General features: G+C 65.4%; 101 protein-coding genes, 1 other RNA gene and 4 pseudogenes (1 of these 106 cut by a window edge). 49 read left to right on the forward strand and 57 right to left on the reverse strand.

Annotation, left to right across the window (positions count from 1 at the left end):
- Positions 1-21: 21 nt before the first annotated feature.
- Positions 22-405: a Rho termination factor N-terminal domain-containing protein gene (locus SF06_RS05680; RefSeq protein ID WP_027590324.1), complete on the forward strand. Its 384-nt coding sequence runs from the start codon at positions 22-24 to the stop codon at positions 403-405.
- On the opposite strand, the gene SF06_RS05685 is transcribed toward SF06_RS05680, so the two are convergent.
- Positions 402-1,028: a hypothetical protein gene (locus SF06_RS05685; RefSeq protein ID WP_027590325.1), complete on the reverse strand. Its 627-nt coding sequence runs from the start codon at positions 1,026-1,028 to the stop codon at positions 402-404. The genes SF06_RS05680 and SF06_RS05685 overlap by 4 nt on opposite strands.
- Before the next feature lie 162 nt (positions 1,029-1,190).
- On the opposite strand from SF06_RS05685, the gene SF06_RS05690 reads away from it, so the two are divergent.
- On the forward strand, positions 1,191-2,138 hold the full coding sequence (locus tag SF06_RS05690) for a LysR substrate-binding domain-containing protein (RefSeq protein ID WP_027590326.1): 948 nt from the start codon (positions 1,191-1,193) through the stop codon (positions 2,136-2,138).
- 46 nt (positions 2,139-2,184) lie between these two features.
- Here SF06_RS05690 and SF06_RS05695 read toward each other — a convergent pair whose 3' ends face one another.
- Complete coding sequence (locus SF06_RS05695) at positions 2,185-3,198, reverse strand: site-specific integrase (protein WP_081993404.1); 1,014 nt, start codon at positions 3,196-3,198, stop codon at positions 2,185-2,187.
- Positions 3,199-3,368: 170 nt separating this feature from the next.
- On the opposite strand from SF06_RS05695, the gene SF06_RS18500 reads away from it, so the two are divergent.
- Positions 3,369-5,045: a DNA-binding protein gene (locus tag SF06_RS18500; RefSeq protein WP_065365669.1), complete on the forward strand. Its 1,677-nt coding sequence runs from the start codon at positions 3,369-3,371 to the stop codon at positions 5,043-5,045.
- A gap of 4 nt (positions 5,046-5,049) precedes the next feature.
- On the opposite strand, the gene SF06_RS05705 is transcribed toward SF06_RS18500, so the two are convergent.
- Complete coding sequence (locus SF06_RS05705; RefSeq protein ID WP_027590327.1) at positions 5,050-5,505, reverse strand: PA2171 family ribosome-binding persister protein; 456 nt, start codon at positions 5,503-5,505, stop codon at positions 5,050-5,052.
- Positions 5,506-5,664: 159 nt separating this feature from the next.
- Here SF06_RS05705 and SF06_RS05710 point away from each other — a divergent pair, with 159 nt between their 5' ends.
- The 5 genes from SF06_RS05710 (at position 5,665) to SF06_RS05730 (ending at position 8,298) form a co-directional block, all read left to right on the forward strand.
- The gene (locus tag SF06_RS05710; protein ID WP_081993407.1) at positions 5,665-6,324 is read left to right on the forward strand and encodes a Yip1 family protein; all 660 of its coding nucleotides are present in this window, start codon (positions 5,665-5,667) and stop codon (positions 6,322-6,324) included.
- Positions 6,321-6,815 (forward strand): DUF4142 domain-containing protein, encoded by a 495-nt coding sequence (locus tag SF06_RS05715; protein WP_039560280.1) that lies wholly within the window; start codon positions 6,321-6,323, stop codon positions 6,813-6,815. The genes SF06_RS05710 and SF06_RS05715 overlap by 4 nt, the downstream gene beginning before the upstream one ends.
- Positions 6,816-6,935: 120 nt before the next feature.
- Positions 6,936-7,223, forward strand: a complete 288-nt coding sequence (locus tag SF06_RS05720) for a DUF3509 domain-containing protein (RefSeq protein ID WP_052199725.1) — start codon at positions 6,936-6,938, stop codon at positions 7,221-7,223.
- A 98-nt stretch (positions 7,224-7,321) separates the two neighbouring features.
- The gene (locus SF06_RS05725; RefSeq protein WP_027590329.1) at positions 7,322-7,843 is read left to right on the forward strand and encodes a hypothetical protein; all 522 of its coding nucleotides are present in this window, start codon (positions 7,322-7,324) and stop codon (positions 7,841-7,843) included.
- An 11-nt stretch (positions 7,844-7,854) separates the two neighbouring features.
- Positions 7,855-8,298, forward strand: a complete 444-nt coding sequence (locus tag SF06_RS05730) for a DUF421 domain-containing protein (RefSeq protein ID WP_039560281.1) — start codon at positions 7,855-7,857, stop codon at positions 8,296-8,298.
- Positions 8,299-8,331: 33 nt separating this feature from the next.
- Here the strand turns inward: SF06_RS05730 and SF06_RS05735 are convergent, their stop codons facing one another.
- The 3 genes from SF06_RS05735 to SF06_RS05745 all read right to left on the reverse strand — a co-directional run bounded on the left by SF06_RS05735 (position 8,332) and on the right by SF06_RS05745 (position 10,712).
- The gene (locus SF06_RS05735; protein WP_027590331.1) at positions 8,332-8,787 is read right to left on the reverse strand and encodes a PA2169 family four-helix-bundle protein; all 456 of its coding nucleotides are present in this window, start codon (positions 8,785-8,787) and stop codon (positions 8,332-8,334) included.
- Between the two features lie 76 nt (positions 8,788-8,863).
- Positions 8,864-9,616 carry an alpha/beta hydrolase family protein gene (locus SF06_RS05740; protein ID WP_027590332.1) on the reverse strand — a complete coding sequence of 251 codons (753 nt, stop codon included), beginning with the start codon at positions 9,614-9,616 and terminating at the stop codon, positions 8,864-8,866.
- On the reverse strand, positions 9,600-10,712 hold the full coding sequence (locus SF06_RS05745; protein ID WP_039560282.1) for a DUF3182 family protein: 1,113 nt from the start codon (positions 10,710-10,712) through the stop codon (positions 9,600-9,602). The genes SF06_RS05740 and SF06_RS05745 overlap by 17 nt, the downstream gene beginning before the upstream one ends.
- A 142-nt stretch (positions 10,713-10,854) precedes the next feature.
- On the opposite strand from SF06_RS05745, the gene SF06_RS05750 reads away from it, so the two are divergent.
- From SF06_RS05750 to SF06_RS05765, 4 genes are all read left to right on the forward strand, one after another.
- Positions 10,855-11,850, forward strand: a complete 996-nt coding sequence (locus SF06_RS05750) for a D-cysteine desulfhydrase (protein WP_039560283.1) — start codon at positions 10,855-10,857, stop codon at positions 11,848-11,850.
- Between the two features lie 230 nt (positions 11,851-12,080).
- Positions 12,081-12,797 carry a PIG-L deacetylase family protein gene (locus SF06_RS05755; RefSeq protein WP_162172922.1) on the forward strand — a complete coding sequence of 239 codons (717 nt, stop codon included), beginning with the start codon at positions 12,081-12,083 and terminating at the stop codon, positions 12,795-12,797.
- Between the two features lie 90 nt (positions 12,798-12,887).
- Positions 12,888-13,283, forward strand: coding sequence for a diacylglycerol kinase (locus SF06_RS05760; RefSeq protein ID WP_051587413.1), 396 nt, complete (start codon positions 12,888-12,890; stop codon positions 13,281-13,283).
- A 290-nt stretch (positions 13,284-13,573) separates the two neighbouring features.
- Positions 13,574-14,569: a DctP family TRAP transporter solute-binding subunit gene (locus SF06_RS05765; protein WP_437123591.1), complete on the forward strand. Its 996-nt coding sequence runs from the start codon at positions 13,574-13,576 to the stop codon at positions 14,567-14,569.
- A gap of 106 nt (positions 14,570-14,675) precedes the next feature.
- Here the strand turns inward: SF06_RS05765 and SF06_RS05770 are convergent, their stop codons facing one another.
- From SF06_RS05770 to SF06_RS05810, 9 genes are all read right to left on the reverse strand, one after another.
- The gene (locus SF06_RS05770) at positions 14,676-16,109 is read right to left on the reverse strand and encodes an efflux transporter outer membrane subunit (protein WP_039560284.1); all 1,434 of its coding nucleotides are present in this window, start codon (positions 16,107-16,109) and stop codon (positions 14,676-14,678) included.
- Positions 16,109-19,195, reverse strand: coding sequence for an efflux RND transporter permease subunit (locus tag SF06_RS05775; protein ID WP_039560285.1), 3,087 nt, complete (start codon positions 19,193-19,195; stop codon positions 16,109-16,111). Before SF06_RS05775 ends, SF06_RS05770 begins: the two co-directional genes overlap by 1 nt.
- The gene (locus SF06_RS05780; protein WP_039560286.1) at positions 19,192-22,299 is read right to left on the reverse strand and encodes an MdtB/MuxB family multidrug efflux RND transporter permease subunit; all 3,108 of its coding nucleotides are present in this window, start codon (positions 22,297-22,299) and stop codon (positions 19,192-19,194) included. The genes SF06_RS05775 and SF06_RS05780 overlap by 4 nt, the downstream gene beginning before the upstream one ends.
- Positions 22,296-23,507, reverse strand: coding sequence for an MdtA/MuxA family multidrug efflux RND transporter periplasmic adaptor subunit (locus SF06_RS05785; protein ID WP_051587502.1), 1,212 nt, complete (start codon positions 23,505-23,507; stop codon positions 22,296-22,298). The genes SF06_RS05780 and SF06_RS05785 overlap by 4 nt, the downstream gene beginning before the upstream one ends.
- Positions 23,508-23,669: 162 nt before the next feature.
- Positions 23,670-24,170, reverse strand: coding sequence for a thiol peroxidase (tpx, locus tag SF06_RS05790; RefSeq protein ID WP_027591342.1), 501 nt, complete (start codon positions 24,168-24,170; stop codon positions 23,670-23,672).
- A gap of 67 nt (positions 24,171-24,237) precedes the next feature.
- A complete protein-coding gene (locus SF06_RS05795; RefSeq protein ID WP_027591341.1) occupies positions 24,238-25,596 on the reverse strand; it encodes an alanine/glycine:cation symporter family protein in 1,359 nt (452 codons plus the stop codon).
- A gap of 87 nt (positions 25,597-25,683) precedes the next feature.
- Positions 25,684-29,388: a translocation/assembly module TamB domain-containing protein gene (locus SF06_RS05800; RefSeq protein ID WP_039560287.1), complete on the reverse strand. Its 3,705-nt coding sequence runs from the start codon at positions 29,386-29,388 to the stop codon at positions 25,684-25,686.
- Positions 29,385-31,106, reverse strand: coding sequence for an autotransporter assembly complex protein TamA (locus SF06_RS05805; RefSeq protein ID WP_027591339.1), 1,722 nt, complete (start codon positions 31,104-31,106; stop codon positions 29,385-29,387). The genes SF06_RS05800 and SF06_RS05805 overlap by 4 nt, the downstream gene beginning before the upstream one ends.
- 54 nt (positions 31,107-31,160) lie before the next feature.
- A complete protein-coding gene (locus SF06_RS05810; RefSeq protein WP_027591338.1) occupies positions 31,161-31,814 on the reverse strand; it encodes a GNAT family N-acetyltransferase in 654 nt (217 codons plus the stop codon).
- Positions 31,815-31,922: 108 nt separating this feature from the next.
- Between SF06_RS05810 and xthA the strand changes: the two genes are divergently transcribed.
- The 3 genes from xthA to SF06_RS05825 all read left to right on the forward strand — a co-directional run bounded on the left by xthA (position 31,923) and on the right by SF06_RS05825 (position 35,288).
- Positions 31,923-32,735, forward strand: a complete 813-nt coding sequence (gene xthA / locus SF06_RS05815; RefSeq protein ID WP_027591337.1) for an exodeoxyribonuclease III — start codon at positions 31,923-31,925, stop codon at positions 32,733-32,735.
- Positions 32,736-32,836: 101 nt separating this feature from the next.
- Complete coding sequence (locus tag SF06_RS05820) at positions 32,837-34,165, forward strand: substrate-binding domain-containing protein (RefSeq protein ID WP_052199726.1); 1,329 nt, start codon at positions 32,837-32,839, stop codon at positions 34,163-34,165.
- A 136-nt stretch (positions 34,166-34,301) separates the two neighbouring features.
- Complete coding sequence (locus SF06_RS05825; protein WP_027591336.1) at positions 34,302-35,288, forward strand: TerC family protein; 987 nt, start codon at positions 34,302-34,304, stop codon at positions 35,286-35,288.
- A 55-nt stretch (positions 35,289-35,343) separates the two neighbouring features.
- Here SF06_RS05825 and mddA read toward each other — a convergent pair whose 3' ends face one another.
- The 4 genes from mddA to SF06_RS05845 all read right to left on the reverse strand — a co-directional run bounded on the left by mddA (position 35,344) and on the right by SF06_RS05845 (position 40,424).
- Positions 35,344-36,099, reverse strand: a complete 756-nt coding sequence (gene mddA, locus SF06_RS05830; protein WP_039560288.1) for a methanethiol S-methyltransferase — start codon at positions 36,097-36,099, stop codon at positions 35,344-35,346.
- Positions 36,100-36,327: 228 nt separating this feature from the next.
- Positions 36,328-38,331 (reverse strand): hybrid sensor histidine kinase/response regulator, encoded by a 2,004-nt coding sequence (locus SF06_RS17700; RefSeq protein ID WP_052199728.1) that lies wholly within the window; start codon positions 38,329-38,331, stop codon positions 36,328-36,330.
- 97 nt (positions 38,332-38,428) lie between these two features.
- On the reverse strand, positions 38,429-39,148 hold the full coding sequence (locus SF06_RS05840; RefSeq protein ID WP_039560289.1) for a response regulator: 720 nt from the start codon (positions 39,146-39,148) through the stop codon (positions 38,429-38,431).
- 49 nt (positions 39,149-39,197) lie between these two features.
- Positions 39,198-40,424 (reverse strand): acyl-CoA dehydrogenase, encoded by a 1,227-nt coding sequence (locus SF06_RS05845; RefSeq protein WP_039560290.1) that lies wholly within the window; start codon positions 40,422-40,424, stop codon positions 39,198-39,200.
- Between the two features lie 138 nt (positions 40,425-40,562).
- On the opposite strand from SF06_RS05845, the gene SF06_RS05850 reads away from it, so the two are divergent.
- Positions 40,563-41,462 carry a LysR family transcriptional regulator gene (locus tag SF06_RS05850; RefSeq protein WP_027591401.1) on the forward strand — a complete coding sequence of 300 codons (900 nt, stop codon included), beginning with the start codon at positions 40,563-40,565 and terminating at the stop codon, positions 41,460-41,462.
- Positions 41,463-41,552: 90 nt separating this feature from the next.
- On the opposite strand, the gene SF06_RS05855 is transcribed toward SF06_RS05850, so the two are convergent.
- Both SF06_RS05855 and SF06_RS05860 read right to left on the reverse strand, forming a co-directional pair.
- The gene (locus SF06_RS05855; protein WP_039560291.1) at positions 41,553-41,972 is read right to left on the reverse strand and encodes a DUF192 domain-containing protein; all 420 of its coding nucleotides are present in this window, start codon (positions 41,970-41,972) and stop codon (positions 41,553-41,555) included.
- A 48-nt stretch (positions 41,973-42,020) separates the two neighbouring features.
- A complete protein-coding gene (locus SF06_RS05860) occupies positions 42,021-42,242 on the reverse strand; it encodes a VF530 family protein (protein ID WP_027591399.1) in 222 nt (73 codons plus the stop codon).
- Between the two features lie 114 nt (positions 42,243-42,356).
- On the opposite strand from SF06_RS05860, the gene SF06_RS05865 reads away from it, so the two are divergent.
- On the forward strand, positions 42,357-42,635 hold the full coding sequence (locus SF06_RS05865; RefSeq protein ID WP_039560292.1) for a peptidylprolyl isomerase: 279 nt from the start codon (positions 42,357-42,359) through the stop codon (positions 42,633-42,635).
- A gap of 29 nt (positions 42,636-42,664) precedes the next feature.
- Here the strand turns inward: SF06_RS05865 and SF06_RS05870 are convergent, their stop codons facing one another.
- The 3 genes from SF06_RS05870 to SF06_RS05880 form a co-directional block, all read right to left on the reverse strand.
- Positions 42,665-44,254, reverse strand: a complete 1,590-nt coding sequence (locus tag SF06_RS05870) for an ABC-F family ATPase (protein ID WP_039560293.1) — start codon at positions 44,252-44,254, stop codon at positions 42,665-42,667.
- A gap of 93 nt (positions 44,255-44,347) precedes the next feature.
- Positions 44,348-44,704, reverse strand: coding sequence for a DUF1294 domain-containing protein (locus SF06_RS05875; RefSeq protein ID WP_234702703.1), 357 nt, complete (start codon positions 44,702-44,704; stop codon positions 44,348-44,350).
- Positions 44,701-45,531 carry an undecaprenyl-diphosphate phosphatase gene (locus SF06_RS05880; protein WP_039560294.1) on the reverse strand — a complete coding sequence of 277 codons (831 nt, stop codon included), beginning with the start codon at positions 45,529-45,531 and terminating at the stop codon, positions 44,701-44,703. The genes SF06_RS05875 and SF06_RS05880 overlap by 4 nt, the downstream gene beginning before the upstream one ends.
- Positions 45,532-45,910: 379 nt before the next feature.
- On the opposite strand from SF06_RS05880, the pseudogene SF06_RS18955 reads away from it, so the two are divergent.
- The 8 genes and pseudogenes from SF06_RS18955 to SF06_RS18555 form a co-directional block, all read left to right on the forward strand.
- Positions 45,911-46,624, forward strand: a pseudogene (locus tag SF06_RS18955) (cache domain-containing protein); the annotation flags it as partial.
- 264 nt (positions 46,625-46,888) lie between these two features.
- A pseudogene (locus SF06_RS18960) lies at positions 46,889-47,479 on the forward strand (methyl-accepting chemotaxis protein); the annotation flags it as partial.
- Positions 47,480-47,776: 297 nt separating this feature from the next.
- Positions 47,777-48,208 carry a functional amyloid chaperone FapA gene (gene fapA, locus SF06_RS05890; protein ID WP_065365671.1) on the forward strand — a complete coding sequence of 144 codons (432 nt, stop codon included), beginning with the start codon at positions 47,777-47,779 and terminating at the stop codon, positions 48,206-48,208.
- 1 nt (position 48,209) lies between these two features.
- Positions 48,210-48,788 carry a fibril amyloid subunit FapB gene (gene fapB, locus SF06_RS05895; protein ID WP_027591392.1) on the forward strand — a complete coding sequence of 193 codons (579 nt, stop codon included), beginning with the start codon at positions 48,210-48,212 and terminating at the stop codon, positions 48,786-48,788.
- Between the two features lie 56 nt (positions 48,789-48,844).
- The gene (fapC, locus tag SF06_RS05900) at positions 48,845-49,834 is read left to right on the forward strand and encodes an amyloid-like fimbrin subunit FapC (RefSeq protein ID WP_496196122.1); all 990 of its coding nucleotides are present in this window, start codon (positions 48,845-48,847) and stop codon (positions 49,832-49,834) included.
- A gap of 57 nt (positions 49,835-49,891) precedes the next feature.
- Complete coding sequence (gene fapD / locus SF06_RS05905) at positions 49,892-50,575, forward strand: fibril amyloid maturation endopeptidase FapD (protein ID WP_027591390.1); 684 nt, start codon at positions 49,892-49,894, stop codon at positions 50,573-50,575.
- Positions 50,576-50,602: 27 nt separating this feature from the next.
- Entirely contained in the window at positions 50,603-51,325 is a 723-nt protein-coding gene (gene fapE, locus SF06_RS05910) for a fibril amyloid subunit FapE (RefSeq protein WP_039560296.1), read from the forward strand.
- Between the two features lie 489 nt (positions 51,326-51,814).
- Positions 51,815-52,948, forward strand: a complete 1,134-nt coding sequence (locus SF06_RS18555) for a transporter (protein WP_407681100.1) — start codon at positions 51,815-51,817, stop codon at positions 52,946-52,948.
- A gap of 26 nt (positions 52,949-52,974) precedes the next feature.
- Here SF06_RS18555 and SF06_RS05925 read toward each other — a convergent pair whose 3' ends face one another.
- Positions 52,975-54,300 (reverse strand): sigma-54 dependent transcriptional regulator, encoded by a 1,326-nt coding sequence (locus tag SF06_RS05925; protein WP_039560297.1) that lies wholly within the window; start codon positions 54,298-54,300, stop codon positions 52,975-52,977.
- A gap of 231 nt (positions 54,301-54,531) precedes the next feature.
- Between SF06_RS05925 and SF06_RS05930 the strand changes: the two genes are divergently transcribed.
- The gene (locus tag SF06_RS05930; RefSeq protein WP_027591386.1) at positions 54,532-54,795 is read left to right on the forward strand and encodes a hypothetical protein; all 264 of its coding nucleotides are present in this window, start codon (positions 54,532-54,534) and stop codon (positions 54,793-54,795) included.
- Positions 54,796-54,873: 78 nt separating this feature from the next.
- On the opposite strand, the gene SF06_RS05935 is transcribed toward SF06_RS05930, so the two are convergent.
- The 9 genes and pseudogenes from SF06_RS05935 to SF06_RS05970 all read right to left on the reverse strand — a co-directional run bounded on the left by SF06_RS05935 (position 54,874) and on the right by SF06_RS05970 (position 63,265).
- Entirely contained in the window at positions 54,874-56,742 is a 1,869-nt protein-coding gene (locus tag SF06_RS05935) for a SurA N-terminal domain-containing protein (protein ID WP_039560298.1), read from the reverse strand.
- A 196-nt stretch (positions 56,743-56,938) separates the two neighbouring features.
- On the reverse strand, positions 56,939-57,211 hold the full coding sequence (locus tag SF06_RS05940) for an HU family DNA-binding protein (protein ID WP_027591384.1): 273 nt from the start codon (positions 57,209-57,211) through the stop codon (positions 56,939-56,941).
- A 124-nt stretch (positions 57,212-57,335) separates the two neighbouring features.
- Positions 57,336-58,646, reverse strand: a pseudogene (lon, locus tag SF06_RS05945) (endopeptidase La); the annotation flags it as partial.
- Positions 58,647-58,736: pseudogene (locus tag SF06_RS18880) on the reverse strand (LON peptidase substrate-binding domain-containing protein); the annotation flags it as partial.
- A 125-nt stretch (positions 58,737-58,861) separates the two neighbouring features.
- Positions 58,862-60,142 carry an ATP-dependent Clp protease ATP-binding subunit ClpX gene (gene clpX, locus SF06_RS05950; RefSeq protein ID WP_027591382.1) on the reverse strand — a complete coding sequence of 427 codons (1,281 nt, stop codon included), beginning with the start codon at positions 60,140-60,142 and terminating at the stop codon, positions 58,862-58,864.
- Between the two features lie 99 nt (positions 60,143-60,241).
- Positions 60,242-60,877: an ATP-dependent Clp endopeptidase proteolytic subunit ClpP gene (clpP, locus tag SF06_RS05955; RefSeq protein ID WP_027591381.1), complete on the reverse strand. Its 636-nt coding sequence runs from the start codon at positions 60,875-60,877 to the stop codon at positions 60,242-60,244.
- An 88-nt stretch (positions 60,878-60,965) separates the two neighbouring features.
- Positions 60,966-62,276 carry a trigger factor gene (tig, locus tag SF06_RS05960; RefSeq protein WP_039560299.1) on the reverse strand — a complete coding sequence of 437 codons (1,311 nt, stop codon included), beginning with the start codon at positions 62,274-62,276 and terminating at the stop codon, positions 60,966-60,968.
- 222 nt (positions 62,277-62,498) lie between these two features.
- Positions 62,499-63,050 carry an ATP-dependent Clp protease proteolytic subunit gene (locus SF06_RS05965; RefSeq protein ID WP_027591379.1) on the reverse strand — a complete coding sequence of 184 codons (552 nt, stop codon included), beginning with the start codon at positions 63,048-63,050 and terminating at the stop codon, positions 62,499-62,501.
- Positions 63,051-63,061: 11 nt separating this feature from the next.
- The gene (locus SF06_RS05970; RefSeq protein WP_037009518.1) at positions 63,062-63,265 is read right to left on the reverse strand and encodes a DUF2795 domain-containing protein; all 204 of its coding nucleotides are present in this window, start codon (positions 63,263-63,265) and stop codon (positions 63,062-63,064) included.
- A 244-nt stretch (positions 63,266-63,509) separates the two neighbouring features.
- Here SF06_RS05970 and SF06_RS05975 point away from each other — a divergent pair, with 244 nt between their 5' ends.
- From SF06_RS05975 to SF06_RS06000, 6 genes are read left to right on the forward strand one after another with little or no spacing between them, the layout of a single operon-like run.
- A complete protein-coding gene (locus tag SF06_RS05975; RefSeq protein WP_211253770.1) occupies positions 63,510-66,140 on the forward strand; it encodes a nitrate/nitrite transporter in 2,631 nt (876 codons plus the stop codon).
- Between the two features lie 50 nt (positions 66,141-66,190).
- Complete coding sequence (locus tag SF06_RS05980) at positions 66,191-69,961, forward strand: nitrate reductase subunit alpha (protein WP_039560301.1); 3,771 nt, start codon at positions 66,191-66,193, stop codon at positions 69,959-69,961.
- Complete coding sequence (gene narH, locus SF06_RS05985; RefSeq protein ID WP_039560302.1) at positions 69,958-71,514, forward strand: nitrate reductase subunit beta; 1,557 nt, start codon at positions 69,958-69,960, stop codon at positions 71,512-71,514. The genes SF06_RS05980 and narH overlap by 4 nt, the downstream gene beginning before the upstream one ends.
- Positions 71,507-72,286, forward strand: a complete 780-nt coding sequence (narJ, locus tag SF06_RS05990; RefSeq protein ID WP_051587488.1) for a nitrate reductase molybdenum cofactor assembly chaperone — start codon at positions 71,507-71,509, stop codon at positions 72,284-72,286. The genes narH and narJ overlap by 8 nt, the downstream gene beginning before the upstream one ends.
- A 13-nt stretch (positions 72,287-72,299) precedes the next feature.
- Entirely contained in the window at positions 72,300-72,983 is a 684-nt protein-coding gene (gene narI, locus SF06_RS05995) for a respiratory nitrate reductase subunit gamma (RefSeq protein ID WP_027591210.1), read from the forward strand.
- Between the two features lie 12 nt (positions 72,984-72,995).
- On the forward strand, positions 72,996-73,802 hold the full coding sequence (locus SF06_RS06000; protein ID WP_039560303.1) for a peptidylprolyl isomerase: 807 nt from the start codon (positions 72,996-72,998) through the stop codon (positions 73,800-73,802).
- Positions 73,803-73,835: 33 nt separating this feature from the next.
- Here the strand turns inward: SF06_RS06000 and SF06_RS06005 are convergent, their stop codons facing one another.
- The 7 genes from SF06_RS06005 to SF06_RS06035 all read right to left on the reverse strand — a co-directional run bounded on the left by SF06_RS06005 (position 73,836) and on the right by SF06_RS06035 (position 81,487).
- Positions 73,836-76,952: a tetrathionate reductase subunit A gene (locus SF06_RS06005; RefSeq protein ID WP_039560304.1), complete on the reverse strand. Its 3,117-nt coding sequence runs from the start codon at positions 76,950-76,952 to the stop codon at positions 73,836-73,838.
- Positions 76,953-76,967: 15 nt separating this feature from the next.
- Complete coding sequence (nrfD, locus tag SF06_RS06010; protein ID WP_027591908.1) at positions 76,968-78,005, reverse strand: NrfD/PsrC family molybdoenzyme membrane anchor subunit; 1,038 nt, start codon at positions 78,003-78,005, stop codon at positions 76,968-76,970.
- A 10-nt stretch (positions 78,006-78,015) separates the two neighbouring features.
- A complete protein-coding gene (gene dsrO, locus SF06_RS06015; protein ID WP_039560305.1) occupies positions 78,016-78,780 on the reverse strand; it encodes a sulfate reduction electron transfer complex DsrMKJOP subunit DsrO in 765 nt (254 codons plus the stop codon).
- A gap of 62 nt (positions 78,781-78,842) precedes the next feature.
- Complete coding sequence (locus SF06_RS06020; protein ID WP_039560306.1) at positions 78,843-79,673, reverse strand: TlpA family protein disulfide reductase; 831 nt, start codon at positions 79,671-79,673, stop codon at positions 78,843-78,845.
- Between the two features lie 187 nt (positions 79,674-79,860).
- A complete protein-coding gene (locus SF06_RS06025; RefSeq protein ID WP_039560307.1) occupies positions 79,861-80,901 on the reverse strand; it encodes an NADP(H)-dependent aldo-keto reductase in 1,041 nt (346 codons plus the stop codon).
- A 62-nt stretch (positions 80,902-80,963) separates the two neighbouring features.
- The gene (locus SF06_RS06030; RefSeq protein ID WP_027589952.1) at positions 80,964-81,167 is read right to left on the reverse strand and encodes a hypothetical protein; all 204 of its coding nucleotides are present in this window, start codon (positions 81,165-81,167) and stop codon (positions 80,964-80,966) included.
- A gap of 101 nt (positions 81,168-81,268) precedes the next feature.
- A complete protein-coding gene (locus SF06_RS06035; protein ID WP_027589951.1) occupies positions 81,269-81,487 on the reverse strand; it encodes an HP1242/YdcH family protein in 219 nt (72 codons plus the stop codon).
- A gap of 205 nt (positions 81,488-81,692) precedes the next feature.
- Between SF06_RS06035 and SF06_RS06040 the strand changes: the two genes are divergently transcribed.
- The 4 genes from SF06_RS06040 (at position 81,693) to SF06_RS06055 (ending at position 86,641) form a co-directional block, all read left to right on the forward strand.
- Complete coding sequence (locus SF06_RS06040; protein ID WP_039560308.1) at positions 81,693-83,318, forward strand: VRR-NUC domain-containing protein; 1,626 nt, start codon at positions 81,693-81,695, stop codon at positions 83,316-83,318.
- Positions 83,315-85,606 (forward strand): ATP-dependent DNA helicase, encoded by a 2,292-nt coding sequence (locus SF06_RS06045; RefSeq protein ID WP_039560380.1) that lies wholly within the window; start codon positions 83,315-83,317, stop codon positions 85,604-85,606. The genes SF06_RS06040 and SF06_RS06045 overlap by 4 nt, the downstream gene beginning before the upstream one ends.
- A gap of 172 nt (positions 85,607-85,778) precedes the next feature.
- The gene (phnN, locus tag SF06_RS06050; protein WP_039560309.1) at positions 85,779-86,372 is read left to right on the forward strand and encodes a phosphonate metabolism protein/1,5-bisphosphokinase (PRPP-forming) PhnN; all 594 of its coding nucleotides are present in this window, start codon (positions 85,779-85,781) and stop codon (positions 86,370-86,372) included.
- A 47-nt stretch (positions 86,373-86,419) separates the two neighbouring features.
- Complete coding sequence (locus tag SF06_RS06055; protein ID WP_027589947.1) at positions 86,420-86,641, forward strand: DUF3079 domain-containing protein; 222 nt, start codon at positions 86,420-86,422, stop codon at positions 86,639-86,641.
- A 40-nt stretch (positions 86,642-86,681) separates the two neighbouring features.
- On the opposite strand, the gene SF06_RS06060 is transcribed toward SF06_RS06055, so the two are convergent.
- The gene (locus SF06_RS06060; RefSeq protein ID WP_039560310.1) at positions 86,682-87,668 is read right to left on the reverse strand and encodes a diaminopimelate dehydrogenase; all 987 of its coding nucleotides are present in this window, start codon (positions 87,666-87,668) and stop codon (positions 86,682-86,684) included.
- A gap of 160 nt (positions 87,669-87,828) precedes the next feature.
- Here SF06_RS06060 and SF06_RS06065 point away from each other — a divergent pair, with 160 nt between their 5' ends.
- Positions 87,829-89,109, forward strand: coding sequence for an NAD(P)/FAD-dependent oxidoreductase (locus tag SF06_RS06065; protein WP_039560311.1), 1,281 nt, complete (start codon positions 87,829-87,831; stop codon positions 89,107-89,109).
- A 74-nt stretch (positions 89,110-89,183) separates the two neighbouring features.
- Here SF06_RS06065 and SF06_RS06070 read toward each other — a convergent pair whose 3' ends face one another.
- From SF06_RS06070 to SF06_RS06095, 6 genes are all read right to left on the reverse strand, one after another.
- The gene (locus SF06_RS06070) at positions 89,184-90,149 is read right to left on the reverse strand and encodes a PA2778 family cysteine peptidase (protein ID WP_052199729.1); all 966 of its coding nucleotides are present in this window, start codon (positions 90,147-90,149) and stop codon (positions 89,184-89,186) included.
- Positions 90,137-90,532 (reverse strand): PA2779 family protein, encoded by a 396-nt coding sequence (locus SF06_RS06075; protein WP_027589943.1) that lies wholly within the window; start codon positions 90,530-90,532, stop codon positions 90,137-90,139. Before SF06_RS06075 ends, SF06_RS06070 begins: the two co-directional genes overlap by 13 nt.
- A 91-nt stretch (positions 90,533-90,623) precedes the next feature.
- On the reverse strand, positions 90,624-91,223 hold the full coding sequence (locus SF06_RS06080; RefSeq protein WP_039560312.1) for an ABC-type transport auxiliary lipoprotein family protein: 600 nt from the start codon (positions 91,221-91,223) through the stop codon (positions 90,624-90,626).
- On the reverse strand, positions 91,220-92,137 hold the full coding sequence (locus SF06_RS06085) for an MlaD family protein (RefSeq protein WP_039560313.1): 918 nt from the start codon (positions 92,135-92,137) through the stop codon (positions 91,220-91,222). Before SF06_RS06085 ends, SF06_RS06080 begins: the two co-directional genes overlap by 4 nt.
- Positions 92,137-92,922, reverse strand: a complete 786-nt coding sequence (locus SF06_RS06090; RefSeq protein ID WP_169745298.1) for an ABC transporter ATP-binding protein — start codon at positions 92,920-92,922, stop codon at positions 92,137-92,139. The genes SF06_RS06085 and SF06_RS06090 overlap by 1 nt, the downstream gene beginning before the upstream one ends.
- Positions 92,922-94,052, reverse strand: a complete 1,131-nt coding sequence (locus SF06_RS06095; RefSeq protein WP_052199730.1) for an MlaE family ABC transporter permease — start codon at positions 94,050-94,052, stop codon at positions 92,922-92,924. The genes SF06_RS06090 and SF06_RS06095 overlap by 1 nt, the downstream gene beginning before the upstream one ends.
- A 171-nt stretch (positions 94,053-94,223) precedes the next feature.
- On the opposite strand from SF06_RS06095, the gene hemN reads away from it, so the two are divergent.
- The 4 genes from hemN to SF06_RS06115 all read left to right on the forward strand — a co-directional run bounded on the left by hemN (position 94,224) and on the right by SF06_RS06115 (position 98,060).
- Complete coding sequence (gene hemN, locus SF06_RS06100; RefSeq protein WP_039560315.1) at positions 94,224-95,597, forward strand: oxygen-independent coproporphyrinogen III oxidase; 1,374 nt, start codon at positions 94,224-94,226, stop codon at positions 95,595-95,597.
- Positions 95,598-95,742: 145 nt separating this feature from the next.
- Positions 95,743-96,477 carry a fumarate/nitrate reduction transcriptional regulator Fnr gene (gene fnr, locus SF06_RS06105; RefSeq protein ID WP_027589937.1) on the forward strand — a complete coding sequence of 245 codons (735 nt, stop codon included), beginning with the start codon at positions 95,743-95,745 and terminating at the stop codon, positions 96,475-96,477.
- Between the two features lie 70 nt (positions 96,478-96,547).
- A complete protein-coding gene (locus SF06_RS06110) occupies positions 96,548-97,096 on the forward strand; it encodes an adenine phosphoribosyltransferase (protein ID WP_027589936.1) in 549 nt (182 codons plus the stop codon).
- A gap of 130 nt (positions 97,097-97,226) precedes the next feature.
- Positions 97,227-98,060, forward strand: coding sequence for a metal-dependent hydrolase (locus SF06_RS06115; protein ID WP_039560316.1), 834 nt, complete (start codon positions 97,227-97,229; stop codon positions 98,058-98,060).
- A 3-nt stretch (positions 98,061-98,063) separates the two neighbouring features.
- Here the strand turns inward: SF06_RS06115 and SF06_RS06120 are convergent, their stop codons facing one another.
- A complete protein-coding gene (locus tag SF06_RS06120; protein WP_039560317.1) occupies positions 98,064-98,762 on the reverse strand; it encodes a TetR family transcriptional regulator in 699 nt (232 codons plus the stop codon).
- A 168-nt stretch (positions 98,763-98,930) separates the two neighbouring features.
- Here SF06_RS06120 and SF06_RS06125 point away from each other — a divergent pair, with 168 nt between their 5' ends.
- Entirely contained in the window at positions 98,931-100,481 is a 1,551-nt protein-coding gene (locus tag SF06_RS06125) for a flavin-containing monooxygenase (protein ID WP_039560318.1), read from the forward strand.
- Positions 100,478-101,356, forward strand: coding sequence for an SDR family NAD(P)-dependent oxidoreductase (locus SF06_RS06130; RefSeq protein ID WP_027589932.1), 879 nt, complete (start codon positions 100,478-100,480; stop codon positions 101,354-101,356). Before SF06_RS06125 ends, SF06_RS06130 begins: the two co-directional genes overlap by 4 nt.
- Positions 101,357-101,411: 55 nt before the next feature.
- On the opposite strand, the gene SF06_RS06135 is transcribed toward SF06_RS06130, so the two are convergent.
- From SF06_RS06135 to dnaX, 5 genes are all read right to left on the reverse strand, one after another.
- Entirely contained in the window at positions 101,412-102,560 is a 1,149-nt protein-coding gene (locus SF06_RS06135; RefSeq protein ID WP_027589931.1) for an acyl-CoA dehydrogenase family protein, read from the reverse strand.
- Between the two features lie 107 nt (positions 102,561-102,667).
- Positions 102,668-103,267 (reverse strand): recombination mediator RecR, encoded by a 600-nt coding sequence (gene recR / locus SF06_RS06140; protein ID WP_039560319.1) that lies wholly within the window; start codon positions 103,265-103,267, stop codon positions 102,668-102,670.
- 59 nt (positions 103,268-103,326) lie between these two features.
- Positions 103,327-104,004 carry a type 1 glutamine amidotransferase domain-containing protein gene (locus SF06_RS06145; RefSeq protein WP_039560320.1) on the reverse strand — a complete coding sequence of 226 codons (678 nt, stop codon included), beginning with the start codon at positions 104,002-104,004 and terminating at the stop codon, positions 103,327-103,329.
- A 96-nt stretch (positions 104,005-104,100) separates the two neighbouring features.
- Complete coding sequence (locus tag SF06_RS06150; RefSeq protein ID WP_027589455.1) at positions 104,101-104,427, reverse strand: YbaB/EbfC family nucleoid-associated protein; 327 nt, start codon at positions 104,425-104,427, stop codon at positions 104,101-104,103.
- A gap of 10 nt (positions 104,428-104,437) precedes the next feature.
- A complete protein-coding gene (dnaX, locus tag SF06_RS06155; RefSeq protein ID WP_039560321.1) occupies positions 104,438-106,405 on the reverse strand; it encodes a DNA polymerase III subunit gamma/tau in 1,968 nt (655 codons plus the stop codon).
- 190 nt (positions 106,406-106,595) lie between these two features.
- Here dnaX and ada point away from each other — a divergent pair, with 190 nt between their 5' ends.
- Both ada and SF06_RS06165 read left to right on the forward strand, forming a co-directional pair.
- Complete coding sequence (ada, locus tag SF06_RS06160) at positions 106,596-107,627, forward strand: bifunctional DNA-binding transcriptional regulator/O6-methylguanine-DNA methyltransferase Ada (protein WP_039560322.1); 1,032 nt, start codon at positions 106,596-106,598, stop codon at positions 107,625-107,627.
- Between the two features lie 46 nt (positions 107,628-107,673).
- Complete coding sequence (locus tag SF06_RS06165) at positions 107,674-107,895, forward strand: DUF3820 family protein (protein ID WP_051587434.1); 222 nt, start codon at positions 107,674-107,676, stop codon at positions 107,893-107,895.
- Positions 107,896-107,927: 32 nt separating this feature from the next.
- On the opposite strand, the gene ffs is transcribed toward SF06_RS06165, so the two are convergent.
- Positions 107,928-108,024: signal recognition particle sRNA small type (gene ffs, locus SF06_RS17810), an RNA gene on the reverse strand.
- Between the two features lie 203 nt (positions 108,025-108,227).
- On the opposite strand from ffs, the gene SF06_RS06170 reads away from it, so the two are divergent.
- The 4 genes from SF06_RS06170 (at position 108,228) to SF06_RS06185 (ending at position 110,021) form a co-directional block, all read left to right on the forward strand.
- Complete coding sequence (locus SF06_RS06170) at positions 108,228-108,506, forward strand: HU family DNA-binding protein (RefSeq protein ID WP_027590459.1); 279 nt, start codon at positions 108,228-108,230, stop codon at positions 108,504-108,506.
- Between the two features lie 132 nt (positions 108,507-108,638).
- Positions 108,639-109,520, forward strand: coding sequence for an MBL fold metallo-hydrolase (locus SF06_RS06175; RefSeq protein ID WP_037008897.1), 882 nt, complete (start codon positions 108,639-108,641; stop codon positions 109,518-109,520).
- A gap of 34 nt (positions 109,521-109,554) precedes the next feature.
- On the forward strand, positions 109,555-109,785 hold the full coding sequence (locus tag SF06_RS06180; protein ID WP_052199731.1) for a YgaP family membrane protein: 231 nt from the start codon (positions 109,555-109,557) through the stop codon (positions 109,783-109,785).
- Positions 109,786-109,829: 44 nt separating this feature from the next.
- Entirely contained in the window at positions 109,830-110,021 is a 192-nt protein-coding gene (locus SF06_RS06185; RefSeq protein ID WP_027590457.1) for a hypothetical protein, read from the forward strand.
- On the opposite strand, the gene SF06_RS06190 is transcribed toward SF06_RS06185, so the two are convergent.
- Positions 109,996-111,642, reverse strand: a complete 1,647-nt coding sequence (locus SF06_RS06190; protein WP_234703309.1) for a tetratricopeptide repeat protein — start codon at positions 111,640-111,642, stop codon at positions 109,996-109,998. The genes SF06_RS06185 and SF06_RS06190 overlap by 26 nt on opposite strands.
- Positions 111,643-111,774: 132 nt before the next feature.
- A protein-coding gene (gene ligA, locus SF06_RS06195) for an NAD-dependent DNA ligase LigA (protein WP_039560323.1) crosses the window boundary here: on the reverse strand, positions 111,775-113,906 show its 3' portion. 232 nt of this gene lie beyond the right edge of the window; only the last 2,132 of its 2,364 coding nucleotides appear in the window; its start codon lies off the right edge, out of view — the gene reads right to left on this strand; its stop codon occupies positions 111,775-111,777.

The raw sequence follows: 113,906 nt of genomic DNA on the forward strand, positions 1-113,906 counted from the left end.
TTTGTTCCTGGAGTCACCACCATGCCTCGTGGCAGTAAAGACAAGTACACAGCCAAACAGGAGCGCAAGGCCGAGCACATCGAGGACAGCTACAAGGCCAAGGGCGTTTCCGAGGATGAAGCCGAGGCCCGCGCCTGGGCGACAGTCAACAAGCAGTCCGGCGGCGGCGAGCGCGCCGGTGGCTCCGGACGCAGGAAGAGCGCTGCGGCCAAGGCCGATGATCGTGAGGAATCGGCCCGGCGGGCCGTGGCCACCCGGCGTGGCGTACCCCGTGCCCGCTCGGCGCCTGAGCGGCAGGAGAAGACCCGCGCTCAGCTGATGGAGGAAGCGCGGGCCAAGGACATTCGCGGGCGTTCGACAATGCGCAAGGCTGAGCTGATCGAGGCGCTGAAGCAGACGGGTTAGCTGCGTACCGCCCCGGTGGCCAGCGCGATCTTGCGCCGCGCGGTCGCCGCTTCGCGTTGCAGGAAGGAACCCGAGGCGACGGCGGACAGCAGGATCATCACATCCCCCAGCAACTCGGACATTTCCTCGAAGAACACATGGTGCGGGATGCTGCCCAGCACCTGTTTCTCGAACACATCGCCCAGCAGCAGGAAGCCCAGCCCGCTCAGCAGCAGCAGGCCGGCGCGCGAGCGGGCGAAGTCCAGGCCACAGCGCAACTGCGCGCGAAAGCCGGCGAACAGCGCGCACAGGCACAACAGGATCAGCCCGATCCCCAGCGAGAGGTTGCGGCCGCTACCCGAGCCCAGCAGGATCAGCAGATCCGGAATATCCAGGGTTTCGACGTCGACTTCGCGCAGTACGAAGCCATAGCACAGCAAGGCGCAGAACAGGACCACCAGGCGTCCCGTGCCCTTCTCCCAGATCGCTGTAGCGAGAAACATCAGGCAGGACAGCGCCAGCAGGACGGCCTGCAGGGTTTCCAGGATGCCATTCTCGGCGTAGACATTGACGTTGCCTTCCACGAACAGCGAATAGGTGGCCAGGGCGCCAAAGCCGAGCCAGGCGCCCAGGATAGCCGACACGACTGTCTTCTCATCGAACCTTCTATCGAACATCGCATACCTCATGACTACCCGGGGGAGTACCTGCCCGGATTGGGCCGGTCACTATACTTACAAGGCTTCTGTAGACAATGGACTCGAAATGCTAAGGTGTGTTGCATTTTTGTCTCTTATTGAACCGTCATGAGCAATCTCAGCGATCTCGAACTCTTCGCCCTCACAGTCAAGCACGGGGGATTCAGCGCCGCCTCGCGAGCCGCAGGCATCGAGAAGTCGCGCCTGAGCCGCCGGGTAACGGCCCTGGAAAAACAGCTGGGCGTAGCGCTGCTCCACCGCACCACCCGCACGGTGGTGCTCACCGAGGCGGGCCAGCATTTCCACCGACACTGCCAGGCGACCCTGGAAAGCCTGCGCGCGACCTACGAATGCCTGGCCGAGCTGCAGGCCGAGCCTGCTGGCGTCGTGCGCATCAGTGCGCCGCTGCTGCTCGCCGAAAGTTATCTGGCGCACGTAGTGCCGGAGTACCTGCGTGCACACCCCAAGGTTTCGGTGGTGATCGAGGCCGGTGACAGCGATGTGGATCTGTTCGCCGACCGGGTCGATATCGCTCTACGCGTCATTACGCCAGGCAAGGACAGTGAGCCGAGTGGCGTGGTCATTCGCGAGCTGGGACGGTCCTCGCCGATCCTGGTGGCCAGCCCGGATTTCCTGGCCCGCCATGGAACGCCCCGGTCGATCGACGAGCTGAGCGGGCTGCCCTCCATTTGCCGTCCGGAGGAAGTGTCCCAGGGTTCCGGTTACTGGGAGCTGTTTCGTGAGCGCGCAGTACCGGTGGTGGTTCGCCACAATCCGGCGCTAGTAACCCGGAACATCCGGGTGCAACTGGAGGCAGCGATTCACGGCACCGGGGTCGCTCTGCTCCACGGCACCCTGCTCAAGGCCACCCTTCGCGAGGGCCTGCTGGCACGTGTCCTTCCCGAGTGGAACGGCCGAACCAGTGCGCTGGGACTTGCCTACCCGAGCCCGCGCGGCATGCTGCCTTCGGTGCGCAGCCTGATCGACTTCATTCTGCTCACTCTGCCGGGAGTTCTGGATCAGGATTTCTATGCCGAGGCGGGGCGCGGGCGTTAGGTCGCGTTATCGGTCAGCGCCATCTGCAACCCCATCGCGCAGGCTGTTATCCGGGCTCTCCATCCGCGGGGGCCTGATGGGGACCCTCTAGGGGCGGCTTTACCCCGGCAGGCGGCACCTGCCTGGGCAGCTGCGGCCGTTGCTCAACCGCCAGCCCGCCAAACGACACCGTGGCATCCACATAACGCAGTGCCGACTTCATGTCCTTCCAGCCGACATACTGCATCAGCGCCTTCAGGTCCCAGCCGCTGCCGGCGGCCCAGGTGGCGAAGCCGCGACGCAGCGAGTGGCTGCTATACGCTTCGGCCGGAATGCCGGCCTGCTCCAGGATGCGCCGCAGCAAGGCGATCAGGCTGTTGGGGTTGAGTCCCTCTCCGGCCAGACGCCCCCAGCGGTCGATGCGTCGGAATACCGAGCCGCTGGTCAGCCCGGCGGTACCGATCCAGTCCAGGTAGGCCTGTACCGGGCAGAGCCGGCGCAAGGCCGGCGCCTGATGCGTCACGCCCAGATTGTCTCTGTCGCCCTTGCTGCGCGGCAGGTATAGGGTCATGCCAGAGCCGGCCACCGCCTGGACGTGCTCCACCTGTAGGCGGCACAACTCATCGCTGCGAAAGCCCCGCCAGAAGCCCAGCAACAGCAGCGCGCGATCCCGGCGGGCGCGCAACAGGGCCGCTCGGTTTCCATCCTGAAGGGCCTCTTCTGCCTGGCGTTCCAGATCGTCAGCCACCTGCTGCAACTGTTGCAGCTGCAGCGGCGCAGCCTGCTTTTCCCGGGCTGGATGCAGGCTGCGGATGCCTTTCAGTACCTGGCGTACCAGCGGCGCCTTGGTGGGATCGGGAAAGCCCTGGGTGACATGCCACTGCGACAAGGCCGCCAGACGCAGCTTGAGGGTGTTGAGCGCAAGCGTTCCGGCATGCTCGGCCAGGTAGCGGGCCACGCTGTCATTGGTCGCGGGCAGGAAGCCACCCCAGCTCACCTCGAAGTGCTCGATGGCGGCCTGGTAACTGCGCCGGGTGTTCTCCCGGGTGCCGGCCTGCAGATAGCGCTCGACCTCGCTCATGTCCTCTCCCCTGTACCGCTGTGAGGTCAGCTGTGCCTGAGAACGGCCCTGACCTGTGATAAGCCTCCATTATCTTATCTTTATTCTAGGCTGCATGTTGCGCAGAATATAGCCATACTGGTATGTATTTACGTATTACGTACAAACGCTACGAAATAATAGGAGCACACATGGCACGCAGCGGCATCAACAGGGCACTGGTGCAGAAGGCAAGGGATGCACTGCTCGCCCGTGGCGAGCACCCCAGCATCGACGCCATCCGCGTTGAGCTCGGCAATACCGGGTCCAAGAGCACCATCCACCGTTGCCTCAAGGAGCTGGAGGGTCGGGGGTCGACCATCCAGACCGAGCCTGGCACGCCGATCAGCGAGCGGCTCGGACAACTCGTGGCGCGTCTGGCCGAGGCGCTGGAAGAGGAAGCCGCCGAGGGCGTGGCCGAGGAGCGCGCCGAGCTGGCCCGCGACCGCCTGGAATGGCAGCAGCGCCTGCAGGACAGCGAGGCGCGGGTCAGTCAAGTGCAGACGCAGCACGGCGAGTTGGCCAGCCGTCTCGCCGAGCAGGGCCAGGTAAACAATCAGCTGCGCGACCAGTTGCAACAACGCGAACTGGAGTTGGCGCGCGCCCTGCAGGCCACCCAGGACCTGCAGACGCGCCTGGAGGACCGCGACGGCCAGATCCGCTCGCTGGAAGAAAAGCATCAGCACGCACGGGATGCGCTGGAGCACTATCGCCAGGCCAGCCGTGAACAGCGTGAGCAGGACCAGCGCCGGCATGAAACCCAACTGCAGCAGCTGCAGATGGAGCTGCGTCAGGCGCAGCAGAGCCTGCTGGTCAAACAGGACGAGCTGACTCGCCTGCACCGGGACAATGAGCGGCTGCTTACCGAGTCTGCGCAACTGCGGCGTGAGCAGGAGCGCCTGTCTGCGGAGTTGCCTGCCCTGCAAGAGCGCCTTGCCCAGGCCGGAACCTCCGTGCAGGTGCTACAGGTGCGTCTGGAGACTGCGCAACAGGAGGTGAAGAAGTTGGGGGTCGCGCGCATGGAAGACGCCGAGCGTTTGCGGCAGGCGCACGTGGAGCTGTCTCGCCGAACGGCACCGGACCTGTACCGGGCGTTGGCGCTACGCCCAGACGACTGCCGCCCCCTGCTGGAGGCGGTCCTGCCACTGGCAACGGATGCGGGCCAGCGTCTGCAGCAGGCATTTCCCAGCGATGCCGAACGCCTGCGCACGGAGCGCGAAACCGAGTTGCATCTGAAAGAGCGCCTTGAAGCCCTGCTGCCCTGCCAGGCGGAAGGCAGCCAGCGGGCGGTCTGGCTGGTAGACGGCTGCGTGGGTGCCGCCTTGCATGGCGGCGCCTTCAGCATCGCGCTGTTGCGTGATGGCAAACCCGTGCTGGCACTGGTCATGGCGCCGAGCGACGAACAGGGGCAGGCCGATTGCATCGCCTGGGCGTCTGGGCTGGAGGGCTTGCTGCGTAACGGTACTCCTGTGACCTCTGCCCTGCCTCGCCTGCGGCTGGATAAGGGCGCGCAGGTGCTTTCAGATCGGGCGGACGAGCGGCTGCGGCAATGGAGTGCGCCGGCGGAGCTGATGCTGGTGCCGCATCCCGCCTACCGCCTGGCGCGCGTTGCCGCCGGTGACGGGGTATGCGCCTTGGGCAGCCAGAGCGTGCCGCAACGAAGCCTGCGCGCCGCGCTGGCTCTGCTCAAGGCGGCTGGAGGCGTGCTGTTGGACCCCCGCGGGCAATTGATCGAGCCAGGGCGCGAATCCCTGGACGGCTTCTGGGCCGGCGCCTCCAGTGCCTGCGCCCTGCTGGTGGAGCGCAGCCGGCAGGTGCGGCTGCGCTGACGGTTCACGAGGCTTTCTTGAGCCCCTTTTTCATGCTTTCCATCTCCAGACCGAGTTCTTCGAGGCGCGATTTGCCCAGCAGCTTGGTCGCTTCAGGGAAGAGTTCCCCCTCTTCTTCCTCGATATGGTGTTCGAGCAGTTCCTTGAGAACCTTCACCCGGCCGGTGAACGGAAGGCTTGCCGGGTCGGTCTGCAACAGGTCCGGCAGCACCAGCGCCTCGACGGTCCGATGCTCCTCGCGGGCCTCGGCATCCATGATGGCGGCATCCTTGCCGCCTGCCTGCTTGTAGGCGGGATAGAAAAGCTGCTCCTCCAGCTGGGTGTGGATGGACAGCTCCAGTTCGATCTTGTGCAGCAGCTCCTGACGGGTCTTCACCGCCCGTTCGGTGGTCGCACTCAGCTGTTCCAGCAGCTTGCGCACGGTTTCATGGTCTTGTTTGAGCAGCTCGATGGCATTCATTCGGTCTCTCCACGTCATATCACCCTCACGGTAGGGAGCAGACCGCCAGGCCACGCCAGCGGTTCGTGTACCGGGATGGATGGCTGCCTCCCGGCCCGGTCTCATGAACCTATCGGTCCCAGGGTCGTCAATCAGTCATCCGTGCTGCGAGGTCAGATCATGCTGAACACGCTGCCCCGACTGCTGCACGCTCCAGCAGGTGCCTGGCTGGATATTCGCAAAAGGGCTGATCGTCACCCGTGGGGGTTCGCGCCCGTCCTGCTCGGACTAGCGCTGTTGCCGGCAATCTGCACCTATATCGGTGCGGTCAAGGTCGGCTGGAGCTTCTTCGGCGAGAACGATGTTCGCTACCTGGCCCCGCACAGCGGATTCAACCTGGCGCTGATGTGCTATCTGGCCTTCCTGTGCGGTGTTCTGGTGATGGCAGTGCTGACCCGCTGGGTGCTGTACCGCACGGCGTCGCGTCCGACGCTGCCGGAAAGCCTGACCTTCAACACCGTCGTGGCCGTACCCCTGATGCTGGGAGGCCTGGCTGCCCTGCATCCGGAACGCTGGCTGTTGCTGATCGTGGCGGTACTGACCAGCGGCGCATCCACGTTCCTGCTATTCGTCGGGGTGCCGGTCTTCATGCGCATGACGCGGCGGGAGTCCCTGTTCTACACCGCCTGCCTTCTCGGTTTCGGCTTCCTGGCGCTGCTGACCACGGCCTTCATGTTCCTGGAGTTCTGGCTGGAGACCTTCATGACCAGTGAGTACCGGACGGAGCCGGCGCTCCCTCTCGACGATTCCATGACCCCATCGCAGGAGAACGCACCATGAAACACCCTTGGTTGCCCGTTGCCGGGCTTTCCTTGTTGCTGACCGCTGCGTCGGCCTGGGCGGATATGAGAGCACAGGACTTCGTCGACAAGGCGTCGGCTGCCGGCATGGCGGAGATCGAAGCTGCCCGTTTGGCCCTGGAGGAAGGCCATTCCGCGGAGGTAAAGCGCTTCGCCGAGCGGATGATCAAGGATCACACGGCAGCTAACGAGGACCTCAAGGCCCTGGCCAGCCGCAAGCAGCTCGAGGTTGCCGACGCTCCCGATGCCATGGACAAGGCAAAGACCATGCTCCTTGAATTGCGTGAGGGCGAGAACTTCGATGACGCCTACGCCCGGAACCAGGTCAATGCCCATGAGCAAGTGGTCGAGCTGTTCCGAGAAGCGTCGCAGAGCCTCGACGACCGGGAGCTGCAGGCGTTCGCCAAGGAAAAACTGCCCGCGCTGGAGGAGCACCTGGAAATGGCCCGCAAGCTGGCCGGTGACCAATAAGCCCGACCTCCCGCTGGAAACCAGGCGCTGCGTGGGCTGCAGCCGGTCGCTCGGGCCCGGGAAGGCTCAGTCCCCTGCTAAAGTGAATGAGTCACTGCTGAATCACAGAGGGACGGCAACATGTCAAAACAAGAAAGCCCTATCGATTACCTGATCGAAGTGCTCTCCAAGGACTACCGGATCACCCGCGAACTCCGACCGGATGCTTCACTGGTCCTGACGCTGCATCGGCGTTCCGACGACGTCCAGGTGCTGCGTCGGGTGGTGACGGCGCAGGAGCAACGCAATCCCGTGCTCATCAACGATGTGCTGGAGCGCGTTCGCCGCGACCTGCTTGCTCACCAGGGCCCCCTGCAGAAAAGCCATATCGGCTACTTCCACAAACGCCTCCAGTTGCCCTACTTCTGATCACCGGAACGGGGCGGTGTGCCGCCCCCATCCGGCCCTTCCTTGGAATCATTCGCCGTCGCGCTTGCCCAACGAGCAGTGTCCGTTAGGAGCGGGACATGCCGCGATCTCCCGAAGCGCCAGAGGATGACTTCAGACCCCGCGATCATCCCGTCGAGGATGACATCGCCTTCCAGCGCAAGGCCTGGAAAGTGGAGCGGGTCGGCTGGGCGTGCCTGCTGGTTCTGGTCGTGCTCGCCCTGCTGGGGTTGTTTTCCAATGGTCCCTTGAGCGACCGACGCCTGACAACGCCCGACGGCACCCTGCAGGTCGATGACCAGCGCTTTCTCCGCCAGGGCGGACGCAGTCCCCTGCGACTTGCCCTGCAGGGCGAGCCGGGCGCCACACTGCAGGTCGTGCTGGAGGCGCCGTTCCTGGATACCCACCGGATCGAGGCGCTTGAACCGCACCCGCTGGAATCGGGTAGCGCACAAGGTGGGCTGCGCCTGGCGGTGCGCGCTGACCGGGACGGCCGCGCAACCCTGCACTTCAGCCTGCGACCGGACCGGACGGGAGCGACCCACCTGACGATACGGTTCGGCGAGCACCGACTGCGGCTCTGGCAGTTCATCTATCCCTGAAGGAGGTGACCATGGACGTGGTGCTGCGTGCGGCATCCCTCTATTTCGCCCTGATGGTGCTGTTTCGCCTGGCGGGGCGCCGCTCGCTGGCGGAGATCACCCCGTTCGACCTGATCCTGCTGCTGGTGATTGGCGAAGCCACCCAGGAAGCCCTACTGGGCGATGACCATTCCTTTTCCAACAGCCTGCTGGCGATCTGCACGCTGGTGGTTCTCGACGTCGGGCTGTCGATGCTCAAGCTGCGCAGCAAGGGGACTCAGCGATGGCTGGATGGCACGCCGACGCTGCTGGTCGAACATGGTCGCCCGCTCAGGGCGCGCATGGTGGAGGCGCGCCTCCAGGATGAGGACATTCTTCAGGCGGCCCGACAGGGCCAGGGACTGGAGCACATGGAGCAGATCAAGTACGCGATCCTCGAACCCAACGGGAAGATCTCGATCATCCCCTATTCGTAGGGGTGGCAATGCCACCACCCCCTCGTCAGACGCTCAGCCGTTGGCCCGCGCCGCGTTGCGCAGGGCGCGCACTTCGTCATGGTTGCGCAGCACGCCTTCATACTGGCGTTGCACAATGGCCCTGACGTCTTCCGGCAGTCCCTTTTCCAGGGCCTTCTGGTAGCTGCGCTTGGCGACATCCTCACCGCGCTCGCACTCGTTGAGGATCGACTCGTCATCCTTGCCGGTGATCAGCGACTTCAGATCGACCCAGCGACGGTGCAGATCGCCGCCAACGCTGGTGTCGGTTTCCGGGTTGCCGCCGCGCTGGCGGACCAGTTGCTGCAGCTCCGCCGCGGCCTCAGCGCACTGCTGCGCACGGGTATGGAACAGGCTCTTGAGCTCGGGGCGGCGGACATCCTCGGCACAGGTACGAAAGCCGGCCTCGCCGTCCTTGCAGGTTTCAATCAAGTCATTGAGTACGGAAACGGTCTGCTTGTTATCGGTCATGGTGCCTCCTGGGAAGTACGTTGCCCTTTCCCTGACTACTCGCGCGGCCGGCGGGTTCTATGCCCGGGATCACCGGTCAGTCACGTACCAGACGCAGGCGCTCGCCCACCACCATCTCGGTGATCCAGTTGACCAGGATGTTGGTGTACGACTCCTGCGCGACCCTATCGCTGAGCGAATGGTCGGCGGAATCGATGATCCGGTGGCTCAGGGAATGCGCCTGGCGGAAGGCGGTGCGATAACTCATCAGGGTCGCGTGGGGCACGTGTTCGTCATGCTCGGATTCAACTAACAGCACATCGCCGCGAAACTCGGCGCAGGCTCTCAGCGCCCGGTTGTCCGCCACCGGTATCGGATGGCTGCGGTAGTGGGCCAGGTCGGCCTTGTCCAACTGCCGCTTGGGTGTTCCCCACTGGGCGTCCCGGTAGATGGCCGGCACGCGCAAGGCCAGCCATTTGACCGGACGCAGGCTGGTGAGGATGGTCGCCAGGTAGCCGCCATAACTGGTGCCCACCACGGCGATGGCATCGGTGTCGATCGCCGGGTGACCGCGCAGGCGGTCGTAGGCGGCCACCAGGTCGCGCAGATTGTCTTCCCGCGACACCTGGCACAGGCGCGCCTCGGCACTGGCGTGGCCGCGCAGGTCAAAGGTCAGGCAGATGCAGCCGAGCCCGGCGATGCCCTTGGCGCGCGCCAGGTCGCGCTGCTGGCTACCGCCCCAGCCGTGCACGAACAGAACGCCTGGCACATGGGTGCGTGGGGTGAGGAATGTCCCTTCCATGAACTCCTGCTCCACCTGGATCTGGATCGTCTCACTTCGGGCCGTCATAGGGTTCCACCATGGCGTACTTGAGCAAAAAACCCACTTCAGCGTCCTTGCCACGGAAGATCACCGTGGCGTTGGCGGGCAACGGTTTATCCTCGAAACGCTCGAAAGACGAGGCGCGCACTGCACGCAGTCGCGGGTTGTCGATGAAGGCTTGCAGGGCGGCCACCTCGGCGCTGGTGGCGCCGCCGATGCGCCAGGATTGCTCGAGTATCCCGGCGCGCATCTGACCCTGCAGGTCGAGGCCTTGCACCGTGTCGTAGTTGCGCCGCGACGCGAAGAAACCGGGCAGCAAGGCATCCGCCGCTGCATCGAAGCAGCGGGCCTGGGCGATGGCCAGGCGCACGGGGTCGGCCAGGTCCAGCGTAAGCAGCGCGTCGTAATCGCCCTGCACCACCACCAGGTCGGAGCCGCCATAGGCAAGCTCCCCGGCATGGTCCGGCGTCACGTGCTGGGTGCCGAAGTAGCTTAGCAGCCGGCCATCAATGGATAACTGACCGACACTGAAGGTCTGGCATTCGGCCAGGTCCTGCTCGAAGACCACCCCGCCTTCCAGCATCGCGTCTCCATTTGGCTCGCCGAACCAGGCGTGCAGCTCATCCATAGCGGAGATTTTCCACTGTTCCCGGCCGCCGCTGGCCCGCGCCGCCTTGACGCGTACGGTGCCGTGCGGCAGTAGCTGGCGCACAGCCACTTCGGCATCGTACCGGGAAAACACGCTGAACCCCGGCAGCGCGCACTCGTGCACGCGGGTTGCAAAAGCCTCGCTCCAGCCTTCGGGGTGGATGGCCCGAGGCGAGACCAGCGGATGGGCGATGATCTTGCTGGCCATGAAATCCCGCTCCACATAGCCGCCGAACAGATCGTCCGGCCCGTGCACGTTGAGGGCGCGGGCCTCCTCTGGTCCCTTGAGGGTCTGAGCAGGCACCAAATAACAGCGGTGTCCGGCGTGCAGGCGCGGATCGAAGTCCCCGCCGTATTCCAGACCGCGAATGCTGGCCAGCCAGCGGGCGATGAACCGGGTGGTTTCGCGCTGGTGCCGTGGCGCCCTGGGGTTATTGATGTGGGACAGAACGATCGGCCGTGGGGTGACGGGCATGGCAGTTCTCCCTGCAAGCGGCACGAAAGAGGCTGTGCGTGAGTGAATGACCATGACGACCGGGGCCAGTTCGTCATGGACGGGTCAACGCCGACGATGGCTTGCCTATAGTCAACGGCGATCGCCCCTGGGAGTCACCACCATGCTGAATGCGGCCCTGCAGCGCTTTTCCCGCCTGGAGCTAGTGCCCTCCGCCACCCCGCTGGAACGCCTGGAGCGTCTCTCCGCCCACATGAACTGCGACATCTGGGTCAAGCGTGATGACCTCACCCCGCTGGCCATGGGCGGCAACAAGGTTCGCAAGCTCGAATACCTGGGCGCCGATGCGCTGCGGGCCGGCGCCGACTGCCTGGTGACCGCTGGAGCCATACAGTCCAATCACGTGCGCCAGACAGCCGCTCTGGCCGCCCGGCAGGGCATGGCATGCCACGCCCTCCTGGAGAATCCCCTGGGCGCGACACAGGCCTGCTACCTGGGCAATGGCAACCGACTGCTGCTGGACCTGTTCGGCGTAACGGTAGAAACGGTCGCCACGCTGGGCGATCCGGACGCCCAGCTGGAAGCGCTGGCCGAGCGCCTGCGTGCTCAGGGCAAGCGACCCTATGTGCTGCCCGTGGGCGGTTCCAATGCCTTGGGTACCCTGGGCTATGTGCGCGCCGGGTTGGAGCTGGCGCAGCAGATTCACGCCCTCGGGCTGCGCTTCGCCGCCGTGGTTGTCGCCTCCGGCAGCGCGGGGACCCAGGCAGGTCTGAGCCTGGCACTGGCCCACGAAATGCCGGAACTTCCGGTCATTGGCATCACCGTGTCGCGGCCGGCAGATGCGCAGCGCCCCAAGGTCATGGGGCTGATCGAGCGCTGCGCGGCCCTGCTGGGCGTCGATGTGCCGCACCCGCTACAGGTGCAGCTGTGGGACGAGTACCACGGCCCCTGCTACGGCGAGCCAAACGAGGGAACCCAGGCGGCACTGCACAAGCTTGCGCGGTGTGAAGGGCTGCTGCTCGATCCGGTCTACACCGGCAAGGCCATGGACGGCCTGCTCGACGGCATTGCCCTGACTCGTTTTGCAGAAGGTCCGGTGCTATTCGTACATACCGGTGGTACACCCGCCCTGTTCGCCTATCACCCCGCCGCGGGCTGAGTTTGCTCGCAAGGCCGTCTGTCATTTCAGTGTCATCACCGCGTGGGTTGGGCGAACTTCGTCCGTCAGCGCCTGCCTCACCTTCAACGCGGCCACGGGATCAAGGAAGAGCGGATCAAGTTTTTCCGCCGCTGGCCGCCAATACGGGTGTGGGTCCGTTTCTGACGGCGGCCGGGTTGCGGCAAGCGCAAGGCGGACCTCGCACCAATGGAGGTCGAATGGAAATGGACATGCATTCGCGCAACGCCACCAAGGCCCCTCCCTGGAAGGCTGTCGGTTGCCATCAGCTGGATCGGATACCGCTGATCGAATTCGACACGCTGCTACGCCCCTTCCAGCGGGCCGTGATTCTGGCGACACATCCCTTTGACGAAGTGCTTGCCTGCGGCGGTCTGCTGCAGATTCTCAGCCTGCGCGGTCATGCCCTGCAGCTGATCTCAGTGACTGACGAAGCCTATGGGCCGGACGACCTGCCGCAGGGACGCAGCGTCGCGCAAGCGCTGGAAAATTCCGACTCGCTGCGCCGCCTGGGCATTCCGCCACTGCAGATGAAATGGGTGCGCGGCCGATTTATGCCGAACCAGTTGCGCCCCGACAGCCTGCTGGACTTCCTGCTGCGCTACCTGCGCCCCGGTGACGTGGTCTTTGCCCCCTGGCGGCTGGATGGTGATCCGGACCGCGAGACAGTAGGCCGTGGTGCACACGCGGCTTGCGAAATGCTGGGGACTCGTCTGGTGGAAATGCCTATCCAGGCTTGGCAATGGGCATCCGGCGAGGATGGCAACCTGCCCTGGCGGCGTTCATGCAAGCTGGTACTTGATCATCCGACGCTGGCGCGCAAGCGCCACGCCATCAAATTCCAGACATCCGGACCGATGGACTGGCTTGCGTACCGGTCCGACGAGCGCTGGCATCTGCAACTGCATTACGAGCTGTTCATTCTCTGATCGGGCGTTGGATGCCCCTGCCAAGGAAAGGGCAACTCCGCTAGACTTGCGTTCATTTTTCCGGGCTCGCTTGCCCTTGTTGGAGTCTTCATGGAGAAGCTGAAAACCGCGCCGGCCGTGGATGCCGGACAGCTCAAGGGCCGTACTGGCCTGGCGCGTATTCTCAATGCCACCGGTTATTCGATGGCCGGGTTGAAGGCGGCCTTTACGGGGGAAGCTGCCTTCCGACAACTCGTCCTGATCAATCTGGTGCTGATCCCCCTCGCTTTCTGGCTGGATGTTACCCGCGCCGAGCGCGCCATCCTGGTAGGGGTGGTGTTTCTGGGACTGATCGTGGAAATCCTCAACTCTGCCATCGAGGCCGCGGTGGATCGCATTTCCCTGGACATTCACCCGCTGGCCAAACGCGCCAAGGACATGGGCAGCGCCGCGCAATTCCTGGCACTCAGCCTGATCGCGCTGGTCTGGAGCACCATCCTGCTCTGAGGTCGCGTCCTCGTGTGCCCGATGTCGGGCGCATGAGGCGCAACGTGGCGAAAATACGCCCATTTTTGTTAGTCCGGCGGCGAACGCTCGCCAACTACCTGACTCGTCTGTTCTGCTGAAAACCCGCGCTCACCCTTCGATACGTGCGTTCGCCGCCAAAACGGAATCATTCTCCGCCGAAATCAGGATTAGTTACGGAACCTGGCACAGGCCTTGCGAAAAGCACCCGCCCGACCGTGACCGCAGGTTCCGGCCGGAGCTCCTATCCCCAGAACAAAAAAGGAAACTCCGTGATCAAGACAGTCCTGGCCGTCTGTCTCGGCATCGCCACCCTGGCGGGTGCCGTCGAGGCGCAAGCCGATCCGATCCTCATCAAATTCTCCCACGTGGTCGCCGAAGACACCCCCAAGGGCAAGGGGGCACTGCTGTTCAAGCAACTGGTCGAAGAACGCCTGGGCGACCAGGTGCAGGTTGAGGTGTTCCATAACTCCAGTCTTTACGGCGACGCCGAAGAACTGGCCGCCCTGCGTGACAACAAGGTGCAGTTACTGGCCCCCTCGCTGGCCAAGTTCGAGACCTACACCCGCCAGCTGCGGGTCTTCGATCTACCCTTCCTGTTCGATGACCTGGACGCGGTGGACCGCTTCCAGAAGCGCGCCAAGGGGCGGCAGTTGCTGTACTCGATGGAGCAGCACGACATCCTGGGGCTGGCGTACTGGCACAACGGCATGAAGCAGCTGTCCGCCACCCGTCCGCTACGCCTGCCTGAAGACGCAGCCGGTCTGAACTTCCGTATTCAACAGTCGGAGGTTCTGGAGACCCAGTTCAATCAGGTAGGCGCGCTGACCACCCGTCTGGCCTTCTCCAAGGTGTTTGATGCATTGGCCAGCGGGCAGGTGCAGGGAGCGGAAAACCCCTGGTCCAACGTCTACAGCCAGCGCTTCCACGAAGTGCAGCCGTACATCACCGAGAGCAACCATGGCGTGCTGGATTACATGCTGGTCACCAATGCGCGCTTCTGGTACGGCATCCCGCACCGGATCCGCACGCAACTGGAAGCCATCATCGACGAGGTGAGCTATGCGGTGAACCGGGAGGCCGCCCGGCTCAATGCGCTGGACCGGCAGCGCGTGGCGGAGTCCGGGCACAGCCAGATCATCAGCCTGAGCCCTCGAGAACGCGAGGCTTGGCGGGTCGCCATGGAACCGGTGTGGAGGCATTTCGAAGCGGACATCGGCCCCGACGTGCTCAGGGCCGCGCGAGCATCCAATCTGCGCGAGGAGTAGGCCCCGTCGGCAACTAGGGTGGACAACGTGTTCCTTGTCCACCGTTACGCTGAGGTCGCGCTCCGCTGGCGGCCAGACAAAGCGATGCCCTCCTACTTCGCCGCTTTCAAGGCCGCTCGGGGTCGCTTAGTTCCCCACTTTCCCAACCACCACCCAGCGCGGCGATCAGCTGTACGCTCGCACGCAGGCGGTTGCCCAGCAGGCTCAATGCGCTGCGCTCGTTGTTCAGCGCAGCCGCCTGCACGATCACCACACTGTTGAAGTCTACGGTGCCGGCCCGGTACTGGTTCCCAATCAGACGCAAGGATTCGCGCGCGGCAGCCACGGCTTCTTGCTGCAACTGCTGCTCGCGCTCCAGCACACTCAACTCGACCAGGGCGTCCTCCACCTCCCGAAAGGCATCCAGCACCGTCTGCCGGTACTGGGCCACCGTCTGGTCGTAGGCCGCCTCGGCCCGTTCCAGCTCGGCGCGCCGGGCACCTCCATCGAACAGCTCCAGGGCCAACGCCGGTCCCAGGGACCAGTAGCGATTCGGCAGACTGATCCAGTCGGCAAAGCTGCTGCTGCGGTAACCGCCCAGCGCTGAAAGGCTGAGATCGGGGAACCAGGCGGTCTTCGCCACGCCGATGTCGGCGTTGGCTGCCATCACGCTGCGCTCGGCCGAGGCCACGTCCGGGCGACGTTCCAGTAGTTGCGACGGCAGCGCCGGCGGAATATTCGGCAATGCGGGGAGCCCGGTGCGAGCGACAATCGAGAAGCCGGCGGGCGGCAGACCGATCAGCACGGCGATCGCATGCTCCAGCTGGGCGCGCTGCCATTCCAGATCGACAGCCTGGGCCTGGGTGCTTTTCAGCTGGGTCAGCGCCTGGCTGACGTCGGATTTCGGCACGATGCCGGCACGGTACTGGTTTTCGGTCAGGCTCAGCGATCGCTGGTAGGCCTCCAGCGTGGCTTCCAGCAGGCGGCGCTGCTCATCGAGCACGCGCAACTGCAGGTAGTTCTGCACCAGTTCGGTCTGCAGGCTGAGCCGCGCGGCGGCCAGGTCCGCCTGGCTGGCCTGGGCGCTGGCGCGTTCCGACTCCAGGGTGCGACGCAGCCGGCCCCACAGGTCCAACTGCCAGTTCAGGCCCAGATTGGCATCGTAGGAATCCCGTCGACTATCTGACGTCACGCCTTGCTGGGAGCCCGACCCGATGGAGCTGCGCCCGACCTCGGCGCCGGCGCTGACGGTCGGATAGAAGGCTGCGCGCGCGCCGCGTACCAGTGCGCGCGCCTGACGATACTGCGCCTCGGCAGCCGCCAAATTCTGGTTGGACACGTTCAGGCGCTCGACCAGCGCATCCAGCTCCCAGTCGTCGTACAGCGACCACCAGGCACCGCGCTCCAAGGCATCGGCGGGGGCTGCCGGCTTCCAGCCCTGCACCTGGCGGTACTGCTCGGGTACGTCCAGTTCGGGACGCTGGTAATCGGGACCCAGGGCACAGGCGCTAAGGCTGCTGGTCAGCAGGGCGAGGGTCAGAAGTCGAAAGGAAGCGTTCATCAGGCGGCATCCACTGCGGTGTGCACGCGCCGGCGGCCGAAGCGCTGGCGCAGGCGGTCGAAATACAGGTACACCACCGGCGTGGTGTACAGGGTAAGCAACTGGCTGAGCAGCAGTCCGCCGACGATGGCCAGGCCCAGCGGCTGGCGCATCTCGCCGCCTTCGCTGCTGTCCAGCAGCAGCGGCACGGCGCCAAGGATGGCCGCCAGAGTGGTCATCAGGATCGGCCGGAAGCGCAGCAGGCAGGCCTCGCGGATAGCGGCCAGCGAGTCGCGCCCCTCGCGTTCCAGCTGCAGGGCCAGGTCGATCATCAGGATGGCGTTCTTCTTGACGATGCCGATCAGCAGGAACAGGCCGAGCAGCGAGATCAGGCTGAACTGACCGCCGGTGAGCTGGATGGCCAGCAGCGCGCCGACCCCGGCCGAGGGCAGTGTGGAGAGGATGGTCAGCGGGTGCACGTAGCTCTCGTAGAGCACGCCCAGCACGATGTAGACGATCACCAGGGCGCCGAGAATCATCAGCGGCTGGCCCTGCTGGGTCTGCTGCAGCATGCCGCCGGTGCCACCGATCAACCCCTGCACCTCGGTGGGCAGGCCGACCCGCGCCACCGCCTCGTTGATTGCCGCCACGGCCTGATCGGCGCTGTAACCCGGCGCCACCGAGTAGCCGATGCTCTCCGCGGCGAACTGGCTCTGGTGGCTGACGCGATCCTCTTCCAGGCTACGCTCCCAGGAGGAAAAGGCCGACAGCGGCACGCGGCTGCCATCGGCGGCGATCACCTGCACCCGGTCCAGGGCTTCCGGATGCTGGGCATAGCGCGGATCGATCTCCATCACCACGCTGTACTGGTTGAGGGTGTCGTAGATGGTGGAAATCTGCCGCTGGCTGAAGGCGTTGTTCAGCACGCTGGTCACCATGGCCATGTCCACGCCCAGGCGCTTGGCGGTTTCGCGATTCACCTGCAGGGTGATCTGCTGGGCGCCCTCGCCCTCGCTGGCATCGATATCGGTGAGCTGTGGCAGCGCGCGCAGGGCTTCGCGCACCCGGGGCAGCCAGATACGCAGGTCATCCAGGTCGCTGGCCAGCAGCACGAACTCGTTTTCCGTGCTGCGCTGGCGGCCGCCGATCTGCAGGTCCTGGTTGACCATCATGAACAGCCGCGCGCCGGGGATCTTCGGCAGCTCGCGACGCAGGCGATCGACCACCGCCTGCGCGCCGATGCGCCGTTCGGCCAGCGGTTTGAGGCGCACCATCATGAAGGCGTTGTTGATACCGCCACTGCCACCGATGAAGCCGGCCACGCTTTCCACCGCCGGGTCGGTCAGCACCGCCTGGCGAAACTGTTCCATCTTCGGCTGCATGACCTGGAAGGACAGGCCGTCATCACCGCGGATCATGCCCATCAGCAGGCCGGTGTCCTGCTGCGGCAGGAAGGTCTTGGGCACCGCCACGTAGAGATAGACGTTCAGCGCGATGGTGCCCAGCAGCAGGAGCAGCATCAGACGGGTGTGGCGCAACGCCCAGTCCAGGCTGCGCGCATAGCCGGCAAGCACCCTGCCCTGCAGGTGCTTGCCGGCACGTTGCAGGCGCCCCGGTTCGCGGGATGACTCGGCCTTGAGCCAGCGTGCGCAGAGCATCGGCGTGAGGGTCACCGAGACCAGCAGGGAAATCAGGATGGCCGCTGCCAGGGTCAGCGAGAACTCGCGGAACAGCCGCTCGACGATGCCACCCATGAACAGGATGGAGATGAACACCGCGACCAGCGACAGGTTCATCGACAGCAGGGTAAAGCCCACCTCCTTGGCCCCCTTGAGCGCGGCGGGCAGTGGCCTTTCGCCGTTCTCGATATGCCGGGCGATGTTCTCCAGCACCACGATGGCGTCGTCGACCACCAGACCGGTGGCGACGATCAGCGCCATCAGCGACAGGTTGTTCAGCGAAAAGCCCCACAGGTACATGGCCGCGAAGGTGCCGATCAGCGACACCGGCACCGCCAGTGCCGGAATCAGCGCCGCCCGCCAGTGGCCGAGGAAGGCGAATACCACCAGGATCACCAGCCCCACGGCGATCAGCAGGGTGCGTTCGGCCTCGCGCAGGGTGGCGCGGATCACCGACGAACGTTCCATCGCCACGTCCAGCTCGAGGCTGGCGGGAATCACCGCACGCAGCGCCGGCAACTGGGCGTTGATGGCTTCGATCGTCTCCAGGATGTTGGCACCGGCCTGGCGGTTGATCACCACCAGCACGGCTTCCCGGTCGTTGTAGAAGCCGCTGTTGTAGCGGTCCTCTACCGCATCGCGCACGCTGGCCACGTCGCCCAGGCGAATCGCCGCGCCGTCCTGGTAGCGAATGATCAGGGGGATGTACTCGGCGGCCGTGCGCAGCTGGTCGTTGGCCTGGATCTGCCAGTGGCGCCGGTCGTCCGCGACGGCGCCCTTGGGGCGCTGCTGATTGGCGTCGGCGATGGCCCGGCGCACCTCGTCCAGGGCCACGCCGTACTGGTCCAGCAACCGGGGCTGCAGCTCGATGCGCACCGCCGGCAGCGAGCTGCCGCCGACCTGCACTTCGCCCACCCCAGGCACCTGGGAGAGCTTCTGGCCGACGATGGAGCTGGCGATGTCGTACAGCTCGCCCTGCCCCAGCACCGGTGAGGTGAGCGACAGCACCATGATCGGCGCCTGGGCGGGGTTGATCTTGTTGTAGGTGGGCATGCTGCGCATGCCGCTGGGCAGCAGCGGCCGCGCCTCATTGATGGCCGCCTGCACCTCGCGGGCGGCGGCGTTGATGTCACGGTCCAGGTCGAACACCAGGATGATGCGGGTGTTGCCCTGACTGCTGCGGCTGGTCATCTCGTTGATGCCGGCGATGCCGCCCAGCGCCCGCTCCAGCGGCGTGGCCACGGTCGAGGCCATGATCTGCGGACTGGCGCCCGGCAGGCTGGCCTGCACGGTAATGGCCGGGAAATCCATGTTCGGCAGCGGCGACACCGGCAGCAGGCCGAAGCTCAGCGCGCCGACCAGCAGGATGGCCAGGCTGATCAGCAGCGTGGCCACCGGCCGGACGATGAACGGCGCCGAAAGGTTCATGAACGGGCGCCGTCCGCGGCGACTCCCGCCGCGCTACGCCCGGTGAGGCGCCGGCTCAGGCGGTCGAAGTACAGGTAGATCACCGGCGTGGTGAACAGGGTCAGCAACTGGCTGAGCAGCAGGCCGCCGACCAGCACCAGACCCAGCGGCTGGCGCAGCTCCGCGCCCGAGCCGGTGGCGAACATCAGCGGAATGGCGCCGAACAGCGCGGCCAGGGTGGTCATCAGGATCGGCCGGAAGCGCAGCAGCGCCGCCTGGTGGATGGCGGCCTGCGGCGCCATGCCCTGATTGCGCTCCGCCTCCAGCGCGAAGTCGATCATCATGATGGCGTTCTTCTTGACGATGCCGATCAGCAGGATGATGCCGATGATGGCGATCAGCCCCAGGTCGTTGCCGGTGAGCAGCAACGCCAGCAGCGCGCCGACCGCCGCCGACGGCAGCGTGGAGAGGATGGTGATCGGGTGGATGTAGCTCTCGTAGAGCACGCCGAGCACGATGTACATGGTCACGATGGCCGCCAGGATCAGCAGCAGCGTGCTGGACAGCGAGGCGCGGAAGGCCTGCGCGGCGCCCTGGAACTGGCGAACGATGCCGGCCGGCAGACCGATGTCCTGTTCGACCTGCTCGATCACCGCCACCGCTTCGCCCAGGGACACGCCCGGCGCCAGGTTGAAGGACAGGGTCACCGCCGGAAACTGGCCGATGTGGTTGATGAGCAGCGGCGTGGCCCGCTCTTCGAGGCGCACCAGCGCCGACAGCGGCACCTGGCCGCCGTCGCGGGTGGCCAGGTGCACCTGGCGCAGCGCCTGGGGCCCCAGTCGGTCGGCGCCGGCGGTTTCCAGCACCACGCGGTACTGGCTGGCCTGGGTGTAGATGGTGGAGATCTGCCGCTGGCCGAAGGCGTCGTACAGGGCATCGGTGATGTCCGCGACACTGATGCCCAGCCGCGCGGCGACATCGCGATCGATATCCAGGAACAGCTGCAGCCCCCGGTTCTGCAGGTCACTGGCCACGTCACTCAGCTCGGGGCGTGCGCGCAGGGCTTCGACCAGCCGCGGCGTCCACTCCTCCAGCAGGGCGTCATCCGGCGATTCCAGGCTGAACTGGAACTGGGTGCGGCTGACCCGGTCCTCGATGGTCAGGTCCTGCACCGGCTGCAGGTACAGCTCGATGCCGGGAATCGCCGCCAGCTGCGGACGCAGCCGCTCGATCACCTGGCTGGCGTTCACGTCGCGTTCGGTGTGCGGGATCAGGTTGATCAATAACCGGCCGCTGTTCAGGGTCGGATTGTCGCCATCCACGCCGATGTACGAGGACAGGCCGGCCACTGCCGGGTCCCGCAGGATCACCTCGGTCAGGCGCTGCTGGCGCTCGCTCATGGCCTGGAAGGAAATGCTCTGCGGCGCCTCGGAAATGCCCTGGATCAGGCCGGTGTCCTGCACCGGGAAGAAGCCCTTGGGCACCACCAGATACAGCAGCACGGTCAGGCCCAGGGTGGCGACGGCCACCAGCAGGGTCAGCGGCTGATGACGCAGCACCCAGTGCAAGCCTCGGTCGTAGGCGGCGATCATGCGGTCGATGACGTCGCCGGCGGCGCGGTAGAAGCGCCCCTGGTCGTCCTCGCGCTCCTGGCGCAGGAAACGCGCGCACATCATGGGCGTGAGGGTCAGCGATACCACCAGCGAAATCAGGATGGCCACCGCCAGGGTGATGGCGAACTCGCGGAACAGACGTCCCACCACGTCTTCCATGAACAGCAGGGGAATCAGCACGGCGATCAGCGAGAAGGTCAGCGAGATCAGCGTGAAGCCGATCTGTTTCGCACCCTTGAGCGCGGCCTGCAGCGGTGTTTCGCCCTCCTCCAGATGGCGGGCGATGTTCTCCAGCATGACGATGGCGTCGTCCACCACGAAGCCCGCCGCCACGGTGAGCGCCATCAGGGTCAGGTTGTTGATGGAGAAGCCCGCCAGGTACATGACCGCGAAGGTGCCGATCAGCGACAAGGGCACGGCGATGGAGGGTATCACCGTGGCCGCCAGCCGACGCAGGAACAGGAAGGTGACCAGCACCACCAGGCACACCGCCAACAGCAGCTCGAACTGCACGTGGCTGACGGCGGCGCGAATGGTCTGGGTGCGGTCGGTGAGCACCGTCACGTCCAGGTTGGCCGGCAGGCTGGCGCTGATCTGCGGCAGCAACTGCTGGATGCGGTCGACCACCTCGATGACGTTGGCACCCGGTTGGCGCTGGATGTTAAGCAGCACCGCGCCATTGCGGTTGGCCCAGGCGGCCAGGCGTTCGTTCTCGGCGCCGTTGACGATGCTGGCCACGTCCTTCAGGCGCAGGGCGGCGCCGTTCTGGTAGCTGAGGATCAGCTCGGCGTATTCCTCGGCGGAGCGCAGCTGGTCGTTGGCATCCAGCTGCGACACGCGGGTCGGGCCGTCGAAGTTGCCCTTGGGCTGGTTGACGTTGGAGGCACCGATCAGCGCGCGCACATCGGCGAGGTTCAGCCCGTAGGCGGCCAGCGCCTCGGGATTGACCCGGATACGCACCGCCGGCCGCTGGCCGCCGGCCAGGCTGACGAGGCCGACACCGCTGATCTGCGCCAGTTTTTGCGCCATGCGGGTGTCCACCAAGTCATGCACCCGGTATAGCGGCATACTGGGCGAGGTGATGGCCAGGGTCATCACCGGGGTGTCCGCCGGGTTGACCTTGTTGTACACCGGCGGGGACGGCAGGTCGTTGGGCAGCAGGTTGCTGGCCGCGTTGATGGCGGCCTGCACTTCCTGTTCAGCGACATCCAGTTCGACGTCCAGGCTGAAGCGCAGGGTAATTACAGAGGCGCCGCCTGAGCTGGTCGAGGACATCTGCTCCAGGCCGGGCATCTGGCCGAACTGGCGCTCCAGCGGCGCAGTCACCGCGCGGGTCATCACCTCGGGACTGGCGCCCGGATACAGCGTCATGACGCGGATGGTCGGGTAGTCCACCTCCGGCAGCGCGGAAACCGGCAGCAGCCGGTAGGCGATCAGTCCACTGAGGAAGATGGCCACCATCAGCAAGGTGGTGGCTACCGGACGCAGGATGAAGGGCCGCGAGATGTTCATGCGTCGCGCTTGGCGGTGGCCGCCGGCAAGCTCTCGATCACCTGCACGGGCGAACCGTCGCGCAGGCGGTCGGTGCCTTCCAGCACCAGGCGCTCGCCGGGCTGCACCCCGGCCTCGATGAGCGTCAGCTCACCACTGCTGGGCCCTGCGGTGACCTGGCGCAGCTCGACGGTGTCGCCCTCGCCCACTACATAGACGAAGGTGCCGCGCGAACCGTATTGCAGCGCTGCGGCGGGAATCAGCAGAGCCTGTTGGCGGGTGCTGACCCGCAGGCGCACATTGACGAACTGGTTGGGAAACAGGCGCTGGTCGGCATTGGCGAAGCGGGCCTTGAGACGCAGGGTGCCGGTGGCCGTGTCGATCTGGTTGTCGAGGCTTGCCAGTTGCCCTTGCGCCAACACCTCGCGCTCGGCGCGGTCCCAGGCTTCGACGTTCAGCGTTCGCCCGGCACGCAGTTGCTCCAGCACCGGGGGCAGCTCGCCCTCCGGCAGGGTGAAGCTGACCGCGATGGGCTCGGTCTGGGTGATGCTGACCAGCACGGTGCTGTCATTGCTGGTCAGTAGGTTGCCCAGATCCACCTGGCGCAGGCCGAGGCGTCCGGAAATCGGCGCGCGGATCTGGGTGAAGTCCAGGTTCAGGCGGGCTTCCTCGACGCTGGCCTGCTGAACCTTGAGCTGTCCCTGGTACTGGGCGACCAGCGCCTGCTGGGTGTCCAGGGTCTGGCGGGCGATAGAGTCTTCCTGGTACAGGCCCTCATAACGGGCCAGGTCGATCTCGGCATTCTTCAGCTGGGCGCGGGTCTGCTGCAGCTGACCTTCGGCCAGGCGCAGCGCCGTCTCGTAGGGACGCGGATCGATCACCGCCAGCAGATCGCCGGCCTTGACGCGTTGGCCTTCTTCGAACAACACCTTGACCAGCTCACCGCCCACCCGCGTCCGTACGTTCGCGGTGTTGTACGCGGTGACCGTGCCCAGCGCGCGCAGCTCGATGGGGAAGTCACCCCGGGTCACCGGCGCGACGCGTACCGGCACCGGGCCGCCGAAACCGAAGCGTGCCGGGCCGGCGCCGGGGCCACCCAGTCCACCCGCACCGGTCGTGGCCTTGCCGGCGGGCCACAACCACCAGGCCAGCAGCACGAGCAGAACCAGCAACACCAGCAGCCCGCCACGGCGGAGGTTGCGCGACAGGGTGGAAGGAGACTCGGACATGACGGATTGCGCCTGGGACAAATCGAATGGCCGCACGATAAGGATTGAGCAAGCGCCTGCAAAGGCTCTTTACCGCAGTTTTACCTGCGGCGGGCGCGGGGAATTGTAAGGAGGGGTGAATCGAGGGAAAAAAGCGCCCCGACCAAGCGGGGCGCGGGTGACTCAGCGCAGTACCGCCAGCGCGGCCTGGTAGTCGGGCTCCTGGCCGATTTCCGGAACCAGCTCGCTGTGCAGGACCTTGTCCTGCTCGTCCAGCACCACCACGGCACGGGCAGTCAGGCCGACCATCGGACCATTGGCGATGGCGACGCCATAGTCCTGCAGGAACTCACGACCGCGCATCGTGGACAGGCTGACCACGTTCTGGATGCCTTCGGCACCGCAAAAACGCTTCTGGGCGAACGGCAGGTCGGCGGAAATGCACAGCACCACGGTGTTCTGCAGGCTGGAAGCCTCGGTGTTGAACTTGCGCACCGAGGTGGCACAGGTCGGCGTGTCGATGCTCGGGAAGATGTTCAGCACCTTGCGCTTGCCGGCGAAGCTGGCCAGGGTGACGTCGGCCAGGTCAGTACCGACCAGGCTGAACGCCGGCGCCTGCTGACCGGGCTGCGGCAGGTTGCCGGAAATCTCGATGGGGTTGCCACGCATGGTCACTTGAGCCATTTGCTTGATCCTTCTGGTGGGATTGGGGGATTGCCAGGCTGGCAATTTAAGCATGGCAGCGCCCGGATCACACCCGGACGGCTGCCTGCTTGGCGAAATACTCCCGGGTCAGGCGCACCACTACCGGGCTCAGTAGCAGCAGCGCGACCAGGTTGGGAATGGCCATCAGCCCATTAAGGGTATCGGCTACTAGCCAGGTGAAGTCCAACTGGGTCAGCGCGCCGATCGGCACCGCCAGCACCCAGACCACCCGGAACGGCCAGATGGCGCGCGTTCCCATCATGAACTCCCAGCATTTCTCGCCGTAGAAGCTCCAGCCCAGGATGGTGGTGTAGGCGAAGGTGACCAGCGCCAGGGTCAGCAGCGCGCCGCCGAAACCCGGCATCGCCGACTCGAAGGCCGCAGCGGACAGCGCCGCCCCGCTCACCCCGCTGGTCCATACGCCGGAGCAGATGATGGCCAGGCCGGTCATCGAGCAGACGATGATGGTGTCGATGAACGTGCCCAGCATGCCGATCAGGCCGGAGCGCACCGCGTTGTCGGTGGTGCCTGCCGCCTGGGCGATGCCCGCGGTACCGAGGCCGGCCTCGTTGGAGAAGATCCCGCGCGCCACGCCATAGCGGATAGCTGCCATGACGGCTGCGCCGGCAAAGCCGCCGGTAGCGGCGATGGGGCTGAAGGCATGCTCGATGATCAGGGCGAAGGCGGCCGGGATGGCGTCCAGGTTGACGATCAGCACCACCAGCGCGGCCAGCACATAGGCCACGCACATGAACGGTACCAGGGCTGCCGCCACCATACCGATGCGACGGATGCCGCCGAGGATCACCAGGCCGGTCAGCAGCATGGCAGCCAGGCCGGTCACCCACAGGGGCACGCTGAACGTGGTTTCCAGCGCGTGCGCCATGCTGTTGACCTGCACCATGTTGCCGATACCGAAACCGGCCAGTCCGCCGAACAGCGCGAAGGCCCCGCCCAGCCAGGCCCACTTGCGGCCCAGGCCATTGCGGATGGCATACATGGGGCCGCCAACGTGCTCGCCCCGTGCGTCCTTCTCGCGGTAATGCACAGCCAGTACCACTTCGCAGTACTTGGTGGCCATACCCACCAGCGCGGTCATCCACATCCAGAACAACGCACCGGGGCCGCCCAGGAAGATCGCGGTGGCCACACCGGCGATGTTGCCGGTACCCACGGTCGCCGCCAGGGTGGTCATCAGCGCCTGGAACGGGCTGATCTCGCCAGTGCCCTCCTCGCCCTTCGCCCGCCCCTGCCACATCAGTCGGAAACCGGGGCCGATCTGCCGCAGCGGCATGAAGCGCAGGTACAGCATCAGGAAGAAGCCTGTGCCCAGAATCAGCACCAGCATCGGCGGACCCCAGACAAGGCCGTTCAATTGATTGACCAGGTTCTGTATCGCTTCCATAGCGTTATCCTTCTTTTTCGACCGGGGAAGAATCGTGTGAATGTCGGCAATCGGCAAGAATTTTCGTGTCGTTTAGCCATCAATCCATCAAAAATCCCGCCGGTAGAAGATGTCGAGGGAGCTGGCCAATCCACTGGCCGCCTCCAGGAAAACCCGGCGGCTGAGACGATAGCGCAGGGACAGGGTGTTCACGGAATCGAACACGCCGACACCGTAGCTGAGGGTCAGGCGGTCGGACAGGCGCCCGCTGGCCACCACGCTTGTCTGGGCGCCACTGCCCTCGGTTTCCAGCAGAAAATCCTTGATGCCCAACTGGCGCGCGATGTTGCCGGTGATACCGGCGCTGCCGGCAAGGCCCAGTCCGATGGCGGCCTGGGCCAGCAAGGCGCCGTCACCCGCACCGTCATCGCCGCTGCCCAGCGGGCGCCCCAGTACCAGATAGGACAGCGCCTGCTCCTGCGCCATGGCCGGCTCGGAAAAGACCTCGACGCGGGGCGCCGCGGCGCTGCCGGTGATACGCAGGCCGGCCACCACGTCATCGACCCGGCGGATAGCCTCCACATCCAGGAACGGCTGGTCGATGGGCCCGACGAACAGCAAGCGAGCCCGTCGGATGGTCAGGCGTTGCCCATAGGCCCGGTAACGGCCCCGCGTCAGGGCCAGTTCGCCCCGGGTATCCAGCTGGTCGCCGATATGCACATCGCCGGCCACCTGGGCGGTGAGGCCGAAGCCTGAGAAGTTCAGCTCCTCCTGACCGACTACCACGGTGATGTCCATGCGCATCGGCAGGCCCTCGCCCTTCTCGGCGGGCTCCTCGCCGACCAGCACCACATCCGGCGAGACCTTCACGGTGGAGGGCGGCAGCTCGCGGATGGTGATGTCGCCACGCGGCACCGCAAGGCGCCCGCTGAGCGACAGGCCCTGGGCGGTGAGGGCGATGCGCAGGTCCGGCTCCACTTCCAGTTCGGCGTACGGCGGCACCACCACCGACAGGCGGGTGCCGGATAGGCGGATGTCCGCCGCGGGGCGGTCCTGCCAGGTCAGCCAGCCGGCGATTCGCCCTGAGCCGCTAGCACCGCTGCGCCAGTTACCGTCCAGATCCATGCGCTGGCCGCTGATGGTTGCCAGCACCTGGAGGTTCTCCAGGCTGGTCGGCAGCTCCCCCCCGGCCACCAGACCTTCGGTGAGCCGCAGCTGTCCGGTCACTTGCGGCGCCTGCAACGTCCCGCCCAGGCGCCCGTTACCGTTGATCTGGCCCTCCAATTGCCCCACCTGAGGCACGAAGGGACGGGCGACCGCCAGGTTCAGGCCTCGCAGGGTGAAGGTGCCCGCCAGCGGCTTTTCTTCCCCGCGCGGATCAATGCGGGCCTCAAGCTGCAACTCGCCCAGTTGTCCCCCATTGAAGCGGGCCTGCAGATCCACCTGCTCCGGTCGCAGCATGCTGTCCAGGCGCAGTGCCTGATAGGGGAAATCGACCCACTCCTCCTCTTCGCGAAGCCGCAGAACCCCTTGCCCGGCATCCAGCCGAACCTGGCCACGCGGCCCGCCTTCCGGCAGCTCCAGTTCCAGGTAGCCGTTCAGCTCGCCCTGCCACTGGAAATCATCGGGCAGCCAGCGCGCCAGGCTGGCCAGGTCGAAGTCGCGCAACTGGTAGCGCAGGCTCGGCTCCGGCATCAGCCGCTGCTCGCCCTCCCCGCACAGGCTGGCAGCGCCCGAACGCCAGCATTGCGCCCCGAGCACCAGGCGACCGTCCGCAAAACGCTCCAGGGTTGCAGGCGCCTGCAACCGCCAGCGTTGCTCCTGTGCCGACAGCTGCGCCTCCTCGAGCCGCCCCTGCCAGTGCCAGCCCGCGTCGCTCTGGGCCAGGCGCCCGGACAGACCCAGTTTGGCCTCCAGCACATCGCCGGTCAGTTGCAGCGCCACTGCCTGGGTATCCAGATCGCCGTTTCCAGTCAGCGTCAGGCGCCCCCAGTCGGTGTCACCGCTGCGCAAGCCTTCAGCGACGAGGTCGAGGCGGGTCTGGTTGCGCTCGATCAGATTGCCGCGGACATTCAGGCTGTCGACGAACGTTTCACCGTAACCCAAGCGGCGTCCGGCGAGGCTGAGCACTCCCCGTGGCTGTTGCCGCGTGCCGCTCAGGTCAAGGTGGCCCTGTACGGCGCCCCTGAGCTCCGGCCACAACTGGTCGAGACGCGGCAGGGCCAGCTGCAGCTCGGCCGCCAGTTCGCTGCTCAGCAGGCCACGGCCCTGAACACGGTTGTCGCCCAGTTGCACCTCCAGGCGCGGCAGCACCCAGCGCTCACCCTCCACCCGGCCCTGCAGTGCCAGGGTGGTCGGCAGGCGGCGCAGCTCGCCGTCGAGCTGTAGATCAGCTTCGGCCTCGAGGTGGCCGTCCTGCAGTTGCCCCTGGCTGACCAGGCTGCCGTCGAGATTCCCCGGCAGCTCGGCCACCCAGTAGGCAGGGTTCAGCGCGGAAAGCACCAGGCGCGTATTCCAGCGGATGGCGTCGGCAAATCCGAGGCTCAGCTGGCCCGCGGCGCTGCCCTGCCCGGCGTCCAGGCGCAGGGATGGCAGGTGCACTTCACCAAGGTTGCCGCTCACCGGGCTGGACAGGCTGAACGGCCCTGCCGGGCCGTCGAGATCGCTGCTGAAGTTACCCAGGTAACTGCCATCCAGATAACTGAGATCGGCGTCCAGGCGCCGCAGCGTCACCGGCGGCGGCTCCATGGGATACAGGCGCAGCCAGGGAAAATCCCGCCATTGCAGGTGGGCTTCGGCGCTCAGCGCCTCGCTCCAGTCGAGCGAGCCCTCCAGTTGCACGGACTGCTCGCCGCCGGCCTGCAGGCGCACTTGATTGATCTGCGCACCCGTGGCGCTCACCAGAGCGTTGAGCACCAGGGCGACCGGCCCCTCATCAGCGGGCAGCTGCGCGCCGCCCGTGATGCGGTAGCCGGCGTCCAGCGCGCCTTCGGCCTGCAGGCGAACCTGATTGAGCATCAGGGTGTCGGGTAGCGCGCTACTGGCCTTGAAGCCGCTGGCAGTCAGCAGCAGACTGGCGGGCAGATCGGGTTGCAGCGGCTGGACGTTGCCCTCCAGGCGCCCCTGCAGGTAGCCGCCGCTGTCGACGACCAGGCGCAACCTGCCCTGCAGTTCGCCTTCTGCCTGCAGGGCCAGGGCCCAGGGACGATCATCAGGCGCGGGCAGGATCAGGTTGCCGTTGAGCTGTACGGGCCACTGGCCGCTCGGCTTGACATGCCCCGTAGCGACCAGCCGCAATGCGTCCCCCTGCGCCACCCGCAGCGTTTCGATGCGCAGGCCCTGTTCGTTCCAGTTGGCGCTCAGCTGCAGGTCATGCAGCAGCTCGTTGCCGTTGAGCGACAGGTTGCCGATGGCCGCCTGGCGCAGCTCGATGCGCAAGGGCAGGTTCAGCTCCGGTAGCTGAACGGCCTGCGGTTCGCGTGGGGCTTCCTCGGCAGACGGCGGGAAGACCAGCTGCACGTCCTCGGCACCGAGGTGCTTGATGCACAGGCGCAGCTGGAACAGGCAGCGAAGCGACCAGTCCAGGCGAGGTGCGACCAGGGTGACGTGCTGGTCGTCCTGCCGCCATTCCACATGATTGGCCCGCCAGCTGCCGCCCAGACGGCCCTCGAAGCCCTCAACCTGCAGACCTGGCACCTGGCCCAGCACCCAGCGACTGCCGGCAGTCGTACCCAGCACCATGGCAACCGCCAGGGCAAGCAACAGCAGACAGATCAGCAGAGCCAGCAGGCTCCCCTTGACTACGCGATTCACAACTCAGGCCCCATGGAGAAGTGCAGGCGCACGCCACCCGTGCCGTCCAGCGGATGCGCCAGGTCCAGACGCAGCGGGCCGACCGGCGACACCCACCGCACCCCGAAACCCACCCCGCTCTTCAGCGAGGGAATCTCCAGCGAATTGAAGGCGTTGCCATGGTCGGCGAAAGTCGCCAGGCGCCAGGTCGGTGTCAGGGCGAACTGGTACTCGCCACTGACCGCCAGCATGTAGCGGCCACCGACGCGGTCGCCCCGGGAGTTGGTGGGCGACAGGCTCTGGTAGTCGTAGCCGCGCACGCTCTGGTCACCGCCAGCGAAGAAGCGCAGCGACGGCGGTACCGAGGCGTAGTCGTCGGTTTCAGTGCCGCCGACCTGCACGCGGCCGAGAAAGCGGTGCCGTTCGGCCAGGGTGATCAAGCCGCGCAGGCCGACTTCGCCACTCACCACACTGGCATCCGAACCGAGGCCTTCCTGGGCACCGGCCAGCTCGAACTGCACCCGGTAGCCACGGCTGGGGTCGAGCCGGTTGTCGCTCTTGAGATAGGAGTAGGCAATGCCGGGCATCAACAGCGTACTGATGCCCGAATCATCACCCAGCCGATATTCCTCATGCTGCCATTTGAGCGACAGCACGCGCTGCCAACCGTTGGGGCGCCGGCTGTGCCACTCCGGGCCGACGGTGATCAGCTTGCTCAGGCTATCGGTATCGGCCAGTTCCTCGTACTGGTAGCCGCCCGCCAGGCGCAGCTTGTCGGTGAGCGGCTTGTCGCCCGGCATGTCATACCAGAGCCCGACGTTCTGCCGCGGGGCGGACCACTCGGTGTCGATGCCATAGCTGTGGCCTTGGGGATTGCGCCAATGGCGGGTCCACTCGAAGCGCCCCCGCGGGCCGACGTCCGTGGAATAGCCCAGGCCCACACCGAAGGTGCGTGGCTTGCGGGTATCCAGGCGCACCTCCACCGGGATCTCGCCGGCCTGCGCCAGGCTGGGCGCGGCGTCCACGCGGATGCTCTCGAAGTAGCCGCTGCCCTGCAGATTCTGGTGCAGCTCGGCGATCAGTTCGCTGTCGTAGGGCGTACCCGGCTCGAAGGGCAGCATGCGTCGCAGCAGCTGATCCTCGAAGGGGTATTCGCCCGTGAAGGTGATGTCGCCGAAACGATGACGCTCGCCGCTCTGGTAGATCAGTTCGATGTCCGCATGGCCCGCGACCGGGTCCACCAGGATGCGCTGCTGCACAAAGCGTCCGGCAAAGTAACCGAAGCGCGCCGACTGGCTTTCGATGCGGCCCTTCACCGCCTCGTAATCACCGTGGTTGAGCACCTGCCCCGGGCGCAGGCGCTCCAGATCGGGCTTTTGGAAACCCGCCTGACTGGCGGCGGGACCTTCGATGCGCACCGTGACATTGCGCAGGCGCACCGGCTCGCCGGCATCGATGCGTACCGTCAGGCGCGGCGTCGCGGAGGTGCTCACCTCGGTGCGAATCTGCGCACGGTAGTACCCCAGCGCTTCGGCGGCCTGGCGCGCCTGCGCGCCGGCAATGCGGCTCAGACGCATCAGTTCGTCACGGTCCTTGCCATCCAGCTCGCCGATGTAACCCTCGACGTTCGCCTTGAGGTCCGGGTTCTGCGGGGTGATGCGCACGCGCAGCTGGTCGGCCAGCGCGGGTCCTGCCAGCAGGTACAGCAGCAGGCTCCATCCTGCTCCATGCCGCCTCATCGGGGACCATAAGACCACAGGCTCGATTTCTCCGCGAAAGGTATCAGCCGCGCGCTATCCGGAGACGCCAGCCAGGGGTTGGGGATTGGGGTGGAAGAATACATGTTCTCGCACCGGGCCGACGGCCACCTCGCCGATTTCCCGGTAGCCGTTGCGCCGGTAGAAGTCCAGATACTGCTGGTTGCCGGTATCCAGCACGATGCCATGCGACTGACTGTCCTGGGCGCACCAGTCATGTAGCGCGGCCAGCAGCCGCTCGCCATAGCCGCGGCCCTGGTAGTCGGGCAGCACCCCGAGCAGTGGCAGCAGATGATGGGGGCCGGTCGGCACGCAGGCCATCACCGCCTCATGGAATTCCAGATAGCGGCGTGTGGCCCGGCGCCCCGCGCCCAGCAGCATGCGCAGCCGCCAACCCCAGCTTTCCGTCACTTCCAGCCGCCGCTCCGGCGGGGCGACCAGGGCGATGCCGATCAGCCGGTCGTTCTGCACCAGCCCCAGCGCCGGGCGGTGCTCGGCGATGTGATTGCGCAACAGCTCGCGCAACGTGGTGCGCAGCCGGTGGTCGTAGCCAGGGCGGCTGGCGTCCATCAGCCAGCGAAAGGTCGGATCGTTGCGGTACGCCCTGAACAGCAACGAGGCGGCTTCCGGGCCATAGCTGCTGTCCAGCAGGCAGACCTCGGCGGATTCGGCGGCTTGGCTGGCAGACATGCGGTCTCACTCCTTGGTCGGTTCTGCTGCGACCCTAGCAGCGGGCTCGGGTGGCCGCCAGAAGGCCCCTTGGGCTAGCATCGCGTTTTTCACTCGGGGCCTGCCGTCATGAAGTTCGTTTCGTTCAACATCAATGGCCTGCGCGCCCGACCGCACCAGTTGGAGGCGCTGATTGAGAAGCATCAGCCCGATGTGATCGGCTTGCAGGAGACCAAGGTGTCCGACGAGCAGTTCCCGCTGGAGGCGGTCCAGGCGCTGGGCTACCACGTGCATTTCCACGGGCAGAAGAGCCATTACGGCGTGGCCCTGCTGTCGCGTCAGGCACCGCTGACCGTCTTCAAGGGCTTCCCCTGGGACGGCGAGGAGTCGCAGCGGCGCCTGATCGGCGGCAGCTTCGCGATGGCCGACGGGCAGATCGTCCATGTGCTCAACGGCTATTTCCCCCAGGGCGAGAACCGCGACCATCCTGTGAAGTTTCCCGCCAAGACGCGCTTCTATGCCGACCTGCAGCGACTGCTCGAAGAACAGTACCGCCCCGACCAGCCGCTGGTGGTCATGGGCGACTTCAACATCTCGCCGCAGGACTGCGATATCGGCATCGGCGCGGAGAATGCCAAACGCTGGCTGCGTACCGGCAAGTGCAGCTTCCTGCCCGAGGAGCGCGAGTGGATGGAGCGCCTGAAGGCGTGGGGCCTGGTAGACAGCTTCCGGCAGCTGCACCCCGAGGTGCATGACCGTTTCAGTTGGTTCGACTATCGCAGTCGCGGCTTCGAGGACGATCCGCGTCGCGGCCTGCGCATAGACCTGGTCCTGGCCTCGAAGGCCCTGGAAAGTCGCTTCCGGGACGCCGGCGTCGACTACGACCTGCGCGGCATGGAAAAACCGTCCGACCATGCGCCGATCTGGCTGGAAATCGCCTGATACGAACCGGTTCGCACCCGCGCCGCTTGTCACTGCGCTGTAACGCAACCGTCATCTGGCGACTCTAGCCTTGCGCGGCATCATCCTGCCGGAGTCGCCGCATGTCGCTGTTGCGTGCCTTGCTTGCCGTTTCGCTGATTTCCGGTTGCGCGCTGAGCGTCGCCAGTCCGCAGCCCGCCACCCTGCTGAGTATCCAGGGCTCCAATACCGTTGGCGCTGCCCTGGCGCCGGCCCTCATCGAGGGGCTGTTCCGCCAGCAGGGTTTCAGCGTCATCACCCGCCGGCCGGGGCGACAGGAGAACGAACAGACGATACAGGCGCGCAAGCCCGACGGAAGCTGGGTCGGCATCGCGGTCGCCGCCCATGGCTCCAGCACCGGCTTTCGGGCGTTACGCGAAGGCAGTGCCCAGCTGGCAGCGTCGTCTCGACCGGTGAAGGACAGCGAGGTGGATGCGCTCGCCGGTCGCGGCGACCTGCGCTCGGCAGCCGCCGAGCAGGTCATCGCGATCGATGGCCTGGCCATCATCGTGCACCCTACCAATCCGCTACGTACCCTGGATGTGGATCAACTGGCAGCGCTGTTCTCCGGGGAGCTGCGTTCCTGGCGGCAGCTGGGCGGCGCGGATGCGCCGGTGCGCCTGTATGCCCGCGATGACCAGTCCGGCACCTACGACACCTTCAAGGAACTGGTGCTAGTGCCCCAGGGCAGACAACTGGACGCGGCCGCGCAGCGCTTCGAATCGAATGATCGGCTGGCCGAGGCCGTGCTGGCCGATCCCCAGGGGATCGGCTTCGTCGGCCTGGCCTCCGTGGGCAGAACCCGCGCCCTGGCCATTTCCGCCGGCGGCGCCCAGGCACTGCTGCCCAGCCCGGACAGCATCGCCACGGAGGATTACCCGCTGGCCCGTCGCCTGTTCCTGTACCGAGCACCGGACGACAACAACCCCTGGGCGCAGGCACTGATCGATTTCGCCCAGAGTGCCGAGGGCCAGCGCATCGTCGAGCAGGTGGGCTTCATCGGTCAGGCCGTGCGCGCCATCCCGGTCGAGGCGCACGCCGACCTGCCCGGCGACTATCGCCAACTGGCGCAAGCCGGCCGACGCCTGTCGGTCAATTTCCGTTTCCAGGAAGGCAGCGCCCAGCTGGACAACAAGGCGGTGCGTGACCTGCTGCGCGTGCGCGACTATCTGGACGCCCACACCGGTGACGATGCACAACTGGTCCTGGTGGGGTTCGGCGATGCCAAGAGCGACCCGAGCCGCGCCCGCCTGCTCTCGCGCCTGCGGGCCGAGACGGTGCGCCGCGCGCTGTCGCGCCTCGGCGTGACTCATACCCAGGTCCTGGGCATCGGCGACGACCTGCCGGTGGCCGACAACCAGGCCGAATCCGGGCGCATCCGCAACCGGCGGGTGGAGGTGTGGGTTCGCTGAATCCCACCGTTGCAGACGGCAGCGGACAGGCTTAGGCTATGCGCCGCACTGACGCCGGGCCCCTCTGGCGGTGGGTTTCCCACCGCGATGTCGGAGTCAGCTGTTTCCGACAATCCGATGCTGGAGGGCCTGACCGATGCATCCGTTCGACTTTCTCACCACCCCCTTCCTGGGCACCCCCGCCTGGTTCTGGCTGGGCTTCCTGGCCATTGTCATCCTGCTCTTGGTCCTCGACCTCGGCGTCCTGCACCGCGAAGAGCGCGAAATCGAAATGCGCGAGAGCCTGCTGCTCTACAGCGGCTATTTCAGCGTGGGCGTGCTGTTCGGCGTGTGGGTGTGGTTCGAGCTCGGCGCGCAGAGCGCCATGGAGTTCTACACCGGCTTTCTGGTGGAACAGTCGCTGTCCATGGACAACGTGTTCGTGATGGCGATGATCTTCGGTGCCTTCAGCATCCCGCGTCGCTATCAGCACCGGGTGCTGTTCTGGGGCATCATCGGCGTGGTGGTGCTGCGCGCCATCATGATCGGCCTGGGTACCGCGCTGGTGAAGGAGTTCGAGTGGGTGCTCTACCTGTTCGGCGCCTTCCTGCTGCTGTCCGGGGTGAAGATGCTCTTCCAGAAGGAAGAGGAGGAGCACCCGGACCTGGAAAACAACCGCATGATCCGCTTCGTGCGCCGCCACATCCGCATGACCGACACCCTGCACGAAGGCCGCTTCTTCGTGCGCCTGAAGCCGGCGGGCGCCGAGCGTGCCCTGCTCTACGCCACGCCGCTGTTCCTCTGCCTGGTGCTGATCGAGCTGGCCGACCTGGTATTCGCGGTGGATAGCGTACCGGCGGTATTCGCCATCACCCAGGACCCGTTCATCGTCTACACCTCGAACATCTTCGCCATCCTCGGTCTGCGTTCGCTGTATTTCGCCCTGGCGGCGCTGATGCACCGCTTCGTGTACCTCAAGTACGCCCTGGCGCTGGTGCTGATCTTTATCGGCGGCAAGATCTTCGCCCACGGTTTCATCGGCAAGGTACCCGCCGTGCTGTCCCTGAGCGTGACCCTCGGCCTGCTGGCCGGTGGCGTGCTCCTCTCGTTGTTCAAGACCCGCGACAAGCCGGCACAGCAGTAAGCGACCCCGCGAAACGACAAGGGCGCCTCACGGCGCCCTTGTCGTTTCCTGCCAATCAGATCGCTTCGTCGAGCGGCTCGGCGGGCGTGCGCAACCGGGGCAGCAGCATCGGCACGCGGCGCCGGTAATCGGCGTATTCCGGGTGCGCGGCGAGCAGGTCGTGCTCCTCGAAGCGGATCGCCGTGAGGATGTAGGTCGCGGTCACCAGGGCGAACAGCATGTGGGTCATGCTCATCTGCGGCGTGCACCAGATGGCGAAGAACCAGCCCACATACAGAGGATGCCGCACCAGCCGGTAGGCGGCCGGGGTCTTGAACGCCAGCGACCGGTAGGCCTGGCCGCGCAGGTGCAGCCAGACCTGGCGCAGGCCGAACAGATCGAAGTGATTGATCAGGAAGGTGCTGTACAGCACCAGCGCCCAGCCGAAGGCGAAGCCGGCGTACATCAGCACTTGGCCGGCGGTGCTGTGGATTGACCAGACCTGCCCGCCCAGCGGCTGCCAGAAGCGAAACAGCAGGATCAGCGCCAGGCTGGAGAACAGTACATAGGTGCTGCGTTCGGCGGCCGCCGGGATGATCCGCGTCCACAGCGCCTTGAAGGCCGGCCGCGCCATCAGGCTGTGCTGCACGGCGAACAGGGCCAGCAGTACCAGGTCGATGAGCAGTGCCGGCAGGGACGCCATCCGTGGCGCGCCGTCGATGGTGCGCGGCACGCCGGGCAGATCGCCGACAAAGGCGATGGCGTAGAGGAAGGTGGCGAAGAACACGGCATAGCAGAGGATGCCGTAAGCGAAGATGGCAAGGCGTTTCATCGGAACCTCCCGGGCATCAGCCTGCATGACGCTGGCTTTCGGCCAGGTAGATGAAGAACAACTGGTCAGAATCGAGGTAGGCGCGCAGCCAGTGCATGGCGCGGGTCAGGGATGAGCGGTGCATGGGAACCTCCGGTGACGGCTGCCCTGGGTGGCAGTCGAGGCCAGTATTCGCCCCGTGCGTATCGCGCCGATGTCGGAGTGCTGCCGGTGTGTTGCCGAAGGGTTTCAGCCTGGCAACCGGCTGCTCAGCCAGTCGTGCAGTACCGGCGCGGCCACCGGCTTGTGCAACAGTGTGAGTCCGAGCTGCCGCGCAGTGCGTTCATCGTCCGGATCGCTGAAGCCGCTATGCAGGGCGATTGGCAGGTCCGCACGCACCGCCAGCACCTGCTTGGCCAGCGCCAGGCCGCACAGGCGCGGCATGCTCTGGTCGAGAATCAGCGCATCCCAGGCTCCGGGCTCTGCCAGCAACGCCGTGCGTGCCTGTTCGGCGTCGCTCCAGACGGTGACCTGCAGTCCCCAGTGGCTCAGGCAGTCCTGCAGGTACTCGCCTACCAGCGGATCGTCATCCACCACGCAGACCCGCCCCCGGAGCTGCTCACGCGGCGTTTCATGGTCGCCGGCCGGCCGGGCCGACACAGCCGGTGAGCCCGGTAGGCCGGGCAGCAGCACCTCGAAGCGGGCGCCCTTCCCCGGCTGGCTGTGCAGCAGGAGGTGACCGCCGTACTCGTGCACCAGGCCGTGCACCATGGACAGCCCCATGCCACTGCCCTGCCCCGGCGCCTTGGTGGTGTAGAAGGGTTCGAAGATGGTGTGCTGAACGGACTCGTCGATACCGGGCCCGCTGTCTTCCACACACAGCGCCTGGAAGTCGCCGGCGATGCGTTGCTGGCAGGATGCGCACAGGCCGTCCACCAGGCTGCGCGCGTGCAGCGCGATGCGCAGGCGTCCGCTGCCGTTCATGGCGTCGCGGGCGTTGATGCACAGGTTCATCAGCACCTGCTCCAGCTGCAGCGGGTCGACCCGTACTGGCGCGAGACCCTGGCCGAGCTGCAGATCCAGCTCGATGCCGGCCGGCAAGGCGGATTGCAGCAGCGGGCGAAACTCCTCGACCAGCGCGGCCAGCGACACCACGCGGGGCTGACCCCGACTGCCGCGACTGAAGACCAGCATCTGGCGGATCAGGTCGCGGGCCTTCTCGGCCGATTGGCGGATGCGCCCGAGGTAGCGGCCGAGCGGCGCGTCGCCGCGCTCGCCCGCCAGCTCCTCGGCCATCTGCGTGTAGCCGAGCATGCTGGTCAGCAGGTTGTTGAAGTCGTGGGCAATGCCGCCGGTCAGGTGGCCGATGGCTTCCATGCGCTGCGCCTGGCGCAACTGCTGCTCGAGCGTCGCCCGCTCCACCTCGGCCGCGACCCGCACCGAGAAGATGCGCAGCACAGACTCCACGCGCTCGCGTTCCGGCAGCTCGCTCGCATGGCCAACGGCAATCAGCCCCAGCGGACGGCCATCGCTGGCAAACAACGGGTAGCCGGCATAGCTGTCTATACGGATGTGCTTCAGCAGCGCATCCAGCGAGTAGCGTTCGCCCAGGCCCCGCGGGATGTACAGGAAGCGCTGGCCGAACACCTCGGCGCACGGAGTGCCCTGCAGCACGTAGTCGAAGTTGTCGATGGCCTCGCCCCGGTAATTGGCCGCCAGGGTGGACAGGTGGGTGCTGTCCGGCCGGCTGGCGTGGCTGACGAAGGCGAAATCCACCTGCAGGGAGGACGCCAGATAGCGCACGGTGGCGGGAAACACCGCGTTGCCGGTGGCCCGCGAAACGCCCAGCGCGACATGCCGCAGGGCGTCCTCGGTGCGCTTGCGCTCGCTGATGTCGGCGGCGATGCCGCCCACCCCGACCACCTGGCCGTGGCTGTCGCAGATCGGAAACTTGGTGGTCAGGTAGGTGTACTGGCGCCCCTGCCAGAGCACCTGCTCCTCGACCTCGATGGAGCGCCCCTGCTCGACCACGCGGCGGTCGTTGCACAGCAGGGCATCGGCGATCTCGCCCGGGAACAGCTGGTGGTCGTCGCTGCCCAGCACCCGCTCGGCAGGTACGCCGAACAGACGCTCGAACGCCGGATTGACCAGCCGGTAGCGGCCTTCGATGTCCTTGATGAAGATCACCGCGCTGCTGTTGTCGACGATCTGCCGCAGCGGATTGCCCGCTTCAGGCCAGGTGCGCTTGCCCATGACGCCCTCCCCGCGTGCGGTGTCAGTTCAGCGCCAGTATAGGAAGCCGGCCCGCCGCACCGGCCGGCCGGAAACCAGACTGAAACAATTGAAACCTTCAGCGCCGTCCGGTCACCAGCATGTAGCCGACCCCGCGCAGGGTGCGGATGATCTGCGGCTTTTCCGGGTCGTCCTCGAGCTTGCGGCGCAGCCGGGCGATACGGATGTCGATGGAACGGTCGAACGGGCTCCAGTCGCGGTTCTGGGTCAGGTTGAGCAATTGATCACGGCTCAGTGGCCGGTTCGGGCGCTGGGCGAAGGCCTGCAGCAGGTCGAACTCCATGGCGGTCAGCTCGATGTCGGCGCCCTGCTCGTCGAGCAGCCGGCGACTGTCCAGTTCCAGGCGGAAACGCCCGAGCGGGATGCCGGATGGCTGCGGCTCGGCAGCTTGCGGCGCGGTCGGAACGGCGCGATAGCGACGCAGCACACTGCGCACCCGGGCGAGCAGTTCGCGCAGCTCGAAGGGTTTGGCCAGGTAGTCGTCGGCACCGACCTCCAGGCCGACGATGCGGTCCAGGGGCGTGCCGGCGCCCGAGATCATGATCACCGGCAGGTCGTGCCGTTCGCGCAGGAAGCGCGCCAGACTCAGGCCGTCCTCGCCGGGCAGGCCCACATCCAGCAGCACCAGATCGGGCAGCTGCGCGGCCAGCGACTGGCGCAGGGCCGTGCTGTCGGCGCAGCCTTCCACCTGATACCCCTGGCCGCCCAGGTAGTCGCCCAGCAGACGGCGCACCTCGGCGTCGTCATCCACCACCAGCAGTCGCGCCTGTTCCGCCATGCCCCTGCCCTCGCTGCCCATTCTCAGCTTAGACAGGGGTGCTTGCGCCTCAGCGACCGCGCAGCGCCTCGCGCGGCACGTACTTGGCCAGTTCGTGCTTGCCGATGCTGGCGCGGTGCACCTCGTCCGGGCCGTCGGCCAGACGCAGGGTGCGCTGCATGGCGTACCAGTAGGCCAGCGGGAAATCCTGGGAGACGCCGGCGCCGCCGTGCATCTGGATGGCGCGGTCGATCACCCGCAGCGCCACGTTGGGCGCCACCACCTTGATCTGGGCGATCTCGCTGGCCGCCACCTTGTTGCCGACGGTGTCCATCATGTATGCGGCGTTGAGGGTCAGCAGGCGCGCCATGTTGATCTCGGTGCGCGAGTCGGCGATGTGGTCCAGGTTGCCGCCCAGGCGGGCCAGTGGCTTGCCGAAGGCGGTACGGCTGACCGAGCGCTTGCACATCAGTTCCAGGGCGCGTTCGGCCATGCCGATCGAGCGCATACAGTGGTGGATGCGCCCGGGGCCGAGGCGCCCCTGGGCGATCTCGAAGCCGCGACCCTCGCCGAGGATGACGTTCTCGTAGGGCACGCGCACGTTCTCGAACAGCACCTCGGCATGGCCGTGGGGCGCGTCGTCGTAACCGAACACGTGCAACGGGCGGACCACGGTCACGCCGGGGGTGTCCTTGGGCACCAGGATCATCGAGTGCTGCTGGTGGCGCGGGTTGTCCGGGTTGGTCAGGCCCATGAAGATCAGCACGGTGCAGCGCGGGTCGCTGGCGCCGGAGGTCCACCACTTGCGGCCGTTGATCACCCACTCGTCGCCGTCACGCCGGGCGCTGGCCTGCATGTTGGTGGCGTCCGAGGAGGCCACGCCGGGCTCGGTCATGGCGAAGCCGGAACGGATCTCGCCGGCCAGTAGCGGTTCGAGCCAGCGCTTCTTCTGCTCGGTGCTGCCGTAACGGACCAGCACCTCCATGTTGCCGGTGTCCGGCGCGGAACAGTTGAAGGGCTCCGGGCCGATCAGCGAACGGCCCATGATCTCGGCCAGGGGCGCGTACTCCAGGTTGGAGAGGCCAGCGCCATAGTCGGACTCGGGCAGAAACAGGTTCCACAGCCCTTCCGCCTTGGCCCTGGCCTTCAGCGTTTCCATGATCGCCGTCGGCCGCCAGCGATCGCCCTCGGCCACTTGCTGTTCGAACACCGCCTCGGCGGGATAGACATGTTCCTCCATGAACGCGGTGAGCCGCTCACGAAGCTGTTGCACCTTGGGCGAATAGGCGAAATCCATGCTGGCACCTGTAGGGTCGTATGACTGGTCGAAATCCTAGGGCAGCCCAGCAGATATACCCAGCCTATTTTTGGCGTGTATAAACATTCATAACCTGGATAATATCCGGCACGCTCGTTTTCGCAGGGAACTCACGTCATGGGACTCAGCAAGGTCGACCTCAACCTGTTCATCGTCTTCGATGCCATCTACAGCGAAGCCAACCTGACCCGCGCCGGGCAGATCGTCGGCATCACCCAGCCGGCGGTATCCAACGCGCTGGCGCGGTTGCGCGAGACCTTCAACGATCCGCTGTTCGTGCGCACCGCCCAGGGCATGGTGCCCACGCCCATGGCACAGAACATCATCGGCTCGGTGCGCCAGGCCCTGCAGTTGCTGAGGGTGTCGGTGCAGGAAAGCCGGACCTTCAACCCCGTCGAGGCGTCAAAGACGTTTCGTATCGGCATGACCGACCTGAGCGAAGCCATTCTGCTGCCGCCGCTTTTCCAGCGCCTGGGTCGCCTGGCACCGCAGGTGCGTATCGAAAGCACCCTGGCGCGACGCCGGGAAACCACCAGTGAACTGGCTGCAGGCAAGCTGGATTTCGCCGTGGACGTGCCCCTCAACAGCGACCCGCAGGTGCGTCACATCAAGCTGCTGGAAGACCGTTTCGTCTGTGCCATGCGCCCGGGACACCCACTGGCAAACGGACCGCTGACACTGGAAGGCTATCTGGCGGCAGGCCATATCCATATCTCCAGTCGCCGCAATGGTCTGGGCTATGTCGACCTGACACTGGGCAAGCTGGGCAAGCAGCGGCGCATCGCCCTGCGCTCGCCACACTACCTGATGGCCACCCGGGTGCTGCAGGAAACCGACCTGTTGCTCACCGTGCCGGAGCGCTTCGCACGCCAGCAGGCCCTGCATGTGGCCGAGCTGCCGCTGGCCGATGTGCCGCTGCTGGCCAGTCACCTGTACTGGCACGAAAGTACCGACCAGGATCCGGCCAACCGCTGGATGCGCGAGCAACTGGTGGATATCGCCGAGCGCATTTCCTGAGGTCGCTTCTGGAAAGCCTTTTCAAGCTGCTGAACTGGCAAGAAAAACGATTCTTGATGTTCTACTTGAAGTACGGCCTGCTCGCTGCACTCAGTCGGCGGGCAGGCACGCGAACGGTAGGCCGGGCACGATGCCACGCTGGTTGAACCAGCCCTGATTGACTTCCAGGGCATAGCGCGCCGGAGCGCTGGAGCACTTCACGGTGAGGTCGTGCGGGTGCAGGTCAACCAGGTTGATGATGCGCCCCGCCTCGTCCAGAAATGCCGCCGACAGGGGCAACGGCGTGTTCTTCATCCACAGGCACTGGGTCTTCAGCTGCGGAAAGCGAAACAGCATGCCGGCGGACTCGGCGAGCTCGGTGCGCCCCATCAGGCCACGCTGGCGATCCGCGGCGGTGAAGACGTATTCGGCATGCAAGGCATGGCCGCCGACGCTCAGCGCCAGCAGGCGTGGCTCGGTGAGCGCCATGCCGGCGCAAGACAGCAGGGAGATGAGCAATAACGCGCGCATGAGGAGCTTTCCGAGCAATGGGGGCGTGAGCACTATAGCCGTGCTGTCTCAGCCTTTGCGCTGGCGTAACTGCACATATAGCGCCTCGACCTTGTCCCGCGCCCAGGGTGTTTTGCGCAGGAAGGTCAGGCTGGACTTGATGCTCGGATCGCTGCTGAAACAGCGGATGTCGATACGCTGTGCCAATCCTGGCCAACCGTAATGCTCGACCAGCTCGGTCAGCAGATGCTCCAGGGTGACGCCGTGCAGGGGGTTCTTTGCGCTGTTCATGGATAAAGACCGGGTTAAAGGGAACGTCACCTGCCAGCGGATTCTTGAGCTCCTGCGTTGAGCCGCGCGGGTGAAGCCGGCAGAATGCCGCCCCCCACAGTAAGGAGTCCACGAATGGCCAAAGCCATGGCACGCCACATCCTGGTGAAGACCGAAGCCGAAGCGGTCCAGTTGAAGAAACGCCTGGCCACTGGTGAGCCGTTCGACACGCTGGCGAAGAAATACTCCACCTGCCCGTCCGGCAAGCGCGGCGGCGATCTGGGCGAGGTGCGGCCGGGCCAGATGGTGCGGGTGATCGACGAGGTGATCTTCAAGAAGGCCGTGGGCGAAGTTCACGGGCCGGTGAAATCCCAGTTCGGCTATCACCTGGTGCAGGTGTTCTACCGCGGGTAGGGCGCCACAGCGCGGCGCCCTACCCTGGGTTAAACGAGAACGCCCTGGCTGCGCAGGTAGTCGTCGTAGCTACCGCTGAAATCGGTCACGCCGTTTTCCGACAGCTCGATGATGCGGGTGGCCAGCGAGGAGACGAACTCGCGGTCATGGCTGACGAAGACCAGCGTGCCCGGGTAGTTCTCCAGCGCCAGGTTGAGCGCCTCGATGGACTCCATGTCCAGGTGGTTGGTCGGCTCGTCCATCACCAGCACGTTGGGCTTCTTCAGGATCAGCTTGCCGAACAGCATGCGGCCTTGCTCACCACCGGAGATGACCTTCACCGACTTTTTGATCTCGTCGTTGGAGAACAGCATGCGGCCGAGGGTGCCGCGCACCAACTGCTCGCCGCCCTGGGTCCACTGGGCCATCCAGTCGAACAGGGTGACGTCGTCTTCGAAGTCCTCGGCATGGTCCTGGGCGAAGTAGCCGATTTCGGCGCTTTCCGTCCATTTCACCTCGCCGGTCATGGGCGGCATCTCGCCGACCAGGGTACGCAGCAGCGTGGTCTTGCCGATGCCGTTGGGGCCGATGATGGCGACGCGTTCGCCGGCCTCGATCTGCAGCGACAGGTTCTTGAACAGCGCCTGGCCATCGAAACCCTGGCTGACCTTCTCCAGCGTCACCGCCTGGCGGTGAAGTTTCTTGGTCTGTTCAAAACGGATGAACGGACTGACACGGCTGGACGGCTTGACCTCTTCCAGCTGGATCTTGTCGATCTGCCGGGCACGGCTGGTGGCCTGCTTGGCCTTGGAGGCGTTGGCCGAGAAACGGCTGACGAAGGTCTGCAATTCGGCGATCTGCGCCTTCTTCTTGGCGTTGTCGGACAGCAGGCGCTCGCGGGCCTGGGTCGCGGCGATCATGTACTCGTCATAGTTGCCCGGGAACAGGCGGATCTCGCCGTAATCCAGGTCGGCCATGTGCGTGCACACGCTGTTCAGGAAATGGCGGTCGTGGGAAATGATGATCATGGTGCTGTTGCGCGCGGTGAGCACGCCTTCCAGCCAGCGGATGGTGTTGATATCCAGGTGGTTGGTCGGCTCGTCGAGCAGCAGCACGTCCGGATCGGAGAACAGCGCCTGCGCCAGCAGCACGCGCAGCTTCCAGCCCGGCGCCACCTCGCTCATCGGACCGAAGTGCTGGTCCAGCGGAATGCCGACGCCCAGCAGCAGCTCGCCGGCGCGGGACTCGGCGGTGTAGCCATCCAGCTCGGCGAATTCCACTTCCAGCTCGGCCACCGCCATGCCCTCTTCCTCGCTCATCTCCGGCAGCGAATAGAGACGATCACGCTCGGCCTTGACCTTCCACAGCTGCTCGTGACCCATGATCACAGTGTCGATCACGGTGTTGTTTTCGTAGGCAAACTGGTCCTGGCGCAGTTTGCCCAGGCGGGTGTTGGGTTCGAGCATCACCTGGCCAGCGGATGGCTCCAGCTCACCGCCAAGGATCTTCATGAAGGTGGACTTGCCACAGCCGTTGGCGCCGATCAGGCCGTAGCGGTTGCCATTGCCGAACTTGACGGAAACATTCTCGAACAGCGGCTTGGCGCCGAACTGCATGGTGATATTGGCGGTGGAGATCAAGGCGGGTTCCTGCTTGAGCTGCCCCGGAGGGGCAAAAAGGGGCGGATTGTACGCCTTCCCTCCAGCCAAAACAGCCCTTCGACGTGTGTTTGGTCAGCTAAGGAACCGGTAACTTTCTGGCAGTAGCCAGTAGACCCAGAACAGCTGATGCACGATCACGATGCTCCAGAACGGCATCAGGAAGCGGAGCTTGCGTGTCTTGTGGCGCAGGCGCTGCTGGGCAACCAGTGCTCCAGGCCAACCCCCGTAGAGGGCCGCCGCGTGGAGCAGCTTTTCCGGAATGCGCCAACGGCCGCGCTGCGCCTGGCGCTTGTCATGCCGGTACAGGCCGTAGGTCACCAAACTGGCCAGCAGGTAGGCCACCAGTGCAATGGGAAAGCCCAGCACCAGGGCGCTGCCAACCGGGACCGCCATCAGGGCGGCAAACACGAGCAAGTGGGCGGGTTTCAACCTTGTGCTGTGCTCCAGTCGATCCATCCGAACTGCCAGGTAGCGAGAATCAGCAAACCGAACGCGATGCGATACCAGGCAAACGCCGCGTAGCTGTGATTGCCGATGAACTTTAGCAGCGCGCGCACCGCCAGCATGGCGAAGATGAACGACACCACGAAACCCAGCGCGAAGACCGGCAGATCGGCCGGCTGAAACAGGTCCCGGTACTTGTAGCCCGAGTACACCGCGGCACCCACCATCGTGGGCATGGCCAGAAAGAAGGAGAACTCGGTGGCCGCCTTGCGCGACAGGCCGAACAGCAGGCCGCCGATAATGGTCGAGGCCGAACGCGAGGTGCCGGGTATCAAGGCCAGGCACTGGGCGCAACCCACCTTCAGCGCCTGCGACCAGCGCATGTCATCGACCGTTTCGGCCTGAACGGCATGAGGACGCCGCTCCGCCCAGAGCATCACGACGCCACCTACAACCAGGGCGGCAGCCACGGTGATGGGGTTGAAGAGGAACTCATGGATCAGGTCGGAAAAGATCACACCGATCACAGCCGCCGGCAGGAAGGCCAGCAGCAGGTTGAAAGTGAAGCTCTGCGCCGAGCGCTGACGCGGCAGCCCGACCACCACATCGAGGATCTTGCGGCGGTACTCCCAGACCACCGCAAGAATGGCTCCCAACTGGATGATGATGTTGAACGCCCGCGCCCTTTCCCCGCCAAACCCGATGAGGTCGGCAACGATGATCTGATGGCCGGTACTTGAAATCGGTAGAAACTCAGTCAGTCCCTCGACAATGCCTAGCAGCAAGGCCTGAAAGGCGGTCCAAAGATCCATAACACTCCTTAGGGGGCGGCGCGCTGCGCCCGGTTCGAGAAGGTGCCGGCATCAGGGTCGGCTAGGGGCGCGCCATGCTACCAGAGCTTGGATATCGATGGAAAAACGTTCTTTTCCCGCGGTTCTTGCAGCGATTTATTTATTACCTCCCTATCTAATATTGAATTTTGACTTCCAAGAGGAGTTGAACTTCGCCTAAAGGGTAATGGACGTTATGTCGCACCCTGATGCAACTTACGCCGACTTGCGGCAACCTATCGACTTGAAGCAAAGCAGCCAGAGTCACCGTAAATAAAAATGAATCAGGGTTAACACCATGTTCTTGCGCTCCTTGCCTATTCGCCACCGACTTTGGCTAATCCTTGCCCTATTCCTTTTGATGCTGGTTGTCCAGGGGGTATTCCAGCTCCAGCAACTTTATGGGGATCTGCACCGGGGGAAAGCGGAAAAGACACAGCACCTGGTCGAAAGCGCCCTCGGCATTCTCCAGCAATACCATCGCCTGGAAACCCAGGGGGTCATGGACCGCGCCAAGGCCCAGGAGGAAGCCCAGAAGCTGCTGGCGCAGTTGCGCTATGGCGAAAACGACTACTTCTGGGTCAATGACCTGCATCCGCGCATGATCATGCACCCGACCAACCCGAAACTGAACGGCGAGTCCCTGCGTGATTACAAGGATCCGGACGGGACGGAGTTGTTCAATGTCATGGTCAGCGTGGTCAAGGCCCGGGGTGCCGGTACCGTCGAATACCGCTGGCCCAAGCCAGGCCACGACACTCCGGTGCCGAAGATTTCCTATGTACAACTCTTCGAGCCCTGGGGCTGGATTCTGGGAACGGGCGTATATATCGACGATATCCGCGAGCAGTTCATTACCCAGACCTTCAAGGCCTCAGCCATTGGCATGGTTATCGTTCTGCTCAGCGGCCTGCTGCTTACGTTGATTGCCCGCAGCATCACCCGGCCGCTGAATGATGCGGTGCAGGCGATGGCCAGTATCGCCAGTGGCGAAGCCGATCTGACACAACGCCTGGAAGCGCATGGCCGGGACGAGGTCAGCCACATGGCCGAGCATTTCAACCGCTTCACCGCGAACCTTCACCAGCTCGTTGAACGTCTACTCAAGGATGCCGTTTCCCTGCAGCAATCGGCGGACGGTCTCAACCAGGTGGCCGGTAACAGCCAGCAGTTCTGCCAGAAGCAGTCCTTGCAGATGGAGCAGGTTGCCACGGCTGTCAACGAGGTCAGCTACGCCGTCCAGGATGTCGCGCGCAACGCCGAGCAGGCTTCCAGCGAGGTGAACCAGGCCGAAGCCCAGGCCCGCCAGGGTCGTCAGAACATCGACCGCAGCCTCGAACAGATCGACCAGCTGTCGGCGCGAATCGCCCAGGCCGTGGACGTCATCCAGGGGCTGGCCGACGAGAGCACGCAGATTGGTACCGTCGTGGAGGTCATTCGCGGCATCGCCGAACAGACCAACCTGCTGGCGCTTAACGCCGCCATCGAGGCGGCACGGGCTGGCGAGCAGGGTCGAGGCTTCGCCGTGGTGGCGGACGAAGTGCGCCTGCTGGCGCAGCGTACCCAGCAGTCGACTGCGGAAATCCAGCAGATGATCGAGCGACTGCAGGGCAACTCCGGAAACGCGGTCAAGGTAATTGCCGAAAGCAACCAGGCCACCCGACTCACCGTGGAACAGGCTGGCCTTGCCCGGGAGACGCTGGAGCAGATCACCGGGGCGCTGCGCAATCTGGCCGGGGTGAACGCCTCGATTGCCAGTGCCACGCTGCAGCAATCGCACGTGATCGACGACATCAACCGCAACGTCACCGAGGCCGCCGGGCTCGCGCACGAGATTGTGCGATCCGCCGACCAGACCAGCGATGCAGGCCAGCATCTCAACCAGCTGGCCGCACACCTCAACCGCCTCCTCGGCCAATTCCGCGTCTGACCCCCCCCTCAGCTGCAGCTGGCAGGGCTTCCCCGATTCCCGGAGAAGCCCTGCCTATCTGTTTCGAACCTTTGACACACCGGAGGGCTCTAGTCCGGTCGCTGTCTCACATTCGAGACAGGTGTTTGGCCTGTTTCGTTTCACCCTCGTTACATCTTGCGCCAAGCGCTCCTCCCTAACTTCCGCAACCTATTGTTTTTAAACACCTTTCAGGAAGCGGCACGACTCCTGCCTGAGCCAGAAGAAATGGATGCACAAGGGATCTGGCATGTATCGCCAAGGCGTAAGGAGTTTCTGGTGCTGAAGCAATTCGTACTTGGATTGGGAGTGGCGATTATCGCTGGCGAAGCGTTCGCGGCGGGAGATGGCACCATCGTCATCCAGCGCGAGCTCCAGCCCCGTGTGGCTTTTCGGCAAACCATGGTGCCCGATCCCCATCCCATCGCGGTTAACCCCAATGTTTCCTCCCAGGTGAACAACCAGCTGAGCGGACTGGAGCTCAGCGATGGCGATTTCGCCCACATCACCAGTGGCCAGCGCCTAGGCCACGCCAGCCTGGCTGACGGCGATCTGCCTGGCCTTGATGGTATCCCCTCCACGAGTACGCGACTTCCCGGAATGTCCGCCGGCCGAGCCGGCTCATCGGGTGGCAACAGCATTTCCAGCCAGGTCAACAGAAGTGTCCAGAGAGGCCTGGCACCGCTTCAGAACCTGACCGGAGGCCGCTGAGATGAATCGCTGGCTCATGCTGATCGCTCTTCTCCTGGCCCTTCGGGCCCTGGCTGTCGAGCCCAACCCGTCGCACAGCGTGATTGACGACACCGGCATCGATAGCCAGGGACTCGTTTCGGTCAATGTCGGCGCCGGAGATCTGAATCAGCAAATCAACGCACGGGCAATCGCGATCAGCGCGGAGTTGGCTACGGCCCGACTGCAACTGGAGCAGGAGCTGGAATTGCAGAGCCTCGACCTGAGCCAGGACGCGCAGGCGAACCTGCTGGGCGATTCCTTCAGCCGCAATAACGGGCTGATCGGCGTGAACCAGGCTTCGGGTTCCGGCAATCAGCAAATCAATTCCTTCCGCCTCAGCCTGGCACGGCAGCGGCAGGATCTGGATGACAGCGTGCTCGCACAGCAGCTCGTGGCACCTGCACAACCCTCCGGGGCGACTGACCAACCCAAGGGCAACCGTATCGTCGTCACGGACGATAAGGCCTTCGCCGGAAGTCGGGGTGTGGTTCAGCTGAACCAGAGTGCTGGGGTCGGCAACCAGTCGGTGAACAGCCTCAGCATGACAGTAGTGGACTGACCCTCTTCGCAACCGCGAAATGACTACGTACCCGCAAGGAGAAACCCATGAAAGTTATGTGGACACTGAAACCCCTGGCATTCGCCGTTGCCGCCGGCCTCGCTTTTTCGGCCACCGCTCAGGAGGTTCCGCCTCCCACTACCCCGGGCTCTTCGGCCCAGGCTACGGTTAGCGACACTCAAACCAGCACCGGCAACTATGTGTTGAACCAGGGGACTGTCAACACTGCCAGCCTGGAGAGCTCCCTGGACGATGCGGCCGGTAACGTAGGCGTCAACATCGCCGGTGGCGATCACAACCAGCAGGCCAACTCCGCCGCCCTGTCGACCGCAGATGAGTTCTTTGTCTTCGGAACCGCCACGGCCTCGGTCAATCTGAACCAGACCGGCACCAATGTGGTGGACAACTACTCGGTGACCAACTCCGCCAGCGTCCTGGATTCCGGCAACAACGCCTCCGGCAACATCGGCATCAACGTGGCCAGCGGCGTGTTCAACCAGCAGAAGAACGACTTCGCAACCGCGACTGCTGGTGGTTTCGTGGCCACCGCAAGTAGCACGGCAACCCAGAGCTCGACCGGCAACATCACCAACAACCGGGCTGTGCTGACCGAGTCGGCGACTGTCGCACTCACGCTCGATGGCAACGTAACCGGCACCTATTCGGGCATTTCCGATCAGGTCGGGGACGTATACCTCGAAGTGTGGGATGGCGCGTTACATCCCAATGGCACCGTACAGCTGGGACACGTGGACGTGGACAGCGACACCCAGGGTGCTCAGGCCGGCCCCAACGGTACCGGCGCCTTCCTGTTCGAGGAAAGCGGCGAGATCGACCTGGCCGGCACGCTGACCGGCACCGTGCCGCTGGTATCCCTGCAGCAGGCCGTCAACAACTCCGCCACCGTCACCGGCTCGCTGAATGGCGCCTCCGGCAATGTCGGCCTGAACGTCGCCGCCGGTTCCGGTAACCAGCAGAGCAACTCCCTGGCGATCGCTGCGGGCTGCAACGCTTGCTCGGGGAATGGAAGTCCTACCGGTCTGTAACCCTGACAAGGGCTCCACTCGGAGCCCTTTCCTTTGAACGTGCAGGAACGCCAACGAATGCTCGCCTGTATTCTTGCCATCTCGCTCGTGCTGCTGGCTACAGACGTTCTGGCCGCCCGGCTGCCCTTCCCGGTGCTCCCGGGAGGCAACATGGCCTTTCTCGAGGTCCAGAGCATCCGCGAGCGCCGTTTCAGCCATATCGTGCAACAACAGACGGATTTCAGCTGCGGGGCCGCATCACTCGCGACGGTCCTGCGCGAAGCCTACGACTTCGATGTCAACGAACAGATGGTCATCGAAGGCATGCTGGCCGGCGCCGATCAGAACATTGTCCGCACCCAGGGCTTCTCCATGCTCGACATGAAACGCTATGTGGAGGCAATCGGCCTGAGGGCCCGTGGCTATCGCATAGCACCTGCGGGCTTGCAGCACCTGCGGGTTCCGGCAGTCGTCCTCCAGGAAGTCCGTGGCTACAAGCATTTTGTCGTGCTGCTGCGTAGTGACGAACAGCATGTCTACGTAGGCGACCCGGTACTCGGCCACAAACGCTACAGCCTTGAAGAGTTCGTCCAGGGCTGGAACGGAATTGTGTTTGCTGTCATCGGGCCCGGTTACAACCGTCTCAATGCCCTGCTCGACCCACCCGAGCCTCTGACCGCCAAGGAGCGCATTGATGCTTTCCAGCCCGTGCGCGATGCCGAACTCATGGAGTTCGGTTTCATCCAGAGCGATTTCTTCTGATGTGAGCAGAACGTCTGGAGGATCCCGATGAACAAATGTGTGTGTGGTTTGCTCGTTGCGTGTCTGCTGGTGCCTTCTTTGGGCGTAGCCGGCACGCCGTTCGAGCTTGTGGAGCTGACGGACCCGGAGCTTGCCCAACTGCGCGGGCGTTATGTCCTGCCCAGCCATATCGTGCATTTCGGTGTCACCCTGACCAGCACCTGGGAACAGTCCGGGCAGCAGCTTGGAGCCTCCGTCTCCCTGCAGGCACAGCAAGGTGCCCAGCCGGTCCTGACAGTCACGCCGGTCTCATCCGGTACCGGATCCACGCCTTCCGCCGGATCCGGGATGATCATCGGTGGCCAGGGCTTGGCCAATGTGGATGGCATCAGCCAGAGCGTGCGAACCGCTGGCGACCTGAACACCGCCTCGAACGGCATCCAGATCAGCATCCAGCGCAATGGAGAGGCGCCCGATCTGGCGCCTGGAACAGCCCTTGAGGGCAGCTTCAGCCACTCCAACGCGCTCGGCACCGCTTCGGTCAGCACCTCCCAGGGCAAGCTACAGCTGGGGATAGCGACCCATGGGCAAGGGAGCAGTCTGCAGCAGCTGGGTGGTGGCCTGCTGCAGGACACCCGAATTGTCAGTTCGCAAAATACCGTCATCAACACCGCCAGGCTCGACGTGGTGATGCAGCAGGGAAGCCGCACCATGGACCTGATGAACTGCAACCTGGAGCAACTGCGTGCCCTGAGGCCCACGGGATATTGATCTACGCTTGCGTTCTTCACCTTTCAGTCAGACAGGGATGTCAGCATGCTTCGTTCGTTTCGTCCGCATCTGCTTGGAATCACCGCACTGGGTGCGCTGTCCGCACCGCTGGCAGTTGCCTCCACCCAAGCCGAAATCGAAACCCTGGAGCAGGAAATTCAGGACCTGCGCGATCAGTATGATCGCTACAAACGGGCCCTCGAGGAGCTGTCTGCCAGTGCCGCCCGGGAAGAAGCACAAGCCGCCGAGGCCGAGAAAGTCATCCAGGAAGCCAGGAGCAAACCTGTTCCCGCACCGCTTCCCAGAGCCAATCCCGCTCCCACGCCGATGACGGCTCCTTCGCCCGCAGCGCGTGGCCTCAACGCAGGAACTCCAGCGCAGCCCTTGCCTACGGTTGCACCCGCAAGCCCGGTAGCACCAGCGGCGGCCACCATGGGAAGCGCAGCTGCTGCACCGGTTCCAAGTGGCGTGCGCATGCCGACGCCGGTCATGGCCACGCCACCCGCGGCGCAACCCTCCACGACAGCCAATGGCATCCCCATACCGCCGAAACTCCCCAGGGCGGCGCAGACCGCAGGGCCGCAGCTGGCACAGGCACCCGGGCCGCGGACCGTCCAGTCCCTGCAGACGGATGGCTACGGGGCAAGCCTGAAGGAAGACGCCGAGCCCATCCGCAGCGTCGAAACCCTCTATGACGAGGCTTCCGGCTTCTTTGGTGGAGGCACCTACAGCCTGGAAACAGGCATTACCTACAGCCATTACGATACCCGCCAATTGATCCTCAACGGTTTCCTAGCCCTGGATTCGATCTTCCTTGGGAACATCAATGTCGATCAGATCAATGCTGACAACTTCACACTGGATCTGACCGGCCGCTACAACCTGCATAATCGCCTGCAGTTTGATGTGAACGTCCCGTTTCTCTTCCGAGACGTGACCTACGAATCCGCAGGCGCAGGCAATTCGACCGCCCAGGTTTCAGACCGCACAGTCAGTACAGGCCCCGAGGTCGGGGATATCAGTGTGGGTATTTCGTACAAGATCCTGGACCAGAACGAGAGCCGGCCCGACACCATCCTCAGTCTGCGGGCCAAGGCGCCCAGCGGCCGGGATCCGTATGGCATCAAGATGACCAGGGTGGCTGACAACGACAACATCACTGTCCCGACTGACTTGCCCACCGGAAACGGAGTCTGGTCGTTGACCCCTGGCATCTCGCTGGTGAAAACCGTCGACCCGGCCGTGCTGTTCGGCAACCTGTCCTACACGTACAACTTCGAGGAAGAGTTCAGCGATATCAGTGCGCAGCAGGGCACCCGCCTGGGTGGCAAGGTGCGGCTGGGCAACTGGTGGCAGTTCGGGATGGGCCTGGCATTCGCACTCAACGAAAAGATGAGTCTCTCGATGTCCTATTCGCAGCTGATCGGTCGGAGCAGCCGCATTCGCCAGAATGGCGGGGACTGGTTCACGGTGGTGGGCAGCGACGCAAACGCGGCCTATTTCAACCTGGGCATGACCTATGCGGCGAGCAACAATCTCGCAATCGTGCCCAACCTCTCGATGGGTCTGACTCCAGATGCACCGGATTTCACGTTCAGCTTGAAATTCCCCTACTACTTCTGACTCTGGACTTGGCAATGGGCCTGCCGTCAGAGCAGGCCGTGCTTGTGGAGCAGACGGTAGAAGGTTGGCCTGGAAATACCGAGGGCCCGCGCGGCTTCGCTCAGATTGTTGGTGTGTTGGCGTAATGCCTCACCCAGCGCTTGTCGTTCGGCCTGAAGCCGGTAGTACTCCAAGGTATGCAGCGAGCCTCGGTGGTCCACCGATACCGCCAACCCCATGTCTTCGGCCTCGATCTGTCGCCCTTCCGCCAGGACCAGCCCGCGCCGCACCCGGTTGGCCAGCTCACGAATATTGCCTGCCCAGGGATGGTCGAGCATGGCTTGAATGGCCGTTTCGCTGAAACTTCGGGGCCTTCGACCGGTTTCGCTGCTGTAAAGACGTGCAAAATGCGCAGCCAGCTGGGGCAAGTCGGTCAACCTCTCGCGCAGAGGGGGCATGCGAATCTGCAATACGTTCAGGCGGTAATACAGATCCTCGCGGAACCTACCCTCCCGGATAGCCTGCTCAAGGTCGATATGGGTGGCCGACAGCACACGCACATTGACCGCTATCGGTCGACTACCACCCACGCGCTCAATGTGTTTTTCCTGAAGGAACCGCAGCAGGTTGGCCTGGAGTTCCAGCGGCAGGTCCCCGATTTCATCGAGCAGCAACGTGCCACCGTCCGCTGCCTCTATCCGCCCGACCTTGCGTTGATGGGCGCCGGTAAAGGCCCCCTTCTCATGGCCGAACAACTCGGACTGGATGAGGTTCTCGGGAATGGCGCCGCAATTGATGGCCACAAATGCCTCGCCTGCACGGCGCGAAAGATTATGCAGGGCACGCGCCACCACTTCCTTTCCGGTGCCGCTCTCGCCGCGGATCATCACGGGCGAGTCAGTCGGGGCAAAGCGGGTAATCAGCCTTCGAATCTCCGACATCGCCCGGCTTTCCCCCAACAGGTCATCCCAGGGGCCACGCTGCTCGTCGGTCCTCTGCCGAAGCCGTGACATGCCATACGCACGCCCCAGCGCAATGCGGATGCGTGCCTCGTCGAGCGGTAGGGTGTGGAAGTCGAAGAACCACTCGTAGATGAAATCACGCACCCGTTGCAACGGTAGAAGTTCGGCGCTCAGCACGGCGATCCACTCCCCCGCGTTCTGCAACAGCAAGGCACGAATGCGCTCCAGACGGCCTAGGCTCTGTCCATCCAGGCGGACCATTCCTACGTGAAAGTCGCGTGCGGAGGCGTCTTCCAGGCTCGCACTGCTCACTTCCCATCCCGCAGCCCGAAGTGCTGGCAGCAGGCGCCTACAGGCATCACAGGGGTCAACCATGAGCAGGCGCCGGACCCCGTTTGTTGCATCCTGCATGTCCGTTCCTTGGCAGTGGTTCGTCGCTGCTGGCGTAGCGACATAACGGTAGCAAGGAATGGCGGGCCGGCTTGTCCGCCTGTCTATTTATTAGGGCCTGTCATGTAGGCGCCAAAAAGATTCGGCAGCGCGACGTAAGCGTGACCTTTTGCGGATTGGAATTATCCAAAAGTCGTAAGGCACATGATTGAACTGTTACTTCCCCGGATTCCGTTTTTGGAGAGTAATCGCATGACAGCGCTCCGCACCAACGAAGCACTCTTGATCGCCTGCCGAGCTTTTCAGCCGTTGCAGTGCATTGCCTGGGCGACCGACTACACAGGCGAGCTGAGCCTGACAGTCATAGACAAGACCACCGCTAGCGTTGTGGGGCGTTCCCGGATGTCACGCCTGGACTATGCCGACACGGAGCACTTGGGAAATGTGTTGGCCGAGGCTCGCAGGCAACTGGCTGACGAGGGGATCGTGCTGGGTCCCTGGCAGATTCCCGAGTAACAACGCAGCGCTTTAACGGCACAGCATGGAAAAGGGCCCTGCTGCAGTTGCAGCAGGGCCCTTTCGGTTCCGCACGAATCAGAAGCGCTCGATATCCGCCTCACGCTGCAAGCGCGCACGGTAGGCTGCGAAATCGTCCTGACCGGCACGCGACGCCAGGAAGCGCTGATACATCCGTGCCTCGTTGTCGTCCAGCACTTCCGTCGGCTCACTGACTCCGGTCAGACGCAGCAGAACGTAGTCACCATTGCCGAGCGCGATACCGGCGAACTGCGGCTTCTGGGCTTGCTCAGGTTTGGGCATGCGGAACAGAGTCTGCAGTACTTGAGGTTCAACCCCTTCCAGAGAGCGGGTGGCCGCCTCGAAAACCTGCCAGCTGCTCTCCTGGGTGGACGGGGTCTGGCCTTCGCGCAGATTGGCAAGCAGCGCTTCGCCCTGGCTCTTGGCAGCTTCAGCTGCGGATTCGCGCTGCAGGGTTGCCCGCACACTGCCCGCCACTTGTTCCAGGTTCATACGCTGGGGCTGACGATGCTCTTTTACGCGCATCACCATGATGGTCTCGGCGTCCAATTCCAGCGCCTGGCTGTTGGCGCCGCTTTCCAGAAGATCCGGGCTGAAAGCCTGCTGGATCACTTGCCGGTTGGCTGTGATGCCAGAGCTGCCGCCCTCGCGCCCGAAAGGCTCGCTGGTCTGCACCTGCAGACCCAGCTCCTGCGCCGGCTGCTGCAAATCAGCCGCTTCGAAGGCCAGGTTCTCCAGCTCACGTACCGCCTCGACGAAACGCTGCTCGACCTTCTCGGCCTTCAGGTCACGCTCAAGCTTGTCCTTGAGGGCGGCGAAGCTGGGCACGTCGGCGGCCTGGGAATCGAGCAACTTGATCAGGTGCCAGCCAAACTCGGTCCGCACCGGCGCAGATACTTCGCCTTTTTTCAGTGCGAACAGCACCGATTCGAACTCCGGGTCGTAGACACCCGGGCCGGCGAAGCCGAGATCTCCGCCATCAGCCGCCGAGCCGGTATCTTCCGACGCCTCACGGGCCAGGACGGCGAAATCCTCACCCTGATCGAGGCGCTGGCGCAGCGCTTCGATCTGCTTGCGTGCCTCGTCGCTGCTACGCGCATCACCCGCTTCAATCAGGATGTGCGCGGCGCGACGCTGTTCAGCCAGGTTGGCGATCTCTGCCTGGTAACGGGAACGCAGCTCTTCCTCGCTGGTGCTCACCTGGTCGAAGAAGCTGTCCTTCTTGAGCTCGACGTACTCGATGACCACCTGCTCGGGGGTCATGAATCGCTGAGCATTCTGTTCGTAATAGGCGGCCACCTGCTCGTCGGTGACGTCAACCTCATTGGTATCGGCCTTGATGCGATACAGCGCGAAATCACGGGTCTGCTTGTCCAGTCGCACGAAGTCGCGCACTTCTTGCTCGGTCACGAAACCACTGCCAGCAACCGCCGCCTGCAACTGGCCAATAAGCATCTCTTCTTCAAGCATCTGCCGGAACTGCAGACGGCCGTAGCCCATCTGGCGGATGACCTGGTCGAAGCGCGCTGGACTGAAGCGGCCGTTCTCCTGGAATTCCGGGGTCTGCAGAATGACCTGATCGAGCGCTGCCTGGGAAAGAGCGAAATCGGATTCCTGGGCAGCCTGCACCAGCAAACGACGGTCGATCAGATCGCTGAGTGCCGCATTGCGCAGCAGCTGCTCATCGATCAGAGAGGTATCGAAATCTCGACCAAACTGCTGAAGCAGCTGGCGACGCTGCATTTCGACAGCCTGGTTGAGTTCGGAAAGACTGATCTCTTCCCCGTTCACCTCGGCGGCAGTCTGCTGGTTTCCGGCACTGTTGAAAATGGCTTCGAAGCCGGTCAGTGCCAGCAATACGATGATGAGACCGATGATGGTCTTGGCAATCCACCCCTGTGAATTGTCCCTGATATTTTGCAGCATGCATCCCCCAGTAACGACCGTTCTACGGCCAGGCTGCGCGAGTGAAGCCCGGAAAGTACAAAGGCGCACCGGAGGGATGCGCCTTCGCGATAACCACGGAGTGGGAGGACTCTAGTTCGGATCCCCCATCTGACAAGCCCAGGCCGCCAGAGTACCCCGCTGCCAGGCCGGTGCGGCCTGGCAATTCGAAAGACGCTTAGTTTACGGCGTCTTTCAGTGCCTTGCCCGGCTTGAAGCTCGGGATCTTGGCAGCTTCGATCTTGATCGGCTTGCCAGTCTGCGGGTTGCGACCGGTACGTGCCGCGCGTTCCTTGACAGCGAAGGTACCGAAGCCCACCAGGACCACGGAATCACCTGCCTTCAGAGCACCAGTGACGGATTCGATCACAGCGTCCAGCGCACGACCAGCAACGGCTTTCGGGATATCAGCAGATGCGGCGATGGCATCGATCAGTTCCGACTTGTTCACTCTAAGTCCCCTTATCTAACTTTAATGAAGTTATTTTTTACAGTTAACTTGATTTCGCAGAACAACCTGTACACGCAGCGACAATTAACCAGCGCCGAAAATCGTGTCGAGGGAGGCCTTTCGGCTAATGCGTGCTGATTCTCTCCTTGGAATCAGTCTCGCGGGTTTCATCCTTGGCTACCATGTCCGGAGCCGCATCAGGCAAGGGCTCCGGGGCGTATTGCAGCGCAATTTGCAGGACCTCGTCAATCCATTTGACGGGCTTGATTTGCAGATCCTGTTTGATGTTTTCAGGAATCTCCTTCAAATCCCGCAGGTTTTCCTCGGGAATGATCACCGTCTTGATGCCGCCGCGGCGAGCCGCGAGGAGTTTCTCCTTCAGCCCGCCAATTGCCAGGACCTGGCCGCGCAAGGTGATTTCGCCCGTCATGGCCACATCGGCGCGCACCGGGATCTGGGTCAGCGCCGACACCAGGGCCGTGCACAGACCGATGCCAGCACTGGGACCATCCTTCGGGGTTGCTCCCTCGGGCATGTGGATGTGCACGTCGCGCTTCTCATGAAAATCCAGAGGGATACCCAGGCTCTTGGCACGGCTGCGCACCACGGTCAGGGCGGCGGTCATGGACTCGGCCATCACATCGCCCAGCGAACCGGTCTTGATCAGTTGGCCCTTCCCTGGCACCACTGCGGTTTCGATGGTCAGCAGCTCGCCGCCCACCTGTGTCCAGGCGAGTCCGGTGACCTGCCCCACCTGGTCTTCCTGCTCGGCCAGCCCATACCGGTACTTGCGCACACCCAGATAATGCTCGAGCGACTCCGGCGTCACCTCCACCTGGAAGCGCTTTTCCTTGATGTTCTCTTTCACCACCTTGCGACAGACCTTGGCGATCTGGCGTTCAAGACCGCGCACACCTGCTTCCCGGGTGTAGTAGCGAATGACGTCGCGGATCGTTTCCTCGCTGACCGTCAGCTCGCTCGGCTTGAGGCCATTGGCGCGAATCTGCTTGGGCAGCAGGTATTTGGTAGTGATGTTGACCTTCTCGTCCTCGGTGTAACCCGGCAGGCGAATGACTTCCATACGATCCAGCAACGGCGCCGGAATGTTCATGGAGTTCGAGGTGCATACGAACATCACATCCGAAAGGTCGTAGTCGACTTCCAGGTAGTGGTCATTGAAATGGTGGTTCTGCTCGGGATCCAGCACTTCCAGCAAAGCCGAGGCCGGATCGCCTCGCATGTCACTGCCGAGCTTGTCGATCTCATCCAGCAGGAACAGCGGGTTGCGCACGCCGCCCTTGGTCATCTTCTGAATCAGGCGCCCCGGCATGGAACCGATGTAGGTACGGCGGTGGCCACGAATCTCGGCCTCGTCGCGAACGCCACCCAGCGCCATGCGCACGAACTTGCGGTTGGTGGAACGCGCAATGGACTTCTCGCGTCCGACGAACAGCGGGATCACCATGTGTGGATAGACCACGACATCACGCAACGGCAGGAGTGGCAATTCGATGGTTTTCTTCATAACTGGACTCTGCGACGGCCGGTGGCCGTGATCGGTGGGTTGCCCTTGCCGCCAAGATGAGGGCGAACCTGAAAAAACACAAGCAAGGGACCTTAATGAAGAAGGGGCCCGCAGGCCCCTTTTTCTCACGCGTCCGGCGCTGCCTTGGCGGTAGGCTCGCTGTTCTCGTAGATGAGCAGCGGCTTGGAGGTGCCTTCGATGACGTTTTCATCGATCACCACCTTGCTGACGTCGCCCTGCGAGGGGATCTCGTACATGGTATCCAGCAGGATGCCTTCGAGGATGGAGCGCAGGCCACGCGCACCAGTCTTGCGCTCGAGCGCGCGGCGCGCCACGGCGCGCAACGCATCGGGACGGAACTCCAGGTCGACACCTTCCATCTCGAACAGCTTGGCGTACTGCTTGGTCAGCGCATTCTTCGGCTCGGCGAGGATTTCGATCAGCGCAGCTTCGTCCAGCTCTTCGAGGGTGGCGATTACCGGCAGGCGACCGACGAACTCGGGAATCAGCCCGAACTTGACCAGATCGTCCGGCGTGACCTCGCGCAGCGAATCACCGACCGACTTGCCGGCATCCTTGCTGCGCACTTCGGCCGTGAAGCCGATGCCACCCTTGGTGGAGCGACCCTGGATGACCTTCTCCAGCCCGGCGAAGGCGCCACCGCAGATGAACAGGATGTTGCGAGTGTCCACCTGCAGGAATTCCTGCTGCGGATGCTTGCGACCACCTTGCGGCGGAACGGAGGCAACCGTGCCCTCGATCAGCTTGAGTAGCGCCTGCTGCACGCCCTCACCCGAGACATCACGGGTGATCGACGGGTTGTCCGACTTACGTGAGATCTTGTCGATCTCGTCGATGTAGACGATGCCCATCTGGGCCTTTTCCACGTCGTAGTCGCACTTCTGCAACAGCTTCTGGATGATGTTCTCCACGTCCTCGCCCACGTAACCGGCTTCGGTCAGCGTGGTGGCATCGGCGATGGTGAACGGCACATTCAGCAGGCGCGCCAGGGTTTCGGCCAGCAGTGTCTTGCCCGAACCGGTCGGGCCGATCAGCAGGATGTTGCTCTTGCCGAGCTCGACATCATCCTTCTTGTCCCGCTGGTTGAGGCGCTTGTAGTGGTTGTAGACAGCGACGGCCAGAATCTTCTTGGCACGCTCCTGACCGATCACATACTGATCGAGGATCGCACTGATCTCCTTGGGCGTCGGCAATTTGTGCGCATTGCTCTCGGCCTGTGCTTCCTGCACCTCCTCGCGGATGATGTCGTTGCACAGATCTACGCACTCGTCGCAGATAAAGACAGAGGGTCCGGCGATCAGCTTGCGCACTTCGTGCTGGCTCTTGCCGCAGAAGGAGCAATAAAGCAGCTTGCCGTTGTCCTCGCCATTGCGGGTATCAGTCATTCGGTCAATCCAATACGGTAGGCGTGAAACACAAGATGAGGGCAATCAGGGGCATTTTCAACCCTGCGGCGACCGGATATCCGACCGCCGCACACAGAATTACAGCGCCAGTCGACGCTCGAGCACCTGGTCGATCAGTCCGTATTTGACCGCTTCTTCGCCGCTCATGAAGTTGTCCCGGTCGGTATCGCGGGCGATCACATCGATCGGCTGGTTGCAGTGGTGAGCCAGGATCTTGTTCAGACGCTCGCGGATGGTCAGGATTTCCCGGGCATGGATCTCGATGTCAGACGCCTGGCCCTGGAAACCGCCCAGGGGCTGGTGAATCATCATGCGCGAATGCGGCAGGCAGTAACGCTTGCCGGCGGCGCCGCCAGCCAGCAGCAGCGCACCCATGCTGCAGGCCTGGCCGATGCAGTAGGTGGTGACGTCCGGCTTGATGAACTGCATGGTGTCGTAGATCGACATGCCGGCGGTCACCGAACCGCCCGGCGAGTTGATGTACAGGTGGATATCCTTGTCGGGGTTCTCGGCTTCCAGGAACAGCAGCTGGGCAACCACCAGGTTGGCCATGTAGTCCTCGACCTGGCCGACCAGGAAGATCACCCGCTCCTTGAGCAGGCGGGAATAGATGTCGTAGGCGCGCTCGCCACGAGCGGACTGCTCGATCACCATCGGCACCAGGCCACCGGCGGCCTGGATTTCAGGCATTTGCATAAAGGAATTGCGGGACATTTCCAGCGATCGCTCCCTATTGAACGGTCCTAAAGACACATAAGCCAGCGCTAGGCTGGCTTATGCGGTGCTCGAGCGGGGGGAAGAATCAGGCGACTTGCGGAGCTTCCGCCGGCTTGACAGCTTCTTCGTAGGAGACCGACTTGTCGGTTACCTTGGCCTTACCGAGGACAGTATCTACAACTTGTTCTTCCAGTACAACCGAGCGCACTTCGTTCAGCTGCTTCTCGTTCTTCAGGTACCAGGCCACCACCTGCTCGGGCTCCTGGTAGGCCGAAGCCATTTCCTCGATCAGCGCACGGACGCGGGTTTCGTCGGGCTTCAGCTCGTTCTGCTTGACTACCTCGGCGATGATCAGACCCAGCACCACGCGACGCTTGGCCTGCTCCTCGAAAAGCTCGGCGGGCAGGTTTTCCGGCTTGATGTTGCCACCGAACTGCTGGACTGCCTGCACACGCAGACGGTTCACTTCGTCGGCGACCAGTGCCTTGGGCACTTCAACCGGGTTGGTTTCCAGCAGACCTTCCATGACCTGGTTCTTCACCTTGGTCTTGATGGCCTGGCGCAGCTCGCGCTCCATATTCTTGCGGACTTCGGCGCGGAAGCCTTCCAGACCGCCTTCCTTCACACCGAACAGGGCGAAGAAGGCGTCGTTCAGTTCCGGCAGTGCCGGGGCCGCGACGGCAGTCACGTTGACAGTGAATTCGGCAGTCTTGCCGGCCAGATCCAGGTTCTGGTAGTCCTCGGGGAAGGTCGGGTTGATAACGCGCTCTTCACCGGCCTTGACGCCAACCAGGGCGTCTTCGAAGCCCGGGATCATGCGACCCGAACCGAGAACCAGCGGCACACCCTTGGCGGAACCGCCAGCAAAGGCCTCGCCGTCGATCTTGCCCACGAAGTCGATGGTGATCTGGTCGCCGTTCTCGGCAGCGCGTTCGACAGCTTCGAAACGGGTGTTCTGCTTGCGCAGCACGTCCAGCATGGTGTCGACATCGGCATCGCCGACTTCAGCCTGCGGACGCTCCACGGCAATGCCTTCGAAGCCAGCCAGTTTGATTTCCGGGAACACTTCGAACGTGGCAACGTATTCCAGATCCTTGCCCTTTTCGAACACCTTCGGCTCGATGGACGGGGCGCCGGCCGGGTTCAGTTTCTGCTCGACCACGGCTTCGTAGAAGGTTTCCTGGATCAGATCACCCAGGGCCTCCTGACGGGCAGCACCTTCGTAACGCTGACGAATGACGCTCATCGGCACCTTGCCCGGGCGGAAGCCGGGGACCTTGGCGCGACGGGCGGTCTGCTGCAGGCTCTTGTCGACTGCGGACTCGATGCGTGCGGCCGGCACGCCGACAGTCATCCGGCGCTCAAGAGCGGAGGTGGCTTCTACAGAAACTTGCATGGATATTCCTCGTTGCACAGACGTGGTGCCGGCCGTTCCGGCTTGATCAAGGGCATGCATTCTAGATGCACCCCGGGTGGAAGTCACCCCATGGAACGGATCGGCAGAAAGGGGCGGCGGGAGCGCTCAAACGCAGCACGACAGCGCTTCCCGACCTGTCAAAAATCGCAGGGCGGCGATTCTAGCCGGCGAAAGACAGGCTTGTATACCGAGGCGTGGAGCTCAGGCGTGCACGCTCGTGTTCATCGAGCCATGGGGCATGTGCAGCTCGTCGATGGCCTGGATCAAGCCGCAGGCCAGCGCCTCGTCCGGACTGATGATGCGCGGCGCCGCGGTGAGGTAGGTGGCAACGTCCAGGGGCTCGGCCGCTCCCCGGGTGCGCTCCAGGACAATCTGCTCATACAGGAAGCGGTCGTGATCCATGCTCATCGCGTATTCCGTCATGCGCGCATGGTCGATCGCGCCATGCAGCGTCCAGTGGAAAGGGTGAAACAGGAACTTGCTGAACCGACTCGCCGTGCGCCGCTCCCCGGCAAGGAAGATGATGTTGCCCATGGATTCCACAGTACCCAGGTTGTGGGTATGCACCGGAACCGGCAGCGACATCAGGAAATTGAACAGCGAAAAGCCGTAGCTGCACTCCCCGCCCATCGTCGCGATCTTGATCACCAGCTCGCTGGCTTCCTGCTGCACCGCCTTGGTGCATTTATCGATCAACTGTCCGGTAGTGGAAGAATTGATCGGGCCGGTGAAATGCACGACATAACTGGTCATCTCGCAACCGCTCAACGCCGCTCGTAACGCTTAAGGATCTCCGCCATGCTGCCGAAATCCTGCGCCGGCAGGGCCTCCAGCATGCGCAGCACCGCCTCGCTGGCACCGTTCTCCCTGGCCTTGCGAATCAACCGATCGCGATCAGCGGGAAAATCCAGGCCGTGCAGATAGCGACTGACCTGATCATCCGGCGCAGGTTTTTTTTCAAGGCTCATACACCACCCCAATTGTTCAACTTCCCTTTTCCTTCAAAGGTATGGAACCGCTCTCCAGCCAAGCAGTTCGGCAAACGCAGCTGCCAGCGGACGGGCGGCGAGACCCGGTTTGCCCGCCATGGCTTCGCTGTCTACGCTCAAAAGCACTTTGGCGCAGCCTTGGCTGTGTGGCGCCTGCGCAGGCAAGACCTTCGGGCGCAGCGCCCGATGCAACGGGACGGGAGCAAGCACCATGCCGATGCCTATGCCGGTCTCGCGCCGGGCTCAATACCGCGCGCTGACCCTGTCCACTTTCGCCTTCACGCTCTGTTTCGCAGTCTGGACGGTCTTTTCCATTCTGGGCCTGCAGATCAAGAACGAATTCACCCTTAGCGACACCCAGCTTGGCCTGCTGATGGCCACACCGGTGCTCTCGGGCTCGCTGACCCGCCCCCTACTGGGCTGGCTGACCGACCGTTACGGTGGTCGCTGGGTCTTCGGCCTGCTGATGCTGGTTTCCGCGCTGTGCATCTATCTGCTGACCTTCGCCAGCAGCTACCCAATGCTGTTGATCGGCGCGCTGGGCATCGGCCTGGCCGGCGGTGGTTTCAGCGTCGGCGTGGCCTATACCTCGGCCTGGTTCGAACCTGAACGCCAGGGCACGGCGCTGGGCATCTTCGGTGCCGGCAACGTGGGCGCTGGCTTGACCAACTTCGTCGCGCCCTTCCTGCTGCTGGCACTCGGCTGGCAAGGCACCGCCCTGGTCTATGCCAGCGTGCTGGCAGCCACGGGACTGGGCTTTATCCTGCTGGCCCGCCCCGATCCGCAGAGCAGCCAGCGCCGCGCCGAGGCGATGCCCCTGGCACAGCAACTGGCGCCGCTCGCCGAAATGCGCGTGTGGCGCTTTTCCCTCTATTACTTCTTCGTGTTCGGCGCTTTCATCGCCCTGGCACTCTGGCTGCCCCACTACCTGATGGAGGTCTACGGGCTGAGCCTGGCCGCAGCCGGCATGGTGGCTGCGCTCTATACAGTGCCGGCCTCAGTATTTCGCATCCTGGGCGGCTGGCTGTCGGACCGCTACGGCGCGCGCCGGGTGATGTACTGGACGTTGACCGCCTCGGTGCTCTGTACCTTCCTGCTCAGCTACCCGCCGACCCACTACACCGTCACCGGTGTCGAAGGCGAGATCAGTTTTTCCCTGACCCTCAATGTCGTCGGCTTCGCGCTGCTGACCATGGTGCTGGGCTTCTTCATGTCGCTGGGCAAGGCTGCGGTGTTCAAACACATCCCCGCCTACTACCCCCGTCACGTCGGCATCGTCGGCGGCGTGGTGGGCATGGTCGGCGGCCTGGGCGGCTTCTTCCTGCCGCTGACCTTCGGCATGCTCAACGATGTGGTCGGCATCTGGCAGAGCACCTTCATGCTGCTGTTCCTGATCGCCGCCGGCGCTTTGGCCTGGATGCATTACGCGATCCGCATGGCCGAGCGGGTCGAGTGGCCGGCGCAGCGCGAAATCAGCGACCTGCCGGAACTGTCCACCCCCGGCAGCCTGGTGCTGCGGGACTGGCGCCCGGAGGACCCCACTTTCTGGAGCGAAACCGGCGAGCGCATTGCCCGGCGCAACCTGTGGATCTCGATTCCTAACCTGCTGCTGGGCTTCGCCATCTGGATGGTCTGGTCGGTGGTGGTCGCCCGGCTGCCCCAGGTGGGCTTCGACTACACCCCTAACCAGCTGTTCTGGCTGGCCGCCCTGCCCGGCCTGTCCGGCGCGACACTGCGCATCTTCTACAGCTTCATGGTGCCGATTTTCGGAGGCAGACGCTGGACCGCGCTGTCGACCGCTTCGCTGTTGCTGCCGGCGCTGTGGATCGGCGTCGCCGTGCAGAACCCGGACACCCCATACCTGGTGATGCTGATCCTCGCCCTGCTCTGCGGCCTGGGCGGCGGCAATTTCTCCTCCAGCATGGCCAACATCTCCTTCTTCTACCCCAAGGCCTCCAAGGGCAAGGCCATGGGTCTGAATGCCGGCCTTGGCAACCTGGGCGTCAGCGTCATGCAATTCCTGGTGCCGGTCGTCATCACCATGGGTGTGTTCGGCGCCCTGGGCGGCGAGCCGGCGTTGACGGAAAGCGGCCAGCCGCTGTGGCTGCAGAACGCCGGATTCATCTGGGTACCCTTCATACTCCTGGCCACCCTGGCGGCCTGGTTCGGCATGAACGACATCGCCAGTGCCAAGTCCTCGTTCGCCGACCAACTGGTGATCTTCAAGCGCAAGCACACCTGGCTGATGAGCGTGCTGTACACCGGCACCTTCGGCAGCTTCATCGGCTTTTCCGCCGCCTTCCCACTGCTGGCCGGCAACCTGTTCCCCGGGGTTGATGTGCTGAAGTTCGCCTTCCTCGGTCCGCTGGTCGGAGCCCTGAGCCGCGCAATGTCCGGCGGACTGGCCGATCGCTTCGGCGGCGCGCGGGTAAGTTTCTGGGTATACGTGGCCATGGCCGCGTGCGTGCTGGGCGTGCTGTTCTTCCTCGAGGCGCGCAGCTTCGCCGGTTTCTTCGCCATGTTCCTGCTGCTGTTCTTCTTCTCCGGCGTGGGCAACGCCAGTACCACCCAGATGATCCCGGCGATCTTTCGACACCAGACGCCCCGCCTGAACCCCCAGCTACCGCCCGCCGAGCAGCAACGCCAGGCGGAGAAGGAGTCCGCCGCCGCGGTCGGCTTCATCTCGGCGGTGGCCGCCTACGGCGCGTTCTTCATCCCCAAGGCCTACGGCACATCGCTGGCTCTAACCGGCAGCGCGGCGGCGGCACTGTACGGCTTCATCCTTTTCTACGGCCTGTGCATCGCTCTGACCTGGTTCTACTACACCCGCCGCTCTGCGGAGGTGCCCTGCTGACGCTTCAGCACCCAGCGGGGTCTGCCTGAGCCCCGTTCAGGAGGAAAAACATGAGTCATTTCATTGACCGCCTGAAGTACCTCACCAAGCGCCCGCCGGAGTTCGCCGACGGCCATGGCGAAACCCGTGACGAAAACCGCGAATGGGAAGATGGTTATCGCCAGCGCTGGCAGTACGACAAGATCGTCCGCTCCACCCACGGGGTGAACTGCACCGGCTCGTGCAGCTGGAAGGTCTACGTGAAGAACGGCCTGGTCACCTGGGAAACCCAACAGACCGATTACCCACGCACCCGCCCCGACCTGCCCAACCACGAACCGCGTGGCTGTCCGCGCGGCGCCAGCTACAGCTGGTACCTCTACAGCGCCAACCGGCTCAAGTACCCGCTGATCCGCAAACCTCTCATCCAGCTATGGCGGGCAGCGCTGGAGCAGCACAAGGACCCGGTGGACGCCTGGGCGAGCATCGTCGAAGACCCGGCCAAGACCCGCCTGTACAAGCACGATCGCGGGCACGGCGGTTTCGTGCGCGCCGACTGGGACGAGATGCAGACGCTGATCGCCGCGGCCAACGTCTACACCGTCAAGCAGTACGGCCCGGACCGGGTGATCGGCTTCTCGCCGATTCCGGCCATGTCCATGGTCAGCTACGCGGCCGGCACCCGTTACCTGTCGCTGATCGGCGGGGTGTGCCTCTCCTTCTACGACTGGTACTGCGACCTGCCGCCCTCCAGCCCGCAGACCTGGGGCGAGCAGACCGACGTGCCGGAATCCGCCGACTGGTACAACTCCGGCTACATCATCGCCTGGGGCTCCAACGTGCCGCAGACGCGCAGCCCGGACGCGCACTTCTTCACCGAGGTGCGCTACAAGGGCACCAAGACGGTGGCCATCACCCCGGACTATGCGGAAGTCTCCAAGCTCTGCGACGAGTGGCTGAGCCCCAAGCAGGGCACCGACGCGGCGCTGGCCATCGCCATGGGCCACGTGATCTTCAAGGAATTCCACCTGGAGAACCCCAGCGGCTACTTCACCGACTATGTCCGCCGCTACACCGACCTGCCGATGCTGGTTGAGCTGGAACTGCGTGACGACGGCAGCTATGTGCCCGGCCGGCAACTGCGCGCCAGCGACTTCGTCGCCAACCTGGGGCAGAACAACAACCCGCAATGGAAGACGGTCGCCTGGGACGAGACCGGCGACCGCCTGGTGGTGCCGCGCGGTTCCATCGGCTTTCGCTGGGGCGAAGACGGCCGCTGGAACCTGGAGCCCCTGGACGCCAAGGGCGAGCCCGTATCCCTGGCGCTGTCCCTGCTGGGCCGGCATGACGACGTGGCCCGGGTTGCCTTCCCCTATTTCGGCGGCATCGAGCATCAGCACTTCCCCCATGTGAAGGTGCGCGACGTGCTCTACCACCACCTGCCTGCCAAGCGGCTCAAGCGCGCCGATGGCAGCACGGTGCTGGCGGTGACGGTGTTCGATCTGGTGGCCGCCAACCACGGCATCGACCGGGGTCTGCAAGCCACGGTCGGCGGCAGTGGCACCGATGATGGCGCCACCGACTACGATCAGCCCAAGCCCTATACGCCGGCCTGGCAGGAAGCCATCACCGGTGTGCCGGCGGCCCAGGTAACCCGGCTGGCACGCGAGTTCGCCCAGAATGCCGACCGGACCCATGGCCGTTCGATGATCATCGTAGGCGCCGGGGTGAATCACTGGTATCACATGGACATGACCTACCGTGGGCTGATCAACCTGCTGATCCTATGCGGGTGCGTCGGGCAGAGCGGTGGTGGCTGGGCGCATTACGTCGGCCAGGAGAAGCTGCGCCCGCAGACCGGCTGGACGCCGCTGGCTTTCTCCCTCGACTGGCACCGGCCGCCACGCCACATGAACGGCACCTCGTTCTTCTACAACCATTCCAGCCAATGGCGCTTCGAGAAGCTCAAGGTTCGCGAGATCCTCTCGCCGCTGGCGCCGCCGGAGAAGTACAGCGGCAGCCTGATCGACTACAACGTGCGCGCCGAACGCATGGGCTGGCTGCCCTCGGCCCCCCAACTGGATCGCAATCCACTGCGCCTGGCCGCCGAGGCCCGCGCCGCCGGCAAAAGCACCGCGGATCATGTGGTCGATCAGCTGAAAAGCGGCGCGCTGCGTTTCGCCGCCGAGGACCCGGACAACCCGGCCAACTTCCCGCGCAACCTGTTCGTCTGGCGTTCCAACCTGCTGGGCTCTTCCGGCAAGGGCCACGAATACATGCTGCGCTACCTGCTCGGCACCCGCCACGACCTGCTGGGCAACGACCTGAGCAAGGGCGGCGGCGAGAAGCCCGAGGAAGTCGTCTGGCGCGACGACCCCGGCGAGGGCAAGCTCGACCTGCTGGTGACCCTGGACTTCCGCATGTCCACCACCTGCCTGTACTCGGACATCGTGCTGCCCACCGCCACCTGGTACGAGAAGAACGACCTCAATACCTCGGACATGCATCCGTTCATCCACCCGCTGACCGCCGCCACCGACCCGGCGTGGGAGGCGCGCAGCGACTGGGATATCTACGACGGCATCGCCAAGGCCTTCTCGCGCGTCTGCCTCGGCCACCTGGGCGAGGAAACCGACCTGGTCACCGTTCCACTGCTGCATGACAGCCCCGGCGAACTGGCGCAGCCCGAGGTGCTGGACTGGAAGCGCGGCGAATGCGAGCCGATTCCCGGCAAGACGATGCCGTCGCTGGTCGAGGTGCAGCGCAACTATCCCCAGACGTGGGAGCGCTTCAGCTCGGTGGGACCGCTGCTGGACACCCTGGGCAACGGCGGCAAGGGTATCACCTGGAAAACCGAGGACGAGGTCGAACTGCTCGGCAAGCTCAACTACCGCAAGCCGGACGGTCCGGCCAAAGGCCGCCCGCGCCTCGCCTCGGCCACCGACGCCGCCGAGATGATCCTCACCCTCGCCCCGGAAACCAACGGCAACGTGGCGGTCAAGGCCTGGGCGGCGCTGTCACGGATCACCGGCCGCGATCACACCCACCTGGCGCTGCCCAAGGATGACGAGAAGATCCGCTTCCGCGACCTGGTCGCCCAGCCGCGCAAGATCATCTCCAGCCCCACCTGGTCCGGCCTGGAGGACGAGCATGTCTCCTACAACGCCGGCTACACCAACGTTCACGAGCTGATCCCCTGGCGCACCCTCAGCGGCCGCCAGCAGCTGTACCAGGACCATCCCTGGATGCGCGATTTCGGCGAAAGCCTGATGGTCTACCGCCCGCCCATCGACACCCGTGCGCCAGCGGCGGTAGCCGAGCACAAGGCGATCAGCAACGGCAACCCGGAAATCCTCCTCAACTGGATCACTCCGCACCAGAAGTGGGGCATCCACTCCACCTACAGCGACAACCTGCTGATGCAGGAACTGTCGCGTGGCGGGCCGATCGTGTGGATCTCGGAAACCGATGCCGCGCGCATCGGCCTGGAAGACAACGAATGGGTCGAGCTGTACAACGCCAACGGCGCGGTGGCCGCCCGGGCGGTAGTCAGCCAGCGGGTCAAGCCCGGCATGGTGCTGATGTACCACGCCCAGGAGCGCCTGCTGAACACCCCCGGCAGCGAGATCTCCGGCACCCGGGGCGGCATCCACAACTCGGTGACCCGCGTGTGCCCCAAGCCCACCCACATGATTGGCGGCTACGCCCAGCTGTCCTACGGGTTCAACTACTACGGCACGGTCGGCTCCAACCGCGACGAGTTCGTCATCGTGCGCAAGATGAAGCATGTGAAGTGGCTGGATGGCGAAGGCAACGACTACACCCAGGAGGCCGTGAAATGAAGATTCGCTCGCAAGTCGGCATGGTCATGAACCTGGACAAGTGCATCGGCTGCCACACCTGCTCGATCACCTGCAAGAACGTCTGGACCAGCCGCGAAGGCATCGAATACGCCTGGTACAACAACGTCGAGACCAAGCCCGGCATTGGCTATCCCAAGGAGTGGGCCAACCAGAAGCGCTGGCGCGGCGGCTGGGTGCGCAACGCCGACGGCAGCATCAACCCGCGCATCGGCGGCAAGTGGCGGGTTCTGGCGAACATCTTCGCCAACCCGGACCTGCCCGAGATCGACGACTACTACGAACCCTTCACCTTCGACTACCAGCACCTGCACACCGCCAAGGCCGGCGAGCACCAGCCCACCGCGCGGCCGCGTTCGCGCATCTCCGGGCAGCGCATGCGCAAGATCGAATGGGGACCGAACTGGGAGGAAATCCTCGGCACCGAGTTCGCCAAACGCCGCAAGGATGTCAACTTCGACCAGATACAGGCGGACATCTACGGCCAGTTCGAACACACCTTCATGCTCTACCTGCCGCGCCTGTGCGAGCACTGCCTGAATCCCAGCTGCGTGGCCTCCTGTCCGAGCGGCGCGATCTACAAGCGCGAGGAAGACGGCATCGTGCTGATCGACCAGGACAAGTGCCGTGGCTGGCGCATGTGCATCAGCGGCTGCCCGTACAAGAAGATCTATTACAACTGGAAGAGCGGCAAATCGGAGAAGTGCATCTTCTGCTTCCCGCGCATCGAATCCGGCCAGCCGACCGTGTGCTCGGAAACCTGCGTCGGGCGCATCCGCTACCTGGGCGTGCTGCTGTATGACGCCGACCGTATCGGCGAGGTGGCCGCCGCCGAGGACGAGCGCGACCTCTATCGGCGCCAATGCGACATCTTCCTGGACCCCCACGATCCGGCAGTCATCGAGCAGGCTCGCAAGGACGGCATAGCGGACAACGTGATCGTCGCCGCCCAGGCCTCGCCGGTGTACAAGCTGGCCATGGACTGGGGCCTGGCGCTACCGCTGCACCCAGAGTTCCGGACCCTGCCGATGGTCTGGTACGTGCCGCCGCTCTCCCCCATCCAGTCCGCCGCCGAGGCCGGGCACATCGAGTTCGACGGCATCCTGCCAAAAATCGAATCGCTGCGCATTCCGGTGCGCTACCTGGCCAACATGCTCACCGCCGGCGACGAGGCCCCGGTGGTGCTGGCCCTCAAGCGGCTGATGGCGATGCGCGTGTACATGCGCGGCAAGCACGTGGACGGCAACCCCGACAGCCGCGTGCTGGACCAGGTGGGCCTGACCCAGGCGCAGGTCGAGGACATGTACCGCTACCTGGCCATCGCCAACTATGAGGACCGCTTCGTGATTCCCACCGCCCACCGCGAAATGGCCCGCGACGCCTTCCCGGAACGTAACGGCTGCGGCTTCACCTTCGGCAACGGCTGCCAGGGCGGCAACAACGAAGCCAGCCTGTTCGGTGGCCGCAAGGCCACCACCACCCTGGTCAAGCCCGTCGGAGAGTTCGATCCGCTGGAGGACATGCGCCGTGACTAGTCTTGCCGCAACCCAACCCGAGACGTTCCAGGGCCTGCGCAGCCTGCGTGTGCTGGCGCGCCTGCTGGATTACCCGAGCGCCGAGCTGCAGGCGGCCGCCGATGAGCTGGAGGCCGTCCTGCGGGCCGAAGCGCGCTTGCCCGTGCCGCTGCGCCAGCGTCTGGGCGCCTGGTGCCGTGCGCTGGCCGACACCCCGCTGCTGGATCTGCAGGCGAGCTACGTGGCGCTGTTCGACCGTGGGCGTGCCACCTCGCTGCTGCTGTTCGAGCATGTGCATGGCGAATCCCGTGCCCGCGGGCAGGCCATGGTCGACCTGCTGGCCGAGTACGAAGCGGCGGGCTTCCGGATCGCCACCCGGGAGCTGCCGGATCACCTGCCGCTGTTTCTCGAATACCTGTCGACCCGCGATGAGGAGGAGATCGGCCGCTGGCTAGGCGAGATCCGCCACATCCTCGGCCTGCTGGCGGCGCGCCTGGAGGAACGCGGCGCCAGCCATGCGTTGGTACCCCAGGCGCTGCTGGCACTGATCGGGGCCAGCGAGGAGATCGCCCGGCACCGCGCCACGGTGGCCGAGGAAACGCCTGACCACACGCCCCAGGCGCTGGATGCGGTATGGGAGGAGGAAGTCGTGCGCTTCTCCGCCGAGTCCGACCAGGACTGCGCTCTGCAATCCGCCGAGGGCCGCCGTCTGGCCGAGCGCAAGTACCAGGCGACGCCCCAGACCGTCACTCTCATGCCCGCCAGTCCGTCGTCGCCGGCGACGGATAGATAGAAGGAGAGCCCCCATGTTCTTCGAATACCTGCAGCACCTGATCTATGGCTACTACCCCTACCTGGCCGGCACCGTGTTCCTGGTCGGCAGCCTGCTGCGCTTCGATCACGGGCAGTACACCTGGAAGGCGCATTCCAGCCAGATCCTCTCGAAAAAGAACATGCGCCTGGCCAGCAATCTGTTCCACGTCGGCATGCTGGTCATCTTCTTCGGCCACCTGTTCGGCATGCTCACGCCGCACTGGATGTACGAACCCTTCCTCAGTGCCGGCCACAAGCAACTCCTGGCCATCATCATCGGCGGCATCGCCGGGGCCATGGTGGTGATTGGCGGCGCCATGCTGCTGTACCGGCGCTTCTTCAACCCCAGGGTCAAGGCCACCTCGGGCTTCATGGACAACCTGATTCTCGCGCTGATCGTGTTCCAGGCGGCCCTGGGCATGGTCACCATCATCTTCTCCCTCGGCCACCTGGAGGGCGACGTGATGCTGACCCTGGCGTCCTGGGCGCAGGCCATCGTGTTCTTCAATGGCAATGCGGCGAACTACCTGGAAGAGGTCTCCTGGATCTACAAGGTGCACATCTTCGTCGGCCTGACCATCATCTTCCTGTTTCCCTTCACCCGCCTGGTGCACATCTGGAGCATTCCGCTGGGCTATCTGGGGCGCAACTACCAGATCGTGCGCAAGCGCGGCTGACGGAGGCTGGCGATGGAACTGATCGACGTTCAGACGCTAGCGGACGTGCCTGCTCCGGTGATCCGCGTCGGCGCGGTGACCTTCGGCGAGGCGGACATCGCCCGGGAAACGCCGTTCCATCCGGCCGCCACGCTGGCCGAGGCTCAACTGCAGGCAGCGCGCGCGCTGGTGGTGCGCGAACTGCTGCGCCAGCGCGCCACAGCGCTGGGCCTGCCGTTGCAGGCTGCCGATGACGATCACACCCTGGCAGCCCTGCTGGAACGCGAGCTGCAGGTGCCCGAGCCGGACGAGGCCGCCTGCCGGCGTTTCTTCGAGCACAACCGCTCTCGCTTCGCCGAACCCCTGCGCCTGCGGGTGCGCCACATCCTGCTGGCGGCGGCGCCGGACGATGCCCGGGCCCGGGACGGGCAGTACCGCCTCGGCCAGAAACTGCTGCGGCAGTTGAACGAAGCGCCGGAACGCTTCACCGAACTGGCCTTGCGCCATTCGGTCTGTCCATCGAAGGCGGATGGCGGCGAACTCGGCTGGCTGGCGCCCGGCCAAACCGTGCCCGAGCTGGACCGCGCCCTGCGGCATTTGCCGCTCGGCCTGCACGAGCGACCGCTGGCCTCGCGCTACGGTTGGCACCTGATCGCCGTCGACGAACGCCAGGAAGAACGCCCACTGCCCTATGAACAGGTGGCCGAGCGGGTGCGCCACAACCTGCGCGAACAGGCCACGCGCCGAGCTCTGCGGCATTACCTGCTGGCCCTGGAGGAGGAGATCGGCGTCGAGGGCCTGAAACTGGACGCCGACGCCGAGGGTGCGCTGATGCGCTGAGCGCCGCCCGTGAGCCGGGCGGCGCGACCTGGATCAGGCGCGCTCGATGCGCGCCGGCAGGCCCTGGCGCACCGCCGCCCCGGAGACCCAGTCGATCCACACATTGCGGTCCGCACGCGTCGGGTCAGCGAAGCCCAGGTCGTTGAGGTTCACACCCGCACCCAGGGCCGGGTTGTGCGGCATCGGCAGGCCATCCACCTGATGGGCACGTGCGCCCAGCTCGGTGTGGCCGTAGCCATGCTCCACGGCGATAGTGCCGGGCATCAGCCCGTCGCGCACCAGCGCCACCCCTTCCCGCGCGCCACCCGGCGTCACCAGGCGCACCGTGTCGCCATGGCCAATACCCAGGCGTGCCGCATCGTCGCGGTGCAGGTACACAGGATTGTGCGGGTGCACCTGGCGCAGCCGGTCGGCACCGATTGAGTAGGCACTCATCAGGTGCGACTTGAAGGAGATCATCAGCATCGGCCACTGGTCTTCGCCATACAGCTCCCGCATCGGGCGGCCGTCGGCCATGCGTACCGGGTACCAAGTCGGGCAGCCGCTGTAGCGCTCGCCGGTCAGCGAGTGGCGCATGTTGGCCAGGTCCTCATACCAGACCTGCTGCGGCTTGGCGTAGCCCTGGCGCAACTGGCCCTTGTCGTTCCAGGCCTCCTCGATGCGCGCGAAGCGACCGCCCCGGCTCATCAGCAGCGCCACGCGACGCCATTCCTCGGGCTTGAGGTTACGCTGCAGATGCTCGGCGAAGCGTTGCACGCCGGTCAGCGACAGGTCGTCGTCGCTGGCTTCCGGCACCGCCTGGCCGCCCGCGTAGGCGATGTTGGCGAAGCCGCGCAGGTAGAAGTCGGCGGCGCTGTTCAGGTCGTAGCGGTTGCCTTCGGCGTCGCGGATCGCCCCGGTGCCAAAGCCCGGCATGCCGAGGCGCTTAGCGGTGGCGATCAGGAAACTCTCCAGGCTGATCGGCTCGCCCTCGGCCGTCTTCGCCACCCGCGGCTCGACCACCGGCCAGCGCACACTGGACGCCTTGGCCACCACGCCGTTCCAGGGCGCCGAGACGCCCCAGCTCTCGTAGGTGAGGGTGTCCGGCACGATGTAGTCGGCCAGCGCGCTGGTTTCGTTGATGAACGGGTTGACCGCGATGCTCAGCGGAATCAACTTCGGGTCCCGCAGGCGCTCCTCGATGACATGCCGCCAGCCGGCGATGCCGTACACCTGGTTGCCCATGTGGTTGATCCACACCTTGGCGCGGTACGGGTAGCCGTCCAGGGCGGCCGCGATCATCTCCGAACTCAGCCCGCCGACCGCCGGATACCAGGGCGCGCTGGCCGGATACGGCGACTGGCCCGCTTCCTTCTTGCGGCGGTATTCGCTGCTCTTCTCGTAGGGGAAGCGGTGGCGCGACAGCGCCACGCCCTTGGGGTCCACCTTGCCGGCGAAGCCGCCGATGTTGTAACGCGGCCCCGGGCCGAACGGCGGGAACTGGCCGGCGTCGACCACCAGGCCGCCCTTGACGTTGAGGTTGCCGATCAGGGTGTTGAGCATGCCGACGGCATAGGCGGTGTAGAAACCGGCGCCGCTCATGGTGCCGCCGTGGGAGTTGGCCACCGCCTGCTTGCCGTAGCGCGTGAAGCGTTCGGCCAGCGCGGTGATCTTCTCCACCGACACGCCGGATTCGCGGGCGTACTCCTCCAGCCCCATGCGTCGCGCTTCGGCGCGCAAGCGGCTCAGCGCGCTGCTGACCCGCACCGGCTGGCCATCCAGGGTCACCATGCGCTCCACGAACAGCTCGGCCGGTTCGGCCTGGGTGTGCGCAGCCAGCTCGCCGTCGGCGCGCTGCACCACATAGGCTTCGGCATCGCTCCAGCCCAGGTCGGCACCCCGCAGGAAGGTGCCGAAGCGCGGGTGTTCGGGCTCGTCCACCAACAGGTGGGTGGCGTTGCTCCAGGACGCTTCGCCCGCCGCCTGCATAGCCGCCGGCCCGGGCTGGGCCAGCATGCCGGCGTCGTAGCGGCGGTTGTCGAGGATCCAGCGAATCATGCCCATCACCAGCGCCAGGTCGCCGGCCGGCTTGACCGCCAGCCACTCGCTGCCGTCGCTGAGCACGTTGGAGGTGGCCGGCAGGGTCGGCGAGACCACCACGTACTCGAACACCGGCTTGTCGGTGCGGGTGCGCGCCTCGGCCAGCTGCCGGCCCTGACGCTGGAACGGGTTGCCGGCCTGGGCCGGCGCGGTGCCGATGAACAGGCCGAAGCGAGCGTTGTCCCAGTCCGGCTTGCCGTGGGGCATGCCCGGCAGGTCGCCGAGCGCGGCGGCGGTGCCCACGCGATGCGTCTGACCGCAGTAGGAACCGTGGTTGGAGAAGTTCACGCTGCCGAAGGATTGCTGGGTAAAGCGGCGCACGAACGGCGTGCGGCCTTCGTTGCCGGCATCGGTGAACAGCAGCTGGTTGGTCAGCGGGCCGTATTCCGGGTTGGCCGGGTCGATCAGGGTCTCCCGGTCGAAGATGGCGCGCAGCCCGTCCACATGGCCTTCGCCGAACAGGTCGCCACCCTCGCAGATTTCCTCGACCAGTTGCTCGAAGGAAATCGTCTGCCACTTGCCCTCGCCGCGCTTGCCAACGCGCTTGAGCGGCTGCAGGACGCGGTAGGGGCTGGTGAGTTGCTCGAACATCGCCGCGCCGCGGCCGCAGGCGGTAGCGCGGCCTTCAATGCCGGCATCGCCGCCCAGCGCGCTGTACACATCGCGCACCGGCGTGCGCATGTCCGCCGGCTGGGTGGTGGCCAACGGGTGGTAGGGGTTGCCGGCCACGCGCAGGATGCGGTTGGCCTCGTTGTCCACCCGCACGCGGATGCCGCACTGGGTCCAGCAACCCAGGCACACCGACGGGCTGACCGTCTGGCCGGGCTGAGTGGACAGCGCACCGCTCAGCGGATCGATGCGAAATTCCGGGGTCAGCGAATTGCCGCGCACGGCGTCGGCGGTCGGCGTGCCGGCGGTGCCGTGCACCAACCCGGTCACCGCCCGGCCGACGGTTTCGCTGTAGCCGGCGGCAAACACCGCCAGGCCGCCCGCTACGGCGGCGCCCTGGGCCATCAGCTTGCGCCGGCCGGCATCTTCGAGCGTGTCCTGTTGCTTGGTCTTGTCGGTCATGTCATCGACTCCTGATCAGTGACCGGCCCGGGCCGGGTTGAAAGACGGAAAACGTTCCAGCACGAACACCACGGCGACCAGCAGTGCCAGGCACAGCCCGAACATGCCGAGGATGCCCAGCAACCCGTCGCCGCCCAGCGGCATGCTGTACAGGTAAAGGCCCGCACCGTACTTGGGTACGCCCTGCACGCTCATGAACACCACCCAGCGGAACACCCACGCCGAGCCGAGCATGACCAGCGCCACCAGCAGCGAGTAACCCGCGCCGCCCAGGCGAGCCGCGGGCCGGGCCAGCATGACCAGCATCAGCACACCACTCAGCACCGCGCCGAGCAGGCTCAGGCGCCACACCGGGAAATCCTCGAACAGGCGCAGCGCCGCCGGGAACGAGGGATCCAGCCCCAGGCTGCCGGTAGCCACCCAGACCAGCACGCCGAGCACCACCAGCACCAGCGCGCTGATGCCCAGACGACGCAGCAGCTCCATCGGCATGGCACCCAGACCACCCGGCAGCCAGCGGCCGACCAGCAGCATGGCGCCCAGAGCGGCCAGCCAGCCGGTGACGGCGAAGTTCCACGGCAGCAGCAGCGTGTTCCACAGCGGCCGGGCGCGCACCACCATCACCTCGGCGCCGGTGTACACCAGGATGCTCACCGCCAGCAGCGCCATGGCCAGGCCGGTCAGGCGCAGCAGGCGCTCGCGGCGCAGCCACCAGAGCAGGCAGAAACCCAGGGCCAGCATGACGAACAGCGGCAGCAGGTAGGCTCCGATGGACATCCACGACCAGGGTGTGAAATGCGCGTAGAAGTGCCAGAAGCGCCCCGGCTGGTGCAGGTCGGCCAGCAGCGAGACCGGCGCGGCGATGGCGGTGACCAGCAGCACCACCACGGCTGCCGGCAGCAGGCGCGCCGACAGCGAGCCGGGCTTGCCGAAGGCCAGGGCCGCTGCAGTGAGCGCCGTGGTGGCGGCGATGCCGATGAAGAAGAAGTACTGCACCGCCCAGGGCAACCAGGCGGCTTCGTAGTCAGGAGTCAGAAGCTCGACGATCTGCATGGCGACTTCCTCAGTGCTTGGCGATCAGACGGATACCCGCCTGGCCGTCCACTTCGTTGACGAAGGCCTCGGGTAGGCCGATGTAGTACACGTGCGGGTCGGTGTTCATGCCCGGCTTGAGAACGCGGATCTCGTCCTTGTGGGCATCCATACGGCGGGAAATCTCGCTCTGCGGATCGTTCAGATCGCCGATCACTCGCGCGCCGCCCACACAGCTTTCCACGCAGGCCGGCAGCAGCCCGGCCTCCAGGCGGTGCTCGCAGAAGGTGCACTTGTCGGCGGTCTGCGTCTCGTGGTTGATGAAGCGAGCGTCGTACGGGCAGGCCTGCACGCAGTAGCCGCAGCCCACGCAGCGTTCGTTGTCGACCAGCACGATGCCGTCGGTGCGCTGGAAGGTGGCCTGCACCGGGCAGACCGGTACGCACGGCGGCTCGTCGCAGTGGTTGCACAGGCGCGGCAGGTTGATCAGCGCCGAGGGCGCGTCCGGGGTCTCGGTGACCTCGTACTGCAGCACCGTGGTGCGGAACTGGCCGATCGGCGGCAGGTTCTCCACCGAACAGCTCACCGTGCAGGCCTGGCAGCCGATGCATTTGCGCAGGTCGACCAGCATGCCGTAACGCTTGCCCTCGATGCCCGGACGCCGGGGCGGCTGGTCGCCGATCCCGGCCTGGGCGGCGCCGGCCAGGGGCAGCAGCGTGGCGGCGGCACTCAGGCCCAGCAGGTCCTTGAGCAGGCCGCGCCGGCCGGTCGAAGGCGTTTCATCAGATTTGCTCATGGCGTTTCCTCGCAGGCACTACTCAAAGCATTCCGGGCCACGCCAGGCGTGGTCCCGCGTGTTCATGGGCGTTTGGGCACAGTCGACTGATCCGGGGCGATCCGTTGCAGCGCGTGCGCGAGACTTGCGCGTGACAGCTCACCCAAGTGACTGCCCCGCTGCTGCCCCTCAGCGTCGTAGAACAGGGTGGTGGGCAGCATCCCCGAGCCGACCTGGGCGCCCAGTCGACTGCCGCTGTCCAGCAGCACGTTGTCCAGCCACAGGCCCTGGCTGGTCAGGTAGTCGCGCACCGTGCGCGCGCCCTCGCCCTGGTTGACGAACAGAAAGGTCACGCCGGGCTCTCGCTGCTGGGCCTCGGCAAGCACCGGCATCTCGCGCCGGCAGGGTGGACACCAGGTCGCCCACAGGTTGATGACCAATGGCCGGCCGCGGTAGTCGGCAAGCTGCACCGGACGTCCGTTCAGGTCGACCAGCGCCTGAACCGGCAAGCGGCTGGAACGCTCCAGGGCCTGGAGAATCAGGTGGCCGCTGCTCCAGAACAGCACGCCCGCCAGCAGGCCCAGGCCCAGCGGCCGGCGCAGCCGGGCATCCCGCCAGGTCTGCCAGAGACCCAGGGCCAGGCCGGCCAGCAGGCCGGGAACGGCCAGGAAGCCGCCGTCGCGCAGGTCCAGCACGCTCCAGGGGGACTCGCGATACAGGTCGAAATACCGCACGACGAAGGACACCCGAGCGACCAGCAGGCCGACCAGCAGCAGGCGAAACAACTGCGGTTCGGGGTTGCAGGCGGATCGCCGGCCGCTCCACCAGCCCACCAGCAGGGCCAGGATGAAGCTGACGATCAGCAGGAACTGAGACATGCCCAGGGCCAGAGGGCCCGCATTCACACTCAACATCGGTTCACTCTCGCGAATTCGGATCAGCGGGCATCCTGTCCCTGGCCACGAGTCTGTGGCAGGGGGATTAAGGCGAGATTAAAGCCCTTGCCACTGTGTGGATTTAGTCCTGGGACCGGATGACGCACCCGGACGGCAGTGCGGAGGGAACCGGAGCGCAGCCGCGGGCCAGCTGCGCCCGATCGCTTCAGGGCGCCGGGTTGGGCTGCTCGGCATGCAGCTGTTCGATGGCCAGCAGCACGGTATCGCTCAGGGTGAGTTCCAGGCTGGCCAGGTTGCTGTCCAGCTGCTCCAGGGTGGTAGCGCCGATGATGTTGCTGGTCAGGAACGGGCGGCTGCTCACGTAGGCCAGTGCCATCTGCGCCGGATCGAGGCCGTGTTCGCGCGCCAGGGCGACATAGGCGCTGGCGGCCCGCCGCGCCTGCGGATTGTTGTAGCGCTGGAAGCGCGCGTAGAGCGTCAACCGCGCCTTCGGCGGCTGCGCGCCGTTCTCGTACTTGCCCGACAGCAGTCCGAACGCCAGCGGCGAATAGGCCAACAGGCCGACCTGTTCGCGGATGGCCATTTCCGCCAGGCCGATCTCGAAGCTGCGGTTGAGCAGGTTGTACGGGTTCTGGATCGACACGATACGCGGCCAGCCGCGGGTTTCGGCCAGGTGCAGAAACCGGTGCACCCCCCATGGCGTCTCGTTGGACAGGCCGATATGGCGAATCTTGCCGCTTCTCACCAGTTCATCGAGCACTTCGAGGCTGTCCTCGATGGGCGTGATGTGCGCATCTGGATCGTGCCGGTAGCCCAGCTGGCCGAAGAAGTTGGTCTGCCGATCCGGCCAGTGCAACTGGTAGAGATCGATGTAATCGGTCTGCAGGCGCCGCAGGCTGTCCTCGACGGCACGGGTCAGGTTGGCGCGATCGAAGTGGTTGGTGCCGCCGCGGATGTGGGCCATGCCATTGCCGGGCGCGGCGGCCTTGCTGGCGATGATCCAGTCGCCCCGCCCGCCGTGCCGGCGCAGGTAATGGCCAATGATGGTCTCGGTGGCGCCATAGGTCGCGGCACTGGGCGGCACCGGGTACATCTCGGCGGTGTCGATGAGATTGATGCCCGCCGCCTGGGCGCGGCGGATCTGTTCGAATGCCTCGGCTTCGCTGTTCTGCTCGCCCCAGGTCATGGTGCCCAGTGCCAGGCTGCTGACCTGCAGCGACGTCTTGCCGAGTGGACGGTAGTGCATCCGAGTCTCCTCCGGTAGATGGGGATCAGAGCCTATCGTCATATCGGCCGGCAGGACACCGTTCAGCGCTCTTCACGAGCCGGTGCCTGGCCGTTGTCGAGATCGCCCAGGTCGGGATCGACGCCGACATCGTCCTCTTCACGTTCGTTGTCCGGCACCTGCTCGATGCCGGGCTCGCGGCGCGGCACTTGCTGTTCGGGCGTGCCGGGAAAGTCGATCTGATTGTCGCCAGGATCGCGCTGGGCCAGAACTCCGGATCGTCTCATCGTGCACCTCCCCTCAAAGGACCTGTGCAGGGTTCGAGGACGCGGTGCGACATTCGATTCCCCGAGCCGCCCTGCGGTCATCCGCAAGGCGGCAGGTACGCTCAGGCCGTTGCAGCCTTCTTCAGCACCACATGCATCTGGTCCTTCAGGCGCAGCTTCTCCTTCTTGAGGTTCTCGATCTCGGCCGGGGTGCCCGGTTCGATGTGCGCTTCCATGTTCTTGATGCGCTGGTCCAGTTCGTTGTGCTCGTCGAAGAGCCGGGAGAAGTGCGCATCGTCATTCTTCAGGCGGCTGATCAGGTCACGGTATTCGGGAAACATCGGTACGCTCCTTGTGGGCTCGTGTTGTGGGCCTTCGCAAAAAATCCTACGGGCGAAAACCCGGTGTCGGATAGGCGACCAAGCGCCTATCCGCCGTTCCATTGACATCGATCATGCCGCAAAGGCCCGTGCTTCCCGTCCGGCGCACCTTGCCGCACGGATGGCGGCTCGCGTACTGTATAAAAAAACAGTCTCTCCGCACACTATGCCTCCCGAGCTGTATTACCTGAGCAACTTCCACAAGGGCCTGGACTGGCTGGTCGAGCGCTCTGCCGACCTGCTGGACGACGCCGAGCGCGCCTTCATCGAGCGCTTCAGCGGCCTTGCCCAAGCCTCGCAGGCTCTGCTGGTGCGCATGATCATGCGCAAGGGGCCGCATTTTCGCGCCAGCAAGCTCACCTACCCGGAAATCGGCTGCCCCCGGGAGGCCGCCGCACCGTTGCTTGACAGCGGCTGGCTGGACACCCGCGCCGGGCTGAGCCTGGCCGAGCTGTTCGAACAGTTGCGCAAGGACGAACTGGCCCGCCACCTGCCCGCCGCACGCCCCCATGGGCGCCTGAAGAAGAACGAACTGCTCGATCTGCTGGCCGCGCAGCATCCCGCGCCCCGCCCCTTCACCGAGTGGTGCCCGGCGCTGGACGACCCGCTGTACAGCCTGACCGTCGGTGCGCTGTGCGAACGGCTGCGCCTGATGTTCTTCGGCAACCTGCGCCAGGACTGGTCCGAGTTCGTGCTTGCGGATCTGGGCATCTTTCGCTACGAACGCGTGGAGATCGGTCCCGAATCGCGCGGATTCCGCCATCGCGAGGACCTGGACACCTACCTGGCCATCCAGTGCTGCCGGGACGATTGGGAAGCCGGCCAGCCACTCCAGGAGGTGCTGGCGGCCCTGCGCGGCCTGGACTGCCAGAACCCCTACCTGGCCCGCCGGCGCGACAAGGTGTTGTTCCGGATCGCCCAGCAGCTGGAACGCGACGCCGAGCTGGAACACGCCCTCGAGCTGTATGGCGAATGCCGCTATCCCGACGCCCGCAAGCGCCGCGTGCGCGTACTGGAACGCTTGAACCGCCCGACGGAGGCGCATGCTCTGGCGCTGGAAGCGCAGCGCAATCCGGAGAACCAGGCCGAGCTGCAACTGATCGAACGCGCCCTGGCGCGCCTGGACCGCCAGCTCGGTCTGGGCAAGCGAGTGCGCCCCGTCGAAACACCGGTCGCCCGCCTGGATCTGACCCTGCCCGCCCGCGGGGAGTGCGTCGAGCTGGCCGTGGCCCGGCACCTCTCAACGGCGGATGCGCCGGTGCATTACGTGGAGAACAGCCTGGTCTGCAGCCTGTTCGGCCTGCTGTGCTGGGAGGCGATCTTCGCGCCCATGCCGGGCGCGTTCTTCCACCCCTTCCACAGCGGACCAACCGATCTGTACAGCGCGGACTTCCGCAGCCGGCGCGCCGAGGTGTTCGCGCGCTGCCTGCAGCGTCTGGACGACGGCGCGTACCGGTCGCATCTGCGCCAGGTGTACGCCGCCAAGCAGGGTATCCAGTCGCCATTCGTGCACTGGGGCGCGCTGGACGAAACCCTGCTGGACCTGGCGCTGCGCTGTATTCCTGCCGCGCACATCAAAGCCTGGTGCCTGCGCCTGCTTGACGATCTGCGCGCCAACCGCGCCGGCATGCCGGACCTGATCCAGTTCTGGCCGGCCGAGGGTCGCTACCGAATGATCGAGGTGAAAGGCCCGGGCGATCGTCTGCAGGACAACCAGCGCCGCTGGCTGGCCTTCTGCGCCGAGCAGGGCATGCCGGTGGAAGTCTGCTACGTGCAATGGGCAACCGCGTGAGCTACCGGGTCGCGGTGCGCGCGCTGTGCGAGTTCGCCGCCAAGGTTGGCGACCTGGACCTGCGTTTCACCCCCTCGCCCACCGCCCAGGAAGGCATCGCCGGACACCAGGCGGTGGTGGCGCAGCGCGGCGCCGAGTACCTGGCCGAGTACCGCCTGAGCGGCGAGTACCGCATGCTGACCGTGAGCGGCCGCGCTGACGGCTACGACCCGGCGCAGAACCTGCTGGAGGAGATCAAGACCCATCGCGGCGCGGTGGAGCGCATCCCCGACAACCATCGCCAGCTGCATTGGGCGCAGGCGAGAGTCTACGGCTGGCTGCTGTGCCGGGAGCGCGAACTGGAAACCATCGAGCTGGCGGTGGTGTATTACAACGTGCTGAGCAAGAAGGAGACGGTGCTCCGGGAGACCTTCCCGGCCGACGCACTACGCAGCTTCTTCGAAACCCTGTGCGAGCGTTTCATCACCTGGGCCGAGCAGGAGGTCGCGCACCGCCGCGCCCGCGACAGCGGGCTGGAGCAGCTGCGTTTCCCCCATCCAGCCTTTCGCACTGGGCAGCGCGAACTGGCCGAGGCGGTGTATCGCGCCGCCCGTGACGGTCGCTGCCTGATGGCGCAGGCCACCACCGGCATCGGCAAGACCCTGGGCACGATCTTCCCGCAGCTGAAGGCCTTTCCCGGGCAGCAGCTGGACCGGCTGTTCTTCCTCACCGCCAAGACCACCGGCCGGCACCTGGCGCTGGAAGCCCTGACCACGTTGCGCGAACAGCCGGCTGCCCAGCCGTTGCGTGTGCTGGAACTGACCGCCCGCGACAAGGCCTGCGAACATCGCGACAAGGCCTGCCACGGGGAGTCCTGCCCCCTGGCCAGGGGGTTCTACGATCGGCTGCCGACCGCACGCCAGGCGGCCGCCGAGCGCGGCTGGCTTGATCAGGACAGCCTGCGCGAGATCGCCCTGGACCACCAGATCTGCCCCTACTACCTTGCCCAGGAAATGGCCCGCTGGGCCGACGTGGTGGTCGGCGACTACAACTACTTCTTCGATCTCAGCGCACTGCTCTACAGCCTGACGGTACTCAACGACTGGCGCGTGACGCTGCTGGTGGACGAGGCCCACAACCTGATCGAGCGCGGGCGTGCCATGTACAGCGCCGAGCTGGACCAGCGCGCCTTCCGCGCCCTTCGGCGCAGCGCCCCGGCGGGTCTGAAATCGGCACTGGAGCGCGTCAACCGCCACTGGAACCAGCTGCACCGCGACCAGGAAGTGCCCTATCAGGTGTATCCCGCCGCGCCTGACCTGTTTCTGCTCGCCCTGCAGAAGGCGGTCAGCGCCATCACCGATCACCTGACCGACCAGCCCACCGGCAACGACGCCGAGCTGCTGCGCTTCTACCTGGATGCCCTGGTGTTCTGCCAACTGGGTGAGGCCTTCGGCGAGCATTCGCTGTTCGACATCACCCGCGAGGAAGACAGCGCGCGTCAGTCCACCTCGGTACTGTGCCTGCGCAATGTGGTGCCGGCGTATTTCCTGGCCGAACGCTTTCGCGCCGCCCACAGCTGCACACTGTTTTCGGCCACCCTCGGCCCGGCCAGCTTCTACGCCGACCTGCTGGGCCTGCCCGAGGAGACGCCCTGGCTGAACGTGGCCTCGCCATTTCGCGCCGAGCAGTTGCAGGTGCGGGTCACCCGCGATCTGTCCACCCGCTACCAACACCGCGCCGAATCGCTGCAGCCGATCAGCGATTTGCTGGCCCGCCAATTTGCCGAGCGGCCCGGCAACTACCTGGCGTTCTTCAGCAGCTACGCCTATCTGCAGCAGGTGCTCGATCAGTTCCAGGCTGGGCATCCCGACGTGCCGGTGTGGGTGCAGTCGCGGCAGATGGACAAAGCCGAGCGGCAACGCTTTCTCGAGCAGTTCCGCCTCGGCGGACGCGGCATCGGTTTCGCGGTGCTGGGCGGCGTGTTCGGCGAAGGCATCGACCTGCCCGGCGACCGGCTGATCGGCGCCTTCATCGCCACCCTCGGCCTGCCGCAGATCAATCCGGTCAACGAGCAGATGAAGCAGCGCATGCAGGCGATGTTCGGCCGCGGCTACGACTACACCTACCTGTATCCGGGTTTGCAGAAAGTGGTGCAGGCGGCGGGCCGGGTGATACGCACTCCGGAGGACAGCGGCACGCTCCATCTGCTGGATGATCGTTTCGCCCTGCCCGAGGTGCGCCGCCTGTTGCCGGTCTGGTGGGACGTGCAGGGGATGCGACTCAAGGTGCCACAGGCAGGCCCGTTGTGACGAAGGGCCGCCGGGCCGCTGGTGCCCGGCCAGCCGCTGAGGGATCATAGGCGCCCTGCCGCAACCCGACCTGGCTGTTCATCATGTGCTTGTTCAGCGCCGCCAATGCCCCCGCCCGCTCTCTCCGGGAATCCTTGCCAACTGCGCCCAGCGGCGCCAGGCAGGCCTGACGATGGCCGGTTGCCTGGTCTACCTGATCGGTCCCTCCGGCTCCGGCAAGGACAGCCTGCTGCGTGCTGCCGCCGAGCCGCTGGCGGCCATGGGTGCGTGCATCGCCACCCGCCTGATCACCCGGCCCAGCGGCAGCATCGGCGAGGAACAGGCCATCGGCCTGGACCCACAGGAATTCCGCGCACGCCGTGAGCGGGGCGAGTTCGCCCTGCACTGGCAGGCCAATCAGCTGGAGTACGCGATTTCTCGCGAGATCGATGCCTGGCTGGATGCCGGGCGTACCGTGGTGGTCAATGGTTCACGCGGGCATCTCGGCGAGGCGCGACGCGCCTATCCGACCTTGCTGCCGATCCTGCTGCACGTGGAAGAGACGATCCTGCGCCAGCGGCTGCACAACCGCGGCCGGGAAACCCCGCAGCAGATCGAGGCGCGTCTGCAGCGCAGTCGACAGATGAGCCAGGAACTCGCCGGCGAGTCCGGCCTGCGCATCCTCGACAATTCCGGCCCGCTGGAAGACAGCGTGCGGCGCATGCTGACGCTGATCGCCGAACACTGCGACCGCTCCGCCCCGGGACTTGATTCCGGTCAAGGCTGACCGGCGCCGTGCGGCGGAGGATGAGCCGGCGCAGCGAGGTGTTGACCATGGCCAAGAAATTTCCGCTACAGCCCGCCCATCCCGAGCGCATCTGCTGGGGATGCGACCGCTATTGCCCGGCCGAATCCCTGGCCTGCGGCAATGGCGCCGACCGCACCCAGCACCCCAGCGAAGTGTGGGGCGACGACTGGCACGCCTTTGGTGGCTGGAAGGTGGAAGGCGACACGGCAGTGGCCGTCGAGCCGGAAGCCCTGATCCACCGCAGCTGACAGGTTTCCCCCCGCCATCCGCAGGGGGAAACCCACATCGTTACAGCAGTTCCGCGCGCAGCTGCTCGGGGGTCTTGATGGACAGCAGGCCGGGCGCCACATCGAAGGCCGTCTTGGCGCCGATCTGGCCCTGCTGGCTCAGGCGATATCCGGCGCGGGCATAGGCCACCAGCACGCTGGCGGTGAATTCGGGGTTGCTGTCCAGTTGCAGGGAATACTCGATCACCTGGTTGTGCGTCTCGCTGGTACTGCCGCTGCGGATCACGAAACCGCCATGGGGCATGCGGTCATGCTCGCGGCGCAAGGTCTCCTCGCTGATGAAATGCACGCGGGTGTCATAGTCGGCGAAGTAGTTGGGCATGCTGACGATGGCCTGCTCCACCGCCACGGCATCGGCGCCCTCGGCCAGCACCACATGGCATTCGCGGGTGTGCTTCTGGCGGGTGCTCAGCTCGGGGCGCGCACCGCTGCGCACCTGTTCGATCGCCTCGGGCGAGGGAATCGTGTACTGCACGCCGGCCTTGACGCCGGGCACGCGTCGAATGGCGTCCGAATGCCCCTGGCTCAGCCCCTTGCCCCAGAAGGTGTAGGTGGCGCCGTCGGGCAGCAGGGCTTCGCCGTACAGGCGGTTGATGGAGAACAGGCCCGGGTCCCAGCCGATGGAGATCAGCGCGGTCTTGCCGGCGGCCCGCGCCGGGGCGTCCACCGACTCGAAATACTCGGGAATCCGCGCGTGGGTGTCGAAACTGTCGACGATATTGAACAGGGCCGCCATCTCCGGACCCTGCTGCGGCAGGTCGTCCTTGGAGCCGCCGCAGAGGATCAGCACGTCGATGGCGTCCTTGAAGTCCGGCAGTGCGGCGATGGGATGCACTGGCGTGTTCGCGAACAGCGGCGTCAGCGACTCGGGTGCGCGCCGGGTGAAAATACCCACCAGCGTCATGTCCGGATTCTTCGCGATGGCGGCTTCCACGCCGCGTCCCAGGTTGCCGTAGCCGGCGATGCCGATGCGAATCTGCTTGCCCATAAACACCTTGCTGAAAAATGACCCATTTTGGGGCATGACTGCCCAGCGGCGCACGATACACCATTTCGCCGCGCTTTCTCCCGCGAGCCGGGATTGGCGGCCGCGGGCGCCTGGGATAGGATCGGCTCGTCGTCAAATATTTGATACAAGGCCGACCAGAATGATGAACAGTCACCCCGAGTCGTACTACGCAGCGTCGGCCAACCCGGCCCCGCTGCGTCCGCCGCTAGTGGAATGCATCGACACCGACGTTTGCGTGATCGGCGCTGGCTATACCGGGCTGTCCACGGCGCTGTTCCTCGCCGAGCAGGGTTTCCGGGTCGTGGTGCTGGAGGCCGTGCAGGTCGGGTTCGGCGCCTCGGGTCGCAACGGGGGCCAGATCGTCAACAGTTACAGCCGTGACATCGATGTGGTGGAGCAGCATGTCGCTGCAGACCAGGCTCGCCTGATCGGCGAGATGGCCTTCGAGGGCGGACGCATCATTCGCGAGCGGGTCGAGCGCTACGGCATCGCCTGCGACCTGAAGTCGGGTGGCGTATTCGCCGCCTTCACTCCCCGGCAGTTGCGCAATCTGGAAGAACAGAAGCGCTTGTGGGAACGCTTCGGCTACCACCACCTGGAGATGCTGGACAATCGCGGCATCCGCGAGGTGGTGGCCAGCACCCGCTACCTCGGCGGCATGCTGGATCGCCAGGGCGGTCACCTGCACCCGCTGAACCTGGCGCTGGGCGAAGCGGCGGCCTTCGAGTCCCTGGGCGGTGTCATCCATGAGCACAGCCCGGCGGTGCGGATCGAACGAGGCGCCCGGCCGGTGGTGCACACCCCCCAGGGCCAGGTCCGGGCGAACTTCCTGGTCGTGGCCGGCAACGCCTATCTGGGCGGGCTGCTCCCGGAACTGGCGGCCAAGTCGATGCCCTGCGGCACCCAGGTGATCGCCACCGAACCCCTGCCGGAGGAGCTCGCATGCAGCCTGCTGCCGCAGGACTACTGCGTCGAGGACTGCAACTACCTGCTGGATTATTACCGCCTCTCCGCCGACCGACGCCTGATCTATGGCGGTGGCGTGGTCTACGGCGCCCGGGACCCGGCGAACATCGAAGCGATCATCCGGCCCAAGATGCTCAAGACCTTCCCGCAACTGGCGAAGGTGAAAATCGAATACGCCTGGACCGGCAACTTCCTGCTGACCCTGTCTCGCCTGCCGCAGGTCGGCCGGATCGGCGACAACATCTACTACTCCCAGGGCTGCAGCGGCCACGGCGTCACCTACACCCATGTGGCCGGCAAAGTCCTGGCGGAGGCGCTGCGCGGGCAGGCCGAGCGCTTCGACGCCTTCGCCAGCCTCCCCCATTACCCGTTCCCGGGTGGGCGTCTGTTCCAGGCGCAGTTCAGCGCATTGGGCGCCTGGTACTACAGCTTGCGGGATCGTTTGGGGGTATGAAGACCGGCGCAGAGCCGGTCTTCGATGGGCACACAGCCATCGGGGGCGGGATTCACGGCAGGGCCAGTCCGGGCCTACGGAGCAGCGGACCCGCACGATGCCGGCAATGCCACGCAGCGGCCCGCTTGTGCCGCAACCGCCAGTGGCGCGCGAAACCGCCGATCCTCGGGCGCCAATGCCGCAGCGCACTGCCGCGCCAGACGGGCCTGGTCGTTACAGCCCTGGGCAGCCAGCACTTCCGAGAGGTTGAACCAGCCGGCAGCAAATCCCGGTGAGCGCAGCACACTGCGCCGCAGGGCATCGGCCGCCCCCGGTTGATCCCCGCGGGCGTGGAGGCGATTGCCCAGCGCGAACCAGGGCAGCGCTTCCGCCGGCCAGCGCTGCGTCGCCGCCTGATAGGCGCGTTCACTGGCAGCCGGCTGGCCGGTCTCCTCCAGGTCGCTGGCGGCCCGCAACCAGGTCAGCGGTGTTGCCGTGGCCGGCAACTGGCCAGGGTCCGTCACCACCACCGCCCAGCGCTCACCGCGCTGCCAGGTGCGCATGAAGGTGGCGAAATCGACTTCCAGCCGGTGGGTCACCCCCGAGCGCAGCACCAGTATCTCCCGCGTGCGGTCGTAGCCGACCACCACGGCGAAATGCCAGGTCGGCCGCCAGTTGAATGCCAGATTCTGCAGCACCAGCACGGGATTGCCAGCCGCCACCTCGGCCAGGATGCTGTCCAGGCGGGTATCCAGCGGGTAGACCAGTTGCCCGGCCTGGCGTGCGGCGGCCACCAGCTCCACCTGCAGGCTGCCCTGCCGCCCGGGCAGAAACACCCGGTCCCTGAGCGCGTCCGGGCTGCTCTGGACACCGCCATGCACCAGCACCGTGGCCAGTGCGGCCGGGCCGCACTGGTATGCGTCCTGCGCAAAGAACGGAACCTGGGTCAGCTCTACGCGTGCCGGGAGCTGCGCGGTTTGCGGCTGCAACACCGGGGAGCGCGCGCAGGCGCCTAGCGTCGCCAGCACCAGTACGAGGCCGAGACGGATCAGCGTATGCACCGGATGAAGCTGAAGATGTCGGTGGCACAGAGCATGTCGGTGATGATGAAGATCACCAGGAACAGCACGATGATGCCGACCACACTACCGCCGGCGGGCGCCTGTTCCAGTTGCTGGTTGAACTGCGCCAGCTCGGCGGCCGTCAGGCTGTTGATGCGCTGCTCCACCTGATCGGGCGCCACACCCAGCGCGGCCAGCTTCTCCTTCACGCCCTGATCTTCGAGCATGTCCAGCAGTTGCTGGCGGTCGACCTGCAGCTGCTGTTCGGCGATGACTTCCGAGGTGCCAACCATGGCCTGGGCGGCCGGCATCTGAACCACCACCAGCAGATGGAAGGCCGCCAGGACGGCGGCCAGATGACGCATGAACCGTTGGGCGATCATGTTCGCTGACTCCTTGAGGGCGGGAACCCCTGGTAGACCATGGAGCCCCGGCGCCGTTCGGCCTGTACTCCAGGCGAGGCGCCGAAGCCTCTCAGGATGTGCGCAACCTCGCAATAACCCAGGCGGTCACCTGGCGAGCCAGTTCATCGCTGGCCCGGCCCAGCGCCGCCACCGCTGCCTCGACGGAGCGGCCATCCGCCGCCACTTCGCCCTGGAACTTCTGGCTTGCCAGCACCAGGCGCTTGCCGCCTCCCAGCAGCGTCGCCTGCATACGCACCACAGCCACTGGCTGGTCTTGGCGGTATTCGATCTGGAATGCCTGCAGCTCGCCCGCCAGCTCGAACCCCGCCAGCGCCCTCATCTGGTCACTCACCACCGCATCAAACGCCTCGCTGGCGCGCAGCTGCTCCATCAACCGGTCACGCAGCAGAATCGGCGCATGATTGCTCCAGCGCACCCCTGGGTAGGCACTGAGCCGCTCCGGTTCGGGTGCCACCAGGATGCGCGTGCCGTCGATCAGGGGCGAGGCCTGTGGCCGGCTGACGCGCAGCGTGTCCTTCAGGGGCGCCGCGGGGACCGGGACGTCCGTGTGGGTCAGGTGCGGCAACTGGTAGACCCGCAGCTCCTCGCTTTCGGGGAGGATGGAGCAGCTGGCCAGCAGGCTGAAGAGCACGGGCAGGAGCATCTTCATGGGCGAAATTCCTCCAGGGTGTCGCGTTGCAGCAGGTAACCGGCGGGGTTCTGCTCCAGCCGGCGGCTGAAGGTACGCAGCGAATCCAGCGATTCGCCCAGGTCCTGCAGCATGGGCCCGAGTCCAGCCAGCCCCTGCATGCCGCTTTCCAGCGAATCGCGGTTGTCGACCAGCAGGTTTTCCACCTCGCGGCTGCTGCGCTGCAGGGAGTTCATGGTCGCGAGGGCCTGGCGCAGAATCTGCCGGCCTTCCTGGTCGAGCAGGCCGTCGAGACTGCGCAGTACCCCGCTCGCGTGGTTCAACGAGGCATTCAGGCGGGTCATGGCCTGGTCGAGTCCCCCGCTCTGGTCGGCCAGGTTGCCGGTCGCCTGCTCGATGTTGACGACGATCTGGCCGAAGCGGGTGATGTTGGCCTCGGAGAACATCCGGTTGGCCTGGTCCAGCAGCCGGGTGATGCTGGTGATCAGATCCTCGCCGCCGGACATCAGCTTGGCGATCGGCGAGGGGTCGGCGACGATAACCGCCGGCTGGTCGGGGCGAGTGCGCAACGGCGGGCTTTCGGGCGTGCCGCCCAGCAGCTGGATGATCGCCGTGCCGGTGACGCCGGTAATCGACAGGCGCGCGCGGGTGTCCTGCTTGATCGGCGAGCCGGCCGCCACGCGAATGCGCGCCCGCACCTTGCGCGGGTCATCCGGGTCGAGCCACAGAGCCACCACATCGCCAATGCGGATGCCGTTGTATTCCACAGCGCTGCCCTTGGACAGCCCGGTCACGGTCTCCTCGAACACCACCTCATACTCGCCGAACGAGCGATCCGACTGGCTCTTGGCCAGCCAAAGTGCGAACAGCAGGCCGCCGATCACCAGCAGGACGGTGAACAGACCGATCAGGACATGATGCGCTCGGGTTTCCATCAGCGACTCCCTGCCGCCTGCCGGGCGGCCTGAGCGGCCGCGCGCCCGCGCGGCCCGTGAAAGTAATCCTGGATCCAGGGGTCATCGGTGGCGGCCACCACGTCCAGGCGACCCGCCACCAACACCTTGCGATTGGCCAGCACGGCCACCCGGTCGCAGATCGCATACAGCGTGTCCAGATCGTGGGTGACCAGGAACACACTCAGCCCCAGCGCATCACGCAGCGTGGCGATCAGCGTATCGAAGGCGGCCGCGCCCACCGGATCGAGACCCGCAGTGGGCTCGTCCAGAAAAAGGATCTCCGGGTCCAGGGCCAGTGCCCGGGCCAGCGCGGCGCGCTTGACCATGCCGCCGGAGAGTTCGGCCGGATACTTGTCCGCGGCGTTCAGCGGCAGCCCGGCCAGAGTCAGCTTGAGCCGCGCCAGGCGCTCCGCCTCGGGACGCTTCAGCCCGCTGTGCTCGATCAACGGCAGGGCGGTGTTTTCCAGCACCGTCAGCGAGGTGAACAGCGCGCCGCGCTGGTATAGCACGCCCAGGCGCCGCTCCAGGCGGGAACGCGCCTCTGGCGATTGCCGTTCCAGCTGTTCGCCCAGTACGCGGATGTCGCCGGCATTGGGCCGGCGCAAGCCGACGATGCTGCGTAGCAACACCGACTTGCCGGTTCCCGAACCGCCTACCACACCCAGCACCTCGCCACGGTACAGGTCCAGATCCAGGTCCTCGTGCACCGTCTGGCTGCCGAAGCGGTTGACCAAGCCGCGCACCTCGATAACCGTAGCCCGCATCACCAGCCCATCTCCATGAGAAACAGCGCCGCCAGGGCATCCACCAGGATGACCATGAAGATCGACTGCACCACGCTGGAGGTGGTGTGTTCGCCCACCGACTGGGCGCTGCCGCTCACCCGGAAGCCCTCCAGGCAGCCGATCACCGCGATGAGGAAGGCGAAGATCGGCGCCTTGGCCATACCCACCAGGAAATGCCGCACGTCTACACCGTTCTGGATGATGCTCAGGTACAGGCTGGGCGGGATGTCCAGCGACAGCATGCACACGACGGCGCCACCCAGCATGCCGCTGAGCATGGCGATGAAGGTCAGTAACGGCAGCGCGATCAGCAGGGCGAACACCCGGGGCAACACCAGCAACTCCAGCGGGTCCAGTCCGAGTGTGCGGATGGCGTCCAGCTCCTCGTTGGCCTTCATGGAGCCGATCTGCGCGGTGAACGCACTGGCTGTGCGTCCGGCCAGCAGGATGGCGGTCAGCAGCACGCCGAATTCGCGCAGAAAGGAATAGGCCACCAGGTCGACGGTGTACTGGGTGGCACCGAAGTCGGCCAGCACGGTGGCGCCCAGGAAGGCAACCACGGCTCCAACCATGAAGGTCAGCAGGGCGACGATGGGCACCGCATCCAGGCCGGACTGTTCCAGGTGCGCGACCAGCGATGTCATGCGCCAGCGGCGCGGCCGCAACAGCACGCTGGCCATGGTGGTCAGCACCAGGCCGATGAAGCCGAGCAGGCCGACCGCATGCCGCCACAGCGCTTCCACCGCCCGGCCTATCTGCTCGAGCAGCTCCAGCAGCGTCGAGCGCCTCGGCGGCACCTCGCCAGGCGCCGCGCCCTGCAGGGCGCGGGCCACAGTGCGCAATAACGCCCGTCGCTCCTCGGACAAGCCCTCGGCACGGTCCGCCAGCTCCAGCAGGCGATCAGCGCCGAACAGTTCGGCGAGCAGCGCGGCGCCGGCAGTATCCAGCCCTTGCAGTTCACTCATGTCGACCTGGCGCGCGCGGGTCGAAGCCTCCTTCCAGCGCGCCAACCCCGGCTGCAGCCGCGCATAGTGCGCGAGCGTCCAGGCACCGCCCAGTCGCAACGAGGCGGTGTCTTCGTCGTAGCGGATATCGGCGCGCGGGATCATGTGGCCAGCTTAGCAACTGCTGGCTGGCCTGCCGGCGGACCTGTCGCGCCAGGCACAACGGCGCTGATCAGGCCGCCACCCCTGAATCCCAGGGGCTTTGATACAGATCAAAGAGCCCCCCTGCCCCCCCACCTAGACTCAGCGCCACTCAAGAACTCGCTGGGACGTCCGATGCTCGACGCCATTCGCTGGGATCCCGAACTGATTCGCCGCTACGACCAGGCTGGCCCGCGCTATCCGTCGTACCCCACGGCGTCGCAGTTTCATTCCGGCATTGGCTCGTTCGACCTGCTGCATGCCTTGCGCACCAGCCGCCGGGAAAACCGCCCGCTCTCGCTGTACCTGCACATCCCCTTTTGTGCCAACGCCTGCTACTACTGCCCGCGCACCAAGGTGGTCACCAAGGACCGCAGCTGTTCGCAACCCTATCTGAAGCACCTGGAGCGGGAAATCGCGCTGCTTGGCTGCCACCTCGGCGCGAACCAGCAGGTGGAGCAGCTGCACATCGGCGGCGGCACACCCACCTTCCTCAACCACACCGAGCTACGCCAGCTGATGAAGACCCTGCGCGGGCACTTTCATCTGCTGGAGGACGACTCCTCCGGTGACTACAGCATCGAGATCGACCCCCGCGAGGCGGACTGGTCGACCATGGGCCTGTTGCGCGAGCTGGGCTTCAACCGGGTCAGCCTCGGCGTGCAGGCCCTGGACCCGGACGTGCAGCGGGCCGTCAACCGCCTGCAGACCCTGGAGCAGACCCGGACCATCGTCGACGCCGCCCGCACCCTGCAGTACCGCTCGATCAACATCGACCTGATCTATGGCCTGCCCAGGCAGAACACCGCACGCTTCTCCAGCACGGTGAATGCCATCCTCGACATGCAGCCCGAGCGCATCTCGCTGTACAACTACGCTCACCGTCCGGATCGTTTCCCCGGACAGCGGCGTATCCAGACACAGGACCTGCCCAGCCCGGACGAGAAGCTGGAGATGCTGCACAACGCCATCGAGCAACTGACAGCCGCAGGCTATCGTTACGTCGGCCTGGATCATTTCGCCCTGCCCGACGACGAGCTGGCCATGGCGCAGGAGGACGGCTTCCTGCAACGCAATTTCCAGGGCTACACGACCCATGGCCACTGCGATGTGATCGGCCTGGGGGTGTCCGCCATCAGCCAGGTGGGTTCGCTGTACTGCCAGAACGACAGCGATCTGGCCGGCTATCAGCACAGCCTGGCCAACGACCAGTTGGCCACCGTGCGCGGCCTGCACTGCAACGCCGACGACCTGCTGCGCCGCGACATCATCCAGCGGCTGATCTGCCATTTCGAACTGGACTTCGCCAGCCTCGAGCAAGCCCACGACATCCGCATGCCGGAGTACTTCGCGGACATCTGGCCGCGACTGCAGGCCATGCACCAGGACGGCCTGCTGGCGCTTGAACCGCAGGGCATCCAGATCCTGCCGGCCGGACGGCTGCTGGTGCGCTCGGTGTGCATGCTGTTCGACCGCTATCTGGAGCCGACACTGGCCTGCGGCCATTAGTCACAAACTGCTCCTCAACCCCCGAACCAGAGCGCTGCACCGCCAGCGGTCGAATTCGGTCGGGTGCGTTTTCCGGCTGGTCCTGCCGGTTTTCCTGGGGTAACCTTGCGGCCATCGTGAATCCCCCCTTCTCTCAGGAAGAGCCATGTCCGAGACCAACAAGCTTCGTGCGCCCCATCAGGCGCATTGCAAGGATTGCAGTCTGGCTCCGTTGTGCCTGCCCCTTTCCCTCAACATGGAAGACCTCCATGCGCTGGACGAGATCGTCAAGCGCGGACGTCCGTTGAAGAAGGGTGAGTTCCTGTTCCGCCAGGGCGATGCCTTCGGCTCGGTATTCGCGGTGCGTTCCGGCAGCCTGAAGACCTTCAGCGTGACCGACCTGGGCCAGGAGCAGATCACCGGCTTCCACCTGCCCAGCGAACTGGTCGGCCTTTCCGGAATGGACACCGAGCTCTACCCGGTGTCGGCACAGGCGCTGGAAACCACCTCGGTGTGCGAGATTCCCTTCGAGCGACTCGATGAGTTGTCCGTGCAGCTGCCGCAGCTGCGTCGCCAGCTGATGCGGGTCATGAGCCGGGAGATTCGCGACGATCAGCAGATGATGTTGCTGCTTTCCAAGAAGACCGCCGACGAACGTATCGCTACCTTCCTGGTCAACCTGTCCGCCCGTTTTCGCGCCCGCGGCTATTCGGCCAACCAGTTCCGCCTCGCCATGTCGCGCAACGAGATCGGCAATCATCTGGGGTTGGCCGTGGAGACGGTGTCGCGCGTGTTCACGCGTTTCCAGCAGAACGAAATGATTGATGCCGAGGGCAAGGAAGTGATCATCCTCAAGCCCATCGAACTCTGTGCCCTGGCCGGTGGCAGCCTGGAACTCTGATTCCGGCGCCCTCCTCATCGCTAGGCCGTGCGCGATATACTTCGCGCACCGTTCACCTGGACACGACCCGATGATTTTCGACGAATTCGCCCTCAAATCCCTGATCCGCCCGGTGCCCGATTTCCCCAAGCCCGGCGTGGTCTTTCGCGACATCACCCCGCTGTTCCAGTCGCCGCGCGCACTGCGCATGATGGTTGACAGTTTCATCCAGCGGTACGTGGAGAACGAATTCACCCATATCGGCGCCCTGGATGCGCGCGGTTTCCTGCTCGGCCCCATCCTCGCCTACGAGCTGAACAAGCCGCTGATCCTGTTCCGCAAGAAGGGCAAGCTGCCCTGCGACCTTCTGGAAGAAACCTACCAGACCGAATACGGCGATGCCGTCATCGAAGTACAGGCCGACAGCCTGTGCGAGGGCGACTCCGTGGTGCTGATCGATGACCTGATCGCCACCGGTGGCACCCTGCTGGCCGCCGCCAACCTGACCCGCCGCATGGGTGCGCGCGTGCACGAGGCGGCCGCGATCGTCGACCTGCCCGAGCTGGGCGGTTCGCGCCGCCTGCAGGACATCGGCATCCCCGTGTTCACGCTGACCGCCTTCGCCCTCGACGATCGCTGATCGCCGTTCGCAGCCGCCAACCCTTGGTTGGCGGCGAATCCTCCGCATCCCGGCCTCAAATAGGTGACCCGGCCCCGAATGCATCGGCGCCCGGCCTGCCTATTTGCATTGCCGTACCGAGGATTCGCTCATGACTGCCCTACAGCCCCTTCGCATCACCCCGCACTTCCCGGTTCGCCGCATGGACTTCAGCTTTGGTCGCACGCCTCGCTACTGGTGGAGCGGCGATCCGTTCATGACCCATTTCATGAACAACCTGTCCTCGCTGTTTCCGTATGGCGAGAAATTTTTCGTCGACAGCGTGCGCGCGGTGCGCGACCAGGTGCGCGACCGCCAGCTACAAAAGGACATCAGCGCCTTCATCGGCCAGGAGGCGATGCACTCCAAGGAACACGCGGCGTACAACGAGTACGCCGCCGAGCACGGCATCGACCTGCACCGGCTGGAGCTGCGCATCAAGGTCCTGATGAAGTGGGTGACCCGCCTGACCTCGAAGAAGATGCAGGTGGCCGTGACCTGCGCCCTGGAGCACTTCACCGCCAGCATGGCCGAGCAGTTGCTGCGCCGCGAGGACATCAGCCTGCAGATGACCGACCCGCGTATGTACCGGCTGTGGCTGTGGCATGCCATCGAGGAGAACGAGCACAAGTCGGTGGCCTACGACGTCTACCAAGCCATCGGCGGCGGCTATCTGCTGCGCACCAGCGCCATGCTGGTCACCACAGTGCTCTTCCTCGGCGTGATCGCCTGGTTCCAGCTGCACCTGATGCGCAAGGACGGCCAGCTGTTCAACTGGAAGACCTGGAAATACGGCCTGAAGACCCTGTTCAGCCTGCGTCACGGCTACGTGCCGGGCCTGCTGCGCCCCTACCTGGACTATTTTCGTCCCGGGTTCCACCCCAGCCAGCACCAGACCCGCGAACTGGAGAAGCGCTGGAAGCAAGCGCTGGCCTTCGCCGGTTGAATGTCAGGGGCCGGGGCTTCCCGGCCCTTCAGCCGCGCGGATGCCCTGGCGCAACGCCAGGGCACCCGCCAGCAGGGTGATGATCAGCTCCTCGGCCTCGCCGCGCACGGTAGCCTGACGCTCGGGCTGTTCCAGGTAATCCTGGGCCAACACGAACAGGTGTCGGGTGATGGTCGAGGCCATGCGCAGCAGGGTTTCCTCATCGACACCGGGCACCAGCCCGAACTCCGCAATGTCCTCGGCCATGTCCTGGGCAAAATCGGCCATCAGCTCGCGCAAGGCCTTGCGCAACATTGGCGAAGCGCCGTGCAGCTCGCGCATACCGACGATGAAGCCATCCGGGTTCTGCTCTACGAAATCGAAGAACAGCTGCACGGTTTCCCGGCACACTTGCCGTCCTCGGGTGAGATCAGCCCCCAGCAGCTGCTCGCCACGCGCCTGCTGCAAGGTGCGCTGGGCCGCCTCGCGCCGCAGCTCGCGCAACGGCCTGCGCAGCTGTGTGCCGATCTGCGTGATCAGCACCAGCCCCAGCTCCTCGATGCTGCCGAAATGGCGATAGAACGTGTTGGGGTTCAGACCCGCCTCGCGCGCCAGCTCCCGCAGGCCGAGACTGCTCAGGCTATGGGTCCTGGCCATCAGGCGCAGTGCTGCATCCAGCAGCAGCCGCTTACCCTGGGCCAGCGGGGTTTCCATCAGCGTCATGTCGTGTCCTTGTCAGCCAATCCACCCAACGGAGGTTAGGGCGAGAACCGGGTAGACAAATGTCTACCGCCCGATAGAGTTTCCCATGAACCGTTGCCGATGCCCCCCTACCCATCGCATGGCAATGGCTCACGCCGGTCGAACAATCATAAGAAGGAATCCTGGCCCATGACTGCCGCTACGCCCCTGTCGCCCAGCGCGATACCCCATTGCAAGATCGCCATCCTCGGTACCGGCTTCTCCGGACTGGGCATGGCTATTCGCCTCAAGCAGGCGGGCGAGAACGATTTTCTGCTGCTTGAAAAGGAGGCAGGCGTTGGCGGCACCTGGCGCGTCAATCACTACCCCGGTTGCGCCTGCGATGTGCAATCGCACCTGTATTCCTTTTCCTTCGCGCCGAATCCCGAATGGTCGCGCATGTTCGCCCCGCAGCCGGAAATCAAGCGCTACCTGGAGGACTGCTGGGAGCGCTTCGGCCTGGCGCCGCATACCCAGCTCAACACCGAACTCAGCCGTCTGAGCTGGAACGAAAGCAGCCAGCACTGGCTGATCGAGACCCGGGACGGCAAGCAGTTCAGCGCCCGCTTCGTGGTGTCCGGCATGGGTGGACTGTCTACCCCGGCCTTCCCCAGCATCAAGGGCCTGAAGACGTTCAAGGGCAAGCTGTTCCATTCCCAGCAGTGGGACCACGACTATGACCTGAGCGGCAAGCGCGTGGCGGTGATCGGCACGGGCGCCTCGGCCATCCAGTTCGTGCCGCAGATCCAGCCCAGGATCGGCCAGCTCGACCTGTATCAGCGCACCCCGCCGTGGATCATGCCCAAACCCGACCGTACCATCAGCGAGCGCGAGCGCCGCCTGTTCCGCCGTCACCCTGCCCTGCAGAAACTCTGGCGTGGCGGCATCTACAGCTTCCTGGAGGCCCGTGTACTGGGCTTCGCCATCAGTCCGCAGATCCTGCGCCTCGCCAGCCTGGTGGCGCGCCATCACCTGCGCAAGCAGATCCGCGACCCCGAACTGCGCCGCAAGCTGACGCCCGATTACGTAATGGGCTGCAAGCGGGTACTGATCTCCAACGACTACTATCCGGCACTGACCCAGCCGAACGTGTCGCTGATCACCGACGGCATCGCCGAGGTTCGCGCCCACAGCATCGTCACCCAGGATGGCCAGGAACGCACGGTGGACGCCATCATCCTGGGCACCGGCTTCACCCCCGCCGACCCCATCCCGCGCGGGCTGATCAGCGGCCGCAACGGTGTCGACCTGGTGGACAGCTGGCCGCGCGGCCCGGAGGCCTACAAGGGCACGACCACCGCCGGCTTCCCCAACCTGTTCTTCCTCATGGGACCGAACACCGGCCTGGGGCACAGCTCGATGGTGTACATGATCGAGTCACAAATCCAGTACGTAATGAGCGCGCTGCAGCTGCTCGATGAACGCGCCCTGGATACCGTCGAGGTCAAGCGCGAGGCCCAGGAACGCTTCAACCGCAAGATCGACCAGACCTCCGCCCGCACCGTGTGGCAGTCGGGCGGCTGCGCCAGCTGGTACCTGCATCCGCAGAGCGGTCGCAACTGCACCGTCTGGCCCGGCTTCACCTGGCGCTTCCGGCAGATCACCCGGCATTTTGATCCGGCGGCCTATCACTTCAGCCGCCAGCCCGACGCCGAGGAAGTATTGGAGACGGAGCCGGAGCAACAGGAGGCGCGCGCATGAAGAGCTTCCACGACAAGGTGGCCGCCATCACCGGCGCCGGCTCCGGGATAGGCCGCGCCCTGGCGCTGAACCTGGCGCGACAGGGCTGCGAGCTGGCACTTAGCGACATCAACGAGCAAGGGCTGGCGGAAACCGTGGAACAGGCGCGCCGCTTCGAGGTGAAGGTCAGCCATCAGCGGGTGGACGTGGCCGATTTCGAGGCCGTGCGGCACTGGGCCGACCAGGTGATGATCGACCACGGTAGGGTGAACCTGATCATCAACAACGCCGGCGTCGCACAGGGCGGAAGCGTGGAAGGCAATGCGCTGGACGACTACCACTGGATCATGGATATCAACTTCTGGGGGGTCGTCCATGGCACCAAGGCGTTTCTGCCCTACCTGAAGGCCAGCGGCGCCGGGCACATCGTCAATGTCTCCAGCGTGTTCGGCCTGTTCGCCCAACCCGGCATGAGCGCCTACAACGCCACCAAGTATGCGGTGCGCGGCTTTACCGAATCGCTGCGCCAGGAGCTGGATATCGCCGATTGCGGCGTCTCCGCCAGTTGTGTGCATCCGGGTGGCATCCGTACCAACATCGCACTCAGCGCACGCATGAACGACAGCCTGGTAACGGTGACCGGCCAGGACGCCAACCAGTCGCGACAGCAGTTCAACGACCTGCTGCTGCGCACCAGCCCGGAAAAGGCTGCGGCGGTGATCCTGCGCGGCGTGCAGCGCAACCAGCGACGTATCCTGATCGGCCTCGACGCCCGGGGCGTGGACCTGATGATGCGCGGCATGCCGGCGCTGTACCAGCGCATGGTGGTGCTGAGCATGCGGCTGGCGGCGCGCTTTGCGCCCAAGAACTCCGGCAAGACCGAGCTGGCGGAGTGACTCCCTGCTGAGCCTTTGGCCGCGTCTTCCGGCGCGGCCTTTTTTAACCAGCGGATCACAGGCCCATCTGCTTGCTGATGATCTCGTTCATGATTTCCCGCGTGCCGCCGCCGATCGACAGAATGCGGTTGTCGCGGTACAGGCGTTCGACACGGCTCTCGCGCATGAAACCCATGCCGCCGAGGATCTGGGTGGCGTCGTAGACGATGCGGTCAGACACGTCGGTGGCGAAGTTCTTGGCCATGGAGATCTCCTTGACCACGCTCTTGCCGACCGCCATCTTCGCCGCCTGGCGATAGGTGAACTCGCGGGACACTTCCAGCTGGGTGGCCATTTCCGCCAGACGATGCTTGATCACCTGGAACTTGCTGATCGGCTTGCCGAACGCCTTGCGGTCGCGGGCCCAGGCCAGGGCGTCCTCAAGGGCCATCTGCGCGGTCATGTTGGCCATCAGCGCCAGGGCCAGACGCTCGCTCTGGAAGTTGGCCATGATGCCGGCGAAGCCCATGTTCTCGGCACCGATAAGGTTCTCCACCGGCACCCGGCAATCATCGAAGAACAGCTCGGCGGTGTCCGAACACCACCAGCCCATTTTCTTGAGCTTGCGGCCGACACTGAAACCCCCAGTGCCCTTCTCGACCAGCAGCAGGCTGACGCCGCCGAAGCCTTCGCCACCGGTACGTACCGCCACGGTGTAGTAGTCGGCGCGCACACCGCTGGTGATGAAGGTCTTGCTACCGGTGACACGGTAGTGATCGCCCTCACGTACCGCACGGGTCTGCAGGTTGGCCACGTCGGAGCCACCGCCGGGCTCGGTGATGGCCAGGGCGATGATCTTGTCGCCGGCCAGCACTTCCGGCACCACGCGGTCGCGAATCGCCGGCCTGGCCCACTTGAGGACCGGCGGCAGGCCGATGTCCAGCGAGCAGAGGCTGGACACGAGGCCGGTGGAGCCACAACGAATCAGCTCTTCGCTGGCCGCGATCTTGGCGAACAGGTCGCCCTCGTGGCTGCCGCCGAACGGCTCGGGAAAGCCAATGCCAAGGATGCCGGCATCGCCGGCCTTCTTGTACAGCTCGCGGGGGAATTCCTCGGCCTCCTCCCAGTCGTCGATATGCGGCAGGATTTCCCGCTCGACGAAGCGGCGCACCGAATCGCGGACCAGTTGATGGGATTCGTCGAAGTATTCCTGGAATGCGGCCATGGGTCGGCTCCGGTTTGTTATTGTGGCCGGAACCTTACCAAGCGCTTGCTTGGTTATCAACTGAACAATAAAAGGCCCTCTCCGCGTGAACGCAGCGAGGGCCTGTCTTACAGATTGATCGGCTTACGCCCCGCCAGCGCATGGGCCAGGGTGCCGCCATCCACCAGCTCCAGCTCGCCACCCAGCGGCACGCCATGGGCGATGCGGGACACCACCAGGCCCTTGGGCAGCAGCAACTGGGCGATGTAATGGGCGGTGGCCTCGCCTTCCACGGTGGGGTTGGTGGCCAGGATCACTTCGCTGAAACCGCCCTGGGCGATGCGTTCGAGCAGCTCGGGTATACCGATGGCTTCCGGCCCCAGGCCATCCAGCGGCGACAGGTGTCCCTTGAGCACGAAGTAGCGGCCGCGAAAACCGGTCTGGTCGACCGCGAAGACGTCCAGCGGGCTCTGCACCACACACAGCAGGCTGTCGTCACGGCGCGGGTCGCTGCATTGCGGGCAGATCTCGTCTTCGCTGAGGGTTCGGCACTGCCGGCAGTAGCCGACACCTTCCATAGCCTTGCGCAGCGCCTCGGCCAGGCGTAATCCACCGCTGCGGTCGCGCTCCAGCAATTGCAGGGCCATGCGTTGCGCGGTCTTCTGGCCGACGCCGGGCAGGATGCGCAGGGCGTCGATGAGCTGGCGGATCAGCGGAGTGAAACTCATGGGAACTACTGCCGGACTGCTGGAAAGACGCGGGTTATACCCGCGCCCGCCAGCAGGCGTCAATCGGCCCGCTCCGCCTGTTCCAAGGCTTCCAGCACCCGGCGGGCGGCCAGCTCGCTGGAGGCTGGATTCTGTCCGGTGATCAGATTGTGGTCGCGAATCACGAAGGGCGCGAAGCTCTCACCCACCTCCACCAGGGCGCCCAGCTCGCGCAGGGTGCTTTCCAGCAGGAACGGCACGGCCTGTTCCAGGCCCATGGCCATTTCCTCGGCGTCGCTGAAGGCGGTCAGCTGACGGCCCTCGACCAGCGGCTTGCCGTCCTTGCGCTCCGCTCCGACAAATGCCGACGGACCATGGCAGACCGCCGACCAGACCTTGCCCTGGGCCTCGAACTCGGCCAACAAGCGCCCCAGCACCGGATGCCCGGGCAGGTCGAACACGGTGCCGTGGCCGCCGGGCAGGAAGATGGCCTCGAAATCCCGCGCGCTCAGGCGGGTGTCCAGCACCTCGGTGTCGCGCAAGGCGTCACGGGCACGCTGCCATTCCGGGCGATGCTCTTCGAGGCTGCGCGGATCCAGCGGCGTGGCGCCACCCTTCGGGCTGGCCACGCGCACCCGGCAGCCGGCGTCGAGGAAGATCTTGTAGGGGATGGCGAACTCCTCCAGCCACAGGCCGGTGGGTTCGCCGTTGAGCAGGCGGTCAGCGCTGGTGACCACCATGAGGATGTGCCGGCTCATCGTTCGTCTCCGCCGTTCGGGGTGTGAAGGCAAGACCACGCCGCAACACGGGGGTTCGCCTCGGCACCGGCGAAACCGGCGCCGAGGCATGCCTGGTCAGAACGGCATCTTGAAGCCGGGCGGCAGCTGCATGCCGGCGGTCATGCCGGCCATCTTGTCCTGGCTGTTCTTCTCGATCTTGCGCACGGCGTCGTTGACGGCGGCGGCGATCAGGTCCTCGAGGATGTCCTTGTCTTCCTGCATCAGGCTGTCGTCGAGGCTGACGCGCTTGACGTCATGGCGACCGTTCATCACCACGCTGACCAGCCCGGCGCCGGCCTGGCCGGTCACCTCGGCGTTGGCCAGCTCTTCCTGCATCTTCTGCATCTTTTCCTGCATCTGCTGGGCCTGCTTCATCAGGCCTGCCATGCCACCTTTCATCATGATGGGTTCCTCAGGTGTTCAAGGGTTCGATGGAGTCCGGGCGAATCATCGCGCCGAACTGTTGGATCATTTCGCGCACCAGCGGGTCGTCATGGATCGACTGCTCGGCCTGGCGCTGACGCTCGGCACGCCCGCGCGCAGCGGCCTGGGCGGGAGTTTCCTGCTCGGGGCGGACGATCTCCACCTCGAGCTGTACGCTGCGGCCCAGGTAGTGATTGAGCGCCTCGTTCATGCGGCGCAGCTGGGCGGCATTGAACAGCGCACTCTGGGTCGGCTCCAGGTGCAGGCGCCAGGTATCTCCGGCCGCCACCAACGAGCAGTTGGCGGCGATGCTGGCAGTCAGGCCGGCCAACCCCAGGCGCGGATAGATATCCAGCCACTCGGCCGCCAGGCCGGTAGCCGGCTGCGCGGCGGGCAACTGATCCTCGGCAGGCGCAGTTGTCTCGTCAGCATCCGCGTAGTCGTAGCTGGCCAGGGAATCGTAGTAATCATCGGCAGGGGGCGGCGGTTCGTCATCGTCCCGGCCGTCATCGACCTCGGTACTGATATCCGGCGCCGCCGCGCCCTGCTCAGCCACTGGTGCGGGCGTCGGCTCGCTCACCACCGAAGCCGGCGCATCCTCCCAGGGGAGATCAATGGGCTCTTTCGCTACCGGCGCAGCGGGCGGCTCGGTCGCAACCGGCGCGGGTTCTACCACCACACTTGCCGCTGCGGCCTGCGGAGCCGGAGCCGGAGCCGGAGCCGCCACAGGCTCGGGGCGTGCCGGCGGCGCGGCAACGGGTGCAGGCGCAGCCGCCACAGGAGCCGCGCCGGCCACGCTTGCCGTGTCGGGATCAGCCGTGGCCGGGCTGATCCCCGTCGGCTTTAAAGGGGGGCGCGGCCCGCCTTCGGCGTCAGCCGGACGGAAGGCCAGCATGCGCAGCAGGACCATCTCGAAACCGCTGCGCGGATCCGGGGCCAGCGGCAGGTCGCGGCGGCCGATCAGACCCATTTGGTAATAGAACTGCACATCCTCGGCCGGCAGCGCGCCGGCCAGCTCCAGCACGCGCTCGCGGTCGCCCTGGCCGTTGTCCACGGCATCCGGCAACACCTGGGCGATGGCCACGCGGTGCAGCACGTTGAGCATTTCCGCCAGCACGCCGTTCCAGTCCGGCCCCTGCTCAGCCAGGTGGCGCACGGCGTCCATCAACGCACGGGCGTCGCCCTCGATCAGCGCATGCAGCACGCCATAGACCTGGCCGTGATCAAGAGTGCCGAGCATGCTGCGCACATCCGCGGCCAGCACCTTGCCCTCGCCAAAGGCGATCGCCTGATCGGTGAGGCTCATGGCATCGCGCATCGAGCCATCGGCGGCGCGGCCGAGCAGCCACAGGGCGTCCGGTTCGAAGGGCACGTTCTCGGCGGTCAGCACATGGGTCAGATGCTCGACCACGCGCTCCGGCGGCATGTTCTTCAGGGAGAACTGCAGGCAGCGCGACAGGATGGTGACCGGCAGCTTCTGCGGATCGGTGGTGGCCAGCAGGAACTTGACGTGCGGCGGCGGCTCTTCGAGGGTCTTGAGCAGGGCGTTGAACGAGTGCGTGGACAGCATGTGCACTTCGTCGATCAGGTAGACCTTGTAACGCCCGCGGGTCGGCGCGTACTGCACGTTCTCCAGCAGCTCGCGGGTATCTTCCACCTTGGTGCGGCTGGCGGCGTCGACTTCGATCAGGTCGACGAAGCGGCCTTCATCAATCTCGCGGCACACCGAGCACTGGCCGCAGGGCGTGGAGCTGACGCCGGTCTCGCAATTCAGGCACTTGGCCAGGATGCGCGCGATGGTGGTCTTGCCCACCCCACGGGTGCCGGTAAACAGGTAGGCATGGTGCAAGCGCTGGCTGTCCAGGGCGTTGATCAGGGCCTTGAGCACGTGGGTCTGGCCGACCATCTCGCGGAAGCTGCGCGGGCGCCATTTGCGTGCAAGAACCTGATAACTCATCGGAAGCCGTCGTGCGGAAGGGGAAAGGCGGTCATCGTAGCGGAGCAAGGCATAAATTGCATCCGCCGACCTGCCGGCCGTGCACCGATCCACAGGCGGGTGGCGCGGGGAGAATTGCTGCGCAAGGACCGGAGTGTCCGCTGTCCGGCGCGGGATTAAGATGTCGGCAGGCTGAATCGGGAGACCCACCATGAATCCGCAGGACCCTCGCTGGCAATCCGTGCTCGCCCGCGACAGCGGCGCGACTTTCATCTATGCGGTGTTGACCACTGGTATCTATTGCCGACCGGGCTGCCCTTCGCGCCTGCCCCGCCCGGAGAACATCCGCTTCTTCGCCTCGCCCGATGACGCCGAGACCGCCGGATACCGCCCCTGCCGGCGCTGCATCGTCCAGGACAAGCGGGGCCAGCAGCTGGAGCGGATCACCGCCGCCTGCCGGCGGCTCGAACTCGAGCCACAGGTTCCCGACCTGCACGAACTGGCCCGCGACGCCGGGCTGAGTCCCTGGCATTTCCACCGTCTGTTCAAGACCCACACGGGTCTGACGCCGCGCACCTACGCTGCCGAGCAGCGTGCCCGGCGCCTGCGGGCGACGCTGGAGGGCGGCCGCCCGGTGACAGAGGCCCTGCACGCTGCGGGCTTCGGCTCCAGCGGTCGCTTCTACGCGGCCGCCGATGATCTGCTGGGGATGACACCGGGGCGTTATCGCAAGGGCGGCGCGCGGGAGACCATTCACTACGCGCTGGGCGACTCCAGCCTGGGCAAGGTGCTGGTCGGCCGCAGCAGCCGGGGCATTTGCGCCATCCTGCTCGGCGACGATAGCGAGGCCTTGCTGGCCGAGCTGCGCGGACGCTTCCCGAAGGCCGAACTGCAGCCGGGCGAGGAGGGTTTCGAAACGCTGATCGGCCAGGTGATTCAACTGGTCGAGAATCCACGCCAGGGCCTGGCGCTGCCTCTGGACATCCGTGGCACCGTCTTCCAGGCGCGCGTCTGGCAGGCGCTACGGGCGATCCCGCCCGGCACCACCCTCAGCTATGCGCAACTGGCGGCACAACTCGACCAGCCCACCGCGGTACGTGCGGTAGCCGGCGCCTGCGCGGCCAACAGCCTGGCGGTGGCAATCCCCTGTCACCGCATCGTACGCAGCGATGGCGAACTGTCCGGCTACCGCTGGGGGGTGGCGCGCAAGCGCGAACTGCTGAAGCGCGAACGGCAAGACTGAATAGCAGCCGGCTGGCAGAATGGCCGCCCATTCCGCGAGACCGACCATGAAGCCCGACGACCTTGTCCTGCTGGTGACCCGCAGCATGCCCTACGGCAAATATGAAGGCCGCCTGATCGCCGACCTGCCCGGCGACTACCTGGGCTGGTTCGCCCGCAAGGGCTTTCCCAAGGGGGAAATCGGCCGGCTGCTGGCACTGATGCACGAGATCGACCACAACGGACTGAACGCGCTGCTCGAGCCGTTGCGCAGGAATCGGGAAAACTGAAGGAAGAAACGCGGGAGGAAGATGGAGGCGAACCCCACCAGCCACACCCCGGCACACAATGTCACCGCTACGGTTGCTCCCTTCCGGGCCTGGCCGGGTTCACGGCTGATCGTTGCGGGGGGACCGATGGGGCCCGCCATAACGCGCCTCGCCTAGGCGGCGAGTGGGCGCCATTGTACCGGCTTGCCGCCAACTTACAACCAGGCCGGCGAGAAAAAGCCAGTCGCGACAGAGACTTGCCTTTACAGCGGCGGATCACCGCAGCTAGATGCGTTCTCGTCGGCCCGCGCGCCGGTTAGACTCGCGCCTTTCCTACCTTGTGGAGTACCCCAATGGCCCTGACCAAGCAGCAGCTGATCGCCGATCTCGCCGAGTCCACCGACCTCACCCAGACTCAGGTCCGCGACCTGCTCGACCAGCTTGCCGGAATCGCCAGCGACGCACTGGAGAACGGCGAGGAGCTGACCCTGCCCGGCATCGGCAAGCTCAAGGTGAGCGAACGCCCGGCCCGCACCGGCCGCAACCCGCAGACCGGAGCCAGCATCCAGATCGCCGCCCGCAAGGTCGTCAAGTTCGTGCCCGCCAAGGCCCTGAGCGACGCCATCAACTGATCCCCCTTCTCGCGCCGTGCCCGGCACGGCGCGCTTCTTCCCTTCCGCCGTTCGGCATGCCACCCCAAGGGAATAGGCATAGGCTGAAAAGTCCAGTATCTTTCCGCCCTGAATACCCCTTGGAGTATCAGCATGAATTGCGACGCATCCCCGAAGCTGCAAATCGTGCCCTTCTTCGACCCCGCCACCAGCACTTACAGCTATGTGGTGGCCGATACCGACAGCCGCCAGTGCGCCCTGATCGACGCCGTGCTCGATTACGATCCGGCCTCGGGTCGCACCTCCCACGCCAGCGCCGACCGGATGGTCGCCCATGTCCGCGAACAGGGCCTGAGCGTGCAGTGGATCCTGGAAACCCACGTGCATGCCGATCACCTGAGTGCCGGCCACTACCTGCGCGAGCAGCTCGGTGGCCAATTGGCTATCGGCGAACAGGTACGCACGGTGCAGGACACCTTCGCCACCCTGTTCAACGCTGAGCCGGGCTTTGCCCGCGATGGTAGCCAGTTCGACCACCTGTTCCGCGACGGTGAAGCCTTCCGGATCGGCGACATCCCCGCCCAGGCCCTGCATACCCCCGGGCATACCCCGGCGTGCATGAGTTACCTGATCGGCGATGCCGTATTCGTCGGCGACACCCTGTTCATGCCCGATTACGGCACCGCGCGCTGCGATTTCCCCGGTGGCGATGCGCGCACCCTGTACCGCTCGATCCAGAAGCTGTTCGCCCTGCCAGACGCAACGCGGGTTTTCCTGTGCCACGACTACCTGGCACCGGGTCGCGAGCAGCACCAGCACGAAACCACGATCGGCGCGGAGCGCCGCGGCAACGTGCATGTGCATGAGGGCATCGACGAAGACAGCTTCGTGGCCATGCGTCAGGCCCGCGATGCCGAGCTGGACATGCCGACGCTGATCCTGCCCTCGGTGCAGGTGAACATGCGTGCCGGCCAGTTGCCACCGCCGGAAGACAACGGCAGCCGCTACCTGAAGATTCCACTCGACGTGCTCTGAGGGCACGTTTCCCTGCTGAAAGGAGAAGTACGCAATGAAGAAGAACGTCGGCGGTATCGACAAGAGCATCCGCATCCTGGTCGGCATCGCGCTGATCGCCTGGGCCATCGCCGGCGGTCCGGTGTGGGCCTGGATCGGCGTCCTGCCGCTGTTCACCGGCCTGATCGGCTGGTGCCCGGCCTACCTGCCGTTCGGCCTCAGCTCCTGCAAGAGCGGTGGCAGCTGCGGTAACGGCGGCAGCTGTGGCTGCGGCGGCAAGAAGTAACGATCATGGGAGCCAGGGACGGCCCGTTTTCAGGAGAGCCCACCATGCACGACAAACGCCCCGTGTTTCGCGTCAGCGCCGATCGCCACTCGGCCAGTCGCCGGGTCCGCTACGTGGAACAATCCGCCGCCAGCGACGACTGCCAGCTGTGCCAGCTGGATACCACCCGGTTCCCGGATGATCCCCAGCCGGCCTGTGACACCCGGCCGGTCAAGGTGCCCACCCAGCCAGACTGACGTCGGCCCCCGACCAGATCCGCTCCAGACGCTGGCGCACCTCGCCGGCCTCCTCGTTGCGCTGCTGAGCCTGCAGGCTGCGCTCCAGACCGTGCAACGACCAGCCGTTGTCCGGAAAGCGCCGCAAGTCTTCACGGAATGTCTGTTCCGCCGCCTCATACTGCCCGCTTTCGAGCAGAATACTCCCCAGATCCTGACGCACCGGTACCGTCCATTCCGGCGGCTCGCCGTAGGTCAGGGCATCCTCCAGACGCGCCGCCTCGCGCAGGCGTGCGACCGCCTCCTGCGGTTTGCCCTGCCCCGCCGCGATCTGCCCCTCCAGCACCTGGCTGGCGATGGCCAGCACCGCGCCGGAGCTGTTGAACTCCATCCGTAGCTCGGCCATGCGCGGGTCCTTGGCGATGGCTTGCAGCGCGACCAGCTCGTCACGGGCCGCGTCCGCATCCCCTTGGGCAACCAGCGCCCTGCCCCGCGCGTAATGCCACATGCCGCGCGCATGCGGCAGGTCGCTCGGCGGCGCCGACTCGGCAAGCAGTTCATCCCAGCGCGCGAAGCGCACATCCATTTGCAGATGGCGCGTCATGTGGTGCTGCAGGAAGGTCATGCCCGGCTCGCGCAGCATCGGCTCGGGAACCAGCTCGGCGATCTTGCGCGACGCGGACAGCGCCTGTTCGCTGCGCCCGATCATGCTGGCGGCGAAGGCCAGGAAGTCATAGTTGTGCGGGTAGTAGCCGGCGACATACACGCCGAACGCCGGGTTCTGGTCGCGAATGAAGGTCTCGTCGGCATGCACCGCATGCTCGTTGGCGCGGATGGCGTCCTCGTAGCGGCCAACCCGGATGTAGATGTGACCCGGCATGTGCACCAGGTGACCAGCATCGGGCATCAGCCCGGCCAGGCGCTCGGCGCAGGGCACCGCGCGCTCCGGCTGCACGGCCTCGACGGCGTGAATGAAGAAGTGACAGGCGCCGGGATGCTGGGGATTGGCGGCGATGACCCGCTCCAACTGGGCAAGGATCTGCGGCGTGTCCGGTCGCGGTTCGCCTTCGGCCTTCCAGTACTGCCAGGGGCTGAGGTCCATCAGCGACTCGGCATACAGCGCGGCGGCATCCAGATTGTCCGGATACAGGCGCACCACCTTGCCCATCGCCTCGGCATAGGCACGGTCCAGTTCGCTGCGATCCTCCGGAGGCGGGCTGGCGTAGCGCGTCGCCAGGGCCTCGATCAGTGTTCGCTCGGCGGCGGTGGCCTGACCCTCCCGTGCCCGCTCGAGTGCCGCCAGCGCCGGTTCGGCAGCGGCGGGGTCCATCGGCGCGTTGATGTTCGGGCCGAGCGACAAGGCAACGCCCCAGTGGCACATGGCGCAGGCAGGATCCAGCCGTGCCGCCTCGCTGAAGGCGCGAATGGCTTCCTGATGGTTGAAGGCGTAGTACAGGCGCAGGCCCTGGTCGAAATAGCGCTGCGCCTGCGGATTGCTGGTGGTAATGCTGTAGTGGTGCGTACCGAGGTTGTCATACAGCGGCACGGCCGATGGGGCCTGGGCTGCCAGCCCCAGGCCGGAAGCCAGCAACAACGCCAGCGCCAGGGGCTGCAGGTGGTAAACGGGGTTCCGGCGTTTCACGGCATCATCCTCCCGGTGGGGTTGATCCGCGGCGGGAGCCGGTTCCTGTGCTCTCGTCATTGGAGTCTGACGACCCTATTGAAACGCTAGCAGGCCCGTGCCTCGCCCGCCGGCCGGACGCCCACCGGCAGGTCAGCCGTTCAGTTGCGCCAGGGCCGCCAGGAATGCCTCCTCGTCCAGCACCTTCACCCCCAGCTCGGTGGCCTTGGCCAGCTTGGAGCCGGCGCCCGGGCCGGCGACCACCGCCGTGGTCTTCGCCGAAACGGAGCCCGCCACCTTGGCGCCCAGCCCTTCCAGGCGTTCCTTGCCCTGCTCGCGGCTCATGCTTTCCAGCGTGCCGGTCAGCACCCAGGTCTGGCCGGCCAGCGGCAGGCCGGCGGCCTGCTGCCGCTCGCTTTCCCAGTGCATGCCGAAGGCGCGCAGTTGCGCCTCGATAGCCCGGGCGCGCTCGACATTGCCCGGCTGGTCGAAGAACTCGCGCAGCGAACGCGCGGCCTTCTCGGTCAGGCGCTCGACCTGACGCAGGTCCAGCCAGTCGGCGGTGATGATCGCATCCAGCGAGCCGAAGCGATCGGCCAGTTTCTGCGCACCGGTCACGGCGATGTGCGGGATGTTCAGCTTGCCGAGCAGCTCGGGCAGCGTGGCGCAGGCGGCGAACTCGGCATGCAGCTCGCCCTCGCCCTGCAGCTGCACATGCTCCAGCAGTCGGGCGATCACCTGACGGTTGTGCTCGTCCAGGAAGAAGTGGCTGATCTCGTGGGCGACTTCCAGACCCACATCCGGCAGCCAGGTCAGCACTTCCGGCAGCGCCACCTGGATGCGCGCCAGGGAACCCAGGGCGCGAGCCAGCAGCTTGGCGGTCTCCTCGCCCACGTCCGGAATGCCCAGCGCGTAGATGAAGCGCGCCAGGGTCGGCGTGCGACTGTGCTCGATGGCGGCCAGCAGGTTGCGCGTCGACAGGTCGGCAAAGCCGTCCAGCGCGATGATCTGTTCGTAGGCCAGGGTGTAGAGATCGGCCGGGGAATTCACCAGGCCGCGATCCACCAGCTGTTCGACAATCTTGTCGCCCAGGCCGTCGATGTCCATGGCGCGCCGCGACACGAAGTGGATGATCGCCTGCTTGAGCTGCGCCCGGCAGCTCAAGCGGCCGATGCAACGGTACACGGCCCCTTCGCTGACCGACTCGCGGCCCTTGCCGCGCTTGATCAGCTGGGTGCGTTCCACCGCCGAGCCGCACACCGGGCACTGCTCGGGCACATGCACCGCCCGGGCATCCGCCGGGCGGCGCTCGGCGATGATGCCGAGGATCTGCGGAATCACGTCGCCTGCGCGGCGCACGATCACCGTGTCACCGATCATCACGCCGAGGCGCGCCACCTCGTCCATGTTGTGCAGGGTGGCGTTGGACACCGTCACGCCGGCCACCTGCACCGGCTTCAGGCGCGCCACCGGGGTGATCGCCCCGGTGCGGCCGACCTGGAATTCCACGTCGAGCAGCTCGGTGAGCTCCTCGCGGGCCGGGAATTTGTGGGCGATTGCCCAACGCGGCTCGCGGGCACGGAAGCCCAGTTCGCGCTGCTGGGCGATGGCGTTGACCTTGAACACCACGCCGTCGATCTCGTAGGCCAGCGCGTCGCGCCGGGCGCCGATGGCGTCGTAGTAGGCACGGCATTCGGCAACGCCCCGGGCGTGCTTCAGCTCGCGGCTGATCGGCAGGCCCCAACGCTTGAGTGCGTGCAGGATATCGATGTGGGTGCCCGGCAACTCGCCGTCGCAGCGCCCCACGCCGTAGGTGCAGAACTCCAGCGGCCGGGCGGCAGTGATCTTCGGATCAAGCTGGCGCAGGCTGCCGGCGGCGGCGTTGCGCGGATTGGCGAAGGGCTTGCCGCCGCTTTCCAGTTGGCGGGCATTCAGGGCCTCGAAGCCGGCCTTGGGCATGTAGATCTCGCCGCGCACTTCCAGTACCGCCGGCCAGCCTTCGCCATGCAGCTTCAGGGGAATGTTGCGCACGGTGCGCACGTTGGCGCTGATGTCCTCGCCGACACTGCCATCGCCCCGGGTGGCGCCACGCACCAGCACGCCGTTCTCATAGAGCAGGCTTACCGCCAGGCCGTCGAGCTTGGGTTCGCAGCTGTAGTCGACCTCCGCGCCGCCACCGAACAGATCGCCGGCCGGCAGGTCCAGCCCTTCGCGCACCCGGCGGTCGAAGTCGAGCAGGTCCTGCTCCTCGAAGGCGTTACCCAGGCTGAGCATGGGGATTTCAT

Origin of the sequence: Pseudomonas flexibilis, assembly GCF_000802425.1 — a bacterium.
GTDB classification, from domain to species: Bacteria; Pseudomonadota; Gammaproteobacteria; order Pseudomonadales; family Pseudomonadaceae; genus Serpens; species Serpens flexibilis.

Bases quoted from the DNA above. Each gene is read 5' to 3' on its own strand.
- SF06_RS06000 (WP_039560303.1), top strand. From the start codon at position 72,996: ATGGAACTGATCGACGTTCAGACGCTAGCGGACGTGCCTGCTCCGGTG.
- SF06_RS06180 (WP_052199731.1), top strand. From the start codon at position 109,555: ATGAAGAAGAACGTCGGCGGTATCGACAAGAGCATCCGCATCCTGGTC.
- SF06_RS05690 (WP_027590326.1), top strand. From the start codon at position 1,191: ATGAGCAATCTCAGCGATCTCGAACTCTTCGCCCTCACAGTCAAGCAC.
- phnN (WP_039560309.1), top strand. From the start codon at position 85,779: ATGGCCGGTTGCCTGGTCTACCTGATCGGTCCCTCCGGCTCCGGCAAG.
- SF06_RS05805 (WP_027591339.1), bottom strand. From the start codon at position 31,106: ATGAGGCGGCATGGAGCAGGATGGAGCCTGCTGCTGTACCTGCTGGCA.
- SF06_RS05710 (WP_081993407.1), top strand. From the start codon at position 5,665: ATGCTGAACACGCTGCCCCGACTGCTGCACGCTCCAGCAGGTGCCTGG.
- SF06_RS05760 (WP_051587413.1), top strand. From the start codon at position 12,888: ATGGAGAAGCTGAAAACCGCGCCGGCCGTGGATGCCGGACAGCTCAAG.
- SF06_RS06080 (WP_039560312.1), bottom strand. From the start codon at position 91,223: ATGAAGATGCTCCTGCCCGTGCTCTTCAGCCTGCTGGCCAGCTGCTCC.
- SF06_RS05720 (WP_052199725.1), top strand. From the start codon at position 6,936: ATGTCAAAACAAGAAAGCCCTATCGATTACCTGATCGAAGTGCTCTCC.
- SF06_RS05715 (WP_039560280.1), top strand. From the start codon at position 6,321: ATGAAACACCCTTGGTTGCCCGTTGCCGGGCTTTCCTTGTTGCTGACC.
- SF06_RS06130 (WP_027589932.1), top strand. From the start codon at position 100,478: ATGAAGAGCTTCCACGACAAGGTGGCCGCCATCACCGGCGCCGGCTCC.
- SF06_RS06175 (WP_037008897.1), top strand. From the start codon at position 108,639: ATGAATTGCGACGCATCCCCGAAGCTGCAAATCGTGCCCTTCTTCGAC.
- SF06_RS05850 (WP_027591401.1), top strand. From the start codon at position 40,563: ATGGGACTCAGCAAGGTCGACCTCAACCTGTTCATCGTCTTCGATGCC.
- dsrO (WP_039560305.1), bottom strand. From the start codon at position 78,780: ATGAGCAAATCTGATGAAACGCCTTCGACCGGCCGGCGCGGCCTGCTC.
- dnaX (WP_039560321.1), bottom strand. From the start codon at position 106,405: ATGAGTTATCAGGTTCTTGCACGCAAATGGCGCCCGCGCAGCTTCCGC.
- clpP (WP_027591381.1), bottom strand. From the start codon at position 60,877: ATGTCCCGCAATTCCTTTATGCAAATGCCTGAAATCCAGGCCGCCGGT.
- recR (WP_039560319.1), bottom strand. From the start codon at position 103,267: ATGAGTTTCACTCCGCTGATCCGCCAGCTCATCGACGCCCTGCGCATC.
- SF06_RS05935 (WP_039560298.1), bottom strand. From the start codon at position 56,742: ATGCTGCAAAATATCAGGGACAATTCACAGGGGTGGATTGCCAAGACC.
- SF06_RS06035 (WP_027589951.1), bottom strand. From the start codon at position 81,487: ATGTTTCCCGAATACCGTGACCTGATCAGCCGCCTGAAGAATGACGAT.
- SF06_RS05980 (WP_039560301.1), top strand. From the start codon at position 66,191: ATGAGTCATTTCATTGACCGCCTGAAGTACCTCACCAAGCGCCCGCCG.
- SF06_RS06025 (WP_039560307.1), bottom strand. From the start codon at position 80,901: ATGCACTACCGTCCACTCGGCAAGACGTCGCTGCAGGTCAGCAGCCTG.
- SF06_RS06090 (WP_169745298.1), bottom strand. From the start codon at position 92,922: ATGCGGGCTACGGTTATCGAGGTGCGCGGCTTGGTCAACCGCTTCGGC.
- SF06_RS06120 (WP_039560317.1), bottom strand. From the start codon at position 98,762: ATGACGCTGATGGAAACCCCGCTGGCCCAGGGTAAGCGGCTGCTGCTG.
- nrfD (WP_027591908.1), bottom strand. From the start codon at position 78,005: ATGCAGATCGTCGAGCTTCTGACTCCTGACTACGAAGCCGCCTGGTTG.
- SF06_RS05865 (WP_039560292.1), top strand. From the start codon at position 42,357: ATGGCCAAAGCCATGGCACGCCACATCCTGGTGAAGACCGAAGCCGAA.
- SF06_RS06085 (WP_039560313.1), bottom strand. From the start codon at position 92,137: ATGGAAACCCGAGCGCATCATGTCCTGATCGGTCTGTTCACCGTCCTG.
- SF06_RS05680 (WP_027590324.1), top strand. From the start codon at position 22: ATGCCTCGTGGCAGTAAAGACAAGTACACAGCCAAACAGGAGCGCAAG.
- SF06_RS17700 (WP_052199728.1), bottom strand. From the start codon at position 38,331: ATGGGCAAGCGCACCTGGCCTGAAGCGGGCAATCCGCTGCGGCAGATC.
- SF06_RS05845 (WP_039560290.1), bottom strand. From the start codon at position 40,424: ATGGATTTCGCCTATTCGCCCAAGGTGCAACAGCTTCGTGAGCGGCTC.
- SF06_RS05695 (WP_081993404.1), bottom strand. From the start codon at position 3,198: ATGAGCGAGGTCGAGCGCTATCTGCAGGCCGGCACCCGGGAGAACACC.
- SF06_RS06110 (WP_027589936.1), top strand. From the start codon at position 96,548: ATGATTTTCGACGAATTCGCCCTCAAATCCCTGATCCGCCCGGTGCCC.
- tpx (WP_027591342.1), bottom strand. From the start codon at position 24,170: ATGGCTCAAGTGACCATGCGTGGCAACCCCATCGAGATTTCCGGCAAC.
- SF06_RS05750 (WP_039560283.1), top strand. From the start codon at position 10,855: ATGCTGAATGCGGCCCTGCAGCGCTTTTCCCGCCTGGAGCTAGTGCCC.
- SF06_RS06055 (WP_027589947.1), top strand. From the start codon at position 86,420: ATGGCCAAGAAATTTCCGCTACAGCCCGCCCATCCCGAGCGCATCTGC.
- SF06_RS05975 (WP_211253770.1), top strand. From the start codon at position 63,510: ATGCCGGTCTCGCGCCGGGCTCAATACCGCGCGCTGACCCTGTCCACT.
- SF06_RS06145 (WP_039560320.1), bottom strand. From the start codon at position 104,004: ATGAGCCGGCACATCCTCATGGTGGTCACCAGCGCTGACCGCCTGCTC.
- fapD (WP_027591390.1), top strand. From the start codon at position 49,892: ATGCTCGCCTGTATTCTTGCCATCTCGCTCGTGCTGCTGGCTACAGAC.
- mddA (WP_039560288.1), bottom strand. From the start codon at position 36,099: ATGAAACGCCTTGCCATCTTCGCTTACGGCATCCTCTGCTATGCCGTG.
- SF06_RS06165 (WP_051587434.1), top strand. From the start codon at position 107,674: ATGAAGCCCGACGACCTTGTCCTGCTGGTGACCCGCAGCATGCCCTAC.
- SF06_RS05770 (WP_039560284.1), bottom strand. From the start codon at position 16,109: ATGAACGCTTCCTTTCGACTTCTGACCCTCGCCCTGCTGACCAGCAGC.
- ada (WP_039560322.1), top strand. From the start codon at position 106,596: ATGAATCCGCAGGACCCTCGCTGGCAATCCGTGCTCGCCCGCGACAGC.
- SF06_RS05925 (WP_039560297.1), bottom strand. From the start codon at position 54,300: ATGCAGGATGCAACAAACGGGGTCCGGCGCCTGCTCATGGTTGACCCC.
- SF06_RS05860 (WP_027591399.1), bottom strand. From the start codon at position 42,242: ATGAACAGCGCAAAGAACCCCCTGCACGGCGTCACCCTGGAGCATCTG.
- SF06_RS06005 (WP_039560304.1), bottom strand. From the start codon at position 76,952: ATGACCGACAAGACCAAGCAACAGGACACGCTCGAAGATGCCGGCCGG.
- SF06_RS05820 (WP_052199726.1), top strand. From the start codon at position 32,837: ATGTCGCTGTTGCGTGCCTTGCTTGCCGTTTCGCTGATTTCCGGTTGC.
- SF06_RS05930 (WP_027591386.1), top strand. From the start codon at position 54,532: ATGACAGCGCTCCGCACCAACGAAGCACTCTTGATCGCCTGCCGAGCT.
- SF06_RS05780 (WP_039560286.1), bottom strand. From the start codon at position 22,299: ATGAACATCTCGCGGCCCTTCATCCTGCGTCCGGTAGCCACCACCTTG.
- SF06_RS05795 (WP_027591341.1), bottom strand. From the start codon at position 25,596: ATGGAAGCGATACAGAACCTGGTCAATCAATTGAACGGCCTTGTCTGG.
- SF06_RS05880 (WP_039560294.1), bottom strand. From the start codon at position 45,531: ATGGATCTTTGGACCGCCTTTCAGGCCTTGCTGCTAGGCATTGTCGAG.
- SF06_RS06115 (WP_039560316.1), top strand. From the start codon at position 97,227: ATGACTGCCCTACAGCCCCTTCGCATCACCCCGCACTTCCCGGTTCGC.
- narH (WP_039560302.1), top strand. From the start codon at position 69,958: ATGAAGATTCGCTCGCAAGTCGGCATGGTCATGAACCTGGACAAGTGC.
- SF06_RS05775 (WP_039560285.1), bottom strand. From the start codon at position 19,195: ATGAACCTTTCGGCGCCGTTCATCGTCCGGCCGGTGGCCACGCTGCTG.
- SF06_RS05965 (WP_027591379.1), bottom strand. From the start codon at position 63,050: ATGACCAGTTATGTCGTGCATTTCACCGGCCCGATCAATTCTTCCACT.
- narI (WP_027591210.1), top strand. From the start codon at position 72,300: ATGTTCTTCGAATACCTGCAGCACCTGATCTATGGCTACTACCCCTAC.
- SF06_RS06125 (WP_039560318.1), top strand. From the start codon at position 98,931: ATGACTGCCGCTACGCCCCTGTCGCCCAGCGCGATACCCCATTGCAAG.
- clpX (WP_027591382.1), bottom strand. From the start codon at position 60,142: ATGACTGATACCCGCAATGGCGAGGACAACGGCAAGCTGCTTTATTGC.
- xthA (WP_027591337.1), top strand. From the start codon at position 31,923: ATGAAGTTCGTTTCGTTCAACATCAATGGCCTGCGCGCCCGACCGCAC.
- fapE (WP_039560296.1), top strand. From the start codon at position 50,603: ATGAACAAATGTGTGTGTGGTTTGCTCGTTGCGTGTCTGCTGGTGCCT.
- fnr (WP_027589937.1), top strand. From the start codon at position 95,743: ATGTCCGAGACCAACAAGCTTCGTGCGCCCCATCAGGCGCATTGCAAG.
- SF06_RS05785 (WP_051587502.1), bottom strand. From the start codon at position 23,507: ATGTCCGAGTCTCCTTCCACCCTGTCGCGCAACCTCCGCCGTGGCGGG.
- SF06_RS06185 (WP_027590457.1), top strand. From the start codon at position 109,830: ATGCACGACAAACGCCCCGTGTTTCGCGTCAGCGCCGATCGCCACTCG.
- SF06_RS06065 (WP_039560311.1), top strand. From the start codon at position 87,829: ATGATGAACAGTCACCCCGAGTCGTACTACGCAGCGTCGGCCAACCCG.
- SF06_RS18500 (WP_065365669.1), top strand. From the start codon at position 3,369: ATGGCACGCAGCGGCATCAACAGGGCACTGGTGCAGAAGGCAAGGGAT.
- SF06_RS05730 (WP_039560281.1), top strand. From the start codon at position 7,855: ATGGACGTGGTGCTGCGTGCGGCATCCCTCTATTTCGCCCTGATGGTG.
- SF06_RS06095 (WP_052199730.1), bottom strand. From the start codon at position 94,052: ATGATCCCGCGCGCCGATATCCGCTACGACGAAGACACCGCCTCGTTG.
- SF06_RS06060 (WP_039560310.1), bottom strand. From the start codon at position 87,668: ATGGGCAAGCAGATTCGCATCGGCATCGCCGGCTACGGCAACCTGGGA.
- fapC (WP_496196122.1), top strand. From the start codon at position 48,845: ATGTGGACACTGAAACCCCTGGCATTCGCCGTTGCCGCCGGCCTCGCT.
- fapB (WP_027591392.1), top strand. From the start codon at position 48,210: ATGAATCGCTGGCTCATGCTGATCGCTCTTCTCCTGGCCCTTCGGGCC.
- SF06_RS06075 (WP_027589943.1), bottom strand. From the start codon at position 90,532: ATGATCGCCCAACGGTTCATGCGTCATCTGGCCGCCGTCCTGGCGGCC.
- hemN (WP_039560315.1), top strand. From the start codon at position 94,224: ATGCTCGACGCCATTCGCTGGGATCCCGAACTGATTCGCCGCTACGAC.
- tig (WP_039560299.1), bottom strand. From the start codon at position 62,276: ATGCAAGTTTCTGTAGAAGCCACCTCCGCTCTTGAGCGCCGGATGACT.
- SF06_RS06170 (WP_027590459.1), top strand. From the start codon at position 108,228: ATGGCCCTGACCAAGCAGCAGCTGATCGCCGATCTCGCCGAGTCCACC.
- SF06_RS05855 (WP_039560291.1), bottom strand. From the start codon at position 41,972: ATGCGCGCGTTATTGCTCATCTCCCTGCTGTCTTGCGCCGGCATGGCG.
- SF06_RS05755 (WP_162172922.1), top strand. From the start codon at position 12,081: ATGCATTCGCGCAACGCCACCAAGGCCCCTCCCTGGAAGGCTGTCGGT.
- SF06_RS05735 (WP_027590331.1), bottom strand. From the start codon at position 8,787: ATGACCGATAACAAGCAGACCGTTTCCGTACTCAATGACTTGATTGAA.
- SF06_RS06135 (WP_027589931.1), bottom strand. From the start codon at position 102,560: ATGGCCGCATTCCAGGAATACTTCGACGAATCCCATCAACTGGTCCGC.
- SF06_RS18555 (WP_407681100.1), top strand. From the start codon at position 51,815: ATGGCCACGCCACCCGCGGCGCAACCCTCCACGACAGCCAATGGCATC.
- SF06_RS06150 (WP_027589455.1), bottom strand. From the start codon at position 104,427: ATGATGAAAGGTGGCATGGCAGGCCTGATGAAGCAGGCCCAGCAGATG.
- SF06_RS05740 (WP_027590332.1), bottom strand. From the start codon at position 9,616: ATGACGGCCCGAAGTGAGACGATCCAGATCCAGGTGGAGCAGGAGTTC.
- SF06_RS05840 (WP_039560289.1), bottom strand. From the start codon at position 39,148: ATGGCGGAACAGGCGCGACTGCTGGTGGTGGATGACGACGCCGAGGTG.
- SF06_RS05810 (WP_027591338.1), bottom strand. From the start codon at position 31,814: ATGTCTGCCAGCCAAGCCGCCGAATCCGCCGAGGTCTGCCTGCTGGAC.
- SF06_RS05705 (WP_027590327.1), bottom strand. From the start codon at position 5,505: ATGAATGCCATCGAGCTGCTCAAACAAGACCATGAAACCGTGCGCAAG.
- SF06_RS06040 (WP_039560308.1), top strand. From the start codon at position 81,693: ATGCCTCCCGAGCTGTATTACCTGAGCAACTTCCACAAGGGCCTGGAC.
- SF06_RS05825 (WP_027591336.1), top strand. From the start codon at position 34,302: ATGCATCCGTTCGACTTTCTCACCACCCCCTTCCTGGGCACCCCCGCC.
- SF06_RS06020 (WP_039560306.1), bottom strand. From the start codon at position 79,673: ATGTTGAGTGTGAATGCGGGCCCTCTGGCCCTGGGCATGTCTCAGTTC.
- SF06_RS06030 (WP_027589952.1), bottom strand. From the start codon at position 81,167: ATGAGACGATCCGGAGTTCTGGCCCAGCGCGATCCTGGCGACAATCAG.
- SF06_RS05725 (WP_027590329.1), top strand. From the start codon at position 7,322: ATGCCGCGATCTCCCGAAGCGCCAGAGGATGACTTCAGACCCCGCGAT.
- SF06_RS05745 (WP_039560282.1), bottom strand. From the start codon at position 10,712: ATGCCCGTCACCCCACGGCCGATCGTTCTGTCCCACATCAATAACCCC.
- SF06_RS05970 (WP_037009518.1), bottom strand. From the start codon at position 63,265: ATGAGCCTTGAAAAAAAACCTGCGCCGGATGATCAGGTCAGTCGCTAT.